Raw genomic sequence first — 115,343 nt, 5'->3', positions numbered from 1 at the left:
CTCATATTTAAATTCAAAAATGTTTTTAATTTCAGTATTTATCTTCATTTTTGGTAATTTATGAGGCTCTCTTGAAAGTTGTAAATTAATTTGATCAAGATGATTTGTATAAATATGTGCATCTCCAAATGTATGTACAAAATCACCTAATTCTAAATCACATACTTGAGCAATCATCATTGTTAATAGTGCATAAGATGCGATATTAAATGGAACTCCTAGGAAAATGTCAGCTGACAAAATCTTCAACCAAGTTCGTTACGCTTGGCCCGTTCTTTAAAAGAACTGCTGCATGTCACCATGCAGATGAGACTATATCACGACCTCATATAAGGTCCCTTGCATTTCGGGTGCCAATCACTTGCACCCTACTCCATATTTGGATAGTCGTTAGGCATTTATTATTCTTTGTATTTGTAGTTATTAAATTTATTATTTTTGGACTTAATTCTATAAATTATTGTAGCTGGAACTACATTTAATTGTCTGGAAGCTTCAGTTATACTTTCGTACTCAACGCCATCAATAATGACTATTCTAGAGTTAAGAGGTTTATATCCTTTCTTTTGTTCAGAAAGCTTTCTTTTTACTTCATCGGAATGCTTTCGGCCAAAAAAAGGATTGTTTTCACCAGTTCTTAAAGTAGCAATCTCTGAAAGCCTTTTTCTTTGTTCAATTGACCTTTTAATTCCTTTGTTTCGAGATTGACCTTTGTTAAGTTGTGATATTCTCTCTTTAACTTCTTTTGTATGAGTACGGCCATACATACCATTTTCTTTTCCTTTTCTGCCATATTTCTCTTTTCTTTCCTTCTCGGTCATTTTAGCATAACGTTTCTTATTTGTAGTTGTTATTTTTTTTATGATATTTTCCCGATTAGGATGACTAGAAATTAAATCACCGCCAGATACTTGATCGCTTGTATTATATAGATTTACTTTTTCATTATCTAAGAATTTTTGTTCAATGGCTGCCGCTTCTTCTTTTTCACACTCTTTAAATATCTGAAATATAAAAGATTCTTCTCCATATTTATTCCAAGATCTTTGAAGATATAAACAATGATGAATATTTCGCGATAATTCATATTTATGTCGCCAAAATCGTTTCTCAATTTCTATAGATTGTCCAATATAATATTTACCGGTGATTTTATTAATAATTTTATAAACTCCAGATTTATATTTCATAAAACCACCTACAAAGAATAAATTTAGCACGGGATTGTCTTAATATAAGAGTTTCCCCGTTTAGCAAGGTTTTCGGTACAGATCACTCTGTAAAGGCGCTCAGATTTAACGCTGATAAAGCTGACAAGAAAGTTTTCCATCATTCACATAAAATTGGAAAAAACAATGACATGGTGCTAATGCCATCTTATCAAGTTCTCCAACATTCCACGCAGAAACAATCATTCTTCGAGAATCTGGATTTGTTTTTATTTGATTAATTACTTCAGTAATTTGATCAATTGTTGAGCCGTCAGCAGCTTTCCATGATCTCCATTGTTCACCATATACAGGGCCCAAATTACCATTTTCATCTGCCCACTCATTCCAAATACGAACACCATTTTCTTTTAAATATTGAATATTAGTGTCGCCTTTTAAAAACCATAATAATTCATGAATAATTGATTTTAAATGAACTTTCTTTGTTGTTACTAAAGGAAAGCCATCTTGAAGATTAAATCGCATTTGATAACCGAAAGTACTAATTGTTCCTGTTCCAGTACGGTCTGTTTTTGTCATGCCATTGTCTAATACGTGTTTACATAAATCTAAGTATTGCTTCATATTGACCTCCTAATTATGTATTGTTAATTCTTAATGATCTTCTTCACTAATTTCAATATAACCAAAATGAAATTCTGATGATTTGCGAATTAATTGATTAAATCCATATTTTTTAAATCTTTCACTTCTAAAATGGTCTTTTAACACTACTCTTTTTTTTGCAACACGCTTTGCTTCGTTGATTACTTCATATGTTAGGTCGTCATATGATGCTAAATTTTTCAATGCTGCAATGCCCGAAGAGGCTTCAATATTTTTTTCAAACATCGGATCAAAATAAACGATATCAAAAGATTGTTCTGGAAGTGTCTTCAAATAAGTTTTATAATCTATATTTTTCACTTCAATTTTGTTAATGATATTCGACCAATCTATAATATTCTGTTTATTTGTTTCTAAGCCTTTCTTAGTTAGGTAAGCGATAATTTGGTTTTTCTCTAAGCCTAAAACTTTACCTTGGTCACCTACAACATAGCTTGCAACAATACTATCTGAAGCCATTCCAAGTGTACAATCTAGTAGTGAATCACCTTTTGTTAATAAAGAAGCTTCACAAAATGGATCATGTTCACCCTTCATCAATCGTCTAATTCTAAAAACTGAGGAGTTTGGGTGAAAAAAATATGGAATTGCTCGGTCATCCTCATACCATTCTAATCTATTTTTACCTAATATAAGTATAGGTTTTTTAAATTTACCATAGATTTCTTCAATGCTAAATTCTTTTCGGCCAATTAACTGTCCATTTAAGTCTGAAGCAATTTTTTCAGCTTCCTTTTCTAAATAAACATCTGGTCTTAAGCAAGTTGTAATAATCATATGTCTCCTTAATTAAGAAAAAAAGAGGAAAAATCCTCTTTTCAGACTGTTGACAACCGCTCGCTTTCTTCGTTGCTTCGCCTATCTGCGGTGCTCATTACCCTTTAAGGTAACTCCGCTCCTCACCAGGCTTCACGCCTCGAAAGACAAGCGCTAGCAATCAGTCTGAAAGTCAAATTTTTGGATTTTGTCTATACACTGAAAAGAGGAAAAATCCTCTTTTTACATTTGTGAAAATATCGATTGAATTCTTGCTTTAATATCTTCAGGAGTTGAACCTTCGATTTGTTCACGAGGAATAAATCCAACTACTTCTTTACCTTTAAATACAGCCATTGATGGTGAAGATGGTGGGAAGTCAGCTAAATATTCTCTTAACGTTGCAGTAGCTTCCTTATCTTGTCCAGCAAACACTGTCATAACATTTGCAGGCTTTTTCTCTGATTCAATAACAGCTTGAACTGCAGAAGGTCTAGCAAGTCCAGCAGCACAACCACAAACTGAATTGATTACAAAAAAAGCAGTATCATTTAATTCATTCATAAATGACTCGACTTCTTCCCCAGTAGTTAATTCTGTAAAACCATTTGAAGTTAATTCCTCTCTCATTGGTTTTACAATCCCTTTCATGTACTCATCATATGCATTCATTAGTTTGTTTCTCCTTTGTCATTTTCTATTTTATTACGTTCAGTCATTTGTTTCCAAACTGAACCTAGTGCTTCCTCACCATTCTCAATTCGATGTAAAGCAAGCTGAACTTGTAATTTCACTTCGAATTCTGGGTCTTCTAATGCAGCTTTTAATGCAGGAATTGCACTTTCATCACCTAGTTCAAAAAGAAACATTGCTGCACGCCATCTAACTAATTTACTAGGATCTTTTAATGCTTCAACCATAGCTGGCATTGCTTCTTCAAATCCTAGGTCTGATAGACAATCTCCAGCAATTCGTCTTACACCCACTGCCTTATCCTTTAAAGCCTCATATAAATAAGGTAACACTAATTCTGATTTTAACATACCTAAATAAGCTGTAGCTAATCTTCTTATTGAAACATGTTCATCTTTTAATGCAATCTCTAGTAAAGGTAAATCTTCAAGTGTAGGATTGATTTTTACAAATCTCGCATACCTTTTTTTCCAATCTTTTTCTTCAAAAATATCTGCAGTAAATGGTTCAAATTTAGGAACTTCTTTTTTCTCAACATTAGAAGCATCATTCGTCATCACTTCGTTCACGATATTCTTTATATCGTTTTCAGTGTGAGTAGCCGTTAATTCATCAATAATTTCTTTCTCAATTGTTGATAATTCACCATAACGAATTCCATAATCAATCCATTGTCTTTCATATACAACATTTGATGCAGATGTTGTTAGTTTCATGATTGCTTCTTTATAGAATGGAGGTAAAGCTGCTCTTTGTTCTTCACCATTTACAATTAATTTCAACTGCATTGGTATATTATGATACATTTGAACAAATACTTGTACCTCTCCAAAATGATTATCAATTATCGTTTCATTAGTAGCTTCATCATTTACTTCTTCACCAAATACATTTCTGACTTGAAGCAAAATGGTTTGCCAATTTGCATTTGACTTACGATCAATGGCAATAAAATCAGCTACATGATAGACACTTTTGATTCCTTCAATTCCTAATATTTCTTGAATTATTAATGGTGCCTTGTCAATATTATCAATAGAATAATGATTTCTACTTCCTGATGGCAATTCCTCATCTAATAACACTTTCATTGTATTAGGACTCGGTGTTGGTTCAATTGACTTAATTTTCATCTTAATCTCCTCTTCTTGTTATTTAGTCCATTCTATCAAAAAGAGGAAAATCTCACTATTGTAACGCCTTAACGAATTCTTCAAAGTCATTTGTACTTGATTCGACTGCGTTGTGAGTTAACTCTTCAGATCGACGAGTAAAAAGGTGAAATTTCTCTACTATTATTTCCGTCACATAAATAGGTTTTTCAGATTCCTTTACATAACTTGAAGTTTTTATAACTCCTTCAATAGAAACTTCCATCCCTTTTTTTGCTTTTTTAGTAGCATATTCAGCAATGGGACCCCATAATTTTACTGAAACATAATTCGTTCTCGTTTTTTTTAGATAATCTGAATAAACATTCGTAGCAATATTAATAAAAGTTGTTTTCCTTCCATTCGGTGTAGTTTGTAAAATGGGCTCTTTCGTTAATCTTCCTACTAATACAACATTGTTTATCATTATTACCATCTCCTTTATTTTTTTCTACAATACAATATTATTGTAAGTTCGTAAAAAAAGGAAAATAGTATTTTAAATAAACATTTATTTTTAAAAATTCATTATGAGATAAAAAAACTTAAGTAGTAAAATAACATCATAATCCAAAACTCAAAATTAATAATCTACTTTAAACTTTCAACTAAATCACTTAAAACTGACCAACGCTCCATTTTCTGTTCTAACTGAGCTTCTTTCTCTTCAATATCTTTAGAAAGTTTATAAGCTTCATCAAAATTAGAGCCTACACCTTGTAATTTTTCATTTAGTTGCTCAATCTCATTCTCCAGCTTTTCGATGTCTGATTCAATACCGTCCCATTCTTTTTGTTCTTGATAAGTTAATCGCTTTTTCTTTTGCTCTTTTTGATAAACTGGTTTTTCAATTGTCTCTTTTACAACTTCGACTTCACGTTTTTCGTTCGATTGTCGATCTAAATAATCCGTATAACTTTCTAATGTAGATGAAATTTCCCCTTCACCTTCGAAAATTAATAATTTATTTGTAACTTTATCTAAGAAGTAACGATCATGTGATACGGTAACTACTACTCCACTAAAATTCTCAATATAGTCTTCTAAAACCGTTAAAGTATCAATATCTAAATCGTTTGTTGGCTCATCAAGTAATAATAAATTTGGAGCAGTCATTAAGAGTCTTAATAAATATAGTCTTCTTTTTTCGCCACCTGAAAGTTTTCCCAATTGTACTCCGTGCGATTGAGTAGGAAATAAGAATGTTTCAAGCATTTGTGAAGCTGAAATTGTTTTTCCATCTGGTGTATGAATGACTTCTGCTTCATCCTTAATATAATCAATCATTCTCATTGTTGGATTCACATTTTCTTGTATTTGAGTATAGTATGCTACCTTAACTGTTTGTCCAATTTCAATTTCACCAGAATCAACTTGTTCTTCTCCAACAAGCATTTTCAATAAAGTTGTCTTACCCGCACCGTTTTCACCAATTATTCCAATTCGATCAGTTTGAAGTAAAAGCAAGTTAAAATTATCTAAAATCTTTTTCTCGTTAAAAGACTTATTAACATTTATAAACTCAACAACTTTTTTACCTAAACGAGTTTGTTGGAAGCTCATCTCTAATTCCACTTTTTCTTGATTGTTTAGTTTACCCGAAAGGTCATCAAATCGTTGAATACGAGCTTTTTGCTTAGTCGTTCTAGCTTTTGCCCCTCTACGCATCCAAGCTAATTCTCTTCTAAATAAATTGTTTCTTTTTTCATTAGTCGCTGCCTCTTGTTCTTCTCGAGCAGCTCTTTGTTCAATATAATACTGATAGTTACCTTCATAACGATAAATATTACTATTTGATAGCTCTAATAATGCTGTAGTAACTTCATCTAAAAAATAGCGATCATGAGTTACAAATAATACCGCGTTTTGCAGTCTTTTTATGTATTCTTGTAAAAATACGATACATTCATAGTCCAAATGGTTCGTAGGCTCATCTAAAATTAATAAATCACATGGATGTATTAATGCTTTTGCTAAGGCTACTCTTTTCTTCTGACCACCTGAAAGTAATGAAACATCTAAATTTAAATTTGATAAACCTAATTTCGATAAAATTGTCTTTGCATTTGCTTCTAAATCCCAACCATTTAATGAATCCATTTCAGCTTGTAATTTTAGTAATTCATTTTGTAAACCTTGATTAGATGGATCTTCACCAAGTGCTTGTAAAGTTTTTTCATATGATTTTACTAAAACCATTACTTTATCATCACTCTCAAATACTGCTTCAAGAATCGTTTGCTTTTTATCAAAGTCTTCATGTTGAGGCAAATAACTTACTACATAATCCTTTGGAGTAGTAATTTTTCCTTCATCAGCTGACTCGATACCAGCAATAATTTTTAATAAACTCGATTTACCAGTTCCATTTATACCTAATAATCCAATTTTCTGTCCTTCGCTTACGGTAAATGAAATTTTATCGAATAAAGTTTTTTCCCCATAAGTTTTAATTAAATTCTCTACACTTAAAATCTTCATATTTTAAAATTCCACTCTTTCATAAATTCATCGATGAATTTTTCTACAAATAGATGTCTTTCCTCTGCCAATCCTAATGCTGTATTCGTATTCATTAAGTCTTTTAGTTTTAATATTTTTTCATAGAAGTGATGTAACGAAGAACTTTTGTCACTTCTATATTCCTCGATCGTCATGTTTTCTCTTATTATAAACTCTGGGTTAAACATACTACGACCTTTTTTACCTCCGTACGCAAACGTTCTAGCAACACCGATTGCTCCAATTGCATCCAAGCGATCAGCATCTTGTACAATTTTACCTTCTAAAGAGGTTGGAATAACCCCATTCCCTCCTTTATAGGAGATATTTTCTATTATGTACATGATTTCGTTTACTTCTTTATTACTATTTAATAATTCATTTAGAACTAATTCTAATTGAGTTTTCTGAGCTTCAAGATCATCATGTAATTTATCATCTATTACATCGTGTACTAATGCTGCACATTCTACGATGAATTGATTTGCATTTTCTTTTTGAGCAATATGTACAGCTAAGTTTCTAACCCGGTCAATATGATGCCAGTCATGTCCAGAACTATCACCTTGATGAAGATTTCGAACATAATTTTCTAATTGTAATATGATTTCCTGTTGATTCATACTCGTACCTCCATAAATCGACTAGTGATATTATATCATTTTTCTTTCACCGTAAAACATTAATAGGTTAAGTGAGAATTAAATTTACGAAAAAAGAATTTGTCAATTAATTAATGGATTGCTCATTGATAAGTAAGTTGTACCTATTGATTTCCACTACAGTGTGCTCGCTTTCCATGGGGCGAGACCTGAGCCTCCTCGGCGCCGCCTGTGGGGTCTCAGCCTTCCCGCTAATCCCATAGGAGTCGAGCACCCTTCCGTTCCAATCAAGCTCTTTATAAGAAATAATAATCTTAATAACAAAAGAAGAGTCAATTGAACGAATGAATTACCCTTAATTATTCAAATTGTAACTTATGATGACGACTTACACATCTTTCCAAATATTGCTCGTCAAAAGAGAGATATTTTAATTATTTCAAGTTAGTTGAAACTTTTATATATCAACCAAAAATACTCATTTATCAATCAGATGACAGATAAAACTATAATAAATAGACTATTTTTTTATAGAAATTCATTTAATGTTTGTATTTTTCAATATTGACTACAACATATTTCAACAATCTGAAAAAACCTTCACTTATAGTGAAGGTTTTTAGCGTGTAGTCCAATTCTACAAATTATGATTTTATATATAAATAAAAATCAATGATATTGAGTAGTAAATTTGTTTTTAAATCCATTAGGATTAGATTTATGCCATTTCCAAGCATCTCTAATGATCAAATCGATGTCTTCATACTTTACTGTCCATCCTAAAACTTTTTTAGCTTTCACTGAAGAAGCAACTAGAATACTTGGGTCACCTTCTCTTCTAGAACTGATTTTATATGGTATTGGGTGCTTAGTTATTCGACGTACTGCTTCAACAATTTGTAATACTGAATACCCCTTATTATTTCCAAGGTTAAAAATATCACTTTTCCCACCATTAAAAAGGTAATTAAGAGCTAGTAAATGAGCATTAACTAAATCTTCAACATGAATATAGTCTCTAATACACGTACCGTCTGGAGTATTGTAATCATCTCCAAAAATAGAAATCTCTTTCCTTTGATTTAAAGCAACTTGTAAAATCAATGGAATTAAATGAGTCTCAGGAGAATGGTCTTCTCCAATTTCGGATGAACTTTTTGCTCCAGCAACATTAAAGTATCTTAGTGAAACATAATTTATACCATATGCTAAACTACTCCATTTCATCATCTTTTCCATCATTAATTTTGTTTCACCATAGGTGTTCGTTGGATCTGGAATGAAGTCTTCTGAGATCGGTACTATTTTAGGCTCACCATATACAGCAGCCGAAGATGAAAAGACGATATTTTTAACATTAAATTCATTCATTACTTCTAATAGAACATGTGTGCCAAATACATTATTGCTAAAATACTCCAACGGTTTTTCCATTGATTCACCAACTAGACTATTTGCTGCAAAATGTAATACACCATCAATCTTTTCACTTTGGAATACTGATCTTAAAAATTCCTTATCTCGAATATCTCCATTATAAAAAATGGCTTCTGAATGAATCGCTCCTTTGTTTCCTGTCTGCAAATTATCAACAATTATCACATTTACGCCATTTTCAATCAGCATGTATACTGCGTGTGATCCTATATAACCAGCTCCGCCAAGTACTAAAATATTCATTTTGATCACATTCTTTCGTTTTTAAGTTGTTTTTTGGTCATATTTTTATTTTTAAAAACAAGCAATTTTTGACCAAAGTAATTTAAAACCGTATATAACCCAGAACTAATTAAAACAGCTAAGTCATTTTTATAATTAAGAGATATGAAATCTTGTAAATTTAAAATGTAATCAATTATTTTAGCTCCGAGATTAAATGCTATAAAATAACAGGTTAGTATGACTATGATAAACAATGGAATACTTTTTTTTACAGAGCCTTGACTTTTAAATGTAAAATTTCGATTTAAAATATAACTTACACAAGCTCCTATAGAATTTCCAATAAATGTTGAAATCCAATAAGACAAACCAAATAAATGAAGTAGTAAATAAATGAATGATAATCCTACAATTGTATTTGCAATTCCTACTGCAATAAAACGGATAAATGTCTTATTCATCTTTGCCCCTTATTTACTAGTACAGTATCGCTCATTGTATATAAATCTGTTTCAATAGCATATCTAGGTCGATTTTTTACTTCGTGATAAATCTTTCCAATATACTCACCGATCATTCCGATTCCAATTAATTGAACTCCACCTACAAACCAAATTGAGACCATTAATGATGGCCATCCACTAACCGTATTTCCTAATAAATGTTGAACTATTGCATAGCCACCTGCGATCAAACTAAATATGATGGATAAAAACCCAAGCAGTGATACAAATCTAATCGGAGCTATACTAAATGATGTGATCCCGTCGAACGCAAAAGATAGCATCTTTTTTAATGGATATTTTGATTCACCTGCAAACCGTTCTTTTCGATCGTAATAGACATTAGTTGATGGAAACCCTACAAGAGGTACTAAGCCCCTTAAGAATAAATTAGTCTCTTTATATTTGAATAATTCATCTAATGCCCTTTTACTCATTAATCGGAAATCCGCATGATTAGGAACTAGATTAATCCCTATTTTACCCATGAATCGATAGAATCCAAGCGCTGTTGAACGCTTAAAAAAAGTATCTGTTTCTCTACTGTCTCTTACGCCATAGACAATATCAAAACCTTCTATATACTTTTCTACAAAATTACGTATTACATTAATATCATCTTGTAAATCCGCATCGATTGAAACTACACAATCGGATTGCTTATTAGCAATTTCAAGCCCAGCAATTAGTGCGTTTTGATGCCCTACATTTTTAGCAAGCTTTAATCCTTTAACAAATAGATTATCGTTACTTTCTTTTTCTATTAATTCCCATGTACGATCCTTACTTCCATCATCTACAAATAGAATTTTGCTATCATCTGAAATAAGAGAATCATAAATTAATTCTTCAATTAAGTAAGTGAGTTGATAGGCTGTTTCTTCAAAAACTTCCTGTTCATTGTAACAAGGTACAACAATTGTTAATAAAGGTATCATGTATAATCACGTCCTTATAAAGTGGTTATTTTACTTCGTATAGATAGATGCGCCATGCTGAATGATCATCATTAAAAGTCTTCATCAATCTAAGTCCATTACTATTAGCATTTTCAATTGGGACAGCCGCAAAAATATATTCCCCACCCAACTTTTTAAATTCGTTAATATTTAGTTGTAAATGATGGATTTTTACGTTCGAGTTCTTTTTAAATTCATAATTTTTACCTAGTTCAGCTACAAATAAATAGCATCTTCCACCCCAATGGTCAAAATAATTTTCAAGTAATGGGCTTTTTTCAAGTTCAGGTGCAATTATTTTTCTAAATTCGTGTTTATATTTTAACGAATAAAAATTATTATATGTATCGAGTGTGTAAAAACCGTTGTACTGAGCAATCGCAGGGTGAATGCCAATACTTGCAACCCGATAACTATTTTTAGGTTTACCAATATATTTTGAGATTTCACTAAATTGATTAACTGCATAAAATTGTTTAAAAGATGGTTTCCCCACAACCCGATAGACAATCTCGTCATTAGCACAAAACATCACGATTACTTGAACTACTAAACAAATTTTCACAAACTTTTGCCAACCTTTTCCCTTTAACCAAAGAAGACAGGCCCCAACAGCAAACATTAAATAGATAATTAAAGGTCTTAAAAAATGAAATCTCGCAAAATTAAACGTATTTAAAAGCTGAAATTGTTCTTTTACTGGCTTCCATCCTTTATAAAACCAAAAGGCGTACCAAACGGATAATAAAAAATTAAGAATAAATAAGTATAGAAACCTTTTTTCAATAATTCCTCTTTTTTTATTTCTTAAAGTCCAGAATACAATAAAAGATAAAGGTACAATGACTAGAGTGTGAAGTGTTAGAACATGGGTATGGCCTAAAAAATAATTCTTAAACACTAATCGAATCGTATGCCAAAAACCCAATGTAGAGCTTAAAAACTCATTTCTACTTGTTGGTTCAGATGGAATGACTAGTGAGAATACAAGTCGATATTCTACTGCTAAATACATTAAAGTCATTAATAAAATACTTAAAAAGAAGACTAGATTGATTTTCTTTTTTACAAATACATCTCTTAACCATAGCAATCCCATAAATACTAAAAAGAAAAAGAATCCTAATACAAAACTAGAATAAAAGGGTAATAAAATAAGGGTAATCCAGTCTTTCCAGGAATATTTCCCAATTCTTATATTTAGAAACGCCCAAAGTGCTAGTGGCATCCCCAATGTACTTAGCATTCCAGACGGCCAAAATGGTGTTAGTGCAAATGCAAGTGAGACCCATACTCTAATAAGGTAATTTTCCTTTGATGTTATAAAATGCTTTTTTAACAAGATATACATCCCAAAAAACGCAAAAAATCTAGTAATTGTCTGTCCTATGGAATAAGCTAGCATTGGCGAAAAGAGATTATTTAGCAGCTGTATACCACTAAATTCCGTTCCATAAGCATTTCTTGGCAATCCATTAATAATCTGTGGGATTGTGGAATTTAATTTACCAAATAATTGCCCTGAATTTCTAAGTGTTTTATACCATGCAATATTTGAATCTAAATTATCATGTACTCTAATATGAGCATTTTCTCCTAATATGAAAAGTGGAGAAACATAAATGATCATTAAAATTGTTGCAATCAATAAATGTTTATTTTCCTGACTTAGTTCCTTAAATAGTTTCATATTTATTACACCACTTTGTTTAAATATTGTTTTTGGGTTACTGATTAATATTTCCCTCCCTTTATCTTTTTAGTTTTAATTCCTAGCTCTTTCTCACATCTATTAATATTAAAATTCTTTTCTGAAAATCAGATGAAAATTTGACTAAAATTTCATTTAAATTTCCCTATTATTTTCAATAAGTAAAAAATATTCATTTTATAATGTGCATAAAAATTTGATTAGGTTAATTTCTTTAATAGTATAAAAAGTTTTTAGAATTCATTAAATCATGTACTTGAGGTGTAATCATGCTGATTTTTGTGGATGACGAACAAAAAAAGTTTCATCTAACAAATGGAAGAATTAGTTATGTATTTTATGTCATGAAAAATGGTCACCTGGGGTCTTTGTATTTTGGAAAAGCAATTGACATTCATTCTAATTTTACTCATATCCAAAATGACAATTCTTCTACAACATATACTTCTTATTATTATGCTGATCGATCTATTAGTCTTGAAACGATTAGACAGGAATATCCCGTATATGGCACTTCCGACTATCGTGAACCAGCATTAAGTATTCGTCAGTTAAACGGTAGCCATATTACTAACTTTATCTATAAATATTATACAATTACAAAAGGAAAACCAATTTTACAAGGTTTACCTGCCACTTATACAGAAAATGAAGAAGAGGCTGAAACAATTCAAATTGTTCTAGAAGACTCAACTCTTAAAGCTGTGCTTGTCATTACCTATACAATATTTAAAGATTTATCTGTTATTACTAGAAGTGCATATATTTGTAACCAAGGAAATGAACCATTTTATTTAGAGCGATTCATGAGTGCGTCGATTGATTTCCCTGACCATGATTACATTATGATTCAGCTAAGTGGTGCATGGTCTAGAGAGAGACATATAAAGGAACGTCAGCTAGAGATTGGTACACAAGGCATCTCGAGTTTACGAGGTTCAAGTTCACATCAACATAACCCATTTCTTGCCTTTAGAAGAAAAGAGACTACAGAAAATCATGGTGAAGTATTTGGTTTTAATTTAGTTTATAGCTCAAATTTTATTGCTCAAGCTGAAGTTGATCATTATGATATGACTCGAATCACGATGGGAATACATCCGTTTCGTTTCACTTGGAAATTATCTGAAAACGAACACTTTCAATCCCCTGAAGTAGTGATGGTGTATTCTGATCAAGGAATGAACGGAATGAGTCAAGCTTTTCATGATTTATATCGAAACAACCTAATTCGTGGAAAGTGGAAAAATAATGAACGACCTATCTTAATAAACAATTGGGAAGCCACTTATTTCAATTTTAATGAAAAATCCTTACTTCAAATCGCAAGAGAAGCAAAGCAGCTTGGGATTGAATTATTTGTATTAGATGATGGATGGTTTGGTAAAAGAAATAATGCTACTAGCTCTCTAGGCGATTGGTATTCAAATACGGAAAAATTCCCTAAAGGAATAAATAGTTTTGCAAATAAAATTAAAGAGTTAGGTTTAAAATTTGGTCTTTGGTTTGAGCCTGAAATGGTTAGTCATAATAGTAATTTATTTAAAAATCATCCTGATTGGATTATTCGTACACCTAATCGACAAGTTTCTTTAGGAAGGCATCAACTAGTATTAGATTTCTCGAGAAAGGAAGTTGTCGATCATATTTATAAAAAAATGGCACAAGTTATAAAAAATACAAATTTGGACTATATAAAATGGGATATGAATCGAAATATTACTGAGGCTTATTCTAAGAAGTTAGCTAATGATCAGCAAGATGAATTTTTTCATCGGTATATTTTAGGTGTGTATGAGTTATATGAACGACTAGTAAGTGATTTTCCAAATGTGTTATTTGAATCATGCGCTGGCGGTGGTGGTCGATTTGATCCTGGTTTATTGTTTTATGCACCACAAGCATGGGCTAGTGATAATACAGATCCAATTGAACGATTAAAAATTCAATACGGTACCTCACTACCATACCCAATTTCTAGCATCGGATCACATGTATCAGCATCACCTAATCATCAAACATTTCGTTATACCCCATTATCAATTAGAGCCAATGTCGCATTCTTTGGAACATTTGGTTATGAATTAAATCCTTCGATCCTTACAGAACAAGAAAAAATAGAAATTAAATCGCAAATACAATTTTACAAACAGCACCGATCATTAATGATGAAAGGAGATTTTTATCGGTTACTTGATCCTTTTAAGGAAAACGAAGTAGCTTGGATGGTAGTATGTAAAAACAAAAATGAAGCCATTATAGGTTGGTACAAAATATTAGTAAGTCCAAATCCACCGAAGAACCAGACTTTAAAACTGACAGGTTTAAATCCAAATACGAAATATTTACTAAACAATACGAATCTCTCTTTTCATGGAAGCGAATTAATGGAAAATGGAGTCCCCTTACCACTCGAATTTAATGGTGCCAATAAAAAAATTGCAAAACGAGCAGGTGATTTCCAATCTTGCATCTTTCATCTTGTTTGTTGTGATTAACTGAATGAAACTCGTACTTAATGGCTTTTAACAAAGTTCGAAAAAATTGAAATATTGACCAATCAAACGCTTGTCTTTTCGTGCAGCAAATCTTGCAGATGTGCGATAAACACAAGCGTTTTTATATGGTCGAAAACCATTCAACATGAAAGAAGGTTCTTAAGCTTTCAATAATTTCTCAATTGTCGCTCTCATCTCTTGAGGATTTGTTTGAGGAGCAAATCGTTCAATGACTTCACCATTTTTATCAATAATAAATTTAGTAAAATTCCATTTTATTGATTTTAACCCCATTATACCAGGAGCTTTTGAGCTTAAATATTTAAATAGTGGATCTGCTTTGTCACCATTTACATCAATTTTCGCAAAAACAGGGAAAGTTACACCAAAATTCAATTCACAAAAACTTTGAATTTCTTCATTTGAACCTGGTTCCTGATTCATAAATTGATTACATGGAAAACCAAGTATTTCTAATCCATCTTCTTTATATTCTTCATATAATGCTTGTAAATCTTTATATTGAGGTGTATATCCACATGCACTTGCAGTATTTACAACAATCACAACTTTATCTTTATAATTTGAAAGAGATACATCTTCGCCCTTGCTATCTTTTACTTCAAAATCATAAATACTCATTTCACATTCCTCCTACTTCCTTATAATGTTAATAGTAATTATTTTCCATCAAAAAGTCTATTCTAATTATTATATTTTGAAAAAAACCTTCAAACCTATTAGTATTTAAATTATAGTTTAATTAAACTAATTTCTTCACCTTTTAACTAAAGAATGGAGGTAAGTGTATGCAAGATTTAGGTTTTAATACATATTTAATTGATTTATATGATTTATCGTTTCAGGAACGAACGGGTAGCTATATTATATTAGATGAAGAGATTACAATCATTGAAACAAGTGCAAGCCCTTCCCACGAGTATTTATTAAAAGGTTTAAAAGAGTTACAAATTTCATTTGACAAAATTAAAAATGTTATCGTAACACATATTCATTTAGATCATTCAGGTGGCGCTGGCTTACTAATGGAAAAATGTCCAAATGCAACTCTTTTTGTACATCCTAAAGGAGCTAGGCATTTAGAAAATCCGACAAAATTAATTGCGAGTGCAAAACAAGTTTATGGTGATGATTTTGATCGTTTATTTAACCCAATCCTTCCAATTGACTCTACTAAAATTTATCAGGTAGCCGATGGTGAAGAGCTTGTCATTGGTAAAAATCGTAAACTAACATTTTTACATACTCCAGGGCATGCTAATCATCATATTTCAATTTTCGATTCTTCGAGTAAATTTATGTATACAGGAGATACATTAGGTATTTATTATCCACAGCTACAAAAGGAAATAGGAACATTTATTTTACCATCGACATCACCTAATCAATTTTCATACGAAGCAACTCTAAGTTCATCAAGAAAAATTCAAGAGTATAATCCGGATGCTATTTGCTTCGGTCATTATGGATTAACTAGAGATACAAATTTCGTATATGAGGCTTTAAAACTATATTTAGATCGTTTTATAAAACTAACTGCTACCTCGATTGAAGAAAATAAAGAAAAACCTTTTTATGAGAAAAGTAGGATTCTGTCAGCAGCATTATACAATGAAGCAAAGCAGAATCTTAAAAATAAAAATGTTGATGAGAGTAACCCGGTTTTCCAGATTATTAAATTAGATTTGGAAGTTTCCGCTATGGGATTAGTACTGGCTATGGATCAAAAATAACAAAATAAAAAACTTCAGCCATTTGGCTGAAGTTTTTATTATTTTTTAATCTTTTTTATTGGTTTATTTTTGCTCGAAACAGGTTTTTTGTTTTGATTCGAAACTGGTTTGGTTCTTTTTTCATTTGATTGATTTTCATTTGATTGATCATCATTCAATTGTTTTTCTTTCATTTCGATTTTTTGTATTTCACCGTGTGAAACCGTTAAATGTTCAAAAAACAATTTTTGCGTTCCTCTTAAGCTAAATAAGTTCTTTTTCTCTCGAGGTGTTACCAAGTTTATAACAGTACCTTGTTTACCCATTCTTCCTACACGGCCACTTCGATGAGTATATTGTTCAACTTTTTCTGGTACATCAAGTGTTATAACGTATGGTAACTCTTGTAAATCAATTCCTCGTGCTGCTACGTCAGTAGAAAATAGTAAAGTAGTTTTACCAATTTGAAGATCTTTTAAAACTCGGCTTCTTTCCATTTTCCCTAGTTTTGAATGCAGTACCGCTGTTTTAATTCCTCTAAAATTTAATTTAGAAGCGAATCCTTCAAGTTTAAATGGATCATTACTAAATACGATTGCTTTCATATTTTGAACAGAACCAATTCTTCTAAGTAATTCTAGCTTCTCTCTTTCTTCACAAGGAATAAACCCATGGACTATATTTCCTTCCAAGCTTTGCTCAATCGAAATTTCTTTTAGATTTGAACTTGTTTCTTTTGCAAACTGCATTGCTCCCGGTGTTATTGTTGCAGATAAGAATAATAGTTGGCGATCTTTCATTGTTGCTTTGACAATTTGCGGTAAATCTTTTTGATCATCTGTTTTTAATAATTCATCTACTTCATCAAAAACAATTGTCTTAACACAATGCATTTTTAATTTTTTCTGTTTAATTAATTGTGAGATTCGACCCGGTGAACCAACGATAATTTTAGGCTTCTGTTTTAATTTTTCAATCTGGCGTTTTATATCAGCTCCACCAACAATTGAAGCAGCCTTTATATTTGTATTTTGTGTATAGTCTTGGACAACCTGAAAAATCTGCATTACAAGTTCACGAGTTGGAGCCATGATAATAATTTGAGGATTTTCTTCCTTTTCATCAACCTTATTAATCAATGGTAAAACATATGCAAGAGTCTTACCAGTACCTGTTGGAGATTGCGCTATAACATCGTTCCCATCTAAAATCGCGGGGATTGCTTCCTCTTGAACTGGTGTCCATTTCGTAATATTATTTGCTTTTATTTTTAAGATTGTTTGTTCTGCTAATTGAAAATGTTCCATTTAAATCTCCTTTAATATTTGCTCATCGTACCATTGTAACATTATTTCTGTATTATGTACCAATTCTTCTATTAGATCGAAGTCATCTTCGGTCATTTTATTTTGAAATTTTATGTTTACTGACGATTCAATGATATTTTTATCTAAAATTGAGTGTTTAATGTTATAAAATGGAGTGAATTGTTCATTTGTCTTATTTTGAAATAAAAGTAGACTTCTTTGAATGATTTCGATTTCTAATGGTTTAGGAAAGGAAAATTCAATTTCAATATAACAACCTACTTCAGTATTTCCATTAATTAATTCATTATATAAATCACTAGCTGTTGTACTCATTGAAAATTTGCAACTTGTTGTCTTAATCAACTTGTTTAACTTTCTAAATTTAATTGAGAATAATCGATCCATCTTGGAAAGATTAACAAAGTCATTTCGATCGATGATTTCATATTCTCCGTCTAGATCTTTGTCATATATAAGCCCTTCTATTACAACCTTCATATTATCAAAAGCGGTCGGATCAAACATTTTCTAAACTCCTTTAATCTATAGATTCCTTTAATTCGTTTATTTTCTATTATGTATCATAATAAACGAACAACACAAAAAATAATCCGATAAAATCATCTTGATTCAAATTTTATCGGATCAATTTTTATTTAACTATCTCAAATTGGCTATTATAAAGATTTGCGTAGAAACCTTCTTTTTCCATTAATTCATCATGCGTACCTTGTTCAATAATATCGCCATCCTTCATACAAAGAATCAAATCTGCATTTCGAATAGTCGAAAGGCGATGTGCAATCACAAAACTTGTTCTTCCTACCATTAAATTATCCATTGCTTTTTGAATGAGCGCTTCAGTTCTCGTATCAACACTACTTGTTGCTTCATCTAAAATTAATATTTCAGGATCTGCCAAAATTGCTCGAGCAATCGTGATCAGCTGTTTTTGACCTTGGGATATATTATTCACTTCTTCGTTAAGGATCATATTGTATCCATCAGGCAAGGCTCTAATAAAGTGATCAGATTGAGCAGAAATAGAGGCGTTTTTAACTTCTTCATCCGTTGCATTAAGTCTTCCAAAACGGATATTCTCTGCTATAGTACCATTAAATAGCCAAGTATCCTGCAGAACCATTCCAAATAATGATCTAAGTTCATCCCGTTTAAAATTCTTTATGTTATGTCCACCAATTGTGATTTCCCCGCTATTCACATCATAAAACCGCATTATTAAATTTACAATTGTTGATTTACCAGCTCCAGTTGGCCCAACTATTGCAATTTTTTGGCCAGGTTTAACGACTAAATTAAAATCATGAATAATCATTTTTTCATGTGTATAACCAAAAGCAACATGATGAAAGCGAACATCACTAATAACGTCATTATGCTTAATTGATAGGGCATTTGTTACTTCAGGTACTTCTTCTTTCTCTTCTAAAAATTCAAATACTCTTTCTGCAGCAGCTGCAGTTTGTTGAAGTATATTTGAAATATTAGCAATTTGTGAAATTGGCTGCGTAAATGAACGAACATACTGAATGAAAGCTTGAATTCCTCCAACTGTCATTGATCCATTTGCAGTAAAATATCCACCTAATATACAAATAGCAACGTAGCCAATGTTTCCAATAAAAGCTGTGATTGGAATCATAAGTCCTGATAGAAAATTCGCTCTCCATGCCGATTTATATAACTCATCATTATACTCACTAAAAGCTTTTGTAGATGCTTCTTCACCACTAAATGCTTTTACTAAAACATGATTTCCTAACATTTCTTCAACATGTCCATTTACTTTTCCTAAATATCTTTGCTGGTTAATAAAATGTTTTTGAGATTTTTTAACGATCATCATGACAAATACCATTGAAAGAGGTAATATGCATAGTGCAACTAAAGTGAGTTGCCAGCTGATCGAAATCATCATAATTGTTATACCAATAATCGAAGTAATCGATGTAATTATTTGTGTTAAACTTTGGTTTAATGTTTGGTTAATCGTATCAACATCATTTGTTATTCTAGAAAGAACTTCACCGTGACTAGTTTGATCAAAATAACTTAAAGGTAATTTATGAATTTTATCATTTATATCACTTCGAAGCTTATACGTTACCTTCATCGTAACACCACTCATTACATAGCCTTGAAAATATGCAAAAAGTGAGCTTAATAAATATAAACCGATTAACCATAAACCAATTACACTTATTTTCCCAAAGTTAATTTTTCCACTACCGCTAATTTGTTTCATCACACCAGAAAAAATTTCATCTGTCGCTTTACCAAGAATTTTTGGCCCTAGTATTGTAAAAACAGTTGAAATAATTGCTAGTAAAAAAACAAAAATGATTGTCTTTTTGTGCGCTCCTAAATAACCCATCAATTTTGCCATCGAACCTTTAAAATCTTTCGCTTTTTGACCTGGCGCCATTGGAATATTTCTACCAAACATTTGACCGGGTCCGCGACCACCGCCCTGATTTTGAAAAGTATTTTTATTAGAATTGCTCATGCTAATTCCTCCTTGGATAACTGCGATGAAGCAATTTCTAAGTATTCTGGGCAACTTTTCAGAAGTTCTTTATGAGTACCTTGGCCTACAATCCTACCATTATCTAAAACAACAATATGCTCAGCATTCATGATCGTATTTACACGTTGGGCAATGATGATCATCGTTGCCCATTCTATCTCTTCATTTAACGCTTTTCTTAGAGCAAAATCCGTCTTAAAATCAAGCGCAGAGAAACTATCGTCAAAAATAAGAATTTCGGGTTTCCTTGCTAAAGCCCGAGCGATTGAAATTCTTTGTTTTTGACCACCTGAAACATTATCTCCTCCTTGAGAAATTTCAGCATTAAATTCCCCTTCTTTTTGAGAGATAAATTCACTAGCCTGAGCGATTTGGGCTACCATTTCCATTTCTTCATCAGAAATATTTTTATTTCCGTATTTTAGATTAGAAGCAATTGTCCCTGTTAGTAATAGACCTTTTTGAGGTACATACCCTATTTTAGTGCGTAAATCCTTTTGCTTTACTTCTCTTAGATCTACACCATCAACTAAGACTTCACCTTTGGAAACATCATAAAAACGTAATATTAAATTTGCAATTGTTGATTTCCCCGAACCAGTTGGACCAATAATGGCAGTTGTTTGTCCTGGCTTTGCAACAAATGAAATATTATTTAGTACATCATTTTCAGCACCTTCATATCGGAAACAAACATTTTTAAATTCAACAAATCCTTTTTTATCTGCTTCAAAGTTTTTATGAAACTCTGGATCGATAATTGATACGTCAGTAGACAATACTTCTGAAATACGTGCACCAGAAACAGCTGCTCTAGGAACAAGGATAAACATGATCGAAATCATTAAAAATGCTGTGATGATTTGCATTGCATATTGCATAAATGCGATCATATCGCCAACTTGCATATTAGATTTAGCAATTTGATGTGCACCAACCCAGATAATTAATAGTGATGAGCCATTCATAATCAACATCATTGAAGGCATCATTATTGTCATGATTCGATTGACAAATAAATTCGTTTTCGTTAATTCGCTGTTTACCTCTTGGAATCGATTTTTTTCATGTAAAGCATTTCCAAAAGCTCTAATCACCATCAATCCCGTTAAATTTTCTCTTGAAACTAGATTTAATTTATCTATTAGTTTTTGAATTAGTTTAAACTTTGGAATTGCAACTGTCATAATTACCATAATTAAAGAAAGTAGAACGATAACAGCTAATGCAATAATCCAGCTCATTGAAGCAGATTTATTAATTGCCATTATGATACCGCCAATTCCCATAATTGGTGCATAACAGAGCATTCGTATCCCCATCATTAAAAGAGTTTGAATTTGCATTACATCATTCGTACATCTTGTAATCAGAGATGCCGTTGAAAATTTATCAAATTCATTGTTTGAAAAACTTTCAATTTTTTGGAAAACATCTTTACGTAAATTCCTAGCAACACCAGAGGCAATTCTTGAGGACAAGAAGCTGACTAAAACTGTTGCTATTCCGCCAAGTAAAGCAATCGCAATCATAATCAATCCAATTTTAACGATATATAAATTTCCTATTTTGTTCAAATTAACGCCTAATTCAGTATAAAATGCTTTCGTCATCATAATACCACTTTGAGTTAGTAAGGTTTTATCCGATGAAACAGCTTTATTATGAGCATTAATTATCGCATTTTTGGAAAGTTTATCAAACATTGGTTGCAACTCATATAGTTTTGTTAAATTAATCTTATTTGAACGCGGCGTACTGCTAGTTTGTGCATGACTGACTTTTCGAGCAGATTCTTCTTGGATTATATTAAATAACGTCCAAGTAGAAGTACCAAATGATTGATCAAGTTGTTTTTCTACATTCTTATTTAATTTTTTCTTTACGTATATGTTCTGATCTGCCTTTTTGTAAATACTTATGTATGTTTTTCCTTTTGAGTTTTTATCAGTTGTAGATTTCAAATCATAATTATTCATTACAATTTCTTTTTCTTTATCTGTCATAAAAGTAGTCATTAATTTCATACCTTTTTGACTAATTGCATCTGGTGCAACATGCAATATACCATTTTGCTGAATACCATTGTTTACGATTTCGGACATATAGTTAGGTAAGTTCAAATCACACATGGCCTGACCAAATAAGAATAAAATAGCTAAAATTACGCTTGTACTAAATGCTTTTAAATACTTAGCTAACTTGATCAAATGAGCATCTCCCCTATTAAGATGTATTTTGTTTCCTTAACACTAACTCATACTGAAAAAACTCGCATCAAATGCGAGTATATTTTTCAGTTAGAATTATTAAGTTAATTAAAACAATCCTTTTGGACGTCCTAGTTCATCTACGTCCATATTTAATGCTGCTGGTTTTTTCGGTAAACCTGGCATTGTCATTACGTTTCCTGTTAGTGCAACAATAAAACCTGCACCAATTGATGCTTTAAGTTCTCTTATTTCTACTTTAAAACCAGAAGGTCTTCCAACTAAACTTGGTTGGTCTGATAAAGAATATTGAGATTTTGCCATACAAATTGGTAGGTTGCCCCAACCATTTTCATTAAATTCCAAAATTTGTTTTTTTGCTTTAGGAGAAATATTCACTCCATCTGCACCATATACTTCTTTTGCAATTTTTTCTATTTTATTTTCAATTGAATCAGATAATTCATATAAATAATTAAATTTTTCTTTAGGATTTTTTAACATATTTACAAGAGATTCAGCTAGCTCTACGCCACCTTTACCACCATGTTCCCATACTTCAGTTAAGACGATCTTAATGCCGTTGTCTTGTCCCCATTGTTTTAATACGCTAATTTCTTCTTCTGTGTCAGAAATAAATTTATTAATAGCTACAACAACAGGTACATTGAATTTGAGAACTGTTTCTACGTGCTTTTCAAGGTTTTGAATTCCATCTTTAACTGCTAAAGCGTTTTCATTAGACAATTCATTTTTGTTGACTCCACCATGCATTTTTAATGCTCTAATTGTTGCAACAATCACAACTGCATCAGGTGTAACTCCTAAAGCTCTAGTTTTAATATTTAAGAATTTTTCTGCTCCTAAATCTGCACCAAAACCTGCTTCCGTTACAACATATTCCCCTAATTTCATTGCCATTTTAGTTGCAATTACACTGTTACAACCATGAGCAATATTAGCAAATGGACCACCATGAATAATTGCTGGAGTGTGTTCAATCGTTTGAACAAGATTTGGTTTAATTGCGTCTTTAAGTAATAATGCAAGCGCACCTTCTACTTTTAAATCTCCAACAGTTACTGGCGTTTTAAGTATAGTATAGGCTACAACAATTCGTTTAAGTCTTTCTTTTAAGTCTTGAATTGATGTCGCTAAACAAAGAACTGCCATAATTTCAGAAGCAACCGTTATATCAAAGCCATCTTCTCTTGGAACTCCACCAGATGGACCACCTAAACCTACAATCACATTTCTTAAAGCGCGATCATTTAAATCGACTACTCTCTTCCAAGTAATTCTACGCACATCAATTTCAAGTTCATTTCCTTGATGGATATGATTATCAATAAATGCTGCTAAAGCATTATTCGTCGTAGTAATGGCATGGATATCACCGTTAAAATGTAAATTAATATCGTCCATTGGTAAAACTTGAGAATAGCCTCCTCCAGTTGCACCGCCTTTTACTCCCATTGTTGGCCCTAAAGAAGGTTCACGCAATGCAACGATTGCATTTTTGCCAATTTTGTGGAAAGCCTGTGCAAGTCCAACAGTGACCGTTGATTTACCTTCACCAGCAGGAGTTGGATTTATTGAAGTAATTAAGATTAATTTACCATCTTCATTTTCTTTTAATCGGTCTAAAATTGATAATGACAATTTAGCTTTATAATGACCATAGTTTTCAACTTCTTCATCAAAAAGATTTAAATTATCTGCAATTTCAGTTATTTTTTTCATTTCTGATTCAAAAGCAATTTCTAAATCTGACTTAATTTGACTCATTCAATCATCTCCAATTGCACTTCATTATAATCAAAATTATAGCACAATTTTACAAAAAATTCATTTTTAAAAATTCAAAATTCTTTAATCATATCATTTAAAATTACTAATACTTTCTACTTATCAATGGAATTCAAAGTTACATACTAAAGATAAGGCATTAAAAGAAAGGAGTGTAATTTTATGTATCGTCATAAAAAGCATAATGAACATAAACGTAATCACAATTTACCAAAGGATCAAAATGAAGAATATAGTGCAGAGTTTTATCCCACAAGGAATGTGTTTTATTCGGAAACAACTTCAGATAAATCTCATGCCTCTGGAATTGTAATTGGATACGTAGCTCTATTTTTTTCACTATTTTCGTTATTTTTAATGCCTGTTATATTTGGGATTGTTGGAATTGCACTTGGAATATACTCTGTAACTAAAGGTCATTCCACTTTAGGATATACAGCAATTGGATTTGGATTATTTTCGGTAATTGTAACTATTTTCTATAATTTATTAATTGTCTTAAGTGCAATTCTTTAAGAATAGATTATAAATAAGCAAAAAAAGACCTTTTAGGTCCTTTCAGAATAGAAACTTTCTGTACTTCATCTACACACTGAAAGGACCTTAAAGGTCCATTTAAATTCTTTTACAAACGTCACTTACTCCATTGTTCATCATCTTCTTATTGGAATTTTCAATATAAGATAACATCACAAATCGAAAGACAATTAATTTCTTTAAACTTGAACTACAGACCATTCGTCATCTTTCTTTGAATAAGTTAAATTTGCAATATGATTTGTGAGTTCACGATACTCCTCAACATTTTCTAAAATTTCATCTACACCAGAATAAAAATCAACTCGGAAAATGGGGATTTCGATTACTTTTCTATTTTCAACTCTCTCACTTAGATCAATTATTAATCCATCTTCCATTAAAGGATATAATGTCAACATTAATTTAATATTGATTGGATTAATTTGTTTAGAACGATTAAATATATTTAAACTTCTTCTCTGAAGTTGTGTAATTTTATATGATATGACATTACAAAGCATAAAAATAAAGTCATTAGTTCGTTTATAATAAACCTTTTGATACATTCCATCACTTATGTTCATGTATGCAAAAGAATTGTTTAATCTCGGTATAAAAGGTTTTTGTAATGGTTCTTTTTTGTGAGCAAGATACAGTAATTCTGCAATTTCTTTAGGCTCTAGCTCATCTAAATCTGCTAATTCTTCAAAATCGATCCAACAAAGGTCGTCATGTTCACTATGTTCTAATATAAATTTATTAATATCTTCTCTTTCAACATAATAAAAAGAGGAATTTAAATTAAATTCGGACCATTGAATATCGTGTTTTAGCAAAAGAATGTTTTGAAGAGGAAAAGGAAGTCCTTGAACAAACTCTTTATAATTTATGCCTGAAGTTATAAAGCAATGATTATGGTTATCACCATAAATATAGATAATCTCCTTTATTGAATCAATTCCCGCCAACGATATTGCCACCTTTAATTTTTTTCTTTATCATATCATACTTTATACTAAATTTATCATCAAAAATGATTAATTTAATTCTTTTTACCTAATTTTTTCTTACATTATTTACCAAAACACCTTATGCTCTACCTCAAAAATAATGTTATACAGGAGGCCTACATAAAGATGTAGTTTTTGTTTGAATTGGTTCTTTCGTAACAGAGCGAATACTCCATTCACCGTCATCATTTGAAAAATTAAATTTAACAAGAGTGTAGGGTGGTTGTTGATCTTGTTTATATGCAATTAATTGAATTGTTGCTCCGAATACGTATGTACCATTATATTTCTTTTTTATATTTGTGATTGTCGCACAATTATATTGTTCTCCTGGACCGAACATTTTATATAAACGGTTATTTATACTAGGAAAAAGAATTGATAACACTGCATCTTCTAATACTTCATTTTGTACCGCAAATGCATTTGCCGGTTTTGATGTCGCAATTAAGCACATTAATAGTATGGTAATAAATCCTCTTTTCATTTCTAATCCTCCATCTTAAGGTTTTATCAAATTATTTAGTATCTATTCTTTACAATTTACTGATGGTTATGAAAGAGAGTTTAATTGAACAGGCAATAGGAATTAAAAGAATAAGGAAAAAAAGACCATGAAAAGTACTTTCTTTTCACGGTCTTCTTATCAGTTAATTACACTATTGATGATCCCAATAGTATTTGCTCAATATATCTGAGAGCAAGTCAATTGTTCTATAAAGTTCAGGTAATGTATTATCGACTCCTCCTACTTCGATTAATATTGAGTGTGGCGATAAATCTTGGTTATAAATTCCATTTCCTTGTTTATAGTTTTTACTAAATATTCCCCTTGTTAAACCTTTGTTAAATTTCATAATTTCACTATTTAAATCTTTAGCTAACGCTAAGTTCTTTCTATAATTTTTGTTTTCAACTCCAACTATAAAGTATAGCTTTGCGTATTTTTGACCATTAATCTCAGTAGTTGTCACATTTTTTCTTTGATCATCACGATGTATGTCAATAAGATAATTTAAATCTTGATCTTGAGAAAGCGCATCTTGTACAACCAATCTAGACATTTTATATGAACTTCCCCAATTCCAATTTCTTTTCGTTAATTCAGCTCCAATATTTGTTTTATCGTCAATCGCACCAATTCCATTTGCTTCTAAATTCTTTTTCAATCGTTCACCTAATAAACTTACATTTACTTTTGGAGAAGAAGCTTGATTTGGCGACTTTGCACCTGGGATTAAAGGTAAAAATGATTCCCAGCTATGTGTGTGGTAAATAAAAAAGACATCTTTTCCATTTGTAGTTTTTGAAGGAGGATTTGCTGGATTTTTAATTGGTTCATTCACTGGATCTTTAACAGTTGGATCTTGGTTAATTTCATCGAGTGTTAAGCTTGATTCTATTGGGAGATTCGTAAAATCAATACCTTCTCCAGCAACTAATATATTATTTTCAAATTTTGTCATACTAGATATTTCATGCACTAATAAACTTTTTGGATCGTACAGTCTAATATTTGTAATAAATGAAAAAAGTATATTACCGATAGGTTGTCCACTTTTAGTAGAATCGTCACCTACCTTAAAATGACCATTTTCATATTCAAACGCTTTAATAAATCCTTCATAGCTCATTTTTTCAAACCATTGATGCACATAATATGATTTAGTATTTTTCATTGATGTCACAAATAAACTCGCTAACAAAAATAATAAGACAATGCCCACAAAGACACTTGCCGTTACACGTTTAAGATTAATAGATTTTATATATATTGATTGTCTCATTAAATCACCTCTAATAAATCGTATGTACAAGCTCTATAAAATAGAATGAAAAAATTATTAAATCCTATTAATTACTCTACTACTATAAAAGAATGTGATTAAAATATTAAATTGTTCGAACTCCACTCTCATTTACGAATTTTATTAGAATTTTGATTCGTAAAAAAAGAGATGCCCTAAAAGACACCTCATAAAAAAATTCGCAATCAATTAGTGTAAAAGCTCTTTTTTTAATAAATTACATATTATTATTATTGTTGCAACGATTGAATACTGTAAACGGATTTGCAACACAACTATTTCTTGCAGCTTCTAATTGAGTATCACAAAATGAGCTAGTTGCTGGCGATACCATACTATTATTCATATTTCTATTTCTTCTACATCCACTTCGTCTATTATTACTCATATTTCTGTTTTCGTTTCTGTTTCTGTTTTCGTTCATGTTTCTGTTTTCATTCATGTTTCTATTTTCGTTCATGTTTCTGTTTTCGTTCATATTTCTGTTTTCGTTCATATTTCTGTTTTCGTTCATATTTCTGTTTCTGTTATGGCTATTATTCATATTTTCATTCATTACTCTATCATTGTCATGATCTCTATGACAATCACAGTCATTACATGGTCTACGAACTTCAACAAACTCTCTCATATCTCTTACTGGAGATACTTCTTCTCTTTCTTCTCTTCTACGATTGCAACCACAAAATCCCCACATTTAAGAACACCTCTATAATTATTTATTGTACATTTATAACATACGTAGAAATTTTAAAATTGAATGTGTACATGTCTAGATATGAACAAGTTTTTTATATTATTTTTCTATTTTTAATTTTATTACGGTAAATGAAATTTCAAAAGTAGTCTTTTTTATAAGAATTTGTTAGTTGTTTATCCTAAAAAGTTAAAAAAAATGAGCCAATTAGGCTCATTTTACTTGTTACGGTATACATATTCATCTTTTGGTGGTTGTATTTCCTTAATATTAGTGACGTCTAAATAAGGAATATTTACTTTAAATGGTTGATAGTACATTTGTTGTATATTACCAGTAGCTTCAATCCATTGATCATTTTTAAACGTTTGTCCATCAGGTAAATCAATTAGCACTCCATACACACCGGAATCGGCAACACAGTGAATAATTCCAAATCTAAATAAGAAAACCTGATTTTTCTTTAATCCTTTTTCATGATAAATAAAGCCTTTATAAGTTAATTGCTTTCCTAAATATTTTCCAGGCTCATCATATAAAACTTCCATTCCTTTAAGAAAGTCATAATCATTTAGGACGATGCTTTTTTTATTTATATATTCTTTTGATTCTTGTTTAATTAATTTTTGATATCCTTCTTGCCCATAGTAAATACTTAAATCAGGCTTTAAATATTGCCTTTGCATAAAAGGATCATTATTACCCGGTTCTGAAACAGGGAAATGAAACCCTTTTGCTTGTACAATCGTAGAGTCCAAAGTTGCAACTGGTAAAAATATACCGGTAAACAATGGAAAGATGAAAACTAAGCCATTTAAAAACTTTTTAAAGCCCTTAGCTTCTTTATGAACATGTCCATGAACACAAGTATGATTACAATTATGATCATGATGGTGGCTATGGTCGTGGTCATGATCGTGGCTATGCTCTTCATCTTCATCATGACTCGTTCTTAAAGTATGAATTACTTGAATTAAAGTTAGAAATGCAAATAATATCCCAGCTGTCAGAGATAAATAAGAGTATTTCATATTAATATATTTTGAGATCGTACCTTTAATATGCAATTGCATTAAAAAGAAGGTAAATCCTAATAGTACATATGCTCTTGCCATATTGATTCTCCCTTAAATGAGTAATGTTGTGAAAAACGTTAATACAATAACTAACCCAATAATAATGAATACATATCGACTTTTGAAATGTTGGAATAACATTAATGTATTTTTTATATCGATCATTGGACCAATAACCATAAACGCAACGATTGAGTTTAAAGAAAACGTACTTTGAAATGAAGATGCTACGAATGCATCAGCCTCAGAACAAAGAGATAAAATAAAGGCTAATGCCATCATTACTAGAATACTAGCAACTTGTCCATTACCTATATGCATTAACGTTGAAGTTGGAATAAATGTTTGTACGAATGCTGCAATAAATGCGCCTAAAATTAAAAACTTACCCATAGAGAAAAATTCTTCTATAGCATGTACACAAACACTCCATAATTTTTTCCTAGCAGGAATTGAATGATCAACCGGAATTGTAACTAAATCGTGTTTTAATGGATTCTCAATTTTTAAATAGGATAATACGATACCAATAATATAAGCAATGATCATAGCAGCTCCAGCACGATAAATAACCATTTCAATATTATTACCAAATGCAATAAATGTTGCAAACAGTACAATTGGGTTAATGATCGGCCCTGTTAACATGAACGCGACCGCTACATAGTGTGGCACACCTTTTTTTATCAACCTACTTACAATTGGTACAATTCCACACTCACAACCTGGGAAAATAAATCCCAATAAAATAGCTACTAATACTGCTAGATATCTATTCTTTGGTATTAACTTAGATAACATTTCCTCAGTAATAAATATTTGAATGATCCCCGATATAAAAACACCAATTAAAATAAATGGCAGTGCTTCAACTACTATCGAAATAAAGATCGTATTCATTTGTAAAAACGAATGATAAAAATTCGTACTCATAATCTCTCTCCCATGTACTTTTAAAAATGAAAACTCACAAAACCTCCGAATAACCGGCGGCTTTGTGAGTTAAAAGTACCTTTTTTTCCAAAATATTAGTGCAATTGTTGTTGATAATATTGCAGATATACCAATTACAATTGGAAACGCATGTGGTATATTTGCTAATGGAATATGATCAACGTTCATCCCATAAAAACTAGAAACCATTGTTGGGATTGATAAAATAATTGTAATAGAAGTTAAAAATTTCATTACAATATTTAAATTATTTGAGATAACTGAAGCAAATGTATTCATCATTCCACTTAAGATATTACTATAAACTTCTGCCATCTCTATTGCCTGTTTATTTTCGATAATTACATCTTCTAATAAATCTTCATCATCTTCATACATTTTTAAAATATTCCCTTTAAGAATTTTTTGCATGACGATTTTATTTGATTTAAGTGAAGTAGTAAAATAAACAAGACTTTTTTCAAGGTTCAGCATTGTAAATAACTCTTGATTTCTCGTGGATTGATGTAATTCAGCTTCAATTTCATTTGTTTTGCGATTAATTTGTTTAAGATAACGTAAATAATATGATGATGTCGTATGCAATAGTTGAAGTGCAAATCTAGTCTTTTTAAAAGTAAAAAATCCTTTTACTTTTTGGTAAATAAATCGTTCAAAGATTGGATTTTCACTTAAACAGATTGTGACAAAAGTGCTAGATGAAATAATCATCCCGATTGGTATTGTATCAAAAATTGTGTGCCCATTATCATCATGAGCAACAATTGGAATATCAACAATAATTAGAGTGTGTTCCCCTTCAACCTCTATCCTTGAACGTTCTTCATCATCAAGTGGGTCTTTGATAAAATCTAAATCTAAGTCTAATTTTTGAACTAGATATTGAATTTCTTGTTCTGTTGGATTGATCGCATTGATCCAACAACCTTTCTCAATAACATCGACCTGATTTAGTTTCCCTTGTGCATCTGAAAGATAAAAATTTAGCATCTTAATTCACCTCTAATTCTAAAACAAAAACTACACAATAATAGCATACGAAACATTTTTATATGTTTCAACCTTTATTAAAAAGAAAGTCTATTTTCTAATAATCAAGCGCTTTCGTGTGGCTATTTTAGTGAGCATTTATACTATTCACAAATAAAGAAAAAGGCCACTTATAGTGACCTATTTTTTAGTATCCGCTTTTATAGAAATAATGCATATCACTTAATTCATCAATGTATTGATAAACTTCTAACTGACTTTGTAATTGCTCTTTTGTATGTAATGAATAATCTTCCGTATTCAATTGATTCTGAACATTTGAAAGAGTATTTGATAAATCAGATTTTAATGCATCATACGACATAGAATACATAAAATTCATCCTTCCAATTGAAATTTATCATATTATATGTAATATAATGTAAAACAAATCATATTTTTTTTATTTTCTACCTTTTGCCACTAATTTTTTTATTAAAAAATATACAACAAATAGGGCGATCGCAATAATGATTAACATCGGGGTATATGGAGCTAAAACCTCTTTAGCAGTTTCCCAGTTTTTACCTAATTTCTCACCTATTTTGATAAATAATATAGACCAAGGAATGATTGCAAGAACTGTATAAAGTGTAAATTTACTTACTGGCATCTTAGCTAATCCAGCTGGAATCGAAATGGCATGTCTAACAACTGGAATAAAGCGAGCCGTAAACACTACTCCCACGCCATATTTTGAAAACCATTTTTCTGCTAAATCAAGGTGATGCTTATTAATTAGAATATATTTACCATATTTTTCAATAATTGGGCGACCACCGAAATAACCTAGCCAATATAAAAATAATTGTGCAATAGTTCCCCCTATTACTCCTGCTACTAAAGCACCTACAAAATTTATATGCCCTCCGGCTACAAGATAACCAGCATATGCTAAAACAATCTCGCTCGGAATAACCTCTATCATTAATCCTAATGCTACCCCTAAATATCCTAATGACGCAAAAAATTCTAATATTTGATGTATGATATTTGTCAATAGGATCCCCCCTCTCAAAAACAACTTGTACTACAATGATAATACATAGGAAGATAAAATATGTCAAAATAAAGAAATCCTCCAGAGAAAGTAACTTATTTCATATAAAAAAAGGCTGTCCAAGTCAGTGACCTGACATTAGAACAGCCTTTTATCATTTCTTAATTATTTAATTACAACGTTTTTGTAAGTGTAATCTGGTCCAAATGCATGCTCAATTAATCCAGTTACTTTTGGCTTCATAACGTATGCAATCGCACGTTGGTAAATTGGAAGAATTGCTGCATTGTCTTGAACTAAGATTTTCTCTGCTTGTAAGAATGCATCAGAACGCTTAGTTGGATCTAATAAGAACTCTGAACCTGCTTGAGAGATTAACTTATCATAGTCTGCGTTAGCAAATCCCATTTGGTTGAATGGGCTCTTACTAGTCCACATATCGAAGTATGTCATTGGGTCTTTGTAGTCTGGACCCCATCCGCCGAATGAGATGTCATAATCTTTCTTAGAGTTTAAATCTAATTGTTGTGCAAATGGAACTGATTTAATGTTAATTTTTAAACCTGGTAAGTTTTTAGTGAATTCACCTTGTAGGTACTCACTGATTTTTTTGTTAGTTTCAGTATCTGAACCTAATAATTCGATTGAAACATCTTTCTTACCGATTTCTTTTAAGCCTTGTTCCCATAATGTTTTAGCATCAGCTGGATCGTATTTTACAAGTTGTCCAGAAGCATCACGGAAGTCTTTACCGTTAGCATCTAAGAAGTTACTTGGAGCTAATCCGTATAAAGGTACTGAACCGTTATTTAAGATTACGCTAGTGATTGCTTCACGATCAAACGATTCGTTTAAAGCTTTACGGATGTTAACGTTTTTAAGAGCTGGATTTTTCGATTCGTTTACACGTAAGAAGAATACAGTTGGCTCTTTAGTTGTTCCGTAGTCAGGGCTAGATTTATATTTGTCAACAAACTCTGCAGTTAAACCAGCACGGTCAACTTCACCAGACTCATATAAGTTTACAGCAGTTTGTGGATCTTTTACGATTTTAAAGTTGATTTCTTTTAAGCTTACGTCTTTAGCATCATAGTAATCAGCGTTTTTAACTAACTTGTAGCTTTCATCATGTTTCCACTCTGATAATTCGAATGGACCATTGAAGATTAAATTAGATGCTTCTAAACCATAGTTTTTGCCTTGAGATTCAACATATTTTTGATTTAATGGTAAGAATGTTGGGAAAGTTACTAAAGAATCAAAATAAGGAATAGCTTTTGCTAATGTAACTTCTAAAGTTTTATCATCAACAGCTTTAACTCCTAATTGATCAACTGGTTTTTTACCAGTAGTAACATCTTCACCGTTTTGTAATACATTCAACATGAATGCATACTCAGATGCATTTTTAGGATCTGCAGCACGTTTCCAACCGTAAACGAAGTCTCCTGCAGTTACTGGGTCACCATTAGACCATTTAGCATCACGTAAGTGGAATGTATAAGTTAAACCATCAGCTGATTTATCAAAAGATTCTGCGATACCAGGTTGTACTGCATCATCTTTACCTAATACGTTTAGACCTTCCATAATGTTACCTAAAACATTGAAAGATTCAGCATCTGTACTAGTACTTGAATCTAAACTTGGTAGTTCAGCTCCGCCTAGTAAGTTTAATACTTGTGGTTTTGCTTTTGCTGTTTCTTTTTTACCTTCATTTGATTTGTCTGAGTTACATGCAGTTAAAAGCATGCTCACAGCAACAGATAAAGATAGAAAATACGATACCTTCTTTTTCATTAGATTGCCTCCCCAAAATTAAACAATTAGACTTAAAAACTATTAAAATATTCAAACAATTTATATTGTGCGAATAGTTAATAACCTTTAACTTACTTTTTATTTTACATACTTTTTAGAAAATATCAACAAAAAATCGACATTTTTTTCAAAAAAATTAATAAATTTAAATAAATCTTTACTTTTTTGTAATTAAAAGTTACATTTTGAAGTACTTTTTTGCATATTTAAATCAAAACTATTAATAATTGCCCCAATTTCAATAAATGTTTAAAGTTGGACAAATATGTATATTTTTTTAAAAGTTTCAAAAAAAATCAGTTTTAAATTTATTTTTTTCTGCAAGCACAAAATAAAATAAGATCCAGCTAAAAAAAAGTAATCATCTGGACAACATTTAACATTTACTTTTAAGCTTTTTCTTATGCACTAAAATAGAAAATAGACCCTTTAGTTTATTACCTAAAACTTCCTAAAAAAGAGAAGGGTAATCCCTTCTCTTTTTGTTTGATACTATTATTTTTTGTTAGAAGCCCATTTGTAAGAGAAATCTCCGCCAAATTTGTGCGCAATAATACCTTTAACTGAATCTTTTTGTAAATATGCACGGCCGCGTTGGTAAATTGGTGAAATACCAGCTTCATCCATAATTACTTTTTCAGCTTCTACCATATCATCCCAACGTTTTTGTGGGTCTGCTTCTTTCTTTGCAGCATTTACAAGCCCATCATATTGTGGATTGTTGTATGCCATTTCATTGAATGGACTGTTAGATAAGAACATATCAATAAATGTCATTGGATCTGGATAGTCTGGACCCCAACCTGAGAATGAGAAGTCGTAATCTAATTTTTTCTCGTTATCAAGTTTAATTTCAAACGGTTGTGGAGCTACAGTAATATTTAAACCAGGTAAGTTCTTCTCAAGCTCACCAGCGATATACTCAGCAGCTTTTTTGCGAGTTGTATCATCATAAGAAAGCATTTTCAGTTCAAATTTATCTTTACCAAGTTCTTTTTTAGCTTCTGCCCATAATTTTTTAGCTTCTTCGACATTATATTTGTTAAAGTCACCATTATGATCACGGAAATCTTTTGAATCTGGTCCTTTTACCCACTCAGAAGGAACTAACCAGTATGCAGGTTTAGAACCATCATTTAAGATTGTAGATGTAATAGCAGATTTATCGTATGCTAAGTCAAATGCTTTACGAGCTTTAGCATTTTTAAAGATTGGTAGTTTTTCATTGAAACGGAAGAATACTAAACGAGCATCTAATTGAGTTTTGTATTCTGGGTTATTTTTATATTTATCAACGTACTCAGAATCTAACATTACTTTATCAATATCGCCGTTTTCATATAAGTTAACTGCAGAAGAAGTATCTTTAACTACATTATATTTAATTTCATCTAACTTAACTGTATCCTTGTCCCAATATTTTGGATTCTTCTTCAATGTAAAGCTTTGCTCATGCTTCCAGTCACTTAAAGTAAACGGACCATTATATAATTGAGTATTTGCTTCTAAACCGTATTGATCACCTTTAGACTCAACCCACTTTTGGTTTTCTGGTAAATATGTTCCAAAAGTTGTTAATTGTAAGAAATAAGGTGTTGGTTGCTCTAATGTAACTTGTAAAGTTTTATCGTCAAGTGCTTTAACACCTAATTGATCTAATGGCATTTTACCATTGAAAATTGCCTCAGCATTTTTCACATAGTAAAGAATGAATGAATATTCAGATGCAGTTTTTGGATTTACAGCACGTTGCCATCCGTATACGAAATCTTTAGCAGTTACTGGCTCACCATTTGACCATTGTGTATCACGTAAATGGAATGTATATGTTAAACCATCTTTACTAACTTCGATCGCATCTTTCTTAGCAACTCCGTCTACTACTTCGTCACTCTCTCCTAAACGAAGTAAACCTTCATTTACATTGTCTAAAACTTCAAATGACATTGAATCAGTAGTTTTTGCTGAATCCATTGAAGGAATCTCAGTAGTTGTAGTTAACCTTAACGTTTGCTTTTTGTCCTTCTGTGAATTAGTTGCTGTCTTTTCTGTGTCTTTGCCACAAGCTGCTAGTACTGTACTTAGTACCAATAAACTTGAAACAGTTGTTGCTAATCTACGCTTCATTAGAGCACCTCCATATATTAGTGATTTTTTCATTTTATAATTTACTTATTTTTCTGAAAAATCACTTATTACTTTTTCAATATACTACAAACTTTTCAGAAAAAAAAGTATTTTTTTAATATTTAATTTATTTTTTATTAAATTCCCCCAAATTCCTAGTTCAAATATCATATTTTTTATTAGTTTTAGTGTAGTGCAATATGATTGTAATACTATTCACATATTTTATCGGTGCAAAATACTACAATATTTAAAAGACTTTATGTCGATTCTAGAAACATTTTATGAACTTCATTATTAGTTTCCATTCTTACTAAATTATGGGTTATAATATATCTTATTGAATTTGAACATATCTATTTTTTATATCAATTTTAGGAAGTGAATGTATGATAAGAAAAAGTATCCCAAACCTATTTACTCTAGGGAATTTATATTGTGGGTTTCTATCGATCGGCTTTGCAGCTAAAGGAGAATTTAGAAATGCCGCAATTCTTATTTTAATAGGAATGATGCTCGATAGTATGGACGGTCGAGTTGCTAGGGTTTTAGGAGTCCAATCACAATTAGGAAAAGAACTAGACTCTTTAGCTGATATAGTTACTTTTGGAGTTGCACCTTCCTATTTGGTATTTTGTACACAATTTTCAACTGAAGGTATCTTTGGTCTAGGAATTGCTGGTTTATTCCCACTGTTTGGCGCATATAGATTAGCACGATTTAATGTAACGCCGATTTCAACATCATTAAAATATTTTACTGGGGTCCCAATTACAGCAGCTGGTGGTCTTGTTGCCTTTTTAACATTATTTGGAAGTCGAATACCGCAAATAGTCATTATTACAGTTTTTGTTGCATTAGCATTCTTAATGGTTAGTAGAATTAAAATTCCAAGCTTTAAAGATATTCCGATCCCTAAATATGGTACAATTATTACGATTTTTTTAGGATACGCATTATATCTAGTATGGCATGCTAAAAAAGTACAGTGGCCATTCTTCATTTATATAGCAATTCCGCTTTACATTTTCTTTATTTTCTTTCAATTTTTCAAAAGTAAAAAGAAGCAATCAAAAAATGAAAATAAGAAACCACGTAAATTCCGTTTAAAAAGAAAGTCTTAATAAAAAGTATGTTTTGATGCATTGTTTTTCATCAAAGCATACTTTTTTTATATATTAATCCTTTTAAATCGCATTTTTCTTGCACATTAATCATTACTGTTCTATAATGACTAAGGATTAAATCGTATTTATTACGATTTTGAATATTTTAATTAAATTTATGTACCTAATTGTTTGATAAAAATTATCTTACATTTTTTTTAAAACTTAAAAAGGAATGATTACGAATTAAATTAAAATATTTTAACCTTTTTCGTTTATTAATAACCTCATTATAAAATACTAAAATGATTAATTTTTTTAGGGAGAGAAAAAAATGAAATTTAAAAAATTAGCAATTACGACTTTGCTATTAACAAGTGCAGTTCTGTCAGCATGCAATAAAGACACGCAACAGCAAAGTACTAAAAATAAAAATAAAAATAAACTGACGATTTATACAACCATTTATCCTTTACAAGATTTTGCTGAAAAAATTGGTGGTAAATACGTTGATGTACATTCCATATACCCTACTGGTGTTGATACTCATGATTTTGAACCAACTTCTAAACAAATTGTAAAAATCGCAAACTCAGATTTATTTGTATACAATGGTGCAGGTATGGAACCTTTTGCAGATAAAATAAAAGATACACTTAAAAATAATAATGTTGCGATCTTAGAGGCAACCAAAAATATTGAATTAATAAAGTCTAACGAAGAAGAAATTGGGGAAGATGAAGACCATCATGACGTTGATCCACATGTTTGGTTAGATCCATCTCGAGCAAAAATTGAAGCACAAAATATTAAGGATGAATTAGTAAAATTAATGCCAAAAAACAAACAGTACTTCGAAGCAAATTATGATAAAATTGTAAATCAATTTGATGAACTTGATAATGAATTGAGAAATTTAGTTTTACATTCTGCGCGTAAGGATATTGTCGTTTCACATGCAGCTTATGGATATTTGGAACAACATTATGGAATTGAACAAATTCCAATCACAGGACTTTCCCCTTCTCAAGAGCCATCACAGAAGGATTTAAAGAAAGTTGTTGATTTTGTTAAAGAACATCATGTCAAATATATTTTGTTTGAAACGTTTGCTACACCTAAAGTAGCAACGGTTGTAAAAAATGAAACTCATGCTGAAATATTAAGACTTAACCACCTAGCAACTATTTCAGAAGACGATTTAAAGAATCATAAAGATTATTTCGACTTAATGCAAGAAAATATAGATACGTTAGATAAAACATTAAATAACCGTTAAAAAGAGGACCCAATTTGTTGGGTCCTTTTCTGCTTCTATTTATCCTACCTTCAAATTATTAGAAGTTGGTTCTGATTTACTCTTGATCTCTTTAAACATCACTTCAAATAAATATGCTCCGATCAAGGCTAATATCGAAATTATGCTAAATGTCCATTTATATCCAATCAGCCCAGCTAATGGAATTGTTAATGGTGCAATAGTTCGTCCAAGTGACCATCTTAAACCTGCTGCTGCAAAATACTGTCCACGTTGATTTTCAGGTGCAATTTTTGCAATAAATGAGTTCTGATTTCCTACAACTAATATCTCACCCAAAGTAAAGAGTGCCATTGCAATAAATATTACATAGGCTGATAGCGTGAATCCAAACAATAACATTGATAAAGCATAACAAACAGATGATGCAAAAAATAAAAATCGTTCATTAAACTTATTTGCAAATTTCGTTATTAAAACTGTAAATAATGCTACGATTAAACCGTTTTCGGCTATGACCCAGCTAAATAACGTTTCACTATTTGTCTTTAAAGTAAAATCGCCAAAATTAAATAATGTTTGAACGGGTATACTTTCTTTAATATAAACCGCTAGTAATAAATCTAGTTGAGTAAAAGTTTGAGAGATTAATATACCAGCTGCAACAAATAAGAAAAAAACCTTATCAGTAAAAATAATACGATAATTCTTTACTTGTTTAACTAAAACTTTTGAAATAGAAGCTTCTTTTTCTTGTCGTACAGAGTCTGGTAATGACTCCTTTATTAATAGTAGAATCATAAATGCGACAATTAAAAAGATAAATGAAGATGTAGCAAATAATAAAAATCTTGCTTTGAAAAATAAAATCCCACCTATAATTGGTCCGATCACAACATTAATATTTATCATCGTATAAAATACAGCGAAGACTAAGTTTCTTTCATCTTTGTCTTCTACCGTATCTGCCACCATAGCCGAACTTGCTGGATTATATAGCATTCCTGTGACACTAATAATTGCAAAACCCAAAAAAGTTAGCCATGGAGAATTTAAAATTGGTGAATTTGCAATTGTTAGCAAAATCATTCCTCCAGCTTGAATAAAAGCTGAAATAACCATCATTCTTTTTCTGCCATACGTATCAGCCAAATATCCACCGATTAAATTTGCAAATACCCCAACAGCTTGAGAGCACATAAGTAAGATTCCCGCTGTTACTTTACCCAATTCTTCAGCAAAATAAATCGCTAAAAATGGTAAATACATCCAAAAAAATAATCCAAAGAAAAACTCAGCAACAAGCCTGATCTTCATATTAAAATTCCATTTAAGTATATTCATGATGTCCGTCCCCCTAACCTTATCACTTTAACATAATTAAAAAAATGCGTAAATTGAATTTTAATTGGTACTTCCTTCTTCTAAGAAATCTATATCAATAAATGCATTTAATTGATCTGTTTAGAAACTTTTACTAAGGGAGCATGTCTATTTTCCTAAAATGTATCATACAATTTAGTACTACATTTAGGAGGACTTCCTATGAAATTCAACTTTAGTAAAGAAGCTCGAAATATAGCCTTTACATATGTCGGAACTGTTATTGGAGCAGGTTTTGCTACGGGTAAGGAAATTGTAGAGTTCTTTTCAATTAACGGGGTATATGGTGCAATGGGGATCCTGTTTGCCACTGTATTATTTTGTTGGTTCGGAACTAAAATTATGACAATTGCTCATACATATAAATTAAATTCTGCTCAGCAATTTAATGTACTATTGTTTGGAGAACTCGGAGGAAATATTATTAATGGGGTATTATTCTTTGTTTTAATTGGCGTTACAAGTGTCATGTTATCGGGTGCTGGAGCTGTTTTTAAAAATTACTTACATTTTGATTCTTTTATCGGTTCAATATTTTTTATCATTTTGACTTTTATCATTTTAAGAAAAGGGACAAGTGGTTTATTCAGTCTAAATAATACAGTAGTCCCAATTATGTGTGCTTTTATCGTCGCAGTTTTCATTAACTCACATTTACCATTTACAATGCATGAAATAACACTAGATCATATTTTACCTTCTATTAATACGCTTAACTTTACAGTGTTTACAAAACCAATTACCTATGTTTGTTTAAATATGGCATTAGCCCAGGCTGTTTTAGTACCTATTGGTTTTGAGTGCAAAGAAAAATCTTCAATTATTCAAGGCGGGGTATTAGGCGGTCTAATATTAGGGACTATTTTATTGCTAATTCACTTGAATGTATCAGGTGTAACCAATTTTCAACAATATGAAATTCCCATGGTAGAAGTAATCAAAAAAATCCATCCAATTTTCTATTACTTTTTCCTAATGGTTATTTTAGCTGAAATTTTCACCACATTAGTTGGAAACATCTATGGGATGTCTAGGCAAATAAATTCATATATCCGATTAAATACAAATGTAGTCGTTATCTTGTTATTAATATGCTGCCTGTTTATTAGCATTATTGGCTATGGACCATTATTAACATTCCTTTATCCACTTATCGGTTGGATTAGTTTCCTTGTAATCCTAACCTTACTAAAACCTAAAAAATCATCTTAATCGCAATCATCGCAAACTTCATAATATAAACCAAATTCAATGTGTAACTTTGGTTTCCATTGAATCTTAAACATCCTACTTTGCCAACGTTCTAATACAAATTGAATTGAATTTTCATCAGGATCGTTTATTAATATCATTTGATGAACTTGTAGGCTTTTTACTGAGAAGCGATTTTCATTTTCGATATACCAATCAATCGTTAACTCATCGTATTCATTAATAATAAACTTAACATACGTGCTCGGTTTATCTTTCAGACTCATCTCGCTAAAGATTCCTTCGTCAGTCACAATAATCGGATAATCACCTTTATCATTTTTTTCTAATTTTATTTGAAAGGTATTTTCTAAAAAACAAATCATTTTGTCACCTTCTAATTTATGATATGTTGTTAGTTTATCAAATAAAGACAGGAAAAGACAGGAATATGCCGGTTCAAAAGATCTTGTTAGGCTGAAATTTGTTCTGAAATTGAAAGAGGATTACTCTTAATTAAAAGAGTAATCCTTCTTTTATTTTCGATTGTATAAAGCTTTATATTTAGACCATGTATTTCTTCTTTCTTTCATTAAAGTAATGAATTCCGGTTTACATTCATCTAAATTAGTTAACGCTACCAATTCGTTATTTTTCCATTTTGTTACAATACCTTCTGTAGTATAGATTAAGTATTGGTATTCTAAGTAACTACCTAACGTTGATAAGCTTATTTGTTCAAAAATATTTTCTGCAAAGCTGTTCGAAAATGATACATATACAGGCCTGGTACCCACTCGATCCAAGTCAAGAACATGTACAATTTTCCGATTACAATCTATACATAATGAATAAACGGAAGGAACAATTCCACCAGTTAAAAAAACTTGTTCATTGCTATAGAATTCCTTCACTCTAATCCTCCTATTATCATTGTATATAAGTATATGCAATAAAAAATAGAATTGACTAGTTAAATTACATCATGCGTCACTTTATTTAATGGAATTTTGGATAAACATAATCTTTCCTGATTCATTAAATTTTAAAGAAGCTTCAAATTCTTTGCCATCCTTTGAAAATCCTTTTATAACTTCTGTTGTCTCACCGTTTAATAATTGCTTCATTAACGCTTTTGTAATTGTTTTTCCTAATATTTTCTTTGAAATTGTAACTTCACATTTTGTTTTTTGGAATTGATCACACCCATAGAATGAGCCTTTATCGATCATTTTACCATCGCATTTAATACATTTTCCAACACTAGTTGATTTTTTCTTCGGACCAAACTTCGAATTTTGCATCTCTTCAATTTTAAACTCTGAAAAATTCCATATCTTCTCGTTTTCATATGCATCAAGAATTATTTTTTCAGTTAATTTTTTGGTTTGTTCCATAAACTCAAGACTACTTGCTTTTCCTTCTCCAATTTCACTTAATCTCTGCTCCCATTTTGCAGTCATTTCAGGTGAAGTTAAAATATTTTCCCCTAAAGCATAAATGATAAGCTTCCCCTTATCCGTCGCGAAAACTTGATTTTTCTTAACATCAATATATTTTCTATTTTTTAAAGTACCTATAATACCAGCCCTAGTTGCCTCAGTACCTAGCCCTTCAGTTTTATTTAGTATTTTCGTTAATTCCGGATTATCAATATGTTTTCCGGCAGACTTCATTAATGTTATTAATTGTCCTTCTGTATATCTTTTAGGTGCTTGAGTTTTCTTTTCTTTTGCCTCTACTTTTTTAACAATACCTTCTTGCCCTGTTTCAACAAGAGGTAAATTTTGTTCTTCAGTATTTTTTTCTTTAGATTTTTCGAAAATGACTTTACGCCAACCTTCTTGAACCATTATTTTCCCTTTTGAAATAAAGGTCGCTCGCCCGTCTACTAGCGTATGAATTGTTGTGTAGTCAAAAATTGAATTAGGATAATGTGCACTAATTAAACGATTTACAATTAGTTCATATATTTTCAATTCCTCATCATTCATTTTAAGGATATTAGGTACTTGCTCAGTAGGTATAATTGCATAGTGATCAGTGACCTTTTTCTCATTAACGTAGCGACTATTATTTAAGATCGATTGATTTGGCAGAGGGAAGAATTTTGAAAATTGCTCAATATTTTCAAGTTTCTTCAATATATCTGGGAGCATCATTGCTTCTTCTTTCGTAATAAAACTTGAGTCTGAACGTGGATATGAAATATTCCCTTTGACATAAAGTTTTTGCGCAATCTCGAGTGTTTTTTGTGGTGAAAATTTATATTTACTGTTTGCATCAGCTTGAAGTGCCGATAAATTATAAAGAAAAGGTGGTTGAAACTCTTTTCTTTCTTGCTCAATATCAGTAATTTTTACGTTTTTATTTTCACAAAAGCCAGCAATTTTTTCAGCTAATTCCTTTGTCATAATTTTAGATTCGGATTCGTTATGCCATTTTCCAAAAAACTTTTGCTTATCAAACTGAAATGTAGCAAAAACTTCCCAATAAGGTTCGGAATTAAACCTTTCAATCTCAAGTTCTCTTTTGACAATGAGAGCAAGTGTTGGTGTTTGAACTCTTCCTAACGAAAATACATCCTGAATTCCTTTTTTCTGTAGATGTAAGGAATATACTCTTGATGCATTCATCCCAACTAACCAATCTGCACATGCTCTGCTATACGCCTCAAAGAATAAACTCTTTGTTTCACTTTCATCCAATAATTGACTAAAACCTTTTTTAACGGCATTTTCTGTTAATGACGAAATCCAAAGCCTTCTCATTGGCTTTTTATTTCCAGCTAAATTTAAAATAAGGCGAACGATATGTTCTCCTTCACGCTCACAGTCACCTGCAAGAATTATTTCAGTAACCTCATCTAAGTGGACTAAATTCTTTATGATTGAAAATTGATCCCACTTTCCTTTTGATACTTTATGCCCAAAGCGATTAGGTATAATTGGTAAAGTATTTAATGACCACTTTTTCCATTTTTCATCGTATTCTTCAGGTGATAATAACTCACATAAATGCCCGATAGCCCAAGTTAAATAAGCACCTTTTGGAAAAAACTCGTTAGGTTGAATGACTAAGAACCCTTTTTTCTTTTGGAACTTAAAAGGGGCTGCAAGCTTTAAACCTTGATCAGGCTTTTCGGCAATAATTAATTTCATTTTCTTCCTCACAATTTAAACTAATTTTTGTATCACTTTCTTTGTTAGATATAGTTATTATATAACTTATGTAATGGTAGGGAAAGCAGGAAGACACGAAAAAAAGGCAGCGCCAAAAGAATTCATTCTCTTGAACTGCCTTTTCTTCTCTTCTTGTTTAGACGCTTTTAACTACACGCTGGATTACGTGGTATTTGAATAAATTCTACTTCTTCTAATATTTTAATTCTTTTTGTTACAATGACAACAAAGTTAGCTGTCCATATATATTTAGGAAAGTTATTTTCGTCAACCATCATTGCTTGAAATGTATCATTCATCATTTCTTCAAATTTTTCCTCTGTCACTAAATCATTTTCAATTTTAAATTCAATCCATTCACAATGAATCATTTTCATCTCTCCATCTCTTTATATAGTGAAATCAAGATTGATTCTTAATAGTAATTTAAATCCCTTACTATGGTTGTAGTATATCATGTACTTTTCCACTTGTGAATAATTTCACAAACAGATCTTAACTTTTTATTTTATTTGTGAAATATTTAAGTCAATTGAATGTATATTTTGATATTAAGCGCTTACTTGACTTATATTCTTAATAGTTGTATATTAATTTCAACATTTATTAAAAAAATTAATAAATGGAAATTCTTTCGCGCTTCATGTGCAATGTTTTAGGAGGAAAAGAAAAATGCAAGGAAAAGTAAAATGGTTCAACAATGAAAAAGGTTTCGGATTCATCGAAGTTGAAGGTGGAGACGATGTATTCGTACATTTCTCAGCAATCCAAACTGACGGATTCAAATCTTTAGAAGAAGGTGCTGAAGTTTCTTTTGACATTGTTGAAGGTAACCGTGGACCTCAAGCTGCTAACGTAGTAAAGATATAATATAAACTTGACTACATAAAGGACTGATTTATCAGTCCTTTTTTATTTTTTATTTAGTGATTATCATAAAAATTATTCAGTATACTTATACAAAAAAATCCTGTCTCTTTTCATGATTCCTATATTATTTGGGAATACTACGAAGTGAAATAAGGAGGGTGTTTATGTCAAATTTTAATAATTTTGAGGATGTAGAAATGAAAGTTAAAGCTGCTCAAAAGCTTGTAGGCTATGCAACAATGAGCATGGACGCACAGCAGTTAACAGATGCAACAACTGCAATTACTCAAGCAAGAGAACAGCTTGAAAAAATGAAGGGCCTTGCTACTAATTTAGATGATGAGTTTTTAAAGAAACAAGAAGAAGACTTAATGCAAGTTGAGCAACAAATAAGAGAAGCTCAGATTTAATGAAAAAGAAGGTACTTTAATTAGTACCTTCTTTTTCGTGTTTAAATTAAGTTAATGGCTAGTTAACAGTCAGAAGTTAATTGCTTACCGATCGTTTTTATTTTTTCTCCTACCGTACATTTATTAATGCAAAAGGATTGAGCAAATTTTTGGCTATGGTCTTTTCTAAAATGTTTATAGACAAAACAGCCATCGCAATAAGTCTTTATTAAAGTATCTATTTCATCCAAGATTTCTTTACGTTCCATACATCATTTCACCTCTTCATGTAACTTCAATCGTACTTATTATCTTATTTCCTTTAAGTGCTTGCGTTGCTAGATTATGAGCTTCTTTATTATCATTACGTTTAATAAGTTCTAATTGTAAGGTTAATTTTAAGTTTTTACAATTTCTTTCAATTCGATTTATGAATCGTTCATGTTGTTCTTCATAACATGGCCAATCTCCATTTAATTGATTAATGACAACTTGTGAATCTCCTTTAATGACTATCGTTTGTCCTCTAATATTCATTTCTTCTAATAGTAGAATTGCATTTTCAATAGCAGCAAATTCTGCTTCATTATTTGTCAATAACCCATCTAATTTTTCATTAAACCTTTTTCGATAGTTTTTTCCATTTTGACTAAAGTATAAGCATACACCTATTCCTGATATAGATGTTGTTTGATCAAAGCCACCGTCAAAAAAAATTGAAATATTATGTGGTTCTTCTTCAAGTTCTTTTAAATACTTAATTACTTGTTTTTTGGTCCACTCTGTGTCGAATTGATCTAAAAAGATGATTTCTTTTGTTCTACCTGTACTTTCAAAATCATCCGCTAAAAGTAGAGCTTCTTTTATTTCTAACCATTCAGTTTCAAGTGTAATTTGATATTTCTTTTTGGTTTGATACTTCCAACTGATTTTTAGTTTCATCCGACACACCTCTTCTATTGTTTATTTTAGACTAGACTATGGTTGAATATAAAAATACTTCTTTCATATTTTAAGTTTTCATTTTTTTGAATATATACTAAAATGGTACATATATAAGTGTTGGAGGTTTACTATGATTGAAGTTTATATTGACGGAGCTTCCAAAGGAAATCCCGGGCCTTCAGGTGCAGGTATTTTCATAAAAGGAATTAAAGAACCTGTTTTTTTAAGTATTCCATTAGATTCGATGTCTAATCATGAAGCTGAGTTTCATGCCTTGCTACTTGCACTAGATTATTGTGTCAAAAATAATTTAACAATTGTTTCATTCCGTACAGATTCAAAAATCGTTGAAGAAAGTATTGATAAGAAATATTCGAAAAACGATTTGTTTATTCCTTTATTAGAGAAATCACTTAAGTTGATCAATCAACTTGATCTTTTCTTTATTAAATGGATTCCATCAAGCGCAAATAAAGTTGCTGATGAACTTGCTCGAAAAGCCATAAAATAAAAAAGGAATGGACGCTATGAAAAATAAATTAATCGCTTTTTCTTCTTTAGTCTTTGTGTCCTTCATTTGGGGTTCTTCGCTTTTCATTGTTAAAGAAACACTTAAGTTTGTCCAACCATTTACATTTAATGCATTACGATTTATTGTAGCAGCAATTGTATTATTTACCGTTCAAACTTTATTAAATCGAAAAAATAATAAAAGATATCGAGGAAAAGCTGGATTTATTTTCCCTGGAATCGTTATAGGATTATTCTTATTTCTAGGTTTTGTTTTTCAAACATTTGGATTACATTACACTTCTATATCCAAATCGGGTTTTATAATAGGTATTAGTGTAGCGATTGTTCCTTTTCTTTTATTCTTTAAATATAAGAAAAAGCCAACTTTACGGGAAAATTTATGTGCAATTATTGCATTCATCGGATTATTTTTATTAACTCTATCAACAAATTCCAAGTTTAATTCTGGTGATATTATTTCCTTTTTCAGTGCGATTGCGTTTGCTCTTCATATTATTTACTCAACGATCTACTCACCTAGTTATAATTCACTACAACTGGCAACTGTACAAGTAACTTTTGTAGGTTTAGCCTCTTGGACATTTGCTTTAATTTTTGAAGATTGGCAAGTCATTTTCAATCATACATTATGGACTAATAAATTTTTTATTTTTTCAATTCTATTTACTGCAATTTTTTGTACCGCTGCAGCTTTCTTTATCCAAATGTTTGCCCAACGTACAATAAGTGCCACAGAAGTAGGGATTATTCTCGCTACTGAGCCAGTTTTCGCAGCGATTACTGGATATTATTATGGGGGAGAAAGGTTACAAGAAATTGGTTTATTCGGTTGCAGCTTGATTTTAGTTTCTACAATCGTAACTCAAATTAGAAAGAACAAAAGTAAAAAGCAATTATATAAAGAAGAAAAAACCATTCACAAAATGTGAATGGTTTTTTTTCCCGCAAATGCCGTTGTTCCTTTTATGTCTAAGTAAACCGAACTCCAAGGTGGATGTCCTCACAAGTAACGCTCATCCTCCTATATGTAGGCACGATGTTGTTACTTAAATATCGGTCTTCCGGTATACAAATCATTGGTTTAAGACATAAACTGACAACGCACACAGCAGGTTTTGTTTAATTTGTATTCTCATTCTATACCAATTAAAACTATTTTGCAACTAATTATTTTTTCTTGTTCACAACATTTTCTTCATAAGAAATCCAGTCACTAAAACTTCCCGGATAGAGTTTTACATTCGTATATCCAGCTTCAACTAATCCTAAATAATTAACACAGCCAGTGACACCTGAACCACAATAAACAACAGTTTCATTGTCATTTTTAAATGGCTTAAAGAGCGTTTGTAATTCTTCTTTTGTTTTAAATTCTCCCGTTTCATTTAAAACATCTTTCCAAAATGAATTTTTGGCTCCAGGTATGTGGCCAGCAATTCGGTCAATTGGTTCAAATTCGCCAATATATCGAATAGATTCTCTAGAATCAATTAAATTGAAATCCTCATTTTTACTATTCTTCTTAACTTCATTCATCGTACTAATCATATACTGTTGTACGTTAATCTCGAATTTTTTAGGTATTACTTCCTCAATTTGAGTAGTTACTTCAAAATCGTTTTCCAACCATTTTCTATAACCACCATTTAAAACAAAAGTAAACTGATGCCCTACTAAATTACATAAAAACCAACATCTTGCAGCATTATCATTCGTACCATCATCATAACAAAGAACAATCGTATCATGATCGATCCCTAGTTCCCCTAAAAGATTTCCAAAATCATTTAAATTTGGAAACGGATGTCTGCCTCCATGCTTTTGTACAGGACTAGATAAGTCATTATTTAAATCAACATAGCGAGAAAGCGGAATATGATTTTTCTGATACTCACTTAAACCATATTCAGGATTTGACAATTGAAATCGACAATCTAAAAATACAACATTTTTATTTAAGCGCAATTTATTTGCAATGTTTACATCAATAATATTTTTCAATTTTAATTGTTCACCCTTATATTAAATTAATTTTTTAAATAAGTTTAATACTTTTTCATCTACTACTACTTCATTTAAGTTTTCAGTTGCTTTAATTGTTTGTTGAACATCATTTTCGATTTGATTGCTACAGTTGTGCAACACAGAATTTAATGCGTCAACATATTGAATGTGATAATGCTCTGCAAATAAGCTATTCATATTTGCTAAATAGTCTTTTAATGGTGTTCTCAACTCATTAATGCATTCATCAATCATCGTTTCTTTCATATTTTCAACGAAAAAGCTTTTTGGATTTTTAAAGTAATTCTTTAAACCTTCAAAACGATCTACATTAATAAATTGATCAGGATTTTTTATCGAAACAGGTAAGATCTCATTAATTTCGCTTTTTTGAACGATAAATTCAGATTGAATAGAATGTATTTCATCTATTACTCGATCTTGCGACATGGAAATTTCATTCGTTAAAAACTTCTCTAATCTAAATCCAGTTACTCTTAATTCCTTTAAAATCTCTTCCAATACTTCATAAATAAATTCACGAATTTTAGTTACAAATAATTGTTTAATATTTTTCGTTGTATTATTGAATATACTTGGATTAAAGAAATAAGGGAATAAATCTCGCATCCTTAATTCGATACGCTTTTCGATAAAGAAAATCAATTGCTCGTTTTCTTTCATAAATGCTCTTGGTAAATTAGTAGGTTCTGCATTTTTAATCGCTTCTTTAACTTTTTTCTGAATATGCTCAAGTTCGTTGAAGAATTGATCTTTTTCACGTTTTATTCTTTCGAAACGATTAATCGTATCGTGTAAGATTTTTTCAATTGTTAATAGGTCATTAATAAATGTTTTAAAGACTTCATTCGCAATTTCAAATTGGAAGAAATTTTGGATTTTCGTATTTAATTTCTTATAATTATTCTGGATTTCTAAATTTAACTCTGATTCACCATATCCCTTCATCTGAAGCATACTTGAAATAGCAAAAACAGATGGGAAACGAACTCCTAGTTTCGTTAATTGGTTTACAAAGAAATTTTGCACGATTTCGATTTCGTTTTGATCCTTCGCTAAATCCGAAGCATTTAACACAAAGTAAACTTTATCACTATCAAAACTTTCCCTCATACGTCCGATTTGCATTAAGAAAGACTCATCTTGACGTGTAAAAGCATGCTGATAATGTGCAACATATAAAATTAAATCAGCTTTTTTCAAATAGTCGAATGCTAGTTCAGTATGTCTTGAATGGATACTGTTACCTCCTGGCGTATCCACTAATACAATTCCACTTAACGTGATCTCACAATCAAAATAAACTGTACTTTCTTTTACAAAACATGCTCTATTTTCTTCACTTATTACACTTACATACTCACCTAAGTCATATCGCTTAGTTGTCCCTAGTAAACTTCTCATTTCTTCATAATTTTGACATACGCTTTCTGCATAAACGAAAGCATCAGTAGGGATTTTATCCTTTTGTTTCTTAATTAAATTTTGAATGGTACTAAACCACTCTTTTTCATTTGCTTCCACGCCCCATTTTTTGAAGAAATCAAGAAACTCTTCTTTTAAAGATTCCTCTGATTTATAACTCACATCAGCTTTTTTATTACCAGATTCAACTGTTGATCGTTTAATCTTACAAATTGCCGCTGTTGTTGGGTGTGGAGAAACAGGTAGTACACGATCGCCAAGTAGAGTATTTATATACGATGTTTTTCCAGAACTAAACGCTCCGAATAATGCAATTGTGTATTCGTTTGATTTTATTTGCTCTCTTTTTTCTTTTAGAATACCGATTTTACTCTGGATAAATTTATTTGAAGTTAATTCGTCTAATATAAAATCAGCGACTTCATATTTAGCTTGTATTTCTTCGTTTGAATATTTTTTTGAATTAGTTTGTTCGATGTCACTAATAAGTTCTTCTTTTATTTCCGGCTCTTGAACAGATAAAATTTTATGATTAATTAATTCGCTTACCGATATTAAAGTAGGCTTAATTTCCGGCAGGTCTAGATTAAATTCTTGATGATTATTTAAAATCGTCGTTATTTCTGAAACCATATGAGAAATTTTTTGATTATTAAACTCTAATTCATCAAATCCATCTATTTTTGATTGTAATTCATTCTTTTGATTTTTTAACTTTAGAATAGTTGATTCATTTTGTACTTTAAGTTCTTTTGAAAGTGTGTAAATAAATTCGGAAATACTTTTACGATATACCGCCTTAATCCCTTCACTTACTTCTTTCGTATACTGTAATAAATAATTTCCACCTGTATCAATCAAATGAGATGGCTTTGGACAAATTACCTCTTCACTCAAATTAGGCTCTAAGATTTTATCAAAGTCACTGCTATCAATTTTATTATTTTCAATTTGTTTTACAGTTCGTATTGCTGCTTCTTTTACAAAATACTCTATTTGTTTATTAGTTAATTCTTGTACTTTGTGAATAAATTGACTTTTAGATTCATGTAAAGCATTTTCAAGTTTTTTTCTCGATTGAAATAATCCTTTATTTTGCAATGTTTTTTCTGATTCTAAATATTTTGATGCTAATTCTCTCATCTCAAATGGTGTAATGTTTGAATTAGTAAGAACTTGTTGTGTAGATTGCAAACAATTTTCCTCAAATGAAGAAACTGATTGTTCAATAACTTCAATTTCATTATTTAAATCATTATAAACTGATTTAATCTCATCAGCATTTTGATCGAGATCAATGTAATCGTTCTCAAGTTGTTGTATTTGTTCGTTCATAATTGTTAAAAAGCTTGCATAGTCATTTTCAATTTGAACGACATCTTGATGACTGTATAAATCATTTAAATAATTTATAAACTGGTTATATTCATTATTATTTACAGTTTTATCTCTTGTAGAAATATAAAAAACTTGTAAGTTGCCTAATCCTTGTTTTTTCAAGTTTCCAATTACACCATGTTGAAACTGTTCGAACGTCAATTCTGTTTCATCGTGTTTATCAATACATGTAATGACTAAACAAACTTTATTATTTTTTTCAACTAAATTATGAATAAAATCGATATTTGTTTTCGAATGAACATGTTGATAATCCATTAAATAAAAAATACTATCCGCTAGATGAATGACTGAATTTGTTGCCTCTAAATGATCCATATCTGTTGAATCAATTCCTGGGGTATCAATTAAAACAGATCCAGTTGGAATTTTAAATAGTTCTTGTGCCCACTCGAGCTCAATAATTGAACCACTATCAGAAGCTAACTTTTTTAGTTCGTCTACTTGAATATCCTCTTGAATCTGATACATTTCACCATCTTTAAGAGTAATTAACATTTTACTTTCGCCATTTTTTAATTTTACAACGTTTGCACTAGTAGGAATTGGGCTTGTAGGTAGTTTTTCTACTTGTAAAAGATCGTTTAGTAAAGATGACTTACCAGCAGAAAAATGCCCACAAAATACGTAATAACTTTCCTTATTTTGTATTTTGTATGCTAATTTTTTTAATTGAAATAATTCCTTCGAATTTCCTTGTTCAGAAAGTAAATTGATACCTGAAGAAACCTTATTCAGTAATTCCCCTCTGTTAATCTTAGTGTTTTGCAACGTGATTTCCCCATTTCATTTCATACTCAAATAATTTCCCTAGCATTATTTTATCCCCATATATATTAATTTGGAAGAAGAATGTATAGGTATATGCATATAAAATAAAAAAAACTAGGTTACATCACCTAGTTTTGAACTTGTTTAAGTACATATTTAGTTAATAAAAAGTATAAAAGAATTGTAGCTGACACAAATCCAAGAACCATTTGACGCACAACCTTTCGAAGTTGATAATGATTTTCATTCTACATTAATCATAATCAGTTATTTTCCTTTTGTCAATAACTATTCGATTGATTGTAAAAGCGCTTTATTTTCTTCTCGGATTCTTACTTTTAATAAAATTAAATTACAAACAGAAAAGATTACAGTTGTAATATACGCATGAAACATAATTGGTATTACTAATAATTCAATTGTAACGATTATGTAATTTGGATGCTTAATATATTTATAAAGCCCACGTTTTACTAATTTTTCATTAGGTAAAATAATGATTTTTGTATTCCATCTTTCCCCTAACGTTGAAATAACCCATACCCTTGCTAATTGTAAAATGATAAATACGATTAGGAGAAATGTAAAAAATCCAATTTCTATATATTGAATGAAATAATTCTCAATTAGAATTGATATAAAAAACATGCTATGTAAGATGATAAAAAATATATAATGCTCTTGGCCAAATTCAGTTGCACCCCGCATTTTTAATTTTTTTTCATTATTCTTTGCTATACCTAACTCAATCACTCTTTGTATGATGATGAATAAAAAAATAATCTTTAACATCAGCATTCTACCCACTTTAACAAAGATAACTCTGAACTAAATCCTGGTCCTAAAGCACAAAGAAGACCGTACTCATTCGTTTTTCCTAACTTCATAAACTCACTTAACACAAATAAAACAGTACAAGATGACATATTACCATATGCTTTTAAAATATTTAAGGAAATTTCGAGATTCGCTTCGGAAAGATCTAAAGATTCGATATAGGCATCCAATACTTTTTTTCCACCAGGATGAGCAATGAAGTGAGTTATATCTCTTATTGTTAGTTCATTTTCCGTTAAAAAAGTTGTCACAACTGGTTGTAACCAATTTTTAACGATCGATGGAATATCCCTAGAAAAAATGACAAATAGACCATCATTCCGAACATCCCATCCCATTACGTCTAATGAATTTGGCATTAGAGTTGAATTAGTTTGTTCAATTGACGGTAAAGAATTATGTATCGTTCGATTTTTCAAATCACTTTCATCGCCAATAACAAGAACCGCTGCTGCTCCATCAGCAAATAATGAAGTTCCTATTATATTACTCTTGGACAGATCTTCTTTTTGAAATGTTAAACTACATAATTCAACTGCAACTAGTAAAATATTTGACTTTGGATGGGCTTTACAATAATCAAATGCTCTGGAAATACCACTAGCACCACCTGCACACCCTAGCCCCCATATTGGTATTCTTTTAATTGAAGAATTAAATGGCAGGATATTTGCGATATGAGCATCAATTGTGGGTGTAGAAATACCAGTTGAAGAAACAAAAATAATTCCATCAATTTCTTCATATTGAACTTCTGAAGATAAAAATTCATTACTTGTCACACAATTTTTAATCGCTTCTATTGATAATTCAATCGAGATTTCAGTGTAAGCTTGATTTTTTTGCTCAAAGCTATGCTCTTCGCTATACCAAGAAAGCTCCTTAGAAATATATCGACTTTGAATCTCACCATTTTGAAATACAGATAATAAGCGATCGATTGAAGGGTATCTTTTCAAAAAAAGCTCTCGTATAAAAGGTACTACATTTTCCTGATCGATTTTATATTTAGGTACAGCTTTTCCAACAGATAAAATTAAAGGCATAATTTTCCACTCCTTGTAGTCATTACCTTTTGTATATAACTGGAAAATTATTCTTTTATAAATACAAAAAAAAAGACAATTCACTATTCATTCATGGACCATGAACAAATAATAAGAATTGCCTAAGCGTTTCAAAGGAGTTTTCTTTCTGTTGTGCAATTTTAGTATATCTCATTTGACTCAAATCTACATTCGCAATTATTTCCATTAAAACAATTCTGAAATAACCCCACAACGCTTCTAAGTCACTATTATGATTTATTTACTTCTTCCAACTCATACAATTTTGTGTACTTTGATTCTAAATAATCTACAAAATATTTAACATTCAATTCTTCACCAGTAACATCCTTCAAAATTTGTTGCGGTTCCTTCATTGCACCATATTGATGAATATTTACTTTTAACCAATCAAGAATTGTTTGAAAATCATTCGTTTCAACTAATTCATTAAAATTTGGTAAATCTTTTTCCATTGTTGATTTAATTTGAGCAGCATACATTGCCCCTAAAGCATACGTTGGAAAGTATCCAAAATGCCCCATTGACCAATGTACGTCCTGTAAAACACCTTCTCGATCAGTTTCAGGAATTATTCCTAGATACTCCTCCATTTTTTGATTCCAAATTGAAGGAAGATCAGAAACTTGAATTTTCCCATCTAATAAATCCTTTTCAATTTCATAACGAATCATTACGTGTAAAGGATAAGTTAATTCATCAGCTTCAATACGAATAAATGAAGGCTTACTATTATTTATTACTTTATAAAATTCATCTAAAGTAACATGATCTAACACTCCATTAAGTTGCTCTTTTAACTTTGGATAATTTGATTTCCAGAATTCATAACTTTGTCCAATAATCTTTTCATATAAAAGGGACTGAGATTCATGAATACCTAAAGACGCTCCATGGGCGATCGGTAAATCTTCCAAATCTTTGGATATGTTTTGCTCATATAGTGCATGACCACATTCATGAATTGTGCTAAAAATGGCTTTTTCAAAATTATTTTCATGATATTTCGTTGTTACTCGAACATCACCTAAATTAAGAGAAGTAGCAAAAGGATGTGGAGTAGGGTCTAATCTTCCGGCATCAAAATTATAACCAAGAGAAGCTAATAGTTGTTCACATATTTCTTTTTGTTTTTGCGTCGAAACGAATGCTTTCATCTCTTCTTTTTCAAAGTTTTTCCCACTAGTCGATACAGCTTTAACAATCGGTACTAATTTATTTCTTACTTCTGAAAATACTTCGTCCAGTTTATTTACAGTCATTCCAGGTTCATATTGATCTAAATATGTATCATATTTACAGTCCTTATATCCTAAATATTCAACGAATTTACGTTTATACCCAATTATTTCAGTTAAATAGGGTTCAAATTTAGCAAAATTATTTTCTTCCTTCGCTTCTGCCCAAACACTCTCAGAAATTGCTTGGCATTTAACAAAGGCTTCAAACTCATCAACTGGTATTTTCGTATTTTGATCGTATTGCTTTCTTAAGTATTTTACAGTTTTTTCAACTTCTAACGAACATTTACCTGCACTAATGGCTTCTTCCATTGTAATTAAATAGTGAGCCATATCTTTGGAAGTACTCATTTTAAAAACATCGGCTGATAATTGACTAATTACATTTGAACGCTGACTAACAGCATTTTTAGGTGCACCTGTTCGAAGATCCCAATACAAAACACCAATTGCTTCTTCAATGTTTAACATTTTTCTTACATACTCTAAAAACGAAGCCTCATAATCTTTTAAGCTCATCAAAACACCCACCTTTTAATATCAAATTTTTGAGTCAGCTAAATAGTAACATAAAAAATATACGGATTAAGAAGAATTATCTCACTTTTTGAATAATATTTCTCGACAAAACGGATATTATCAAATCACTTCGTACATACTACTCAAGTCTTTGAATCTTTTTTTAGTTCAACCCAAATTTGCATTCCGAATATTCCTTGACAGGAATATTCCTTATGAGGTATATTCAATTTATGAATTCGACTTTAATTGCTCTTGCAGAGCCGAACCGGTTACAGATTGTCGAACTCTTACGTGACGGTCCTTTATCAGTCGGTGAAATTGCTGAAAGCTTAGGACTTAAACAACCACAGGTTTCAAAGCACCTTCGCGTTCTAAGCGAAGCTGGGCTTGTCGAAGTTCAACCAATCGCCAATAAAAGAATTTATAAACTAAGACCCCAGCCGCTAAAAGAAATGGATTCGTGGATTAAGTCATTCCGACACGTCTGGGAACAGAGATTCGATCAATTGGACGATTATTTAAAAAAATTACAAGGCAAATAATTTTAGCTTATTCAATGCACACAATTTGATTAGTATTAACTATTTTTGAAAGGAGAAGTATCTAGTTCTTTTTTGAAGAGGAAACAATGTCTAATTTAGTAAATATAGAGTTACATCTTGATGACCGAAAAATTGTAAATGGAGGAATTAATAATGAGTAAAAATACGTTTAATGTAGATGAACAAGGATTAGTTTTAACAAGGGTTGTTGATGCACCTCGTGAATTAGTATTCAAGGTTTGGTCAGAAGCAGAACATCTTAAAAACTGGTGGGGTCCAACAGGCTTTGCAATGGATGTAGCTACGTTAGAATTTAGACCAGGAGGTAAATTCCACTATAAAATGGAATCACCAGAAGGATTCGTAATGTGGGGATTATTTGTTTTTGGTGAAATTATTAAACCTGAGAAAATTGTATTTGTTAATTCATTCTCTGATCAAGAAGGTAATATGGTCCGCGCTCCATTCTTTGAAGTTTGGCCATTGGAAATTCAAAATACTTTAACTTTAGAAGAAAATGATGGTAAAACAACTATTACATTAAAAGGTTTTCCAATAAATGCTACTGATGAAGAAGTTGCAGCATTTATTGCAAATAAAGATTCTATGCAACAAGGCTTTACTGGTACTTTTGACCAACTAGATGAATATTTAGCTAAAACTTCATTATAAGATAAATGCATAAATACCCTTTAAAGCTTGTAAATAGCTTTAAAGGGTATTTTTCAAGTGCTTTTTAATAATAAACAACTTTCGTTTTAGCGATTAAATCATGCAATGTTTTCCGATCTTCTCGGAAGATAAAAAATAGATCAACAAGATACAAAATTCCAATTACTATTATAAATATTGGCAAATTTAGCTGACAACCAAAAGCAAATATCGAGCGTAATGTCATTGTTTTGAAATCAACTAAGTCTTCTGTATCCTTCACAACCATAATACTTAATAATCTTTTTCCTATTGTTTGTCCGTTCCAAAAATAAGTCGGTACTATTACATAAAATAGGAAAATAAATAATAGCGACCAAATTGAATATAGAAACAGTTGCTTACTACTAAACATAAATAAATCTAAAATATCTTTACTTTCTAACCCAAGTATTAGTAACCCCAGTTTAGAAAATAAAAGATTTAATGAGCCATCGATCCAAGCTGCAAACAATCTTCTAAAGCGACTTGCCTGTTCGAAATCCATCTAGAACCTCATTCCACATTTTATAAAAAAATGGATATTAATCGATATACTCTATTATACTTAGGAAGTTTTGTTTTTGATTAGTGATTTTTAACTATTTGAATTAATTTTTTTATACAAGCTGCATAGTTTGCTTTTTTCACTACATGATAATTTTTTTAAGTTCAGTTGATAAACTAACTATAAACTTCTCGTCTTATTAAATCGTCACAAAACTTTACATACGAAAAGAAATAAGCAGTTTTTATCAATTTTTAGATATTGTTTTACTTATAACGAAGAGATGAAAATTTTGACTATTGATATGTGACAAGTCCCTCCTCTTCTTATTAAGATACTAAATTCAAAAAGGACTAATTACTATTTAAATAGAAATATTAAAATTAAATAAAAATTTTCAAAGGAGCTATTTTATGAAGAAAATTATGAAAGGAAAAATGAGTATTACTCAAGCATTATTTGCATGTGCCTTTTCTTCAATTGCAATTACTGTATTAGAAAGTTATATGGATTATAGTAATCGCTATATTGCTGGTATAGTTGCTGGCTTAATCACTTTTTTCAGTTTTATCTTAGCCTTTATCATTTTCAAAAATGTGAAATAAAAGTATGCATTTTACGTAGCAAGAGGTTTTATTAGGAATGTAATGTTACATTTTCACACCTCCCCGTAAACCACAAAAGTTCGTTCACATTTCGGTAAATCAAAATGAACAGTACGGTCATGCATTAGGATTTTTTATAGGATCTATTTTTTGGTTTGCTTTTTATTTAGAAAAATGTGAAAGTAATTATTGAGTAGTTAGACTAAATTGCGCATTTAACGAAGAAAGACCTTGTTAATCCAAGGTTTATTTTTTGTTTAAGAAAGCAATAAACTATGAGAATAGAGCAAAAAAATAAGACCACAAAAAATATTTTGTGGTCTATGTACTATTTTATCATATTGGTTTAATATTAATTTTTGATTGTTTACCTGCAACCGTTTTCAACAATTTCTGTAGTTCTCTTAAATCAGTGTCCAACTGATGACGAATCTTTACTACTTCATGATGATTGTCATTATTTTGATTTTGAGCTTCTTGCAACTTGATTCGTTTTTCTTCAATATTTCGTTCTAAAGATCTGGCTGTTCTAAAAAACATTCAAATTACCTCCTTTTCAAAAAAAGTATGAACACGCTTTCATTTTTATCTATAATACTATAAAAAAATATCTTAAGACTCTCTAAATGTGACTATTTTTTGAACTTAATTAGGGTTCCTTTAAATCTTCAATATTTCCCCTTATTAAATTCAACTCTTCTTAATAAGCAATCGTGAACACGCTTTCATTTTTATCTACTATACTATAAAAAAGTAATTTAATAAATATCTAAATATGTCTATTCTTTGAACTTATTAAAAAAACATAAAAAAATAATTAGTTTGAATTAATCATTTATTTAAGCCTACTTTAATGATGTGTATGGGGAGGTTTCTAACAACCTCCCCATACGAATTAGATTATGCTAAATTATATAATTTAGAGTATTTATCTTCTAAGTATTCAATAAAGTATTTAACATTTAATTCTTCACCTGTAACATCTACTAAAATTTCTTTCGGTTCTTTTAGTTTTCCATATTGGTGAATATTAAGTGTTAGCCAATTTACAATTTGATGAATCTCGCCGCTTTTTAAAATCGATTCATAATCACTTAAATCCTGTTTCATTTTATTCTTAAACTGCGCTGCATACATTGCACCTAAAGCATAAGAAGGAAAATAACCAAAATCTCCACCTGCCCAGTGAACATCTTGTAAAACGCCTTCTCGATCGTTTGATGGAACAACTCCTAAGTATTCTTCCATTTTATCATTCCATACTTTTGGCAAATCCTTTACTTGTAAATCGCCATCAAACAGTTCTTTTTCAATTTCATATCGAACCATTATATGCAATGGGTATGTACATTCGTCCGCTTCAATTCGAATTAATGAAGGCTCACTATGGTTTATTGATTTATAAAATTCTTCTAACGATAAATTTTTAAAATAATCGCCAGTTTTCGTAATTATATTTTCATAATGTGTTTCCCAAAATTCTTTACTTCTTCCAATCATATTTTCAAAGAATAGTGATTGAGACTCGTGAATTCCCATCGATGCACCTTCACATAATGGTGTCCCAATTAAATTCGATGATAAATTTTGCTCATAAAGTGCATGGCCACATTCGTGAATGGTTCCAAAAAGCGCACTCATAAAGTTGTCTTCTATATATTTCGTTGTTACACGAACATCACCAGGATTTAACGTAATCTGAAATGGGTGAACTGTTTCATCTAACCGACCAGAATCGAAATTATAACCTAATTTTTCAAGTATATCTTCACTTACTTCTTTTTGAATTTCAATTGAGATCGGTTGTGACAATTCTTCGCGAATAAGTTTAGTTTGCGTTTTTGAAATTTTTGCTACTAGTGGTACAAGACTTTCTCTTACTTTACCAAAAACTTCATCAAGTTTCCCGGTTGTCATACCAGGCTCATAAAAGCTTAATAAGGTATCATATTTCTTTTCTTTATAGCCCCAATATTCAATGAATTGTTTTTTCATCGCAACAATTTTTTCTAAATATGGTTGAAACTTACTAAAGTCACCTTCATTTTTAGCATCTTCCCAAGCATTTTCACTTAATGAACAAAGCTTTACATATTCTGCATATTCATTTTTAGGGATTTTACAATTTAAGTCATAATTTTTTCTACATTCCTTAACAGATTTTTCAATAACTTCATTTAAGTTTGCTGTGCCTATTTCTTTTTCTAATAAATTTAAATAGTTTTCCATTGTACTTGATGTTGTCATTTCAAATACTTCTGCAGAAAGTTGACTGATGACATTTGATCTTTGTTCAGCTCCATTTTTAGGGGCTCCAGTTCTTAGGTCCCAATACATAACATTAATTGCTTCATTATAATTTTCGATCTTCTTTAAATAGTCAATAAATTCTTCTTGTATCTTATTAATTGCCATATTTATCACTCATTTCTAAATATTGTTAATTTCATTCTATCATAACTTTTCTATTGAATTAATATTAAGCATAAAAAGCACATTCATTAACAGAATTCAAATGATTAAGTTTATATAAAAGACATATTTAACAAAAGTATTGTACAATACAGCAAGGTGATGTTATGAAAATATTATTATTAGGAGCAACTGGAAGAGTTGGTTCTTTTTTAGTGGATTTATTATTAGAAGCTAAATGTGAAGTAATTGCTTTAGTAAGAGATGAACGAAAAATAACAATTAAACATGAAGCTCTTACAGTTTTAAAAGGAAATACGCTAAATGAAAAAGATTTAAATTTAGCTTTAGAAAACGTATATGGAGTAATTTCTGCTTTAAATACTGAAGGTGAAAATATTTTATCTAAAACAATGGGACTACTAATCCCTCTTCTTGAAATGAAAAAAATAGGTAGAATCGTTACAATTGGAACTGCGGGTATATTACAATCAAGAGTTGATCCAAAAATTCTTCGTTATTTAAGCTCTGAATCAAAACGAAAATCAACAACTGCAGCAACAGATCATGAAAAAGCTTTTAACTTATTAAACCATAGTCAGTTAAATTGGACGATTGTTTGCCCTACTTACTTACCAGATGGTCCAATAACGAAAGATATTCGTGCTGAAAAGAATTATTTACCGATTGATGGCCATCGTATTACGACTGGAGATACAGCTTTTTTCGCATTTAAAGAATTTTTCGAATGCAATTTTAGTAAATCTAGAGTTGGAATTTGTAATTAAAAAAGCTAGCGAATGCTAGCTTTTTAAGATGGATTAACAGGTAAACTATTTAAGATTTTTTCTTTCGTTTCATTGTTTAGATCATTCTCGATAAATAAAACGATTTTTCCTTTATCTTCATGACTACGGATTAGTCGTCCAATTCCTTGGCGTAATCTTAATAACATATACGGTTCATCGATTTCGAAGTAAGGGTTTTGTGCATTTTGACGTTTTGATTGGAATACTGGATCATTTGGCGGGAATGGTAGCGCGTGAATAATCACTTGACTTAGTGACATTCCTTGAATATCTAATCCTTCCCATAAATGAACAGCACATAAAGACGCGCTAATATCTTCTTGGAATTTTTGTACAATTGAACTAATTTCTTCTTCACCTTCAAAGTATAAATTGAAGTCTAATTTTTCTTTTTCAACTTGCAGTTTAAACTTTTTCATTTCTTGAGTTGAATTGAAGAGAATTAATGTACTTCCGTTATTATCCTTTAACTTCTCTATAATCTTTTCATTTTTTTCTTCAATTTTGGTTGGGTCAACTTGATTTAACTCTATTTTCATTTGTTCATCATAGTCAAACGGAGAATTGACTGAAAATGATAAGTAATCTTTTATCCCTAAACTACCTGCGATATAATCAAAAGAACTATTTTGAGAAAGGGTTGCAGATGAAAATACAATCGGCATATTCTGATTAAATACTTTTTCTTGTAAAAGCTCATTTACAGCCTTTGGCATGATGACTAGTGTTAATTCATTTTGATTATATTCAATCCATTGAATTGCTGTAATTTCATTAATAAATAAATTTAAGCAACGCTCAACATCATCTAAATGTTCATCCACAATATTTAACTGATATTCATCAATCGTATACATTTCACTTTCAAAGACTAATTCATCACCAATACTACTAATTTGAGACTTTAATCTCCTTGCTAACTTAATTAATCTTTCATTCATATTCAGTTTATAACGTCTAGATCCTTCAACTTCTTCGGTATTGTTATCTAATTCAAAAAAGAATTGATCGTACGTTTCTAATGTATCTTCTAGTAATTGTTGGAAGCTTTCACGCGTACCTGATTGCATTAAAAATGATAAAAATGTATTTAATGTTTCTTGTTGCAGTCGATAAGTTAACGATTTTTGACTTGCAAATTCAAGTAAATGTCCTTCATCAAATACTACACAGCTTGGATTAGGTAGTAATGGCAATTGACCTTCACGTTTTCTAGATTCTACCGTCCAAATATGCTCCATATAAAATTCTTGTGAGCATACAATTAAGTCAGTTGCTTTACGATAATGTTCTCTTGATAGAGTTTGTCCACATCTATGTCTTTGTTCACAAGTAGAACAATCCTGGAAATAATCATATGAAATTGTATCCCACTCTTCATCTGTTAAATCCTTATATTCAGTACGGTCTCCATATGGAGTAAATTTTTGCAGTGTTCCATAATCATTTACAAAGCTTGGTAAATTTTCATAAACCCCTAAAACGGCATCCGATACATCAATTTCTGAACGCTGTAAATCTAATTTTTTTAGACATAAATAATTTGTAGTTGATTTAGCTAATCTAACATCAATTGACAAATTTAAAGCATTCGATAATTTTTCAATGTCCCCATTTTTCTTTACTAGCTGTTCGATTAAAGTTTCATCAGCACATGCGATAATAGCTGGCTTACCAGTATATCTAGCATAGCATAAACAATATAGCAAATAGACAAACGTTTTACCTGTACCAACACCTGCTTCAGCAAAAATAACTTTCTTTTCTTTAAACGCTCTTTCAACCTGATAAGCCATAAAGATTTGCTCATCTCTTAATTCATAGCCTGCATCTGGTAATAAATCGTAAAAAACGTCACCAATCCACTCCCCTAGCTTTTCAATGAATTGGTCTTGCTTTCCTACCTCAAAAGGTAATTTAGTTGAATGACTCATTGCTACCCCCAAAATGTAAATTAAAAAGAAAAAGTCCTCTCGTGAGAACTTTAATTTTGCAAATTTATTCGATCCATTATATTATTTAAAAATTGTCTCTACCCGCTATCATACAAAAAATGTGAGGGAAAGGCAAGGGAAATAAGGCATGGTCACTTAAAGGGATCTGTGAATTAGGAACGAATTAAATGTGTGCATTGCTTTAAATGCTTAATGCTCCTTTATCTCCCTTAGTTATTTTTACCAACCTTTTGCTTGTTTTATCATTTCTTCAACAATCATTTGAGATTTTAATGCTTCTTCTCCATTGATCGATGGATTTTCATCAGAGTAAATGCAATTGATAAAATGGTTTATACAATCCTCAAAACCTCTTTGTTTTAATGTTGTGTCCCATGATGAAGAAAACGAATTATTTATTGAGTTATTTTTTTCTATTTCAAAGTTGTTCATATTTTTTACCCTTATAATTGAACCTTCAGTAATTAATTCTAAGCGCTCAAGATTTGTTCCTGACTTTCGGTGCATTACTGTATTAATAGTAGTTCCTTCTAACGATTCATAATGGTGAGTAGCATACTCTAATTGATTAGTATGAGTAAGTTGAACTCTTCCATTAATCAAATTAACTTCTCCATCCGCAAACCATCTAATGGTATCAACTAAATGTAAATAATCATCGAGCATCGTAAACTCGAATGAATTAGACCCAATTTTATTCTCTCGATGTTTTTCAAATCGAATTAATGCTATATTCTTTGCCTGTTCTTTTGCCTGCACATACATTGGACAGAATCGGCGATTGAATCCAACCATAAGTTTTCGATTTAGTTTAACACTTAATTCAGTTAATTTTTCTGACTCTGGCAATGTAGCTGCTAGTGGTTTATCAACATATACATCTTTACCTTTATTTAATAAATACGATACTACCTCAAAATGTGAACTAGTTGAACTATGTACAAATACTGCATCACTTTGTTCTGCAAGTAAATCCAAACTTTCAAAATCATGAATTCGATATTGTGAACATATTTTCTTGCGTCTTTCTTTATTTGGTGTAAATGCACCGATAAAATCCCAGTTTTCTTCTTTTGTAAGAATTGGTAAATATGCTTTTTGTGCAATATTGCCTAATCCTACCATCCCGATGCGTGGTTTTTTCATTTTGATCAGTCCTTTAGATTGGGTTATTTTTCTAGATTTATTGTAACAAATTATCATTCTTCTTAATAAAAAAATGATTATATTTCTAAATTATCTAATGCAATAACATTCAAATTATCGGGAAATCTATAAAATGGTGATAAAAAAGGTAGTTTGGAGGTGTTTATTTGTACTTATATTCTTTAATTCAGACTAATTTTGATACGAATGATGATATAAGTGTTGTAAGGGACCTTTATTTGCTTCAGCATGAAAAGAGTTTCACTAGTCATGAATTCCATGATCTAGTCACTCAATATAAAAGTACTGCAGAAACGAATTGGCATGTTGCACACTTACTCGAAAAAAATCACGGATTTAGAATTGTACCTTCAATAAATTTATGATGTTAATAAAACTAAAACAATTTTGTTCAAATTTTGTTCGTAAAATCTTTAAAGAAATAAGTTATTATAAATAAAAAGGTGCCCCAATCGTCTAATGGATAATTGGGAACACCCTTTTAATTTTTTACTCTTCGATTCTTCTTGGAGGTCTTTTTCCAAAGTATTGATAGTAGTCAGTTTTAATGAAACCATTAAATAATTTACGTTTTTTTGTTGCAGGTTTACCGTAAAATTGTTCAAATCCCTCATGACTAGTTAGTAAATACACTGACCATGTATCTAGTTTTGTAAAAACATTCCCCATATCTGAATATAACTTTTCAACGTAAGGTCGATCGTTTAATCGCTCACCATATGGTGGGTTGGTCACAACATAACCATACTCAGATTTAGTAGTAAAGTCACTTACTTGCATTTGTTTAAAAGCAATTGAATCTGATAATCCAACTTCATCAGCATTCGCTTTTGAAACATTAATCATTCGATGATCAATATCTGATCCGATTATTTCAAGTTTTTGATCATAATTTGCTAAGTCTTCTGCTTCTTGTCTTGCTTCATTCCATCTTTTTTTGCCAATCCAGTGCCAATCTTCAGACGCAAAGCTTCTAAACGATCCTGGAGCGATATTATGTCCAATTAATGCAGCTTCAATTGGAATCGTACCAGATCCACAAAATGGATCAACAAAAGGTAAATCAGCATTCCAATTCGTTAGTAATACTAATGATGCCGCAAGTGTTTCTTTTAATGGTGCTTCACCTTGATCTATACGATATCCTCTTTTATGTAAGCCTTCACGACCAGTAGTATCAATCGTTAACGTTACAATATCTTTTAAAATAGAGACTTCCACTCGAAATAATGGACCATCTTCAATTAACATACCTTGAATATTTTGGATTGTTTTTAATTTATCAACAATTGCTTTTTTGACGATTGCTTGGCAATCTGATACTGAAAATAATTTTGATTTATGAGATTTTCCTGACACAGGAAATTGACCGTTTCTTGGTATAAACATATGCCAAGGTAAGGCTTTTGTTTTTTCAAATAATTCATCAAATGAGGTTGCCTTAAATTCACCAACACGAAGTTTCACTCGGTCAGCTGTTCGAAGCCACAAATTCGCTTTCACAATCCCATCTTCGTCTGCTTTAAATAATACTCGACCATTTTCAACTACTACATCTTCAAAACCTAGGCTTTTTATTTCTCTAGCGACTAGAGCTTCGATACCCATTGCAGCAGTAGCAATTAATGTATATTTCGCCAATTTTACCACCTATCTCATTCAAATTAAGAATGAACTTTTCTTTTCATATTTTCATTTTGATTCCTATTTTCATTATGAACAATTTACGTCGAAATTACAAAAAACTCTCCATATAATGAAGAGTTTTTAAACAGTTTCATCATTTCAAATGTTCTGTAAGCCATGTTCTGTACCATTCGTACTGCAAGCGGCTCTCGCCTCGTACTACAAGGTGGTAATCATCTATCTACAGAATAATCTGTCCCTTTCTCAGTTCAATTCCTTTGAAAGGATTCCCCTACCATAATTTGGGTTTCTCGCTCGTGGGGTTTACCGCGTTCCACTCCTCTCATTTCTTCGAGGACTACGTCACTGTGGCACTTTAAAGGTAGTAGAACCATATCCGTAAAGGACTTAGGTCCGTTCCCTGCCGTTAGCTGATTACTCAGCTACCCTATCTTATGATTTCGATAAGCACGAACACTACAGCCATCGCAGGACTGTGCGAGCATGGACTTTCCTCAACAACGTCAAGCGTTGCAGCGATTACCCGAACATATTGAAACGAACATTTATTAGTATAGTAAATTATACTCAAGTTTGCAATGCTTTCTTAAAATAAAAATTTAGTTAAAATTATTCGAATAATTTACTTCCAAAAACATGCTTCTCTAAATTTGATAATCTTTTTAGAACATCAGTATTCGTATTATTAAAAGGTGATGGTGGAGGTGTAGCTGTGTTCTTTTGATCCTCCAACAATTTTTTATATTTTGCATTTTCTTGTTGTAGGGCTACTATTTGATTTTGAAACGATTCATAATCTTTAATGATACTGTCTAAGTATTGATCCACTTCCTCTTGATTATATCCTCGCATTGAAACTTTAAACTCTTTATTTAGGATATCTTTTATACTTAGTTTTATTTTTGTTGATTCCATGTGTGTCACCCCAAAACATTTAGAAATATTTACCTTCTATTTTTTCAAAGTCTTCATAAATTGTCAATTATCTATTCTATATTTCCCTATATTTATTGTCATCATTCTCAAATGACTCTTCTGCAATCACTTGTAAATCGTCAAATGTGATGATTTCTACAGGATAATTAAATAGTTCATTTTTTTTGTATGCTAAATCATATAAATATCTAGGACTTCCTTCTTTTTCATTATCGTAAAATAAAATACATCCATCACTTTTACTAACTAAAAATTCATTTTTCGCTTTTAACTGTAATGGAGATTCGTATGGTTTTCTTGAAATTGAGTCGACGTGATCTGCCCCAATTAAGATTTCATTATAATATTCTTTATTTGCTTCATTCCAATTTTTCTCTTGATCTTCGTAGGGTGTAAAAATACCTAACTTTAACTCAGGATACTCAAGCTGAAGTTCGAATACTACTTCTGCGGCCCATAATTCAGTACCCATTTGCCCTGAAATAATAATCCATTCTAATTCATCTATAAATAAAAGTATTTTATTTTTTATTGCTTTTTTTATGTATTTAACTGCATCATGTTTATTCGAAAAAATTCCTAATTCAAATGATTTATAACCAGATATAAGTAGTATCTTCATATTACCTCACAATAATAAATTAGGAAGAACTAAAAGTTCTCCCACAAATTAAATTAAAAGTTTATTTTATTAAATACTCTACTTTATTTCAAATATTTAGTAACAAATAAATATTGTAAGTATAAATTTATCTCGCAAAAATCATTAATTTAAATAATATTCAAATGTAGAAATTTATATTGAGGGAATCTAATATTTAACTTTACTATAGTAGTCATTAGCTTAGTGGAAATCAACTATTAAGACAATTTAAGATCAATATTTCAATATTTGATTGCTGCTCATAGAGGATATTTTGTTCCCTTTTAGATTAGTTATTATGTTAGGAATATTATTGTTAAAATTTTTTCGTATAAATTTTACTTATGATAAAATTACATATAAGGCTTGTTTAAAACTCGTAAAAATAATTAATGTTAATGTAATTGTGAAAAAAAATAAAAAAAGTATTTTGTTCAAAATTATCCTCTCCAATATCCTAAATATACTTTAATGTCAACTTTTTAATTTTATTAGGTTTGAACATATTTCACAACAATAAAATTAATAATGATTAAAAGTTTAAATATTCTGATTTTTGCGAGTATATACAATGATTGCCGAAAGCATTTTATTCCTTTAAAATGAGTTATGAAATCGTTTTAAATATAGATAAAATATAGATAAATGCAATACAAGGAGTAAAAAATGATTAACAAAAATTCCCCAATACCAATTTATCACCAATTATTAGAATACATAAAATGTAAAATCACATCAGGTGAATACCCCGCTGATGAATTAATTCCATCAGAAAGAGAGTTTTCAGAGAAATTCCAAATATCTCGTATGACCGTTCGACAAGCATTAAATAATTTAGTTCAAGAAGGAATTGTTTATAGGCAAAAAGGTAAAGGTACATTTGTTAGTCGTCAAAAAGTTGAAAAAAAAATTAGTAGATTAAATAGTTACACAGAAGAAATGATTGAGAGAGGTTTAAAACCAAGTAGTAGATTAGTTCAATTTGATATCTTAAATTCTGATAAAGCATTATCCAATATACTAAAGATAAAAGAAAACGATCCAATTTATTTTATTAAGCGGGTCCGTTTAGCAGACTCAATTCCTATGTCGATTGAAAGTATCCACGTTGCATGTGATATAGCTCCAAACCTAAATCAAAGTGTTCTAGAAAAATCATTCTTTGATTATGTAAATGCCAATATCCCGGATCCTATTCAATATGCAGATCAATCGATTCAAGCTAGAATGCCTTCTGAAGAAGAAGCTCAATTATTAGAAATTCCGCCGAATTGTCCCGTATTAGAAATTTATCGTACAACATATTTAAGAAGTGGCAAAGTTTTAGAATACGAATTGACTGTCTACAGAGCGGACCGCTACAAGCTTGTACATTCTTTATCTAGAAATGATTAATAGTATAGAAATAAAAGTGTTATAGAACTTAAAAAAAGCCAGGGATTCCTGGCTTTTTTATTTAAAGAAAACCCCAATTTGTTTAAATAGTCCACCTACTTGATTCATGGTATTCATCATTTGCCCCGCAGTAGACATCATTTTGGGGACATCGTATGAACCTGAACCATTTTTAAATTGATTTAATATTGATGAAAACTGAAAAGATTGACCATTATTATTTTGCTGATTTAATTTTTTGGGTTGAGTTGGATAAGGTGTACTAGGCGCAAACATTGGTGGAGTTGTAAATGGACCTTGTTGTAACATTTGGGCATGTTGAGGTTGCATGGAATATTGGTGATTTTGAGGGCTTGTTAAATAGTTCGTTTGATTACCATATTGTGAAGGATTCATTGGCATATATGGATATTGATTTTGCATCATCCCGTAATAATTAGGATCGTATTGATATCCTTGGTTATACGAAACCGTAGGATGTTGCATTGAAAAGTGTTGTGGTGCTGCATACTGGACTGGATTTAATTGACCATAACTACCAGTTTGTATTGATGGTCCCCCATAAGGAGATGGCTCAATCATCTGTGATTGTTGAGGTGGTTGAGGTGATTGTGTTAGTTGAGTTGACTGTGTATTTTGTGTCTGTTGCGATTGAACTGGCGGTTGTTGTGTATTAATAGTAGGGTTTTGGGAAAAAGGTTGAATTGTATTTCCATAGTAACGCTGATTTTCATTAGGTAATTGATTCATTTCTGGATAATTAAAATTCTCATCAATCATTTGATTTTGCTTTCTAAACCACTCAAAGCTGTTATCTGAATGATTTGGAGGAAACATTTGAGATCCCATATTCTCACATCCATTATAAGTTTTCTCATTTATAAATATGTTACAAATGCCTATTCTGTTACTTCTATTATCTTATGCGCTATTTGTCATAATATGTCGGAAGTTTAAATTTTTAAAAAAATTTAAATTTTAAATATTTATGATACATTTTATATAGTTATACAAGTTGTTAATTAAATTTTAATGTTGGAGGGGTAATAATGACTTTACAAGAATTAAAGAGCAAGTTTATTTCATCAAAAAGTTTCGAACCAACTGACTTTAATCAATTAATGGACTTTTTACAACAAAATTACCTAAATGGTGAGGTTACTATTCAACATTACAGAGAATTAGTTAAAGAACTTGAACTTTTTGGCGCTTGTAAGCCAATTTAGTAAACGGGAATATTAATATTATAAGAAATAAAGCGATACACATTTACTAGATTGTAAAAGTGTATCGCTTTATTTAATTCCTTTTATTTCCCTATCCCTTCATTCAAATCAAACATCTTCTACTTTATATATAATGATTAAATGTTAAATGCTAATTGTCTTCCTAAAAATGGTGTTGAGATCCAACTACCGCCCTCTTTTGCTTGACTTACTTTCTTTTCAAAATGATGAAGATGCACTGTTGTTGACTGGATCTTATTTAAAAGTAAATTCTTTTCTTCATCACATTTTTGATCAATTCTTAAAGCTAAGGAGTGCTCAATAAATTCAACCTCATTTAAAAATTCATCAATTGCTCGAAAAAAATCTTCTCTTTGAATTAACTCCATACAGTTCAACTCCTCTTCCTAATTTTCTAAACTTTCTTTACAAAGTAAATTCAACAATAGTTCATCTACCTCCTTCTCCATTGACAAAACTAGAACTATTTCGCTAAACAAAGTGAATAAAGGTATTTTCATCTATAATTTCGACAAAAAAACTTGTAACGTGGAACAGAATTGGGAAAGGTATATTACATGGAGGTGTTTCAAATGGCAAAAAACAAAAATGAAAAAAAGAAAAAGCAAGAAAAAAGTAAAAGTCAACAAACTGGAAATCCAAAATTAGATGGTCCTAATTTCCCTGCTACATAAATGTTGGGGCACAATCGATTTGATTGATATTCTTTCTATAAAAAAATCGATTTAAATGAAAAAAGCTAGCATTTATGTGCTAGCTTTTTTCAGCTTAAATTCATGGCCCCATTCGAAAATAAGCATCCTTTAGTGGAAATCAACCTCTCGTGAAGGTTCTTTAACATGTTAAATTTGGAAATGATTGACCTTTTTAGCAACGTAAAACAGCTAGCATTTTCATTGAAAGATCGATTTCAATTTTAACAACGAACCAAGCAACTCCTGCTTAATTAAAAAAGATTGCTTAAAACTATCTCCATTCGTAACTACTTCATTTTCATACCATTCATTTAAAATTTTACTATTTGTGTACCAATCATCCTCAACAGTTCGTGTGTGAGGAATTATTGGATAGACATCTCTTAATTTCGGATTATTTGAGCTTGTAATTCCAACTAACCCTTCGTAATCACTTCTACTGCCTGTGTGAATAGTTTGCGTAGCAAAATCGATAAACTCATTGTGTAAATCTACATGAAATAAAATAGAATATAATTGTTTCCCAATTTGAATCCTTTTCGATAAATCTTCAAATTGGAAAACAACAAGTCCATAGAGTTCCCCACTACTTGATGGAAATATAACATAACTAAGTTTTAATTGTTCCTGAAGTTTAAATGCTAAAGAATTAAAAACTTCACTTTTAAAAAATTTATTTTGAATGACAGGTCTTTCAATCATATTTTGTTCGTTAATGATCAATGAATAGACTAGTCTTTTCTTATCTCGATCCGTCCAATATTTCTCCCATTCAATTTCCATAAAACTAGATACTGAAAAATATTTCAATAAATAAAATAATGGCTTATTTTTTACTTTTGAATATTCAAAAAGAAGTAACTGTGGAAATGCATCTAAAAAAATAATCCAATTTGCACGTTCATACGTCATAAAAAGTTGTTTTCTTTGTTTTACACTTAGTCCATTAACGAATATTTGGTTTTCCAAATCAGTCATGTTATAGCCTGCATTACGTGATACCATACTTGCAAGAAAAGACCACTCTATTTCACTGTGTCTTAAAAAATATTCTTGGTATGCAATCGTTCTAGAAATATTATCAGCATTATATTTAACGGTTTCTTTCTTTATTAAATCAACAAGTTTTGCTTCTTCCTGTGATAAATTGTGATCTTCTCTTCGTTTATTTATGAAACCCTTCCAGCTTTCATGGTTTGCATTCATTGACTCACCCCAAGCAATCTGGTATTTTTTTACACGAACATCTGTTTTAGTGCTATAATACGAGTTGTATGTAAATTAAGGTGGAGTTGGTTTTATGACAATAAGTTATCCAAATAGAAGAAATAATGTAGTTCCAAAAAGTCAAAAAAATAACGAAATACAAGTAAAATCAAATAATACTTATAGTAATCGTGGAATGTCACTTGAAGATGATTTAAATGCTACTAATACGTATTATTTATCAAATAACATCGCAAACATACATAAAAAACCAACACCTGTACAAATCGTAAAAGTAGACTATCCAAAAAGAAGCGCTGCAGTTATTAGGGAGGCCTATTTTAAACAACCTTCAACAACCGACTATAATGGCATCTATAAGGGGAAGTATATTGATTTTGAAGCTAAGGAAACAAATAATAAGACTAGTTTTCCTTTACAAAATTTCCATTTACACCAAATAGAGCATATGGAAAATGTACTGAATCACGGTGGAATTTCGTTTGTCATATTAAAATTTTCATTATATAATGAAATTTATTTTATGAAAGCAACTGATATTCTTACCTTTTGGAAAAGGCAAACAGATGGTGGAAGAAAATCAATTTCTAGAGAAGAATGCAAAGAGTATGGAACGTTACTTAAACCAAGTTATCCAATCATTGTTCCTTACTTAAAATGTATCGATGAACTTTTTGTAATTTAATATTTTAATAATTTCATTAAGTTCATTTGAAAGGCAGGAGAAACAAAAAAATGGCAAAAGAGTATAGTTCACGACAAGAACGAAAACAAATGGAAACGGAAAAGCCTTCAAATGTAAAACCAAAAAAACGTGAAGGTTTATGGAAAAAGATTACATTAACAATATTGACTTTAGCGGTACTTTGTATTCTTGGGGGAGTTGGAACTTTCTATTATTTAGTTAGTGATGCTCCTAAACTTGATGAATCAAAGTTAAAAGTACCTTTATCGTCTACGATTTTAGATAAAAATGGGAATGTTATTGCGGAGCTAGGAACTGAACAAAGAACGAAAGTTTCATATAACGAGATTCCTAAAGTAGTAGAAGATGCATTTATTGCTACTGAGGACGTACGTTTTTATAAGCATAAAGGTGTTGATATCCGCCGTGTGCTTGGTGCAGTTTTAGCTAATATTACTGGTGGATTTGGATCACAAGGTGGTAGTACGATTACTCAACAAGTTGTCAAAAACTCATTCTTGTCTCCACAAAAAACAATTAAACGTAAAGTACAAGAATGGTATTTATCATTCCAGCTTGAACAAAAATATTCTAAACAACAAATTTTAGAAATGTATTTAAATAAAGTTTACTTCTCAAATGGTTTAAAAGGCCGAGGAGTTTATGGTGTAGCAAAAGCAAGTGAAACATATTTTAGTAAAGATTTATCGAAAATTACATTACCTGAAGCAGCTACACTTGCTGGTATGGTACAAAGTCCAAATAACTACAATCCAGCAAAACATCCAGCTGAATCAGAAGCTAGAAGAAATGTTGTATTAAGCCAGATGAAAAAATATGGCTTTATAACTAATGAACAATATGCTAAAGCAAAAGCCATTCCAGAGAAAACATTAGTTAAAGTTCATGAAAGTGGCCAAACAAAGTATCAAGCATTCATTGATGTAGTTATGGATGAGGTTAAAAAATACGGTGATGCAGATATAAATACAGATGGATTAACAATTGAAACAACTTTAGATCCAAAAGCACAAGATAAAGCAGACGAAATTATTAATCGAGGATCTGAATTTTATCCAAGTGATGATTTCCAAACTGGTTTTGTATTAACAGACACTAAAACAGGTGAAATTAAAGCTGTAGGTGCTGGAAGAAACACAACAAGTGGCGGTCTAAATTTTGCAACAGATATTAAAAGACAACCTGGTTCAACTATTAAACCAATCCTAGATTATGGTCCTGCGATTCAATATTTAAAATGGTCTACTAATCATCAACTTGTTGATGAGCCATATCAATATTCTGATGGGACACCTATTCGAAACGCTGATAAATCATATAAAGGTAAATTATCGATTCGTAAGGCGTTAATCGGTTCAAGAAATATTCCGGCTTTAAAAACAATGCAGCAAGTTGGATTAGATAAATCACGTGAATTTGGTAACGGACTTGGATTTAACTTCCAAAAGAACAGTTTTTACGAGTCTCATGCAATCGGTGGATTTACAGGTGTATCTGCAATGGAAATGGCAGGTGCATATGCAGCCTTCGGTAATGGCGGTGTTTATATAAAACCACATGCTGTTACGAAAATAATCTATCAAGATAAAACTGAAAAAGTATTATCTCCTGAACCAAAACAAGCAATGAGTGATTACACTGCATATATGATTACAGATATGCTACGTGATGTTGTTAAGGCTCCAGGTGGTACGGGTGGTAGAGCTAATGTACCTGGTCTTGATATGGCAGGTAAAACTGGTACTACAAACTACCCTCAAGAAGTAAAAGACAAATATGGCTTCCCTTCAAACGCAACTCGAGATAGTTGGTTTGTTGGTTATACTCCAGACGTTACTGTTTCGGTATGGACTGGATATGAGAAAAATAAAGAAGGTCATTATTTAAGTAAAACATCAACAAATTTAGCTAAATATATCGCTAGAGATATGTTAGCAGCAACAGCTGATCGTTCATCTGAGTTTCATAAACCAAGTTCAGTTGTAAATGTTCAAGACGAATTATATATTAAAGGTGAAAAAATGGATGATCTTCCTACACCAGATACATTAGATCCAGCTAAAAGTGTTACAGCGAAATATGATGAAAAAACGAGCAGTGTTTCGTTAAATTGGCAGTATCCTGCTGAGTTACTTGCTTCTACTACTTTTGAAGTAAACTATGATATAAACGGTGTTAAAGGCCAAACTCAAAAAGTAAATGGAACATCAGCAAAAATTAACGGTATTGTAGCTGGAAACAAAGTAAAAATTACGATCGTGGCAACTAATGGCGATACTAAGAGTGCTGCGGTTACTGTTACAGTCGATTTAACTACTACAGAAGAGCCTACTACCCCACCAGCTGATAATAATGGCAGCGATAACGGCAATGGCAACGGTAATGGTAACGGCAATGGTAATGGTAACGGCAATGGTAACGGCAATGGTAATGGTAACGGCAATGGTAACGGCAATGGCAATGGCAATGGCAATGGCAACGGCAACGGCAACGGCAATGGCAATGGCAATGGCAATGGCAATGGTAATGGTAATGGTAATGGTAACGGCAATGGCAATGGTGACGGTACTGGCAATGGTGACGGTACTGGCAATGGCGACGGTACTGGCAATGGTGACGGTACTGGAGATGGAAATACAAATCCTACTACACCACCTACTACACCACCTACTACACCAGATCCAGGTAAACCAGATCCAGGTAAACCATCGAAACCAACTAATACGAATCCAACTTCGTATAACTCCGATTCAAATTCTAATAATCGATTTAATAAGTTGGAACGTAATATTATTGCATAAATTAAAAACCTCCTCATTTTTGAGGAGGTTTTACTATGTAATTAAAAATCTGAATGAATCCCATTTGCTTTACTTAAGTTATAGTTATGGAAAAGCCAATTTTCTCTATGTCTAAAAATAACCTCCTCATCTTGAGGAGGTTATTTTTTGCTTATAATAAATCTTTTCTAACTCCATATATAAGCCAGAAAGTTGAATAAATGAGTGATAGTGATCTGGTTGATTTAATACAAAACTAATTCGCTCGTCTAAATTGATTGGCTTAATCTTTAATTTATCTAACTCAAATAATAAATTATTTAAATTAAGCAGCATTTGGCCATTTATCCATGTTAGAATTGATATAAAATTAGCTAACCCTCTTATCATTGGCTCACACGCAAGTTTTCGATTCCGTTGTTTAAAGTAGTTAGAAATGTGTTCAGATTCCTCTTTCCACTCATGGATCATTTGTTTAATAATCTCTTCACTTTCATTCGGTATGTTTGAGCTCTGATTAACTAGAATCTGATTGCTTTCATAAAAAAACGGTTTATTTTTAATATTAATTTCTTCATTCATTATTTGTTCATTAGAATTGTCTTTATAAAATGGCGTAACGATAAAATCCTTATAAATACTATTTGTCATTTACTTTCTTCACTTTCATTCGTTTTTTTCCTTCTCTACACATTTCAAGTAAAGGACATACCTCACAACTCGGCCTTTGAGCTTTGCAATGGTATCTACCAAAAAATATTAGACGATGATGAGTCACTCCCCAGTCTTCGATTGGAACTTTTTTCATTAATGTCTCTTCTACTTCTAAAACAGAATCTTTCCAACGGCATATAGCTAATCTTTTTGAAACCCTCTCTACATGTGTATCTACAGCGATAGCTGGAATATTAAATGCGACAGACATTACCACATTAGCTGTCTTTCTACCAACTCCAGGCAATTTTACTAGCTCTTCTCTAGTACGTGGAACTTCTCCATTAAAATCTTTAATAATCATTTCACTTAATTTCTGGATATTTTTTGCTTTGTTCCTGAAAAGTCCAATAGAGCGAATATCATTTTGTAATTCCTCTAAAGAAACATTTAAATAATCTTTAGGTTCCTTATATTTTTCAAATAGATTTTTTGTCACTTTATTTACTAAAACATCTGTACACTGAGCGGATAAAGCTACCGCTACTACTAATTCAAACGGATTCTTATGGTTTAACTCACAATGTGCATCCGGGAACATATCTCCAATTATTTTTAATACTTCATTTATTTGTTGCTTATTTAACATTTCAAAACACTCCTTACTAAACAAAAGCGAGGAGCATGTCCTCGCTTCAGACTATTGACAAGCGCTCGCTTTCTTCGTTCCTTCGCCTGTTGAGCGGTGCTCATTACCGTTTAGAGTAACTTCTCGCCTCGAAAGACAAGCGCTTTCATTCAGTCTGAAAATCAAATTTTTGTACAATGTTTACACAATAAAGCGAGGAGCATGTCCTCGCTTTATTTTTCAAGCCAATTATAAAAAGGAATAGATCCTGTATACTTTGTTTCGTTTTGTGGTTCTCTTGTTTCTTTTTTTCTAAAATGCTTACTATAATTCATTGCTTGGTCTACTTGCTTAATTCCGTTTTTCTTCCACTCAAAAAGAATACGATCTATATAACGAAAATTTAATTTCCCACTTATAACTGCTTCTTTAAGTGCAGTTTTAATTAGTTTTTCATTATGATCATCTTGGTCCATCCACATTGTTAAAGTTTCAATTTCAAAAGGGGACAATAATCTACCAAATTCTTTTTCAAATACTAAGTAAATTGATTCCTCATCTTGTTCAATAATTGAAGGAATCGTATGTGTCTCATTTGATTGTTGACCATTCTGGGTAAAATCAACTAATTTTAACCATAATGGAGAAAGTGAATATGCCTCACATCGTAAATTATGATGGTCAATTTCTTCTGTAATTTCTAATAAACCTTTTTTAATAAGTTCTCGAATAACTTCCATACATTTTTGTTCATTTATTGACATAATTTTTGCTAATTGAGTAGGTGTTGGAAACGTTTGACCTTGTTGTTGAAAAGAGTAAAGCTGTAGAATCATGACTAGTTCTTCTTCATTTATGTTTAAAGAAGAATAATGACTGAGAAGTATATTTGGAATGCTAATATTCCCAAATTGAATCCAGTTTAGAATGCTATTATTATTCACTTCGAACACCTCTAGCATAGTATAGCATGATTACATAAAATATACAGTAAAAGAAACTCGTGAAATAAAAATAAATAGAGGCATGGAAATCACACCTCTATTTTAGTATATCTATTTAAGATTTAAAAAACCAACTAATAAATTATTTAATTATGGATATAGACTGCTTAATATAATGGGAATGCTCTTGCTTCATTGTGCTTAATAATTCATACAAAAAAAGTCTAATGAAAAAGCTAAGCATATGCTTAGCTTCATTGTTCAAAGTATGAGTTCCAATTGATTGAAATTAACTTAAGATACTTGCTTTCATAAATTGCTCAATGCGTTCTAAAGCTTTATCTAACTGTACTTGAGACGTTGCATATGATAAACGAATATTGTCAGGTGAACCAAATCCTGAACCAGGTATTACCGCAACATTAGCTTTTTCAAGTAATTCAGTAGAGAATTCATCTACATTTTGATATCCAGCCATTTTAGCTGCCTCAGTCACATTTGGGAATAGATAAAATGCACCATTCGGTTTAACACAGCTAAATCCTGGAATTGAAATCAAGCGCTCATAAGTTTTATTTAAACGATCTTCAAACGCTACTCTCATCTCTTCAATAGGACCATCGCCTAACTCATATGCTTTAATCGTAGCTATTTGGGCCATTGTAGTAGGATTTGAAGTAGAGTGACTAGCAAGATTTGTCATTGCATTGATTATTTCCTTATTACCAACAGCATAACCAATTCTCCATCCTGTCATTGAATGAGATTTTGATACACCATTGATAATAATCGTTTGTTCTTTAAGCTCTGGGCTTAATGAAGCAATTGAAACATGCTTTGCACCATCATATACTAATTTCTCATATATTTCGTCAGAAACGATTAATAGATCATGTTTTAAACAAATCTCTCCGATTGCTTTTAATTCTTGCTCATCATAAATCATACCAGTTGGATTACTTGGTGAATTTATAATGATCGCTTTTGTATTCTCTGTAATTGCTGCTTCGATTTGCTCAGGTGTTACTTTAAATTGTTGATGTTCATATCCTTCAATAAATACTGGCACACCTTCTGCTAATATAACTTGCTCAGGATAGCTTACCCAGTAAGGTGTCGGAATAATTACTTCGTGACCAGGATCTAAAATAGCTTGGAAAAGAGTGTAAAGTGCATGTTTTGCACCATTTGTTACAACAACCTCTCCTGGCGAATAAGTTAATCCTTGATCTTTCAATAACTTATCACAAATCGTTTTTCTTAAAGCTGGTAAACCATTTGAAGGAGTATATTTTGTTTGGCCTTTAAGCATTGCTGAATAAGCTTCTTCAATAATTTCAATTGGTGTATTAAAATCAGGTTCACCTGCTCCTAATCCTATTACATCAATTCCTTGATCTTTCATCTCTTTTGCTTTTGCTGTAATAGCTAGTGTTGTAGATGGTGTTAGTGCACTTACTCTTTTTGCTAGTTTCATCTTGTTAATTTCCCCCTAAATACTATAACGTTTTAAAAGCTCTCCATTTTCGAAAGCAGCGTAGTAAAAATTATATCGGCCGTCTTGGTCTATATATACTACTTCCCAAAGTGGTATTTTGTTCTCTATTCCTAACTTTACTTTATGTATTTTTTTTGGGTTTCTCTCACTGACTACTTTGTCAATGATTTGTTTTTGGGTCAATCCTTCACTTTTCTTTCGTGTAATAACTTCTCCATCCTGTACCCACGCGATCATTTCATTATTTGCATCATCTTTACCACTTACAACGATCGCTTGTTCTTTTCCATGGAAATAATCAGAAGCTTCCACAGATTTTAAATACCCTTGATTTAAAACAAGCTCTTCGGCATGTTTTTTATCATCATTTAGCTTTGAAATTGATGATTGATATGTGGCGATTAAAAATAATGAAAGAAAAATGATGCTTAATCCAAGGATGACTAACCATTTTTTCATATATACCTCATTTATGTTCGATAAATTGTAAATACCGCATATTCTTGATCTTCTTTATCCAGTGCAAGTCCAAACATTAAATCTTTTTCTTTTAAAGTACGATTTAAACTATCAACAATTTTGTATAAATCTCTAGTATATTCAATTTTTGTTGTTGATAATACTTCAATATTTGAATTCATGTTGCTCCTCCTAAAAATGTATTATAAATACATTACAATTTATGTCATTATACCACACGTCTAGCCCTAAATCCCCTACTATTCTCATGCTAAATTTTGAAAAACTACTAAAAATCTTTTAATAATTCATCAATTGTATTTATTTTTATTTTATTTTTTGGGATTAACTTTAAAAATTCTGTACCATAGCTAGTATTTATTATGCGATTATCTAAAACAAATAATGAACCTTGATCTCTTTCATTTCGAATTAGACGACCATAACCTTGTCTAAACTTAAATACTGCTAATGGTAAAGCCAAACTTGAGAAAGAATTTTCGCCCGCTTTTTTTAATAAATTTGATTTAGCAATAAACATAGGCTTTTCAGGGTTTGTAAACGGTAAGCGTACAATGATTAAACAATCTAATTCTTCATTAGGTAGGTCAATTCCTTCCCAAAAAGTGTTCGTACCTAATAAAATTGTTTGTTTAGATTGTAAAAACTGTTTTATTAACTTTTGTTTTCCTCCAGGAGAAACACCTTGAGCTAATACAGATGAATTCAGTGAATCTAAATCTTGTATTAATTGATCATAAGTCTGTTTTAATAAATCAAAAGCTGTAAATAAAACTAATGTTCTACCTTTTATTTCGGTAACAATTTTGCGAATTGTATTCGAAGTTTGTAATGCATATTCTTCTTGTGTGATCTCTTTTATTCCCATTAAATCTGATGGAATATACACTCTCATCCCTTGGGCAAAATCATTTGGGACGGGGTATATTTTTTCAATGACATTGTTATTTTCACTAATGCCTAATGATGACTTTATAAATGAGAAGGATGAATCAATCGACATCGTAGCTGACGTTAGTACGATTGAATTTCTGCCACTAATTAAATAATTTTGTATTAAATCTGCATTTTCAACTTTCTCACAATAAAGCATCGTTGTATGAAATGAGCCTTTTGCCTCAGTTTCCATCCAGCAAATATAATGTTCATTTTTATCGAATACTATTTCATAAAGACCATTTTTCATGCTTTTTAATTGTTCAATAATCATTTTAAATTCCGAAACGATTGAACGATGAAACGCTGATACCTTGTTCTCTTCAATTAAATTCAAATATTGCTCGCAACCCGTGAATAAAGTATTATTCACATGCATTAATCTATTTGCACATTCTTGAATAACCTTCCAATTTTGGCTAGCAGTATTTTTATCACTTAATGTAATTGACTGTCTAATGTTTTCTTTATCAAGCTCATTTTGTTTACTTAAAATAAAATCACGTAATAATCTAAATAACTCTTCTGATTCATACTTTATTTCTTTTACTAAATGATCAACTTTTTTCCACCATTTTTCACGATTCGGTATTCCTTCATCAAATTTATATAATCGGTGAACAAGTTCATTACTATCAGTAGTACTCAATCTACTTAAATATTGATAATATTTTAAGCATGAAAAAGTGATTCCAAAAGTTTTTGATGCAGTCTCTTCAAGAGCATGTGCCTCATCAATTACAATCGTTTTGACAGAATTAATTAAGTGATCCTTATTTTTTAAAGTCGATAATAAATAAGCATGGTTTGTAATAATTATATCGGCTAACATTAATTGATTTTTAGCCCTTTGATAAAAACATTTATGAAACCAAGGATTTGTTCTTTTATTTTCACTTTCTTCGTTACAACAAACACGGTCCCATAAATGTAAGCCACCTGAAGGTAGTGATAATTCATCTAATTCTCCATTTTCAGTTTCAGTTAACCAAACCGTTATCATAGCTTTAGATAAAATACTATCGTAATTATCATCAAATTGTTCGCCAACAATATATTCAAATTTTTGGAGACATAGATAATTTCTTTTACTTTGTATAGAAGCTATTTTTAACTGAAATGGTACAATTTTTTCAATCGTTTTTATATGTTTTTTAAGCAATTGTTTTTGTAATGAGATGGTACTTGTACTAATGACAACCTGTTTGCCAAATTGTTTTGAGAAAAATGCTGATGGAATTAAATACCCAAATGTTTTGCCTACACCTGTTCCAGCCTCAGCTAAGAGAATATTATTCTGCCTAAATGCATCGAACACATCATGCATATATGCAAATTGTTCCTCTCTTTTTATAAAATTTGGAATTTCCACAGCCATCTGATCTACGAGTTCACGCTTAAGATGCTCATCGAATTCTACGAAATCTTCTTCCTCTTGTGGTAAACTAAAGCTTCTTTTTTTAAGGGCGATTCGTCTAAATTCTTCATAATAAACAGTTTCATTTGAAAATGATTCAGATTGCTTTTGAAGTATTTCCGAAATATAGTATGTGATGTCACTTTTAAAACTAGTGCTAAGTTTTTCTAATATTTTTAATGATGCATATGGCAAGCTTTCAAGTTTTTTTAATAAAATTGTTAATAATTCGGCAGTTACTTCAGCATCACTATCAGCTTGATGAGGGTTTTCATGTTGTATATTAAATACTTTTGCTAAATCAGATAATTTATAACTAGTTAAAGTTGGATATAAAATTCTTGTTAGCTCCACTGTATCAATAGCTAACGGTGAAATTTTTGGTAAACCAATCCGCTCAAATTCTTTTTGCAAAAATGTTAAGTCAAAATGCACATTGTGTGCAACAAAATAGGCGTCATTAAACATCGGGTATAATTCTTCAACTATTTGTTCAAATTGAGGAGCGTATTGAACCATTTCATCTGATATCCCAGTTAGTTCGGAAATAAATGTTGGAATATTCATGTTTGGATTAATAAAACTTGAAAACTGTTCAATAACTTCTCCACTTTCCAATAAAAAGGCTGCAATTTGAATAATTCGATCTTGACCTCTATTATTATTTCCGGTTGTTTCTAAGTCAACGACCACAAATTTATTCATATTTTGCCACCTCCAAATTCTCTATATAGATATTATTTTGCATAAACATATTAAACAATACAACCAACAAAAAAATCCCCTAAAGAAGGGGATTTCAAATTGCCCTCAAACACTCGTTCTCTTCGTTGTTTCACTAGTCTGTCAACTATCAAAATTTTACAGTCAGCCTAATGTCCATTTTTATTACTTTACTGTACCTGCAATTTCTTTGCCAATCATTTCGACAATTTCATTTGCATCGTTTAATATAGCAATCTTTGGTTCATGTTGATCCAGTTTTTCTTCCTCTACTTGACCATAAGCAATAATAATTACTTTGTCACCTTCTTGAACTAATCTAGCCGCTGCACCATTAAGACAAATTACACCACTTCCACGTTTTCCTGGAATAACATATGTCTCAAGTCGTGCACCGTTATTATTATTTACAATTTGAACTTTTTCGTTTTCAAGTACATCAACTGCATCCATTAAATCTTGATCAATTGTAATACTTCCTACATAATTTAAATTAGCTTCTGTAACTGTAGCTCTATGAAGTTTTGCTCTCATCATTGTGCGAATCATGTTATTTCCCCCTAGTTGTTCAATCCTTAAATAGAAATAATAATATTATCGATTAGGCGAGCATTAGTAAATTTTACTGCTAATGCAATAATTACTTTTCCATTTATTTTATTTAAAGGCTCTAAATCTGGATATGAATAAATACTTACGTAATCTACTGTTCCAGATGTTTCGCTTTGTATTGTAGATATAATATTTTGCTTAAGTTGATCTGGATTTAGATTCCCATTATTTATCTCTTCAACTGCTGTTTGTAAACTTTTATAAAGAACTGGTGCTTCTTGTCTTTCTTTGTCTGATAAATAGACATTTCTAGAACTTTTAGCTAAGCCATCTTCTTCTCTAATAGTTGGAACTGGATTAATTTTTACAGGAATGTTGAAGTCTTCAACTAACCCTTCAATTACAGCTACTTGCTGAGCATCCTTTAAGCCAAAATAAGCCTGATCTGGTTGAACAATATTAAATAATTTTGTTACAACTAATGCGACACCATCAAAATGTCCAGGTCTTTTTTCACCACAAAGGACATCTACTCGTTTTGTTACTTTCATTGTTGATTTTAATTCATTTGGATACATTTCTTCAACTGTTGGATAAAAGAGGCAATCTACACCAGCATTTAGTGCAACTTTTTCATCTCTGTCAAAGTCCCTTGGATATCGATCAAAATCTTCATTAGGGCCAAATTGAGTCGGATTTACAAAAATACTTAATACGACGATATCATTCTTTTTTCTAGCTTCTTCTAATAATGATGCATGACCTTCATGTAAAAAACCCATCGTTGGAACAAATCCAATAGATTTTTCATTGTTTCTGTGAATTTTTAATTCATTTCTTAAATCCTTTATTGTGTGAAACACTTTCATTGCGAACTTCCCCCGTATAATGCCTTTAACTGTTCTTCTTTCATCGTAAACGAATGTTTAATATCAGGAAATTGTCTAGTTTTAACTTCTTGCACATATGAAGCAATTGCATTTTCAATTGTTGTAGATACATTTGCATACTGTTTAACAAACTTAGCTACTCGACCAACACCATAAGTTATTAAATCATGGTAAACAAGAACTTGACCATCTGTATCAACACCTGCACCTATTCCTATTGTCGGAATTGAAAGATCCTTTGTAATATCCTTTGCAATTTGCTTTGGTACACATTCAAGTACGATTGCAAAAGCTCCTGCTTCTTCACATTTTTTTGCATCGTTAAACAATTTCATCGCACTTTCAGAGTCACGTGCTTGAACTTTATACCCACCTAATACACCTACTGATTGAGGAGTCAATCCTAGATGAGCTACAACTGGTACTCCCGCGATTGTTAATGCTTTAATTACTTCTAAAACATTGTCATCTGCGCCTTCAACCTTAACAGCGTGCGCATCACCCTCTTGCATAATGCGACATGCACTACGTAAAGCCTCTTCTTTTGAAAAATGGTAAGACATGAATGGCATATCTGTTACAATAAACGTATTCTTTGCCCCGCGTTTAACAGCTTTTGAGTGATGAAGCATGTCATCTACAGTAACTTTAATTGTAGAATCATATCCTAGGACAACATTCCCAAGTGAGTCACCAACTAAAATCATATCTACTTCACTTGCTTCTGCTAATAGTGCTGAAGGATAATCATAAGCAGTAATCATGACGATTGGGTCATTGTTTTGTTTCATGTTTAAAAAATCTTTTGTTGTTTTCATCTTTTTTCCTCCTTTTAAATGAGAGGAAATGGGGGCTACAATAAAAAAACTTTGCTCAAAAGAGAACAAAGGAAAATTGTAAACCGTCTCATTCCTCTGTCCCAGTCCCTATAGGATCAAGGCAGACACATTTTTAGAATTGATTTTTTTAAACCTGGTGTAGTTCTTCTTAGGATACTAAAGTTTGATTGACCCTATTCAGATACCACCCTTGAAGCATCAGCGAAAGTCGCGACCCTTCCACTACAGTTTATAGTAAGAATAGCAATTAAGTAAAGAAAAAACTTGGTATAATTTACAAATATACGTGACAATAATACAGCAAATAAAATAACTCCCTTTCAAATATAAAAAGAGAGTTGTTTTATTTCGTTTTACCTTATTTATTTATCGAAATGTCCGCTGAATAAATTGTATGAACATTACCTAAGTGATCTTCTATCAATAATTGACCTTCATCAGTAATTCCAATGGCATTACCGACAATTTCTTCGGTTAAAGTCGTGGCTTTTATTTGTTTCCCTAACGAAATTGCATAGCTTTCCCATAGAATTTTTATCGGTTTAAATCCTTTTTCTAAAAATATTTCATAGAACTTTTCAAATTCGGCTAATATAGCTTGAATTAAATTAGCTCTCATAAAGGATTGTCCTTTTTCAATACGTAATGATGTAGCGATATCTGCCAATTCTAATGGGTAATCTTCTTCAACTTGATTTACATTGATTCCAATACCTATGACGACACTTTTAATGCAATCAGCGTCTCCTTGCATTTCAGTTAAGATTCCACAAACTTTTTTATTATTGATTAATATATCATTTGGCCATTTTATATTGGGTTGTAAGCCGGTCACTTTTTCAATTGCTGAAGCAACGACTACGGCTGTTAATAATGTTAGCTGAGGAGCTACTCTTGGTGAAATAGCCGGTCTAAGGATCACACTCATAGCGATTGCTTTTCCATCTGAAGTTAACCAGTTTCTTTGTAATCTGCCTCGACCTATTAATTGACGCTCTGCCAAAACGATTGTACCTTCAGGAGCATCATTTAGCACTAATTCATTAGCAATTGTTTGGGTTGAATTCGTTTCTTCTTTGTATACGACATTTCTTCCAAATTTTTTCGTTTCTAAACCAAGTTGAATATCAGTTGGAGTTAAACGATCTGATTTACCTGTTATTTTATACCCAACCTTCCTAACTGCTTCAACCTCAATTCCCTCATCTTGCAATTCTTTCATGTATTTCCATATTGCAGTACGTGAAATTCCTAATTCATCACTCAAAAATTGACCTGATAAATATTCATTACTATTTTCCGTAAATAATTGTATAATTCTTTCTTTTACTTTTGAAGCCAATTTATGAACCACTCCTTAACAGCAAGTTTGTTATTCTCAAGCTGGTTCTCTACTAATTGAAACTCTATTTCACTTAATACTTCTTTTAACCATGGACCACCTTTTAATTGTGACCATTCTAATAAATCATTACCTGTAATACATATATCTGACGTTGAATAAATCGGTAATTGATTATATAAAGCCTTTAAAAAATCCTCATTCAATTCATTTGCATCGATCTTGTCAATGACACATTGTAAACGCTCATATTTTATTGCATCCGGTAATCCAACTTGATATAACTTTGTATTGCTCCATTTAATTTTCGTTTCATTTAACAAATTATAAACCTTCAATATTTGTTTCATGTGATTATTCGACATCTTCCATTTTCTTAAAACCTGTTCTGGGCTGTCAAAATTACATTTATATAATATTAGCGCCCAAATCTCTTCAATTGTTTTTAAGGATTGAAGGGGAAGTTCTAATAGTTCATTAAACTGTTTTGTATATTTTTTTAAGCTTGGAAGATGATTTACTAAATTTGTTTGTATTAATAGTTCTATGCCTTTTTTAGGTGAATTTCCTATTAACATTTTTTCTATTTCAACCGAAATGCGTTCAATTGCTATATTTTCAATTAAATGTTTATTTGATTTAATTGCGTTAAACGTTTCATCATGCAAACGAAAATCTAATTGGCTTACAAACCGTATACCTCTTAGCATTCTAAGGGCATCTTCTTGAAATCTTTCCTTAGCTTCACCGACACATCTAATTAACCCATCAAAAAGATCTATTGTACCATTAAAAGGATCTATTATTTCATTTTTTGTCGTCATTGCAATGGCATTCATAGTAAAATCTCTTCGTTTTAAATCTTCTTCGATCGATTTTACGAATGTAACCTCCGATGGTCTACGATAATCATGATAGGTTGACTCTGTTCGGAATGTTGTAATCTCATATGGCTCACTATTTTGGATTACTAAAACCGTTCCATGCTGTAACCCAGTAGGAACGGTTTTTGGAAATATTGACATGACTTCTTCAGGTAAAGCTGAAGTTGCAATATCAATATCTCCAATTGTTCTATTTAATAATTTATCTCTTACACAACCACCGACAAAATAGGCTTCGTAACCATTTTTTATTAATTTATCTAAAATCGGCTTTGCTTTATCAAAAATTCCCATATTATTTCATTCCTAATAACTCATTATAAATGGATAAATATTGTGAAACGATTTTATTTGATTGAAATCTTTCTTTAACGATTTCAATCGCTCGACCTGAAATTCGTTTATATAGTTCTTCATCTTGTAATAAGTTAAGCGTATAATAAGCAATTTGTTCAATATCTCCTAGTTCACAAATATATCCGTTTTCCCCATGCTCGATTACTTCTGGAATCCCACCAACTCTTGTACCGATACATGGAACTCCACAAGCCATCGCCTCAAGCAATACTAAACCAAAGCTCTCTTTTGACGAAAGAAGTAATTTTATATCGCTCATTGAAAGTAACTCTTCAACATTCTCTTGCTTTCCTAAAAATAATACATCTTTCTCAATTCCAAGCTCTCTTACTAATTTACATAAACTTGAGACTTCCGGACCATCACCAACTAATAGTAGCTTGGATGGAATTTCTTTTCTTACTAAGTTAAATACATCTACTACATCTTTTGTTCGCTTAACTTGACGGAAATTAGAAATATGTATAATGACTTTTTCATGCTCTTGGATCCCGTACTCTTCTTTTAATGCCCGACAATTTCTTTTGTAATACACTCTTTCATCAATAAAATTATACACAGTTTGTATTTCTTTATCAGGGTTAACTAATTCCTCTGTTTGACTTATTAAATCATTTGAGACTGCAGTTACAACATCTGATTTTTCAATCCCGAATTTAATTAACTCTGTTAAAGATGAGTCATATCCAAGTACTGTTATATCTGTACCATGTAATGTCGTTACAATTTTAATATCATGATGTATCATTTGTTTTGCTAGAACAGCACATATTGCATGCGGAATCGCATAATGCACATGTAAAATATCTAATTTTTCACGGTTTGCAATTTCAGCCATCTTACTCGCCAATGCTAAATCATATGGTGGATATTGAAAAACTGAATATTGATTTACTTCAACTGCATGATAATAAATATTAGGATATACTTTATTTAAACGAAACGGCATACTTGATGAAATAAAATGAATTTCATGTCCTAGTTCTGCTAATAACTTACCTAGCTCAGTCGCAATCACACCAGAACCGCCTACTGAAGGATAACATGTAATCCCAATTTTTAATTTCATTTTATCTCTCCTAAACTTCTTCATTTCTTCTTAAACTAACCAATCTGCATTTAATAGGAGTGGTCTCTTTGTCATAAACCCTTCCCCATATGGAACTCCAGCTTCTTTACCAAAAATTTTCTCTCTTGCAATTACGCTATTTACATAATCGTTTGTTAAAGGCGTAACTACACCATCTGGACCCGGAGTAAATTGACTTTCATATGCTTCTAATGCTGACCTTTTAACTTCAATCGTTTCTGTAACATCAACAATAAAATTTGGTCGATGAAACCCATTAATCATATATTGAAATACATGTTTAACCTTGTGAGCATCATGATTTGTATTTACATTAAATTTTCTAATCCCTGATGAAAATACTGCTTCTTCTACTATTTTTGTACAATTACCATGATCAGGATGACGATCCACTTCATATGGTGAGAAAATAATACTAGGCTTCGTCATTCGAATTAAAGCAGCTACTTGTTTAATCGCTTCCTCAGATAAGTATAGCCCCCTATCTGGTAGAGATAAATTAAAACGCTTTGAAACCCCTAAAATCTTATCTGCTTCTTCAGCTTCTTTTCTTCTAATAAAAGTATCCCCATTTGATGAGAGCTCCGCTTCAGTTAAATCACAAATAGCAACCTTATAGCCTAACTTAGTAAATTTAGCAATCGTGCCTGCCATACCAATCTCAACATCATCTGGATGCGCTCCAAATGCTAGTACATCAAAATATTCCACTTATCTCACTCTCTTTCAAACTAACTAAAAAATTTCACAACTGCCTTAGCGGTTTGAATATTCGTTGCCACCGGGACATGAAAAACATCGCATAGCCTTAATAAAGCATTTACATCTGGTTCATGCGGTTGAACTGTTAAAGGATCCCTAAAAAAGAAAATCGCGTCCATTTTCCCTTTAGCTATTAATGCACCTATTTCTTGATCTCCTCCGAGTGGACCAGATTGAAAGCGATAAACTTTTAAAGTTGTATTTTCCATTATCCGTAGTCCTGTAGTACCTGTTGAAAATAGTTCATGTTGCTGAAAAAAAGATTCATTTTCTTGAACAAAAGTTACTAATGCGTCTTTTCTCTTATCGTGAGCAATTAGAGCTATTTTCACTACCTACACCACCTTTAGTCCATTATATTTTCTAAACCGTAGACTAGCTCTGAAAGTTTCATTACTTCCTCAACGGCTACTTTAACTCCAGACATAAAAGAAGCTCGATTCATTGAATCATGTCGAATTGTTAATAGTTGACCATCACCACCGAATAAAACTTGTTGATGCGCAACTAAACCAGGCAATCTCACGCTATGAACTCTCATTCCATTTAGATCAGCACCTCTAGCACCAGCTTCAGTCTCAACTTCATTTGGATGTCCTTGTACTTTAGATTCACGAACTTCCTCAATCATTTGAACTGTTTTAAGAGCTGTACCTGAAGGCGCATCTAATTTTTGGTCATGATGTAGCTCAATAATTTCGATATCTTTAAAATATTTCGCTGCCATTGCAGAGAACTTCATCATTAATATAGCACCAATTGCAAAATTTGGCGCAATAATACAACCTAGCTCATTATTTGAAGCTAACTCTTTTAAATCATTAAGCTCCTCTTTTGTAAAACCAGTTGTACCAATAACAGGTCGAATTCCATTTTTCAAAGCTAAAAATGCATGTTTTTTTCCAATTTCAGGTGTTGTTAAATCAACAAGTACATCAAAGCTTTCATTTTCAATACATTGCTCTAATGTTTCATATATTTTTGCTTCACCTTTAAATCCTGGGTTAACCTTTTGGATTTGTTCTCCGCCTAATTTATAATCTACTGCAGCCACAAGGTGAAAATGCTCAGTTCGATCAATTAATTGTAAAGCTTCAATTCCCATTTTACCTCTTGGTCCCGCTAATACTACTCTAATTACTTTTTCCATTTTAAACTTCCTTCCTTGTCCAACGATCTTTATCTCGAGTATTAAACTTCTTCATCACCATATCATGTGCTTCTTGTAAGTCTATATTTAGGCTATTTGCTAAACAAATCATAACAAATAATACATCGCCCAGTTCTTCTTCAATTAGCTTTTCTTTTTCAGTGCTTTTCTTAGGCTTTTCACCATATGTATGATTGATTTCTCTAGCTAACTCACCCATTTCTTCAGTTAACCTAGCCATCATTGCTAAAGGACTAAAATACCCTTCTTTAAATTGACCTATATATGTATCGACTTCTTTTTGCATTTCTTTCATCGTTTTTTCGTGCATACTAATATCAACTCCTCAATTAAATCTTATCGAATTGACCACTTTTTGACAAATTATATATTATTTTACTTGAAAAAAATACAAGATAAGATAAAAATAAGAGTTTAGGGTAATTTTTATAGTATGGAGGAAGTATATGATTTTTAAATTGAAGTTACGCAATATCTTATTTATTATTTTAGGTTCTGCAATTTTTTCTTTTGGAATTATGAATATAAATATTCCAAACAATTTAGCTGAAGGTGGCTTTACGGGAATTAACTTAATTCTTTTAGCTGAATTAAATATTCCAGTTTGGATCTCAAACTTAGCCTTAAACATCCCTTTATTTTTTATTGGCTGGAGATTACTTGGTACAGTAACAATGCTTTATACAATCATTGGAACTGTTGCAGTCTCTTTTTTCTTAAAATTATTTGAGAAATTTACATTCAATATAGATGTTCATGGCGATTTAATGTTAGCTTCATTATTTGCGGGTGTATTTATTGGTGTAGGATTAGGAATTATTTTTAGATTTGGTGGAACTACTGGTGGTGTCGATATCATTGCTCGTTTAGCTTATAAATACAAAGGTATGAATATGGGTAAAACGATGTTTATTTTTGACTTTGTTGTCATTACGCTTTCACTTTTAACTTATTTAAAAGCATATGAAGCAATGTATACTCTAGTCGCAGTTTTTGTCGGAGCAAGAATAATTGATTTTATGCAAGAAGGTGCATATGCTGCACGTGGAGCAAATATTATTTCTGAGAAAAATGATTTAATTGCAGCTCGAATTATGAAAGAAATGGAACGTGGTGCAACTTATTTAAAAGCAACTGGAACATTTACTGGAGAAAGTAAAGACGTTTTATTTTGTGTTGTACCTAAAAACGAATTAGTTCATTTAAAAAACATCATTCAGGATATCGATCCACACGCTTTTGTAGCCGTTACAGAAGTGCATGATGTACTTGGTGAAGGCTTCACATTAGATGAAAATAAAGTCCCACTTCACCCTTAATTTTTAACAGAAACAAAAAGAGGTTCTTGGCATTGATTGCCAGAACCTCTTTTAATTTTATATTGATATTAATCATCACTACGTGTCATACCAGTATAAATTAAAATTAATCTTAATAATTCTGCGACGGCTACCGCTGCCGCTGCAACATATGTCAATGCAGCTGCATTTAAAACACGTTTTGCATAAACATGCTCATTCGAATTGATAATGCCCAAAGTTGTAATCTGTTTTAAGGCTCTACTTGAGGCATTAAATTCAACAGGAAGTGTAACAACTTGGAACAAAACACCTAGTGCTAATAAAACTATTCCTATTAATAAAGCACCTGATAGACGAGAAAACATGCCAATTAATATAAATATATAAGAAAAATTGGAACTGAAATTTGCAACAGGTACTAATGAATGACGGAATCTTAAAAAGCTATAGTCATTTGCATCTTGAATTGCATGTCCTACTTCATGAGCAGCAACTGCAGTACCCGCAACTGAATATCCATGATAATTTTCAGTTGATAATCTTACAACTTTTGCACGTGGATCATAATGGTCAGATAAATATCCTCGAGTTTCCTCTACTGCCACATTGTATAATCCATTTTCATTTAAAATTTTTCTCGCTACTTCTGCACCCGTTAAATGTGATGTAGAACCAACTTGAGAATACTTTCTAAAAGTTGATTTAACCCTCATTTGTGCATATATAGGTACAATCAACAAAATTAAAAAGTAAATTAAATAACTCATTGTAATTCCTCCAAGGAGTGTGATTTTACGATATTGTAATAACTTTTAGAGAAATTTGTCAATCATTATGTTCTCTTCTTTTTTTGTTCTTATTTCGATCACCTATATATTTTCTCCAACCAACATAACTTAATGTACCGACAATAATGATCCCTGTTGTAAAAATTGTCCAAATGGAAACAGGCGGAATAATTGAGTTACCTTGATCAAAAATGAATAATAATTCACTTTTTGTCTCATCCAACTTTTGTTGAAAAGCAGGTATAGATTCTTGGTTAATTCGATAATCATCTAAAAACGAAACAAGTGAATTTAATTTTTTAACTTCATCATACGGAAGATCCATGATAAGACTTGGATAAATAATCTCAAATTGGTGTAAGAATTGATTTAATTGCGTTTCATATGCTTCAGAATTACCTCGTTTATATGCTGACTCCATATTCTGTAGTGGAGTCATAACCGACTTTTTCATTTCCTTCCACATCGGCTGCATTGTCGTTTCTCCAGCATCAATCAATAATCTTAAACCAAGAACATCAGCAACTTTTTCTTGTGGGTCAATTGCATCATTCTTTAAAGATACGAGCGCATTTTGAAAAGTAACGGAAATCGTTTCTAGATCTTTTGGTGTAAAGTTCTTATTCTTTTTCACAGACGCCATATACTTTGACTCCAACTGTTCAATCAAATTGGCGCCATGTACATAATCACCATCTTGTACTAAAGAGAGTGATTTTTCAATTAATGAAGTTTCTTGATCTATTTTAGCGTACCCTTTTACGGTATTAAATGAAAAGAAAATAAAAAAAACGCTTATCCCCGCAATTAATTTTTTCATCAAAACCCTCCCTCATAACTACTAATAATTATGAGAGAAAGGACAAGATTAGAACTTGTTCAAACACGAGCTCTATTTTTAAAAATCAACTGGTAATAAGCAATTAAAATAACAAATATAGTTAACCAAAATGTAAGTAAAGCAATCCAAATTCGATAATCAGAAAGCATATAGTATTCTGGCATTGTTCCAAAAACATAGTCTAAAATAAGATCTTGTAAGATCCAAATACTTGCAACAGCCAAGTGCCATTTTTTAACTTTAAATGTCGGTGCATACAAAACAGCCTGGATTGCCATAGCTCCATGCGAAAAAATTAATAAGTATGCAATCGCATCAAGTCCACCTGATAAATAAAGAACCATTCCATTCATTAAAACCGCCCATATTCCATATTTCAACAAGCTTACATATGCTAATGCTTCTATTAATCCATTCCGTTTATTTAAAATGAAAAGTAGCAAAACAATACAAAAAAATAATGATGCAGTTGGACTATCAGGTACAAATATTTTTAACCAACCAGGAGTAAAATCAAGTTGAGATTGATACCAATAGTATCCATAGATTGTTCCTAGTACATTTATTATAAATAAAGCAATTAAGTTAGGTTTAAGCCGTAGCATACTGTAGAGTATGTTCACTATTTCACTTCATCTCACTTTCACTTAGGAGATTTTATAAATTTATAACACAAAGTTCACAATTTATATGTATCATCACATTTTTTACATGTTATTATTTCAATATACAATACAACATAAAAAAAGAGTCGAAAATTCGACTCTCTTTTAATTACTCTGTTTTACCTGCTTTTGAAACGAATTCAGCTAGAACTTTAAGTTCTGCGTCAGTACCTTTAAATACACCAGATGGCATCGCTTTTCGACCGTTTCTTGCGATATGAGCGATTTCTTCTGGTTTTAAACCATTATTTTGAAGACTTGGAGCTGCTGCGCCACCTTCAAGATTATCGCCATGGCAAGATACACAAGTATTTTTTTGCAATAGTTTATATGCTGGATCTGCTTTATTTAATTCAACAAAAGTACGGATTTTACCTTGTTCTTTTTGTTTTTTCCAGTCATGGTGAGCCGCAGCTTCCCATGTTAAATAAATTACACCAGATAAAGCTAATAACATAAAGCCTGTAGCTAATGGACGTTTAATTGGTTTTCTATGTGGACTACGATCTAAGAATGGCGCTAATAATAAGCCACCAAATGCTAATCCAGGAATTACGAAAGCACCAATTACGTTATAGTCACCAGAAGCATAGCTATATTTTAAGAATTGATATAAGAATAAGAAATACCAGTCTGGTAATGGCGTATAGCCAGTATCAGTTGGGTCTGCAACCCTCTCAAGTGGAGATGGATGTGCAATTGTTAATGTTAAGTATCCAATTAAGAAAACTGCTCCTACCATCCATTCTTTTAATAAGAAGTTTGGCCAGAATGCTTCAGTTTTACCAGGATATTCTGAATAATCCTTTGGTACATTAGGTTTACGTCCTGCCATTGCAGGTACACGTGAGTCACCTACAAATTTCATTCCTTTACCGCGATGCATGTTCTCCCTCCTTTATTTCGACACACTTTAGTCATTTTTTACTAAAGCCCCATGCACTAAATCTTATAGTGGACCTGAAATACCTTGCTTACGAATAATTAAGAAATGGGCACCCATAAGAGCAAGTAAAGCACCAGGTAAGAAGAATACATGGATTGCGAAGAAACGAGTTAATGTTTGTGCACCGATGATTTCCGGATTACCTGCAATTAACGTTTTCACTTGCTTACCAATAAATGGTGTTTGTTCAGCAATTTGCAGACCTACTTTAGTCGCAAATAACGCTTTCATATCCCAAGGTAATAAATATCCTGTAAAGCCTAATCCAAGCATTACGAAGAAGATTAAAACCCCTACAACCCAGTTAAGCTCACGAGGCTTTTTATATGCGCCTTGGAAGAATACACGTAAAGTATGTAAAAACATCATAACAATTACTAAACTTGCACCCCAGTGATGCATACCACGAACGATTTGTCCGTATGCAACGTTGTTTTGTAAGTAATAAACTGATTCCCATGCATTTTTGATATCTGGAACATAGTACATTGTTAAAAACATTCCAGATAAAATTTGAATTACTGTAACGAAAAATGTTAATCCACCGAAGCAATATACGAATGCTGAAAAATGGTGTGCTGGATTAACGTGTTCTGGTACTTCATGATCAGCGATATCTCTCCAAAGAGGCGTAATTTCTAATCGCTCATCTACCCAGTCGTAAATTTTGTTAAGCACGATTATTTACCTCCTGTATTTGGTTCTAGTTTACCAAGATAGAAAGAATCACCTTTCACTTTTAACGCATAGTTGTCTAGTGGACCAAGCGGTGGTGTACCTTTAATGTTTTTACCATCCTTATGGTAACGACCGCCATGACATGGACAGAAGAATTGATTTGGAAAATCTTTATTGTCGTTCCAACCAACTGTACAGCCTAAATGCTTACAAGTAGGTGATAACGCAACGATGTCTCCATTTGAATTCTTGTACACCCATGCAATGTGTGACGCATCAGATTTAACCCAACCATCAACCTGCTTAACTTTAAAGTCAAAGCGTTTTGGGTCAGTCGTTAAATCTTTAACTAGTCCAACTTGCACCATTGCTCCAGCTTCTTCTTTTTGTAAAACTGGGTCAATGGCAAAACGAGCCAATGGCATTAGCATTCCTGCCGCCATAAAGCCGCCTACACCTGTTAAAGTGTAGTTTAAAAACTGGCGTCTTGAAACCTTTTCACTCATGAAAATTCCCCCCTCTATCACAAGTACTCCTGTACGGACAACAGCTATAATAATAAAACTAGGACACTTTCATAATATAATAACAAATTTAGAAGGTCAATAATATCCTAATAATAATCATAGTAATAATGTTGTTTTTATTTTTATCCCCATATTTTAGAAAATAATGCATTTATGTGAGATAATTGTTTATCTACTATTACTCGTTGTGATGATTCATCTAAGCTATCGATATTTAAATTAGGTAACCAAATTAATGATTCATCCATTTCAGATTCTGACTGTCTCCAATCAAAATCACATGTTAAATAAAATACATGCTTAATCCCACTAGTTTTAAACTCTTCATACCAAGCCTTTAATCGGTTTATTTTATTAGATTCTTCAGGTAAATAAGTAAATTCAGGAGCAATTACAACTCTGCCTTTATATGTACGTTCAAGTTCCGAAGTAAGTATTGTTAAGTCCTCTCTTTGCTCGGCTAGACCAATATTTTCTTTTTTCAAAGAAACAGGACAAAGTGGAATAATGATCGTATCGATGTACTCCAGATTTTCAATAACTTGATTTAATTCATTAGTTGTCCATTTCATCAAAATTACCTCTTTCTATTAAAATAATTTATTTATAATTGTGAAATTTTTGTGAACAAATTTCTATTTTCCATTTAACCATACATTACTATTTTAAGAAAGAAAAAAAGCCCGCGAATATTGGATTTTTCAATAAGTTTAAAGGCGTCTTGCTATTGAATTCAAAACCCCCATTAACAGTTTACTGATTAATATTAAAAAGTTGTGAATTTAGTTGAACTACTCTCCATTTCGATGCAAATATTTCTATGAGATCAATAAAGAACCCAAGAATCTTTCTATTTAGTGACTTTTTTACTAATTTTTTTTATAAGTGTATTTTTTTATGAGTAATTAGCTAACCTTAAGCTTACATACTGTCTTTTTTATCTAGTATAAGTTGATAAAACGTTCGACCCCTATGGGATATACCAGAAGGCTCAAGACCTAAAATAAAACGCATATGTCGATTAGGACCATGAATCTTGCCACACTTAAAAGCTAGGTCCCTAAAAATGGAAATAACCTCACATATCTTATTTAACAATAAAAATTAATTGTGTTCAATTAGCAAATAACTCTTCAACAGTAAAAAAGCCCCCATAAATGAGGACTTTTTTCAGGTTTTCATTAAGTTAATGAATTGAGTTGCTTAGTTAATTCTTGGAAAAGCTTTTTGTCTTGATGATCTAATGCTTCATCAATCATTTTCAGCAATCTGTCTTTTTGGAAATTAATAATTGAATCTGACAATAGCTTTTCAGCAATTACACGGTCTTTTTCGTTACTATTTAAGTTTTTTGGTATATGTGGGTTCTCTTCTAAAACTGAAACAAACATCGGATATTGAAAAGAAGATTTAAAGTTGAGCTGGATATAAATATCCTCATCCCGATTTAGTCGAATATCGTGAAATGATTTCTCTGCATCCGTCGTCATAACATTTTGTTTATAAAAATGAAATGGGACTTCCTTAACACAGTTTGTCGACATCACTAATCCACGTGGACAATAATTAGACTGTTCTACGAAATGAACCTTTTTCATTAAATAATCATGGCTCATTAGGTAATTTAAAATCCAAACACATTCTCTTTGCTTTAACTGAAAATTACTTAGAAACCACTTAACAAAATCTTTCTTCTCGTTCACAGATACAGGGGTTGCCATTATTAAATCCCTCCTCTGTCCATAAAATTTGTCCCCTTTTCTGAATAAAGAAAACTACAGAATTTCATTTATTCTTTCAAGACGCTCTCTTACTTCTTCCTGTAGATACTCATCGTCTACAAGTTTACTGTAAACCTCTTTTGCTTCTTGTACTAAGCCTTCTTCAAACAATAGGTCTCCGTATTCCTTTAAGAAGGAAATTTCCTGGTTAAAGTCATTATATGCTAGACGATATTGTTTTAATGCCAATTCATAATTTTCATTTCCATAATATGCTTTGCCTAAGTCCCAATTAAAATGAGGATCTGAAGCTCCATGCTCGATTGCTAGTTCAATTATACTAATAATATCATCGAAATCTTCTTCTTCGAAAAGAATTCCGACTAATAACTGAACTGCTTCAATTAGCGAAGGATCATAAACTAGTGCTTCCTGTAAATGTTTTTTACTTGCATCTAAATTCTTCATTTTACGAGCTAATTTTGCTGCTGATAAAAGGCATTCTACATTCGTTTCATCAACAAGTAATGCTTTTTGTAATATATCATAACCTTCTTGAATTTGGCCTTCAAGGTCATGTGCTTTACTTAGCCATAAATGTGCTACCAAATATTCTGGATCAAAGAAGATTGCTTCTTCGAATACTGGAATAGAGGCTGCATAGCGTTCAGCTTGAAATAGCGTAATGCCATATCCTAATAGCGTATGGAAGTCTTTTGTTTTCTGAATTCCTTTTTCATAATAGGAAATTGCATCTTCCCATTCACCTTCAGCACTTAAACATTCAGCAAGTCTTAAATCTTTATTTACCCCACTTACTTCAATTTCTTGATAGTTGAGTTTTTCGTAAAATGGAATTGCTTTTTTATAATCATATTTACTAAAATAATACTCCCCTAATGCAAAATCTACTACAGGTTCATTAGGTAAAATTCTTTTTGCTTCAAATAATTTTTGTTCAGCTACTTCATCAAGACCTTGAACTTGATATAAATCAGCCATTAATAAAAGTGCTTGAACTCGACTCTCACTATCTTCTTTTATTGCAAGTAAAATTTCTAAAGCTTCGTCTTCTAAATCTAGATCCAACAATATTTCTGCATACATTATTTTAAGATCATCGTCGTCATCGTATAAGTAAACTAAATCTTCAATGATATTTTTCGCATCTTCCACAAATCCTAATGATTGAAAAAGAAGTGCTGCTTCGTATTTTTCTTCATCGTTTGCAGCTTTTAAATTCTTTCTTAATAAATCCAATCCCTTTTCGGTATGACCGTTCTCTATTAACTGAACAGCTTCGTATAAACTCATTCTTACACCTCATATGACTACTTAATTAAATCATTTAATTGCTCTTTAAAGTTCGGAAAAGATACAGCTATACATTCTGTATTTTCAATAATTGTATCACCTTTAGCAAGTAATGCAGCAATTGAAAGCATCATTCCCATTCGATGATCTCCATGTGAATTTACATTCGCACCGATTAAAGAACTATTTCCTTGTATAATCATACCATCTTTTGTTGCTTCAATGCTTACACCAAGATTTGTAAGTTCTGTTACAACAGTCTGGATACGATCCGTTTCCTTTACTCTTAACTCTTCAGCATCTTTAATAATGGTCTCTCCATCTGCTAAAGCTGCTGCTAAGGCCAAGATTGGTAACTCATCGATACATGTAGGAATTTCAGCCCCACCGATTACAGTTGATTTTAAATCCGATGATTTCACTCGAATATTCGCAATTGGTTCTCCGTTTACAACTGTTTCATCCTCTAATGTTATATTAGCGCCCATTCTTTCTAAAACAGTTAATATCCCTGTTCTAGTAGGGTTCACCCCTACATTTTTTAACAAGATTTCGCTATTAGGAACAACCGACCCTGCTACTAAGAAAAATGCTGCTGATGAAATGTCCCCTGGAACAATAACATCTGTTGCAGTTAATTCTTGGTTTCCATTAATTGAGACTTTGTTCCCATCAACTTCTATCTCACAACCAAATGCCTTTAGCATTCTTTCAGTATGGTCACGAGACTTTTCTGGTTCAGTCACAGTTGTAGTACCTTTTGCGAATAAACCTGCTAATAAAATTGAAGATTTAACTTGTGCACTGGAAACAGGAGAAGCATAAGAAATACTATTCAGTGAACCTCCTCTAATAGAAATAGGTGTATATGTAGCGTCTTCACGTCCATCTATAGAAGTTCCCATCATTTTTAAAGGTTTTGTAACACGTTTCATTGGTCTTTTACCAATAGATTCATCACCAATAATAACTGAATGGAAAGGTAAACCACTTAATATTCCCATCATTAATCTTGCTGTTGTTCCCGAATTACCTACATCAAGTACTTCATGTGCCTCTTTAAGTTCTTCAATTCCTTTACCATAAACGACTACTTCATCTTCTGATACTTCGATTTGTACACCTAATTTTCTAAAACACGCAATCGTACTTAAACAATCTTCACCTAATAGAAAGTTAGTAATTTTTGTAGTCCCTTTCGCTAATGATCCAAACATAATTGCTCTATGAGATATTGATTTATCTCCTGGAATTGTAACATCACCAACTAAACGGATTTTTTCTAACTGGGTATTTCTCATCATAGTCACCTTATCTAACCTTTCTATATGTATTTACATTCCATTTTTTATTAAATCAAACCTTTTTTTTCTCTGAAATTCTATTCGACGAATTGTCCTATGTTTTTCATTTTCAATGATCAAATAGTCTAATTTAGAAAAAGAAAATGATATTTTGATTTAACATTTGATCAAAACACCATTTTCAGGTAAGTATTATGAAATTATTTGTTTTAAAAAACAATCTAAATTTTCTTTTATAAAGTCTTCCTCTAATTCACAAATCACTGGATTTCCAAAACTTTTTAATAATATATATTTTATTTTCAAATCTATATTTTTCTTATCTTGTTTCATTAGATTTACAATTGGCACTAATTCTAAGTTTGAATAAACAGGATAATTCAATCGATTATACCAATTTAAAATCTCATTAAATTTTAAGTCAACCTCAAAGAACTGTTCACTCAAATAGATTGAAAATAAGGTTCCAAATGCAATTGCCTCACCATGAGTTGTTTTTGCATAACCTAAATAAGCTTCAATTGCATGCCCTAGAGTATGGCCTAAGTTTAAAAATGCTCTTTCACCAGTTTCTCTTTCGTCTTTGGATACAATTTCATTTTTCACACTTATTCCCATTGTCACACATTTTTCAACAAACTCATCATCTAAATTTTCAAGTGAAAGAATATTATCCATTAACCAATTCAACTTGTCGATTGTAGAAATCATAGCTTCCTTACTAATTTCAGCAAAACCTGATCTCCATTCCTCTATTGGCAAAGTAGATAAAAAGCTTAATTCATACAATACTAGTTCCGGCTGATAAAATGCGCCAACTATATTTTTAGCTTTTGGAAGATTTATAGCGACTTTTCCACCTATAGCACTATCGTGGGCTAGTAAAGTAGTGGGTAATTGGATAAAACGAATACCACGCATATAAGAAGCTGCAACAAACCCTGCTAAATCACCAACTACGCCCCCGCCTAAAGCAATTATTAAACTATTACGATCTAATTGCACATCAAAACAATAGGTTAAACAATTTTCGTATATAGCAAAACTCTTACTTTTTTCACCATGTGGAATGATAAAGTGTTCAACTTTATTTGCTTTACTACAATTTAGTAGTACTTGCTCTAGATAAAGCGGAGCAACTTGATCATCTGTAATGATTAATATTTTTGAAACTTTAGGTACTAAGCTATCCAACTTTGACTGTAGTTGACTCAATACTCCAAACCCTATACAAACATCATATTGTTTAGAGCTTGTTTTTACAGTTATCGCATTCATTAAAAATTCCTCGCATACTCACGAAAATCATCAATATTACGCTTTAAACGCTCAAGTTGATCTGATTCAAATTGTTCAATAATTGCTTTTGCAACTTCCCAAGCAACAATATGCTCTGCTACTACACTTGCTGCAGGAACAGCACAGCTATCAGAACGTTCAATACTTGCTTCATAAACTTCCTTTGTTTCAATATCAACGCTCTGTAACGGCTTGTATAGCGTCGGGATAGGCTTCATTACTGCTCGAACGACAATTGGCATACCTGTTGTCATACCGCCCTCAAAACCGCCTGCACGGTTCGATAATCGGTAGTAGCCCTGTTCTTCTGAATATGCAATCTCATCATGAACTTCACTACCTGGTAAGGACCCAGCTTGAAATCCGATTCCGAATTCTACACCTTTAAAGGCATTAATGCTAACAATTGCACCTGCAATTTTTGAATCAAGCTTTCTGTCATAATGAACGTAGCTACCAACACCAGCTGGCATACCTTCAACGACAACTTCTACAATCCCACCAACTGAATCGCCATTTTGTTTTGCATCATCAATTAATGATTTCATATTTTCTGTAGCTTCTGCGTCTATACATCTTACTTCTGAGTTTTCAGCTCTATTATGTAACTCTTCTACATTTTTATAGTCTAAATTTTTTGCTTTAACTCCACCAATTTCAATAACATGGCTTGCAATTGTGATTCCTAGCTCACTCAACAATTTTTTTGCCACCGCTCCAGCTGCAACACGTACAGTTGTTTCACGAGCTGAAGATCGCTCTAAAACATTTCGTACATCTCTAAAACCATATTTTATAGCTCCATTTAAATCGGCATGCCCTGGTCTTGGTTTTGTAATGCTTCTTTTTCCTTCGTATTCTAGATCTTCTAAAGGTTCAGCACCCATAATATTAGTCCAATGTTTAAAGTCGTTATTTTCAACAACCAATGCGATAGGAGAGCCTAAAGTATAACCATGTCGAACACCGCTAGTAATTTGAGCAGTATCCTTTTCAATCTGCATTCTTCGCCCTCTTCCATATCCACCTTGACGTCTACGAAGTTCAACATTTATTTCTTCTGCTAAAATTGGTAAGCCTGCTGGAACGCCTTCAATAATTGTAGTTAATTGTGGACCATGTGATTCACCAGCTGTTAAATAACGCATTTCAACACCTTCTCTTTATGTAAGTTTAAAATTATTTAGTTACTACTATACCATAACCTAATCTGAAATTAACATAAAAAAAGAACCATAATTTGGCCCTTTTTTTGATTTTTTGCAAAAAATGAAATATCTCATACGAAAAAAGTAATTTTTTGCGCAGATACTTTGTTAATACTTAGGCACATGATCATTATTTCAAATAAAACAAAAAGCCAGCAATTATGCTGACTTTTTTCAAATACTATTAAATATTAGTATACCCACTCTTTAATAAGCTTAGAGTATTCAACTAATTCATTTTGATTGAAGAAAATACCGATTTCACGTTCTGCACTAGCAGGTGAATCTGAACCATGAATAATGTTTTTACCTACAGTTGCAGCATACTCACCACGGATTGTTCCTGGTGCTGAATCTTTTGGGTTTGTTGCTCCCATCATTTGACGAGCGGTAGCGATTACATTTTCGCCTTCCCAAACCATAGCGAATACTGGGCTTGAAGTGATGAAGTCTACTAATTCACCAAAGAAAGGACGTTCTTTGTGCTCAGCATAGTGAGTTTCAGCTTGTTCTTTACTCACTTGCATTAATTTAGCTCCAACTAAATTGAAACCCTTTTTTTCGAAACGTGAAACGATTTCACCAATTAAGTTACGTTGTACACCATCAGGTTTTACCATTAAATAAGTTCTTTCCATTATGCTCTACCTCACTTGATTTCAATTATGTATAAACAACACAGTTAGAATAGTAACATCAATTTATAAAATTATCAATAGTTTAAAATCTTGTTATATTATAAAAATTGAAATCGCTTCCAGATTATTGATTAACTTTTATCAATCTAACTGATTTACAGGAGTTCTATACAAATCTAAAAAGCCAAAAGAGGCAGTTGTAAATGCACTAGCATTTTCTCCGCCTCTAGTTTTTTCGATTTCCAATATTTTTAGCAATTAATATTAACATTTCCTTTGCTTCACTATCAGGAAGGCTATTGATACTGTTTAAAGATTTTTGTAAATATGCTTCACTGACTTTTCTTGCTGCTTTAATATATGTACTTTTACGAATTTGATTGATAAGAGGTTTTACAGATTCCGGATTGATTCCTTCATAAACGGATTCAATTTTCTCTTTAAGAGCTAAATCATTCATCGCAAACAAGACAGGTAATGTAATATTCCCTTGAATTAAGTCGCTGCCTGATGGTTTTCCTAATTCTTTCTCAGAAGCCGTAAAATCAAGAATATCGTCCATAATTTGAAAGGACATACCTAAATAGTATCCGTAATCTTTTAAACACTTTTGAAAAGCTGGAGAGGCTCCTGATGCAATTGCACCAATTTCACAACTTGCTGAAATTAAAAGTGCAGTTTTTCGTTTAATCCTTCTTAAATAACATTTTAAATTTTGGTCAAAATTATATTTATCTTTTATTTGTTCAATCTCACCTAAACAAATCTCTAAAATAGTCTCAGATAATTTTTGATGGGCCAATGGGATTTCGATATCTGACATACATTCCAATGCTTTTGCAAATAAAAAATCCCCTGCATACATAGCGACACGATCATTGTATGTTGAATTAATTGTCGGTTTACCTCTTCGTAAACTAGCTTCATCAATTACATCATCATGAACTAATGATGCCATATGTATGATTTCCAAAGTAGCTGCTACATTTTTAATCGATTGAAGGTTATATTGTCCAAATTTAGCACTAAGCAATACAAAAACTGGTCTAATTCTTTTACCACCAGATTCAAGCAACTGTACAGATGCATTTTTCAAAATTGGCTGTGAAGAATTGACTACTTTATGAAGCGTGCTTTCAATCTCATTAATGTCCTTTTTTAAATAAGAATATTTCCATTTAACCTTCATTCCGTTCACCTTACTATTCATCCCATTTTCTCGCTTTTTTGTAACTAGCTTTTTGGTTTAACACCTAAATGCATTGCTGCTACACCAAAAGTATAAGGTTTAATTTTTATTTTTTCTAATCCTGCTTTTTTGAAAAGATTTGCAAGTTCATTCATTCCTGGAAACGTGCTTGCACTTTCTTGTAACCAAGAATATTCTTTAAAGCTTTTAGCAAATATTTTCCCAAAAATCGGCATGATGTATTTAAAATACGCTTTATACACATGTCTAACACCAAATGCAGTCGGTTGTGATGTTTCTAAACATACAACAATACCTCCAGGCTTTACCACTCTTGTCATTTCCTTTAACACTTGATAATAATCTGGAACATTTCTTAAACCAAATCCAATTGTAACGACATCAAAATAGTTGTCCTCAAACGGTAACTCCATAGCATTTCCATGGATTAATTTTACTTGGTCTAAATGCATATTTTTAACTTTTTCTTCACCGATTGATAGCATATTTTTACTAAAGTCTAAACCTACTACTTCTCCGTCTTTTCCAACTGTATTTGCAAGTGCAATTGTCCATTCACCAGTACCACAGCATACATCAAGCGCTTTCATACCTTTTTGAACATTCATAATTTTCATAGTTTGTTTGCGCCAAGCAATATGTCGTCTAAAACTAATAATACCATTCATTGTATCATATTTATTGTAAATCTTTTCAAACACGTCATGTACGCGTTCTTCTTTTGATTGAGTCATATAAACCCCCACTAAACTAATTACGATTACTTCTATGTAGATTAATTTTGTAATTGTATTATTTTTGATAATTCTTCTTTTGTTTTAACTAAATCAACAATCCCCATTATTCTTTGAAATTGTGAAATAAAATCAGAGCAGTTTTCAACAGATGATCGTTCGAATTCTTTTTTCAGTCTTGCCATTAAACACTCTTGCTCAATATGCTTTATTGATTCATCTGCTGATATAAATTTTGCAAAATGTACAAGTATAGTTGATTCGATTACAGTTATACAGTTAAAAAGATCTTCTAAAGAACTATATTGTTCGTGAACTAGATTGATCTTCTCTTCATTCATTTCTTTAACAGCATATGAAAGTTCTCGAATTAAACCAATTTCCCCAGTTTTAGATAGAGCATCGTAATATAGTCCACTATATAAGTCTCCTTCTAAAACGGTTAATTGTTTCTTTTCACGATCCATTGGAGTACCTTCATATGTGGATACCTTTTCATGTGTATCTAATGCAATTTGATGAATCATCAAGGCTTTACAGTAATGTACAATTTTATCACTCGTAAAATTGTGATCATTTAATAAATTTATTAATAAAGTAACCTTTACATCATCAATTGTAGGTGTTGGAAGTTGTTGATTTAAATATGGGTGTTTAATCGTATGTAAGATTTGAGTGATTACTTCATTTTTTAACTCGTGAATACTATTCATTATTTCCATCCATTCCATTTATAACTGATTTTTTCATTATACCATAAGTATTTTAGATGGTATAAGGATTGCTCAATCAACTTGCATTAATTATAATGAATATTTTAAAAAAAGCAGGACTTCCGGCTTTTTAGACTGCCTGTCAAAGGCCCTGCTTTTTTGATTATTTGATTCTATTTAGTTGAATGAATCATTGCAAGAATTTCATTTCTTCCTTGCACATCTTCTTTAAGTGAGCCACGAACTGCCATCGTAACAGTTTTTGAGCCTGGTTTTCTTACTCCTCGCATAGACATACACATATGTTCTGCTTCTACAACTACCATTGCTCCGTGTGGTTGTAGTACTTCCATAATAGCATCAACTACTGAGGCAGTAATACGCTCTTGTAACTGAGGTCTTTTAGCTACTGTTTCTACAGTACGTGCTAATTTACTTAAACCAGTTACTCTTCCATTTCTAGGAATGTACGCTACATGTGCAACTCCGTAAAAAGGTAATAGATGATGTTCGCACATTGAATGGAATGGAATATCTTTTACAAGAACTAATTCTTCATGATCTTCACCAAATACTTTATGTAAATGAGCTTTTTCATCTTGGCGCATACCAGAGAATACTTCAGCATACATTTTCGCAACTCGCTTTGGCGTTTCGTAAATTCCTTCTCTATTTGGATCATCACCGATAGCTTCGAGAATTAGACGAACCGCTTGTTCAATTTTTTCTAAATTAACTTCATTCATTAATTGATCCCCCATGCTAAAAAAAATTCTAATATTCACTATCAGATTCGTTTTATTTTAACATAATTCTTTTTTTATAGGCAAAAAAAAGAAGGATACTTTCTTTTAGATCACCTAAAAACAACGCTTTCTATGTCCAAAATTAATTTTCGGTCCCAAAACCACGGAACTTTTTGGACTTTTTTAGCAAAAAAAGAAGGATGCTTTTATTAGCATCCTTCTTTTTCGCTTAAATTATGTAATTATTTTACTGCATCCTTAAGCGCTTTACCAGGTTTGAAAGCTGGAACTTTACTAGCTGCGATTTCGATTTCCTCGCCAGTTTGTGGATTACGTCCTTTACGAGCTGCACGCTCACGAACTTCAAAGTTACCAAATCCGATTAATTGTACTTTATCCCCGTTTTGTAATGCACCAAGAATTGATTCGAATACAGCGTCTACTGCTAAAGTAGCTTGTTTTTTAGTTAATTCACCAGCTTCAGCAACTGCATTGATTAAATCTGTTTTGTTCATGTCTTTCACCTCCTCCCAAAATTTTAGAAATGTTTCTTAATTTCATTTGTGACCAAAATTTTAAATTTTATACAACAAATTCCAATTAATTTCTTTGTCATGCCTTATATTATACGATTCTACGGCTTTTTTCAATATGTTTTATAAGAAAATGTTGGAATTACTCGAAAACAAGTGGTGATTTATCTGAAAAATTCATTTTTCTTCTTCAATTTTGTTATAAAGACTCGTGAAAGTGCGATGATTACTGTATTAATCGGCATTTTTTTAATTTTTTTGATGATTTTTAATAAATTTAATTTTGTTGGATTTTGTCGAATAACATTTATTTTACCTTACTAATTTTCTATGAATTTTCTTCAAATTTCATTTCCTTATATAAAAAATGACTAGTAGATTTTTTGAAAATTAATCCTTATTATTAGCAAACACAAAAAAAATCAGATGGTTTTTACCACCTGATCAATAATGATTAAAGGATAATTGCAATTAAACCGCCACTTCCTTCGTTAATAATTCTTTCTAAAGTTTCCTTCAATTTATATCTTGCATTTTCAGGCATTAGAGAAAGTTTCGCTTGGATGCCTTCACGCACGATTGAACTTAATGAACGTCCAAATATATCTGAGTTCCAAATTGATAATGGATTATCTTCAAAATCTTGCATTAAGTATTTAACAAGTTCTTCACTTTGTTTTTCAGTTCCGATGATCGGTTCAAACGTTGACTCGACATCAACTTTAATCATATGAATAGAAGGTGCTACTGCTTTTAATTTCACCCCAAACCTTGAACCATGGCGTATAATTTCTGGCTCATCTAAGCTCATATCTAAAAGCGAAGGTGCAGCAACTCCATAGCCGGTTTGTTTAACCATTCTTAAAGCATCAGCTACTTGATCATATTCTTGTTTTGCATGAGCGAAATCTTGCATTAATTCTAATAAATGATCTTTTCCGCGAATTTCTACTCCTACAACTTCTTTTAAGACTTGATCATATAACTCATCTGGTGCAGATAAATCAATTTCTGCAACCCCTTGCCCCATATCTATTCCAGCAAGTTGTGCATGTTCAATAAATTCATAATCACTAAATTGGCCAACTACATAGTCTACATCTCTTAATCGCTTAATATCTTTAACTGTTTCTTGAATTGCTTCTTGGTAGCTTTGACGTAGCCAGTGATTTTCTTTTAGCACTAATACCCAGCTAGGTAAGTTTACGTTCACTTCAAGGACTGGGAATTCATATAAAGCTTCGCGAAGTACGTTCATTACATCTCCTTCGCGCATTGCTTCAACACTTAATGCGATGACAGGGATATCATACTTTTCAGATAGTTCTTGTCTAAGTGCCTCTGTATTAGGATGATATGGCTGAGAAGAGTTGATTACCATAATGAAAGGCTTTCCAACTTCTTTTAATTCAGCAACTACTCGTTCCTCTGCTTCGATATAATCATATCTAGCTATTTCTCCAATTGTGCCATCAGTTGTTACAACAACTCCAATTGTTGAATGCTCTTGAATAACTTTTCTTGTACCGATTTCAGCCGCTTCATTAAATGGAATCGGTTCTTCATACCAAGGAGTGCTAATCATTCTAGGACCATTTTCATCCTCATAGCCTTTAGCCCCTGGCACACTATAACCAACGCAATCTACTAATCGAATATTTACATCTAACCCATCCGCTACATGAATTTTAACGCCTTGATTCGGAACGAATTTTGGTTCAGTAGTCATTATTGTTTTACCTGCAGCGCTTTGAGGTAATTCATCATGTGCTCTAGCACGATCCGCTTCATTTTGAATATTAGGGATTACAACTGCTTCCATAAAGCGTTTGATAAATGTTGATTTACCAGTACGCACAGCACCTACAACACCTAAGTAGATATCTCCTCCTGTGCGCTCTGCAATGTCTTTAAAAATATCTATCTTTTCCATGTGTTCCCCTCCCGATTTATCATTACATGGGAATAATTGACTTGAAGTAGTATACCTATGACAATATCATTCTATGATGTTGTCCTAGTGAGTTATGACAAGATTTTTTATTTTTTCTTTTTACTCACTTGGGATCAAATAAAAAAATCCTTCGATAAAATGTATTCTTTTATCAAAGGATTATGATTTATATTAATTTTTTTTGTTCTAAAAACACCGGTTGTCCATCTTTAATCGTATATGGAAGTGAGTATGCAGGCACGATTGGTGAGTCTTTTACTAAGATAGAACGAATATCTTCACCGAACTTATAATTTTTCGCTTCTTTAATTTTTGCATATAAATCAGTTGAATAGTCAACATAGAACTCCCCATCATTCCCCATTATGATTGGTAAGTTCTTATTGCTATAAGGACTGACTACGAACGGTTCTTCTTTGAAACCCATCTTTTTATAGTTTAATAGAAAAACACCATTAGCCAATGTTTTCTTGATAGGTGGGTAAGTATGTTTATCTTTATATACTTGTACTCTTAATGATACATCTCTTAGTTTTTCTGCAATTCTAAGATCGACTAATTTAACAGTCGGATTCTTTTCTGCATCTACTAATACGTACTGAAAGATACCACCATTTTCATAAGAATTACCAGGTGCATCACTTAAATAGCCAGGTGTTAGTTTTGTAAAATCAATTGGATATTTAATATAAATTGGTGTATTCATATCCTTGTTTTTTATAGGTAACATACCTGAATTGTTTTCCTTAAATTTATTAATTGCAGTTTGAACAGATTGTAATTGATCATCATATGGTATTTGATTTTGTGCAAGTTTATCTTGTGGATATAAACAGCCACTTAATAAACTTATTACAAAGCACATTAGAATGGAAAGAAATAGCTTTTTCATGTTAGTCCCCTTTATTCTCATTAACTAGGCCAGCTTAATACGATATATGTAATTAAAATCCCTGAAATAATTAAAGACATATATGCAATGAAGGCTGTAATCATTTTTAAAAATTTTATTTTTATTTTGTTTCTACTCAAGAAAATTAAAAATAATGATAAAAGCATTAATCCGATTCCTACAAAAGAAATAATTTCATTAATATGTGCCGCGTTCATTATGTTCCCCCTATGTATTTTCTACCATTATTATAGTATCAAAATAATCGCATGATTTGAATTAAAATCTTTTTAATCCTATTAAGACATTATCGACTTATTTAATGCTTAAGTATACTTGTCTATTATTAATTTATTTCCTGTTTCATTAAAAATCCATTAGAACTAATTCACTAGCTACAATCTAACAAACACCATCAAAATACCTCCTTGTTAAAAACCACCCAAGGAGGCCCCGGGACCATTCACATATTTAAAAGTGCAAAATAAAAAGAAAGAAAAAGTAAAATATACTCCTTCTTTCTTCGAAGCAAACTGGGGCAATTGCTTCGTAATCTTCTTCGACTAACACCCACCAGAATACATCCGGTATAAGTCATTCTATATTATGCGAAAATGTATGATTATGCACTAAATACATCGCTGAAGAATAAGCCCAATTATTTTTGTTTAAACATATTTGTTAAAGATTGAAAATCTAATGGCATATTATTTGTAACAATTGCTTGAACGATTTTGTCTTCTTTTTCCTTAGAAACTTGACGACCTGTCATCAATGCAATTTGACGAACTAGTTTTCTAACAGTTGCTTCATCTTTAAAGTTTGCATCTTTTACTGAATCAGCGACTTTAAAAATATCTGATTTGCTTACATTTGCTTTCTTTTCAATCTTATCGAAGAAACCATTTGGATTATTATTATTAGTCACCATTCAAACCTCCTTCTTTTCTATACAACATATGCTATGCAAAAAAAGAGAAATGGTGAAACGCCTATTTTAGTCCAAAAAAGAAAAAGCACTAAAACAAAGTTTTAATGCTTTTATACTATAAATATTTAAATAAAATTAATTACTCCGTAAGATCGCTAATATAATTTGAAGTACTTTCGCCTTCATGTTTTTTTACACGGGACATAAGTGCATCAACTGCTAATTTAGGATTTTTATTTTCAAATAATACTGCGTGTAATTCATTAACAATTGGCATTTCTACATTTACTTGTTTTGCTAATTGATATGCAGCCTTAGTCGTGCGAACCCCTTCAACGACCATACCCATATTATCTAGTACTTCGTCTAAAGATTTGCCTTTCCCTAATAAATTACCAGCTCTCCAGTTACGGCTATGGACACTCGTACAAGTTACGATTAAGTCGCCCATTCCAGTTAAACCAGCAAAAGTTTGAGTATTAGCTCCCATAGCCTTACCTAAACGAATTATTTCTGCAAGTCCTCGTGTCATTAATGCCGCTTTCGCATTGTCGCCATATCCAAGTCCGTCAGTAATACCAGCAGCAAGTGCGATAATATTCTTTAATGCTCCACCAATTTCTACACCGATTACATCTTCGTTTGTGTACACACGGAAATAACCATTTGAGAATAATTCTTGAACAATTTCCGCATCTTCCATATTTTTTGATGCCGATGTTACAGTCGTTGGATGTCTTAAAGCAACTTCTTCAGCATGACTTGGACCTGATAATACAACTACTGATTTTAAAAATTTCGAATCAATTTCTTCAGAGATCATTTCAGAAACACGCTTTGATGTGTCTGGCTCAATCCCTTTACTTGCATGGATTATTGTAACCTCATTCGTTAATTCATTATTTAATTGTTGACAAACTTCTCTTATTGCTTTAGTCGGTACAACAAGCAAAATATAGTTAGCACCATTGATTGATTCCTTTAAATTAACCGATGCCTTTAAATTTTGAGGTAAATTAATTTCTGGCAAGTATCTTTTATTCGTATGTTGTTCGTTTATTTCATTTATTTGTTCGGATTTATTTCCCCATAAAGTAACTGTATGCCCATTATCTGATAAAACCATGGCTAATGCAGTTCCCCAACTACCTGCACCTAAAACAGCGATTTTTTCCAAATCAACACTCCCCTTCATAAAGAATCCATATTTTACATCGAATTTAAGCTCGTGCACGACCGATAATCCTAATTGGAGATCCCTCAAAATCAAAAGCATCTCTAATTCGATTTTCTAAGAAACGCTCGTAACTAAAGTGAAGTAATTCAGGATCATTTACAAAAACAACAAATGTTGGTGGTTTAATTGCTACTTGAGTTGCATAATACACTCTTAATCTTTGTCCATTATGTGTAGGTGTTGGATTCATCGCAATTGCATCCATAATTACATCGTTTAGGACATTTGTAGGAACGCGTAAGCTATGGCTCTCACACGCTTTATTAATCATTGGTAATAAAGTTTGCGTTCTTTTCTTTGTTTTAGCTGAAAGGAATACAATCGGTGCGTAGTCTAAGAATTGGAAATGTGCTCGAATGTTTTCAATGAATTCATTCATCGTTTTTTCATCTTTTTCTACTGCATCCCATTTATTTACAACAATAACAACTGATCTACCTGCTTGGTGAGCATAACCAGCGATTTTCTTATCTTGTTCGATAATACCTTCTTCACCATCTAATACAACTAAGACGACATCTGATCTCTCAATTGCACGTAAAGCACGTAATACGCTGTATTTTTCCGTACTTTCATAAACTTTACCTTTTTTTCTCATACCAGCTGTATCGATAATGACATAGTCTTGGCCATCTTTTGAGTAAGGTGTATCGACTGCATCACGTGTAGTTCCTGCAACATTACTTACAATTACACGTTCTTGACCTAATAATGCATTTACTAAAGATGATTTTCCTACATTTGGTCGTCCAATTAAACTAAATTTAATTGTCTCTTCATCGTAATTATCATCTTCTTGCTCAGGGAAATGTTTTACAACTTCATCAAGTAAATCACCTAGTCCTAAACCATGTGAACCTGAGATTGGAAATACTTCCCCAAATCCTAATGCATAGAAGTCGTAAATATCGCTTCTCATTTCAGGATTATCGACTTTATTAACTGCTAATACTACCGGTTTTTTTGTTTTATAAAGGATTTTAGCAACTTCCTCATCTGCCGCTGTAACACCTTCACGTCCATTTGTTAGAAAAATAATAACATCCGCTTCATCAATTGCGATTTCAGCTTGTTGGCGAATTTGCTCTAAAAATGGCTCATCACCGATGTCAATTCCCCCTGTATCGATTAAACTAAATTCTTGATTTAACCACTCACCTGAACTGTAAATACGATCACGAGTAACACCTGGTATATCTTCTACAATTGAAATTCTTTCTCCCACTATCCTATTAAAAATAGTTGATTTCCCTACATTTGGTCGTCCAACTATTGCAACTGTCGGTTTAGACATTTAATTCATCCTTCCTAGCATAACTATGTACCATTTAAATCATCTAAATGTGTTTTAGTTTAGTATTT

The 115,343-nt window shown here is 31.5% G+C and carries 112 protein-coding genes, 2 other RNA genes and 2 pseudogenes (1 of these 116 cut by a window edge); 20 read left to right on the top strand and 96 right to left on the bottom strand.

What is annotated here, in order from left to right; translation table 11 throughout:
• From thyA (ACFVR2_RS05380) to ACFVR2_RS05320, 13 genes and pseudogenes are all read right to left on the bottom strand, one after another.
• Positions 1-237, bottom strand: a pseudogene (gene thyA / locus ACFVR2_RS05380) (thymidylate synthase) (its annotated part extends 60 nt beyond the left edge of the window); the annotation flags it as partial.
• 164 nt (positions 238-401) lie between these two features.
• Positions 402-1,190, bottom strand: coding sequence for an NUMOD3 domain-containing DNA-binding protein (locus ACFVR2_RS05375; protein WP_387359544.1), 789 nt, complete (start codon positions 1,188-1,190; stop codon positions 402-404).
• 108 nt (positions 1,191-1,298) lie between these two features.
• Positions 1,299-1,796: pseudogene (thyA, locus tag ACFVR2_RS05370) on the bottom strand (thymidylate synthase); the annotation flags it as partial.
• Between the two features lie 30 nt (positions 1,797-1,826).
• The gene (locus tag ACFVR2_RS05365) at positions 1,827-2,615 is read right to left on the bottom strand and encodes a class I SAM-dependent methyltransferase (protein WP_387359542.1); all 789 of its coding nucleotides are present in this window, start codon (positions 2,613-2,615) and stop codon (positions 1,827-1,829) included.
• 222 nt (positions 2,616-2,837) lie between these two features.
• Positions 2,838-3,266, bottom strand: a complete 429-nt coding sequence (locus tag ACFVR2_RS05360; protein WP_387359540.1) for a BrxA/BrxB family bacilliredoxin — start codon at positions 3,264-3,266, stop codon at positions 2,838-2,840.
• Positions 3,266-4,420, bottom strand: a complete 1,155-nt coding sequence (locus ACFVR2_RS05355) for a conserved virulence factor C family protein (protein WP_387359538.1) — start codon at positions 4,418-4,420, stop codon at positions 3,266-3,268. Before ACFVR2_RS05355 ends, ACFVR2_RS05360 begins: the two co-directional genes overlap by 1 nt.
• A 55-nt stretch (positions 4,421-4,475) precedes the next feature.
• Positions 4,476-4,865, bottom strand: a complete 390-nt coding sequence (locus ACFVR2_RS05350) for a single-stranded DNA-binding protein (protein ID WP_165346850.1) — start codon at positions 4,863-4,865, stop codon at positions 4,476-4,478.
• A 164-nt stretch (positions 4,866-5,029) separates the two neighbouring features.
• Positions 5,030-6,919: an ABC-F family ATP-binding cassette domain-containing protein gene (locus ACFVR2_RS05345; protein WP_387359536.1), complete on the bottom strand. Its 1,890-nt coding sequence runs from the start codon at positions 6,917-6,919 to the stop codon at positions 5,030-5,032.
• The gene (locus tag ACFVR2_RS05340; RefSeq protein WP_387359534.1) at positions 6,916-7,563 is read right to left on the bottom strand and encodes an HD domain-containing protein; all 648 of its coding nucleotides are present in this window, start codon (positions 7,561-7,563) and stop codon (positions 6,916-6,918) included. The genes ACFVR2_RS05345 and ACFVR2_RS05340 overlap by 4 nt, the downstream gene beginning before the upstream one ends.
• 648 nt (positions 7,564-8,211) lie before the next feature.
• Positions 8,212-9,222, bottom strand: coding sequence for a UDP-glucose 4-epimerase GalE (galE, locus tag ACFVR2_RS05335; RefSeq protein ID WP_387359532.1), 1,011 nt, complete (start codon positions 9,220-9,222; stop codon positions 8,212-8,214).
• Positions 9,223-9,227: 5 nt separating this feature from the next.
• Complete coding sequence (locus ACFVR2_RS05330) at positions 9,228-9,665, bottom strand: GtrA family protein (RefSeq protein WP_387359530.1); 438 nt, start codon at positions 9,663-9,665, stop codon at positions 9,228-9,230.
• Positions 9,662-10,645: a glycosyltransferase family 2 protein gene (locus ACFVR2_RS05325; protein ID WP_387359528.1), complete on the bottom strand. Its 984-nt coding sequence runs from the start codon at positions 10,643-10,645 to the stop codon at positions 9,662-9,664. Before ACFVR2_RS05325 ends, ACFVR2_RS05330 begins: the two co-directional genes overlap by 4 nt.
• A 25-nt stretch (positions 10,646-10,670) precedes the next feature.
• Positions 10,671-12,356: a DUF6044 family protein gene (locus ACFVR2_RS05320; RefSeq protein ID WP_387359526.1), complete on the bottom strand. Its 1,686-nt coding sequence runs from the start codon at positions 12,354-12,356 to the stop codon at positions 10,671-10,673.
• Between the two features lie 290 nt (positions 12,357-12,646).
• On the opposite strand from ACFVR2_RS05320, the gene ACFVR2_RS05315 reads away from it, so the two are divergent.
• Positions 12,647-14,875: an alpha-galactosidase gene (locus tag ACFVR2_RS05315; protein WP_387359524.1), complete on the top strand. Its 2,229-nt coding sequence runs from the start codon at positions 12,647-12,649 to the stop codon at positions 14,873-14,875.
• Positions 14,876-15,034: 159 nt separating this feature from the next.
• On the opposite strand, the gene ACFVR2_RS05310 is transcribed toward ACFVR2_RS05315, so the two are convergent.
• Positions 15,035-15,517 (bottom strand): glutathione peroxidase, encoded by a 483-nt coding sequence (locus ACFVR2_RS05310; RefSeq protein WP_387359522.1) that lies wholly within the window; start codon positions 15,515-15,517, stop codon positions 15,035-15,037.
• 167 nt (positions 15,518-15,684) lie between these two features.
• Between ACFVR2_RS05310 and ACFVR2_RS05305 the strand changes: the two genes are divergently transcribed.
• The gene (locus ACFVR2_RS05305; protein ID WP_387359520.1) at positions 15,685-16,629 is read left to right on the top strand and encodes an MBL fold metallo-hydrolase; all 945 of its coding nucleotides are present in this window, start codon (positions 15,685-15,687) and stop codon (positions 16,627-16,629) included.
• A gap of 38 nt (positions 16,630-16,667) precedes the next feature.
• Here ACFVR2_RS05305 and ACFVR2_RS05300 read toward each other — a convergent pair whose 3' ends face one another.
• The 5 genes from ACFVR2_RS05300 to ACFVR2_RS05280 all read right to left on the bottom strand — a co-directional run bounded on the left by ACFVR2_RS05300 (position 16,668) and on the right by ACFVR2_RS05280 (position 24,464).
• Complete coding sequence (locus tag ACFVR2_RS05300) at positions 16,668-17,915, bottom strand: DEAD/DEAH box helicase (RefSeq protein WP_387359518.1); 1,248 nt, start codon at positions 17,913-17,915, stop codon at positions 16,668-16,670.
• Positions 17,916-18,443 (bottom strand): hypothetical protein, encoded by a 528-nt coding sequence (locus tag ACFVR2_RS05295; RefSeq protein WP_387359516.1) that lies wholly within the window; start codon positions 18,441-18,443, stop codon positions 17,916-17,918. It lies immediately after the preceding gene.
• Between the two features lie 127 nt (positions 18,444-18,570).
• Entirely contained in the window at positions 18,571-20,445 is a 1,875-nt protein-coding gene (locus ACFVR2_RS05290) for an ABC transporter ATP-binding protein (protein ID WP_387359514.1), read from the bottom strand.
• The gene (locus ACFVR2_RS05285; protein ID WP_387359512.1) at positions 20,442-22,676 is read right to left on the bottom strand and encodes an ABC transporter ATP-binding protein; all 2,235 of its coding nucleotides are present in this window, start codon (positions 22,674-22,676) and stop codon (positions 20,442-20,444) included. The genes ACFVR2_RS05290 and ACFVR2_RS05285 overlap by 4 nt, the downstream gene beginning before the upstream one ends.
• Positions 22,677-22,784: 108 nt before the next feature.
• The gene (locus ACFVR2_RS05280; protein WP_387359510.1) at positions 22,785-24,464 is read right to left on the bottom strand and encodes a formate--tetrahydrofolate ligase; all 1,680 of its coding nucleotides are present in this window, start codon (positions 24,462-24,464) and stop codon (positions 22,785-22,787) included.
• A gap of 183 nt (positions 24,465-24,647) precedes the next feature.
• On the opposite strand from ACFVR2_RS05280, the gene ACFVR2_RS05275 reads away from it, so the two are divergent.
• On the top strand, positions 24,648-25,001 hold the full coding sequence (locus tag ACFVR2_RS05275) for a permease (RefSeq protein ID WP_387359508.1): 354 nt from the start codon (positions 24,648-24,650) through the stop codon (positions 24,999-25,001).
• Between the two features lie 200 nt (positions 25,002-25,201).
• On the opposite strand, the gene ACFVR2_RS05270 is transcribed toward ACFVR2_RS05275, so the two are convergent.
• The 11 genes from ACFVR2_RS05270 to ACFVR2_RS05220 all read right to left on the bottom strand — a co-directional run bounded on the left by ACFVR2_RS05270 (position 25,202) and on the right by ACFVR2_RS05220 (position 36,526).
• Positions 25,202-25,972: an oxalate:formate antiporter gene (locus tag ACFVR2_RS05270; protein WP_387359506.1), complete on the bottom strand. Its 771-nt coding sequence runs from the start codon at positions 25,970-25,972 to the stop codon at positions 25,202-25,204.
• 145 nt (positions 25,973-26,117) lie between these two features.
• Positions 26,118-26,501 carry a DUF3888 domain-containing protein gene (locus tag ACFVR2_RS05265; protein WP_387359504.1) on the bottom strand — a complete coding sequence of 128 codons (384 nt, stop codon included), beginning with the start codon at positions 26,499-26,501 and terminating at the stop codon, positions 26,118-26,120.
• Between the two features lie 172 nt (positions 26,502-26,673).
• Complete coding sequence (gene spoIIP, locus ACFVR2_RS05260) at positions 26,674-27,801, bottom strand: stage II sporulation protein P (protein WP_387359502.1); 1,128 nt, start codon at positions 27,799-27,801, stop codon at positions 26,674-26,676.
• Between the two features lie 238 nt (positions 27,802-28,039).
• Positions 28,040-28,519, bottom strand: a complete 480-nt coding sequence (locus ACFVR2_RS05255; protein WP_387359500.1) for a hypothetical protein — start codon at positions 28,517-28,519, stop codon at positions 28,040-28,042.
• A 218-nt stretch (positions 28,520-28,737) separates the two neighbouring features.
• Entirely contained in the window at positions 28,738-29,634 is an 897-nt protein-coding gene (locus ACFVR2_RS05250) for a TIGR03943 family putative permease subunit (RefSeq protein WP_387359498.1), read from the bottom strand.
• Positions 29,635-29,646: 12 nt separating this feature from the next.
• Positions 29,647-30,528, bottom strand: a complete 882-nt coding sequence (locus ACFVR2_RS05245) for a permease (RefSeq protein WP_056466474.1) — start codon at positions 30,526-30,528, stop codon at positions 29,647-29,649.
• Between the two features lie 69 nt (positions 30,529-30,597).
• The gene (locus ACFVR2_RS05240) at positions 30,598-31,539 is read right to left on the bottom strand and encodes a magnesium transporter CorA family protein (protein WP_098428984.1); all 942 of its coding nucleotides are present in this window, start codon (positions 31,537-31,539) and stop codon (positions 30,598-30,600) included.
• 187 nt (positions 31,540-31,726) lie between these two features.
• Entirely contained in the window at positions 31,727-31,912 is a 186-nt protein-coding gene (locus tag ACFVR2_RS05235) for a hypothetical protein (RefSeq protein WP_056466479.1), read from the bottom strand.
• A 69-nt stretch (positions 31,913-31,981) separates the two neighbouring features.
• Entirely contained in the window at positions 31,982-32,584 is a 603-nt protein-coding gene (uptA, locus tag ACFVR2_RS05230; protein WP_387360452.1) for an undecaprenyl phosphate transporter UptA, read from the bottom strand.
• 159 nt (positions 32,585-32,743) lie between these two features.
• The gene (locus tag ACFVR2_RS05225) at positions 32,744-34,378 is read right to left on the bottom strand and encodes a peptide ABC transporter substrate-binding protein (protein WP_387359496.1); all 1,635 of its coding nucleotides are present in this window, start codon (positions 34,376-34,378) and stop codon (positions 32,744-32,746) included.
• Between the two features lie 516 nt (positions 34,379-34,894).
• Entirely contained in the window at positions 34,895-36,526 is a 1,632-nt protein-coding gene (locus ACFVR2_RS05220) for a peptide ABC transporter substrate-binding protein (RefSeq protein WP_387359494.1), read from the bottom strand.
• A 389-nt stretch (positions 36,527-36,915) separates the two neighbouring features.
• Between ACFVR2_RS05220 and pssA the strand changes: the two genes are divergently transcribed.
• Both pssA and ACFVR2_RS05210 read left to right on the top strand, forming a co-directional pair.
• The gene (gene pssA, locus ACFVR2_RS05215; RefSeq protein ID WP_387359492.1) at positions 36,916-37,650 is read left to right on the top strand and encodes a CDP-diacylglycerol--serine O-phosphatidyltransferase; all 735 of its coding nucleotides are present in this window, start codon (positions 36,916-36,918) and stop codon (positions 37,648-37,650) included.
• 316 nt (positions 37,651-37,966) lie between these two features.
• On the top strand, positions 37,967-38,911 hold the full coding sequence (locus ACFVR2_RS05210; protein WP_387359489.1) for a metal ABC transporter substrate-binding protein: 945 nt from the start codon (positions 37,967-37,969) through the stop codon (positions 38,909-38,911).
• A gap of 39 nt (positions 38,912-38,950) precedes the next feature.
• Here ACFVR2_RS05210 and ACFVR2_RS05205 read toward each other — a convergent pair whose 3' ends face one another.
• Positions 38,951-40,234, bottom strand: coding sequence for an MDR family MFS transporter (locus ACFVR2_RS05205; protein ID WP_387359487.1), 1,284 nt, complete (start codon positions 40,232-40,234; stop codon positions 38,951-38,953).
• A 201-nt stretch (positions 40,235-40,435) separates the two neighbouring features.
• On the opposite strand from ACFVR2_RS05205, the gene ACFVR2_RS05200 reads away from it, so the two are divergent.
• Positions 40,436-41,485 carry a YkvI family membrane protein gene (locus ACFVR2_RS05200; RefSeq protein WP_387359485.1) on the top strand — a complete coding sequence of 350 codons (1,050 nt, stop codon included), beginning with the start codon at positions 40,436-40,438 and terminating at the stop codon, positions 41,483-41,485.
• Here ACFVR2_RS05200 and ACFVR2_RS05195 read toward each other — a convergent pair.
• The 4 genes from ACFVR2_RS05195 to ACFVR2_RS05180 all read right to left on the bottom strand — a co-directional run bounded on the left by ACFVR2_RS05195 (position 41,482) and on the right by ACFVR2_RS05180 (position 45,017).
• Entirely contained in the window at positions 41,482-41,850 is a 369-nt protein-coding gene (locus ACFVR2_RS05195) for a DUF3979 family protein (RefSeq protein ID WP_387359483.1), read from the bottom strand. The two genes, ACFVR2_RS05200 and ACFVR2_RS05195, sit on opposite strands and share 4 nt — an antisense overlap.
• 150 nt (positions 41,851-42,000) lie before the next feature.
• The gene (locus ACFVR2_RS05190; protein ID WP_387359481.1) at positions 42,001-42,378 is read right to left on the bottom strand and encodes a hypothetical protein; all 378 of its coding nucleotides are present in this window, start codon (positions 42,376-42,378) and stop codon (positions 42,001-42,003) included.
• Between the two features lie 81 nt (positions 42,379-42,459).
• Positions 42,460-44,625, bottom strand: coding sequence for a DNA topoisomerase III (locus tag ACFVR2_RS05185; RefSeq protein WP_387359479.1), 2,166 nt, complete (start codon positions 44,623-44,625; stop codon positions 42,460-42,462).
• A gap of 167 nt (positions 44,626-44,792) precedes the next feature.
• The gene (locus ACFVR2_RS05180; protein WP_387359477.1) at positions 44,793-45,017 is read right to left on the bottom strand and encodes a hypothetical protein; all 225 of its coding nucleotides are present in this window, start codon (positions 45,015-45,017) and stop codon (positions 44,793-44,795) included.
• A gap of 301 nt (positions 45,018-45,318) precedes the next feature.
• On the opposite strand from ACFVR2_RS05180, the gene cspD reads away from it, so the two are divergent.
• Positions 45,319-45,516 carry a cold-shock protein CspD gene (gene cspD, locus ACFVR2_RS05175; protein ID WP_387359475.1) on the top strand — a complete coding sequence of 66 codons (198 nt, stop codon included), beginning with the start codon at positions 45,319-45,321 and terminating at the stop codon, positions 45,514-45,516.
• A 164-nt stretch (positions 45,517-45,680) separates the two neighbouring features.
• Complete coding sequence (locus ACFVR2_RS05170) at positions 45,681-45,926, top strand: DUF2564 family protein (protein WP_387359473.1); 246 nt, start codon at positions 45,681-45,683, stop codon at positions 45,924-45,926.
• A gap of 62 nt (positions 45,927-45,988) precedes the next feature.
• Here ACFVR2_RS05170 and ACFVR2_RS05165 read toward each other — a convergent pair whose 3' ends face one another.
• Both ACFVR2_RS05165 and ACFVR2_RS05160 read right to left on the bottom strand, forming a co-directional pair.
• Positions 45,989-46,174, bottom strand: a complete 186-nt coding sequence (locus ACFVR2_RS05165) for a zinc-finger domain-containing protein (RefSeq protein ID WP_098231412.1) — start codon at positions 46,172-46,174, stop codon at positions 45,989-45,991.
• Between the two features lie 16 nt (positions 46,175-46,190).
• A complete protein-coding gene (locus tag ACFVR2_RS05160; RefSeq protein ID WP_387359471.1) occupies positions 46,191-46,847 on the bottom strand; it encodes a reverse transcriptase-like protein in 657 nt (218 codons plus the stop codon).
• Between the two features lie 133 nt (positions 46,848-46,980).
• On the opposite strand from ACFVR2_RS05160, the gene ACFVR2_RS05155 reads away from it, so the two are divergent.
• Both ACFVR2_RS05155 and ACFVR2_RS05150 read left to right on the top strand, forming a co-directional pair.
• Complete coding sequence (locus ACFVR2_RS05155) at positions 46,981-47,361, top strand: reverse transcriptase-like protein (protein ID WP_387359469.1); 381 nt, start codon at positions 46,981-46,983, stop codon at positions 47,359-47,361.
• Between the two features lie 16 nt (positions 47,362-47,377).
• Entirely contained in the window at positions 47,378-48,313 is a 936-nt protein-coding gene (locus ACFVR2_RS05150; RefSeq protein WP_387359467.1) for a DMT family transporter, read from the top strand.
• A 6-nt stretch (positions 48,314-48,319) separates the two neighbouring features.
• Here the strand turns inward: ACFVR2_RS05150 and ssrS are convergent.
• The 6 genes from ssrS to ACFVR2_RS05120 form a co-directional block, all read right to left on the bottom strand.
• A non-coding RNA gene (gene ssrS, locus ACFVR2_RS05145) (6S RNA) lies at positions 48,320-48,502 on the bottom strand.
• Positions 48,503-48,551: 49 nt separating this feature from the next.
• On the bottom strand, positions 48,552-49,385 hold the full coding sequence (locus ACFVR2_RS05140) for a sulfurtransferase (RefSeq protein WP_387359465.1): 834 nt from the start codon (positions 49,383-49,385) through the stop codon (positions 48,552-48,554).
• Between the two features lie 21 nt (positions 49,386-49,406).
• Positions 49,407-53,003: a dynamin family protein gene (locus tag ACFVR2_RS05135; protein WP_387359463.1), complete on the bottom strand. Its 3,597-nt coding sequence runs from the start codon at positions 53,001-53,003 to the stop codon at positions 49,407-49,409.
• Between the two features lie 288 nt (positions 53,004-53,291).
• Complete coding sequence (locus tag ACFVR2_RS05130; RefSeq protein WP_387359461.1) at positions 53,292-53,795, bottom strand: isoprenylcysteine carboxyl methyltransferase family protein; 504 nt, start codon at positions 53,793-53,795, stop codon at positions 53,292-53,294.
• Entirely contained in the window at positions 53,795-54,886 is a 1,092-nt protein-coding gene (locus tag ACFVR2_RS05125) for a type III polyketide synthase (RefSeq protein ID WP_387359459.1), read from the bottom strand. Before ACFVR2_RS05125 ends, ACFVR2_RS05130 begins: the two co-directional genes overlap by 1 nt.
• A 251-nt stretch (positions 54,887-55,137) precedes the next feature.
• Complete coding sequence (locus ACFVR2_RS05120) at positions 55,138-56,667, bottom strand: carboxypeptidase M32 (RefSeq protein WP_387359457.1); 1,530 nt, start codon at positions 56,665-56,667, stop codon at positions 55,138-55,140.
• Positions 56,668-56,900: 233 nt separating this feature from the next.
• Here ACFVR2_RS05120 and ACFVR2_RS05115 point away from each other — a divergent pair, with 233 nt between their 5' ends.
• Positions 56,901-57,212, top strand: coding sequence for an ArsR/SmtB family transcription factor (locus ACFVR2_RS05115; RefSeq protein WP_025671541.1), 312 nt, complete (start codon positions 56,901-56,903; stop codon positions 57,210-57,212).
• A gap of 153 nt (positions 57,213-57,365) precedes the next feature.
• The gene (locus ACFVR2_RS05110) at positions 57,366-57,884 is read left to right on the top strand and encodes an SRPBCC family protein (RefSeq protein ID WP_387359455.1); all 519 of its coding nucleotides are present in this window, start codon (positions 57,366-57,368) and stop codon (positions 57,882-57,884) included.
• A gap of 64 nt (positions 57,885-57,948) precedes the next feature.
• On the opposite strand, the gene ACFVR2_RS05105 is transcribed toward ACFVR2_RS05110, so the two are convergent.
• The gene (locus ACFVR2_RS05105; RefSeq protein ID WP_387359453.1) at positions 57,949-58,410 is read right to left on the bottom strand and encodes an RDD family protein; all 462 of its coding nucleotides are present in this window, start codon (positions 58,408-58,410) and stop codon (positions 57,949-57,951) included.
• Positions 58,411-58,823: 413 nt separating this feature from the next.
• Between ACFVR2_RS05105 and ACFVR2_RS05100 the strand changes: the two genes are divergently transcribed.
• Entirely contained in the window at positions 58,824-59,015 is a 192-nt protein-coding gene (locus tag ACFVR2_RS05100; protein WP_387359451.1) for a hypothetical protein, read from the top strand.
• 336 nt (positions 59,016-59,351) lie between these two features.
• On the opposite strand, the gene ACFVR2_RS05095 is transcribed toward ACFVR2_RS05100, so the two are convergent.
• Positions 59,352-59,555 carry an aspartyl-phosphate phosphatase Spo0E family protein gene (locus tag ACFVR2_RS05095; RefSeq protein WP_056466554.1) on the bottom strand — a complete coding sequence of 68 codons (204 nt, stop codon included), beginning with the start codon at positions 59,553-59,555 and terminating at the stop codon, positions 59,352-59,354.
• 360 nt (positions 59,556-59,915) lie between these two features.
• Positions 59,916-61,436 (bottom strand): carboxypeptidase M32, encoded by a 1,521-nt coding sequence (locus ACFVR2_RS05090; protein ID WP_387360450.1) that lies wholly within the window; start codon positions 61,434-61,436, stop codon positions 59,916-59,918.
• Between the two features lie 158 nt (positions 61,437-61,594).
• On the opposite strand from ACFVR2_RS05090, the gene ACFVR2_RS05085 reads away from it, so the two are divergent.
• Complete coding sequence (locus ACFVR2_RS05085) at positions 61,595-62,215, top strand: NAD(P)-dependent oxidoreductase (protein ID WP_387359449.1); 621 nt, start codon at positions 61,595-61,597, stop codon at positions 62,213-62,215.
• A 23-nt stretch (positions 62,216-62,238) separates the two neighbouring features.
• On the opposite strand, the gene ACFVR2_RS05080 is transcribed toward ACFVR2_RS05085, so the two are convergent.
• Positions 62,239-64,170 carry an ATP-dependent DNA helicase gene (locus ACFVR2_RS05080; protein WP_387359447.1) on the bottom strand — a complete coding sequence of 644 codons (1,932 nt, stop codon included), beginning with the start codon at positions 64,168-64,170 and terminating at the stop codon, positions 62,239-62,241.
• A gap of 240 nt (positions 64,171-64,410) precedes the next feature.
• The gene (locus ACFVR2_RS05075) at positions 64,411-65,337 is read right to left on the bottom strand and encodes a Gfo/Idh/MocA family protein (protein WP_387359445.1); all 927 of its coding nucleotides are present in this window, start codon (positions 65,335-65,337) and stop codon (positions 64,411-64,413) included.
• Positions 65,338-65,504: 167 nt separating this feature from the next.
• Here ACFVR2_RS05075 and ACFVR2_RS05070 point away from each other — a divergent pair, with 167 nt between their 5' ends.
• Positions 65,505-65,723: a hypothetical protein gene (locus tag ACFVR2_RS05070; protein ID WP_056466565.1), complete on the top strand. Its 219-nt coding sequence runs from the start codon at positions 65,505-65,507 to the stop codon at positions 65,721-65,723.
• A 124-nt stretch (positions 65,724-65,847) separates the two neighbouring features.
• On the opposite strand, the gene ACFVR2_RS05065 is transcribed toward ACFVR2_RS05070, so the two are convergent.
• From ACFVR2_RS05065 to ACFVR2_RS05050, 4 genes are all read right to left on the bottom strand, one after another.
• Complete coding sequence (locus ACFVR2_RS05065; protein ID WP_387359443.1) at positions 65,848-66,999, bottom strand: THUMP domain-containing class I SAM-dependent RNA methyltransferase; 1,152 nt, start codon at positions 66,997-66,999, stop codon at positions 65,848-65,850.
• Positions 67,000-67,150: 151 nt separating this feature from the next.
• Positions 67,151-67,536: RNase P RNA component class B (gene rnpB / locus ACFVR2_RS05060), an RNA gene on the bottom strand.
• Between the two features lie 78 nt (positions 67,537-67,614).
• Positions 67,615-67,920 (bottom strand): cell division regulator GpsB, encoded by a 306-nt coding sequence (gpsB, locus tag ACFVR2_RS05055; RefSeq protein ID WP_025671532.1) that lies wholly within the window; start codon positions 67,918-67,920, stop codon positions 67,615-67,617.
• A 76-nt stretch (positions 67,921-67,996) separates the two neighbouring features.
• Positions 67,997-68,563 carry an SLOG family protein gene (locus ACFVR2_RS05050; protein WP_387359441.1) on the bottom strand — a complete coding sequence of 189 codons (567 nt, stop codon included), beginning with the start codon at positions 68,561-68,563 and terminating at the stop codon, positions 67,997-67,999.
• A gap of 687 nt (positions 68,564-69,250) precedes the next feature.
• On the opposite strand from ACFVR2_RS05050, the gene ACFVR2_RS05045 reads away from it, so the two are divergent.
• Positions 69,251-69,979, top strand: coding sequence for a GntR family transcriptional regulator (locus tag ACFVR2_RS05045; RefSeq protein ID WP_387359439.1), 729 nt, complete (start codon positions 69,251-69,253; stop codon positions 69,977-69,979).
• A 57-nt stretch (positions 69,980-70,036) separates the two neighbouring features.
• Here ACFVR2_RS05045 and ACFVR2_RS05040 read toward each other — a convergent pair whose 3' ends face one another.
• Positions 70,037-70,828 carry a YppG family protein gene (locus tag ACFVR2_RS05040; protein ID WP_387359437.1) on the bottom strand — a complete coding sequence of 264 codons (792 nt, stop codon included), beginning with the start codon at positions 70,826-70,828 and terminating at the stop codon, positions 70,037-70,039.
• 200 nt (positions 70,829-71,028) lie between these two features.
• Here ACFVR2_RS05040 and yppF point away from each other — a divergent pair, with 200 nt between their 5' ends.
• Positions 71,029-71,205 carry a YppF family protein gene (gene yppF, locus ACFVR2_RS05035; RefSeq protein WP_084006691.1) on the top strand — a complete coding sequence of 59 codons (177 nt, stop codon included), beginning with the start codon at positions 71,029-71,031 and terminating at the stop codon, positions 71,203-71,205.
• Between the two features lie 137 nt (positions 71,206-71,342).
• Here the strand turns inward: yppF and ACFVR2_RS05030 are convergent, their stop codons facing one another.
• Complete coding sequence (locus tag ACFVR2_RS05030; protein WP_069031896.1) at positions 71,343-71,594, bottom strand: hypothetical protein; 252 nt, start codon at positions 71,592-71,594, stop codon at positions 71,343-71,345.
• A gap of 525 nt (positions 71,595-72,119) precedes the next feature.
• Positions 72,120-73,127 carry a DUF2515 family protein gene (locus ACFVR2_RS05025; protein WP_387359434.1) on the bottom strand — a complete coding sequence of 336 codons (1,008 nt, stop codon included), beginning with the start codon at positions 73,125-73,127 and terminating at the stop codon, positions 72,120-72,122.
• Positions 73,128-73,221: 94 nt separating this feature from the next.
• Here ACFVR2_RS05025 and recU point away from each other — a divergent pair, with 94 nt between their 5' ends.
• Both recU and ACFVR2_RS05015 read left to right on the top strand, forming a co-directional pair.
• Positions 73,222-73,833, top strand: a complete 612-nt coding sequence (gene recU / locus ACFVR2_RS05020) for a Holliday junction resolvase RecU (protein WP_387359432.1) — start codon at positions 73,222-73,224, stop codon at positions 73,831-73,833.
• 50 nt (positions 73,834-73,883) lie between these two features.
• Positions 73,884-76,655, top strand: a complete 2,772-nt coding sequence (locus ACFVR2_RS05015; protein WP_387359430.1) for a transglycosylase domain-containing protein — start codon at positions 73,884-73,886, stop codon at positions 76,653-76,655.
• A gap of 126 nt (positions 76,656-76,781) precedes the next feature.
• On the opposite strand, the gene ACFVR2_RS05010 is transcribed toward ACFVR2_RS05015, so the two are convergent.
• From ACFVR2_RS05010 to ACFVR2_RS04930, 17 genes are all read right to left on the bottom strand, one after another.
• Positions 76,782-77,285 carry a YpoC family protein gene (locus tag ACFVR2_RS05010; protein ID WP_387359428.1) on the bottom strand — a complete coding sequence of 168 codons (504 nt, stop codon included), beginning with the start codon at positions 77,283-77,285 and terminating at the stop codon, positions 76,782-76,784.
• Positions 77,275-77,937: an endonuclease III gene (gene nth, locus ACFVR2_RS05005; protein ID WP_387359426.1), complete on the bottom strand. Its 663-nt coding sequence runs from the start codon at positions 77,935-77,937 to the stop codon at positions 77,275-77,277. Before nth ends, ACFVR2_RS05010 begins: the two co-directional genes overlap by 11 nt.
• Positions 77,938-78,149: 212 nt before the next feature.
• Positions 78,150-78,878 (bottom strand): DnaD domain protein, encoded by a 729-nt coding sequence (locus tag ACFVR2_RS05000; RefSeq protein WP_387359424.1) that lies wholly within the window; start codon positions 78,876-78,878, stop codon positions 78,150-78,152.
• Between the two features lie 271 nt (positions 78,879-79,149).
• On the bottom strand, positions 79,150-80,337 hold the full coding sequence (locus ACFVR2_RS04995) for a pyridoxal phosphate-dependent aminotransferase (RefSeq protein ID WP_387359422.1): 1,188 nt from the start codon (positions 80,335-80,337) through the stop codon (positions 79,150-79,152).
• A 15-nt stretch (positions 80,338-80,352) separates the two neighbouring features.
• Positions 80,353-80,817, bottom strand: coding sequence for a cell wall elongation regulator TseB-like domain-containing protein (locus ACFVR2_RS04990; RefSeq protein WP_387359420.1), 465 nt, complete (start codon positions 80,815-80,817; stop codon positions 80,353-80,355).
• An 11-nt stretch (positions 80,818-80,828) separates the two neighbouring features.
• Positions 80,829-80,999 carry a YpmA family protein gene (locus ACFVR2_RS04985; protein ID WP_082459338.1) on the bottom strand — a complete coding sequence of 57 codons (171 nt, stop codon included), beginning with the start codon at positions 80,997-80,999 and terminating at the stop codon, positions 80,829-80,831.
• Positions 81,000-81,106: 107 nt separating this feature from the next.
• Positions 81,107-83,896 carry an ATP-dependent DNA helicase DinG gene (gene dinG, locus ACFVR2_RS04980; RefSeq protein ID WP_387359418.1) on the bottom strand — a complete coding sequence of 930 codons (2,790 nt, stop codon included), beginning with the start codon at positions 83,894-83,896 and terminating at the stop codon, positions 81,107-81,109.
• 183 nt (positions 83,897-84,079) lie between these two features.
• Positions 84,080-84,463 carry an aspartate 1-decarboxylase gene (gene panD / locus ACFVR2_RS04975; RefSeq protein WP_025671415.1) on the bottom strand — a complete coding sequence of 128 codons (384 nt, stop codon included), beginning with the start codon at positions 84,461-84,463 and terminating at the stop codon, positions 84,080-84,082.
• Between the two features lie 26 nt (positions 84,464-84,489).
• Positions 84,490-85,335, bottom strand: a complete 846-nt coding sequence (panC, locus tag ACFVR2_RS04970) for a pantoate--beta-alanine ligase (protein WP_387359416.1) — start codon at positions 85,333-85,335, stop codon at positions 84,490-84,492.
• Complete coding sequence (panB, locus tag ACFVR2_RS04965; RefSeq protein WP_387359414.1) at positions 85,332-86,174, bottom strand: 3-methyl-2-oxobutanoate hydroxymethyltransferase; 843 nt, start codon at positions 86,172-86,174, stop codon at positions 85,332-85,334. The genes panC and panB overlap by 4 nt, the downstream gene beginning before the upstream one ends.
• 379 nt (positions 86,175-86,553) lie before the next feature.
• Positions 86,554-87,537, bottom strand: coding sequence for a biotin--[acetyl-CoA-carboxylase] ligase (locus tag ACFVR2_RS04960; RefSeq protein ID WP_387359412.1), 984 nt, complete (start codon positions 87,535-87,537; stop codon positions 86,554-86,556).
• Complete coding sequence (locus tag ACFVR2_RS04955) at positions 87,522-88,715, bottom strand: CCA tRNA nucleotidyltransferase (RefSeq protein ID WP_387359410.1); 1,194 nt, start codon at positions 88,713-88,715, stop codon at positions 87,522-87,524. The genes ACFVR2_RS04960 and ACFVR2_RS04955 overlap by 16 nt, the downstream gene beginning before the upstream one ends.
• 1 nt (position 88,716) lies before the next feature.
• The gene (bshA, locus tag ACFVR2_RS04950) at positions 88,717-89,847 is read right to left on the bottom strand and encodes an N-acetyl-alpha-D-glucosaminyl L-malate synthase BshA (protein WP_387359408.1); all 1,131 of its coding nucleotides are present in this window, start codon (positions 89,845-89,847) and stop codon (positions 88,717-88,719) included.
• 30 nt (positions 89,848-89,877) lie between these two features.
• A complete protein-coding gene (bshB1, locus tag ACFVR2_RS04945; RefSeq protein WP_387359406.1) occupies positions 89,878-90,579 on the bottom strand; it encodes a bacillithiol biosynthesis deacetylase BshB1 in 702 nt (233 codons plus the stop codon).
• 20 nt (positions 90,580-90,599) lie between these two features.
• Positions 90,600-90,962, bottom strand: a complete 363-nt coding sequence (gene mgsA / locus ACFVR2_RS04940; RefSeq protein ID WP_387359404.1) for a methylglyoxal synthase — start codon at positions 90,960-90,962, stop codon at positions 90,600-90,602.
• A gap of 14 nt (positions 90,963-90,976) precedes the next feature.
• Positions 90,977-91,780 (bottom strand): 4-hydroxy-tetrahydrodipicolinate reductase, encoded by an 804-nt coding sequence (gene dapB, locus ACFVR2_RS04935; RefSeq protein ID WP_387359402.1) that lies wholly within the window; start codon positions 91,778-91,780, stop codon positions 90,977-90,979.
• Between the two features lies 1 nt (position 91,781).
• Positions 91,782-92,111: a nucleotide pyrophosphohydrolase gene (locus ACFVR2_RS04930; protein WP_098845203.1), complete on the bottom strand. Its 330-nt coding sequence runs from the start codon at positions 92,109-92,111 to the stop codon at positions 91,782-91,784.
• 136 nt (positions 92,112-92,247) lie between these two features.
• Here ACFVR2_RS04930 and ACFVR2_RS04925 point away from each other — a divergent pair, with 136 nt between their 5' ends.
• Positions 92,248-93,120 carry a YitT family protein gene (locus ACFVR2_RS04925; protein ID WP_387359399.1) on the top strand — a complete coding sequence of 291 codons (873 nt, stop codon included), beginning with the start codon at positions 92,248-92,250 and terminating at the stop codon, positions 93,118-93,120.
• Between the two features lie 68 nt (positions 93,121-93,188).
• Here ACFVR2_RS04925 and ACFVR2_RS04920 read toward each other — a convergent pair whose 3' ends face one another.
• From ACFVR2_RS04920 to der, 24 genes are all read right to left on the bottom strand, one after another.
• On the bottom strand, positions 93,189-93,869 hold the full coding sequence (locus tag ACFVR2_RS04920) for a zinc metallopeptidase (RefSeq protein ID WP_387359397.1): 681 nt from the start codon (positions 93,867-93,869) through the stop codon (positions 93,189-93,191).
• Between the two features lie 58 nt (positions 93,870-93,927).
• On the bottom strand, positions 93,928-94,710 hold the full coding sequence (locus ACFVR2_RS04915) for a sporulation protein YpjB (RefSeq protein WP_387359395.1): 783 nt from the start codon (positions 94,708-94,710) through the stop codon (positions 93,928-93,930).
• A 59-nt stretch (positions 94,711-94,769) separates the two neighbouring features.
• A complete protein-coding gene (locus ACFVR2_RS04910) occupies positions 94,770-95,354 on the bottom strand; it encodes a DUF1405 domain-containing protein (protein ID WP_387359393.1) in 585 nt (194 codons plus the stop codon).
• 151 nt (positions 95,355-95,505) lie between these two features.
• On the bottom strand, positions 95,506-96,282 hold the full coding sequence (locus ACFVR2_RS04905) for a menaquinol-cytochrome c reductase cytochrome b/c subunit (RefSeq protein WP_387359391.1): 777 nt from the start codon (positions 96,280-96,282) through the stop codon (positions 95,506-95,508).
• A 63-nt stretch (positions 96,283-96,345) separates the two neighbouring features.
• Positions 96,346-97,020: a menaquinol-cytochrome c reductase cytochrome b subunit gene (gene qcrB, locus ACFVR2_RS04900; protein WP_056466653.1), complete on the bottom strand. Its 675-nt coding sequence runs from the start codon at positions 97,018-97,020 to the stop codon at positions 96,346-96,348.
• A gap of 2 nt (positions 97,021-97,022) precedes the next feature.
• The gene (locus ACFVR2_RS04895) at positions 97,023-97,526 is read right to left on the bottom strand and encodes a QcrA and Rieske domain-containing protein (RefSeq protein WP_387359389.1); all 504 of its coding nucleotides are present in this window, start codon (positions 97,524-97,526) and stop codon (positions 97,023-97,025) included.
• Between the two features lie 143 nt (positions 97,527-97,669).
• A complete protein-coding gene (locus ACFVR2_RS04890; RefSeq protein WP_387359387.1) occupies positions 97,670-98,119 on the bottom strand; it encodes a DUF2487 family protein in 450 nt (149 codons plus the stop codon).
• A 609-nt stretch (positions 98,120-98,728) separates the two neighbouring features.
• The gene (locus ACFVR2_RS04885) at positions 98,729-99,268 is read right to left on the bottom strand and encodes a ReoY family proteolytic degradation factor (RefSeq protein ID WP_387359385.1); all 540 of its coding nucleotides are present in this window, start codon (positions 99,266-99,268) and stop codon (positions 98,729-98,731) included.
• A 54-nt stretch (positions 99,269-99,322) separates the two neighbouring features.
• Complete coding sequence (locus tag ACFVR2_RS04880) at positions 99,323-100,582, bottom strand: tetratricopeptide repeat protein (protein WP_387359383.1); 1,260 nt, start codon at positions 100,580-100,582, stop codon at positions 99,323-99,325.
• Positions 100,583-100,599: 17 nt separating this feature from the next.
• Positions 100,600-101,883: a 3-phosphoshikimate 1-carboxyvinyltransferase gene (gene aroA, locus ACFVR2_RS04875; RefSeq protein ID WP_387359381.1), complete on the bottom strand. Its 1,284-nt coding sequence runs from the start codon at positions 101,881-101,883 to the stop codon at positions 100,600-100,602.
• Positions 101,884-102,078: 195 nt separating this feature from the next.
• Complete coding sequence (aroB, locus tag ACFVR2_RS04870) at positions 102,079-103,164, bottom strand: 3-dehydroquinate synthase (RefSeq protein ID WP_387359379.1); 1,086 nt, start codon at positions 103,162-103,164, stop codon at positions 102,079-102,081.
• On the bottom strand, positions 103,164-104,333 hold the full coding sequence (gene aroC, locus ACFVR2_RS04865; RefSeq protein WP_387359377.1) for a chorismate synthase: 1,170 nt from the start codon (positions 104,331-104,333) through the stop codon (positions 103,164-103,166). The genes aroB and aroC overlap by 1 nt, the downstream gene beginning before the upstream one ends.
• 251 nt (positions 104,334-104,584) lie before the next feature.
• Positions 104,585-105,031, bottom strand: coding sequence for a nucleoside-diphosphate kinase (gene ndk, locus ACFVR2_RS04860; RefSeq protein WP_387359375.1), 447 nt, complete (start codon positions 105,029-105,031; stop codon positions 104,585-104,587).
• 226 nt (positions 105,032-105,257) lie between these two features.
• Positions 105,258-106,220: a heptaprenyl diphosphate synthase component II gene (gene hepT / locus ACFVR2_RS04855; RefSeq protein WP_387360448.1), complete on the bottom strand. Its 963-nt coding sequence runs from the start codon at positions 106,218-106,220 to the stop codon at positions 105,258-105,260.
• Positions 106,221-106,264: 44 nt separating this feature from the next.
• Positions 106,265-106,975, bottom strand: coding sequence for a demethylmenaquinone methyltransferase (locus ACFVR2_RS04850; protein WP_069031867.1), 711 nt, complete (start codon positions 106,973-106,975; stop codon positions 106,265-106,267).
• A 41-nt stretch (positions 106,976-107,016) separates the two neighbouring features.
• Positions 107,017-107,688: a heptaprenyl diphosphate synthase component 1 gene (locus ACFVR2_RS04845; RefSeq protein WP_387359372.1), complete on the bottom strand. Its 672-nt coding sequence runs from the start codon at positions 107,686-107,688 to the stop codon at positions 107,017-107,019.
• A gap of 173 nt (positions 107,689-107,861) precedes the next feature.
• Positions 107,862-108,434 carry a GTP cyclohydrolase I FolE gene (folE, locus tag ACFVR2_RS04840; protein ID WP_387359370.1) on the bottom strand — a complete coding sequence of 191 codons (573 nt, stop codon included), beginning with the start codon at positions 108,432-108,434 and terminating at the stop codon, positions 107,862-107,864.
• 242 nt (positions 108,435-108,676) lie between these two features.
• Positions 108,677-108,949, bottom strand: coding sequence for an HU family DNA-binding protein (locus tag ACFVR2_RS04835; protein WP_056466694.1), 273 nt, complete (start codon positions 108,947-108,949; stop codon positions 108,677-108,679).
• Between the two features lie 472 nt (positions 108,950-109,421).
• Complete coding sequence (spoIVA, locus tag ACFVR2_RS04830) at positions 109,422-110,900, bottom strand: stage IV sporulation protein A (protein WP_069031864.1); 1,479 nt, start codon at positions 110,898-110,900, stop codon at positions 109,422-109,424.
• Positions 110,901-111,087: 187 nt separating this feature from the next.
• Positions 111,088-111,813, bottom strand: a complete 726-nt coding sequence (locus ACFVR2_RS04825) for a hypothetical protein (RefSeq protein ID WP_387359368.1) — start codon at positions 111,811-111,813, stop codon at positions 111,088-111,090.
• A 20-nt stretch (positions 111,814-111,833) separates the two neighbouring features.
• The gene (locus ACFVR2_RS04820; protein WP_056466707.1) at positions 111,834-112,031 is read right to left on the bottom strand and encodes a DUF2768 domain-containing protein; all 198 of its coding nucleotides are present in this window, start codon (positions 112,029-112,031) and stop codon (positions 111,834-111,836) included.
• Positions 112,032-112,471: 440 nt separating this feature from the next.
• Positions 112,472-112,744, bottom strand: coding sequence for a stage VI sporulation protein F (locus ACFVR2_RS04815; RefSeq protein ID WP_335415599.1), 273 nt, complete (start codon positions 112,742-112,744; stop codon positions 112,472-112,474).
• 139 nt (positions 112,745-112,883) lie between these two features.
• Complete coding sequence (locus ACFVR2_RS04810) at positions 112,884-113,921, bottom strand: NAD(P)H-dependent glycerol-3-phosphate dehydrogenase (RefSeq protein ID WP_387359365.1); 1,038 nt, start codon at positions 113,919-113,921, stop codon at positions 112,884-112,886.
• 43 nt (positions 113,922-113,964) lie between these two features.
• Positions 113,965-115,275, bottom strand: coding sequence for a ribosome biogenesis GTPase Der (der, locus tag ACFVR2_RS04805; protein WP_387359363.1), 1,311 nt, complete (start codon positions 115,273-115,275; stop codon positions 113,965-113,967).
• Positions 115,276-115,343 lie beyond the last annotated feature (68 nt).

Source organism: Gottfriedia sp. NPDC057991 (assembly GCF_042886615.1).
Taxonomy (GTDB): domain Bacteria; phylum Bacillota; class Bacilli; order Bacillales; family Bacillaceae_G; genus Gottfriedia.
This window is presented reverse-complemented; position numbering and strand designations above follow the sequence as displayed.

Coding starts and splice junctions, on each gene's coding strand:
- ACFVR2_RS05375 (WP_387359544.1), bottom strand. CDS start 1,190: ATGAAATATAAATCTGGAGTTTATAAAATTATTAATAAAATCACCGGT.
- ACFVR2_RS05365 (WP_387359542.1), bottom strand. CDS start 2,615: ATGATTATTACAACTTGCTTAAGACCAGATGTTTATTTAGAAAAGGAA.
- ACFVR2_RS05360 (WP_387359540.1), bottom strand. CDS start 3,266: ATGAATGCATATGATGAGTACATGAAAGGGATTGTAAAACCAATGAGA.
- ACFVR2_RS05355 (WP_387359538.1), bottom strand. CDS start 4,420: ATGAAAATTAAGTCAATTGAACCAACACCGAGTCCTAATACAATGAAA.
- ACFVR2_RS05350 (WP_165346850.1), bottom strand. CDS start 4,865: ATGATAAACAATGTTGTATTAGTAGGAAGATTAACGAAAGAGCCCATT.
- ACFVR2_RS05345 (WP_387359536.1), bottom strand. CDS start 6,919: ATGAAGATTTTAAGTGTAGAGAATTTAATTAAAACTTATGGGGAAAAA.
- ACFVR2_RS05340 (WP_387359534.1), bottom strand. CDS start 7,563: ATGAATCAACAGGAAATCATATTACAATTAGAAAATTATGTTCGAAAT.
- galE (WP_387359532.1), bottom strand. CDS start 9,222: ATGAATATTTTAGTACTTGGCGGAGCTGGTTATATAGGATCACACGCA.
- ACFVR2_RS05330 (WP_387359530.1), bottom strand. CDS start 9,665: ATGAATAAGACATTTATCCGTTTTATTGCAGTAGGAATTGCAAATACA.
- ACFVR2_RS05325 (WP_387359528.1), bottom strand. CDS start 10,645: ATGATACCTTTATTAACAATTGTTGTACCTTGTTACAATGAACAGGAA.
- ACFVR2_RS05320 (WP_387359526.1), bottom strand. CDS start 12,356: ATGAAACTATTTAAGGAACTAAGTCAGGAAAATAAACATTTATTGATT.
- ACFVR2_RS05315 (WP_387359524.1), top strand. CDS start 12,647: ATGCTGATTTTTGTGGATGACGAACAAAAAAAGTTTCATCTAACAAAT.
- ACFVR2_RS05310 (WP_387359522.1), bottom strand. CDS start 15,517: ATGAGTATTTATGATTTTGAAGTAAAAGATAGCAAGGGCGAAGATGTA.
- ACFVR2_RS05305 (WP_387359520.1), top strand. CDS start 15,685: ATGCAAGATTTAGGTTTTAATACATATTTAATTGATTTATATGATTTA.
- ACFVR2_RS05300 (WP_387359518.1), bottom strand. CDS start 17,915: ATGGAACATTTTCAATTAGCAGAACAAACAATCTTAAAAATAAAAGCA.
- ACFVR2_RS05295 (WP_387359516.1), bottom strand. CDS start 18,443: ATGTTTGATCCGACCGCTTTTGATAATATGAAGGTTGTAATAGAAGGG.
- ACFVR2_RS05290 (WP_387359514.1), bottom strand. CDS start 20,445: ATGAGCAATTCTAATAAAAATACTTTTCAAAATCAGGGCGGTGGTCGC.
- ACFVR2_RS05280 (WP_387359510.1), bottom strand. CDS start 24,464: ATGAGTCAAATTAAGTCAGATTTAGAAATTGCTTTTGAATCAGAAATG.
- ACFVR2_RS05275 (WP_387359508.1), top strand. CDS start 24,648: ATGTATCGTCATAAAAAGCATAATGAACATAAACGTAATCACAATTTA.
- ACFVR2_RS05265 (WP_387359504.1), bottom strand. CDS start 26,501: ATGAAAAGAGGATTTATTACCATACTATTAATGTGCTTAATTGCGACA.
- spoIIP (WP_387359502.1), bottom strand. CDS start 27,801: ATGAGACAATCAATATATATAAAATCTATTAATCTTAAACGTGTAACG.
- ACFVR2_RS05255 (WP_387359500.1), bottom strand. CDS start 28,519: ATGTGGGGATTTTGTGGTTGCAATCGTAGAAGAGAAGAAAGAGAAGAA.
- ACFVR2_RS05250 (WP_387359498.1), bottom strand. CDS start 29,634: ATGGCAAGAGCATATGTACTATTAGGATTTACCTTCTTTTTAATGCAA.
- ACFVR2_RS05245 (WP_056466474.1), bottom strand. CDS start 30,528: ATGAGTACGAATTTTTATCATTCGTTTTTACAAATGAATACGATCTTT.
- ACFVR2_RS05240 (WP_098428984.1), bottom strand. CDS start 31,539: ATGCTAAATTTTTATCTTTCAGATGCACAAGGGAAACTAAATCAGGTC.
- ACFVR2_RS05235 (WP_056466479.1), bottom strand. CDS start 31,912: ATGTATTCTATGTCGTATGATGCATTAAAATCTGATTTATCAAATACT.
- ACFVR2_RS05225 (WP_387359496.1), bottom strand. CDS start 34,378: ATGAAAAAGAAGGTATCGTATTTTCTATCTTTATCTGTTGCTGTGAGC.
- ACFVR2_RS05220 (WP_387359494.1), bottom strand. CDS start 36,526: ATGAAGCGTAGATTAGCAACAACTGTTTCAAGTTTATTGGTACTAAGT.
- pssA (WP_387359492.1), top strand. CDS start 36,916: ATGATAAGAAAAAGTATCCCAAACCTATTTACTCTAGGGAATTTATAT.
- ACFVR2_RS05210 (WP_387359489.1), top strand. CDS start 37,967: ATGAAATTTAAAAAATTAGCAATTACGACTTTGCTATTAACAAGTGCA.
- ACFVR2_RS05205 (WP_387359487.1), bottom strand. CDS start 40,234: ATGAATATACTTAAATGGAATTTTAATATGAAGATCAGGCTTGTTGCT.
- ACFVR2_RS05200 (WP_387359485.1), top strand. CDS start 40,436: ATGAAATTCAACTTTAGTAAAGAAGCTCGAAATATAGCCTTTACATAT.
- ACFVR2_RS05195 (WP_387359483.1), bottom strand. CDS start 41,850: ATGATTTGTTTTTTAGAAAATACCTTTCAAATAAAATTAGAAAAAAAT.
- ACFVR2_RS05185 (WP_387359479.1), bottom strand. CDS start 44,625: ATGAAATTAATTATTGCCGAAAAGCCTGATCAAGGTTTAAAGCTTGCA.
- ACFVR2_RS05180 (WP_387359477.1), bottom strand. CDS start 45,017: ATGATTCATTGTGAATGGATTGAATTTAAAATTGAAAATGATTTAGTG.
- cspD (WP_387359475.1), top strand. CDS start 45,319: ATGCAAGGAAAAGTAAAATGGTTCAACAATGAAAAAGGTTTCGGATTC.
- ACFVR2_RS05170 (WP_387359473.1), top strand. CDS start 45,681: ATGTCAAATTTTAATAATTTTGAGGATGTAGAAATGAAAGTTAAAGCT.
- ACFVR2_RS05165 (WP_098231412.1), bottom strand. CDS start 46,174: ATGGAACGTAAAGAAATCTTGGATGAAATAGATACTTTAATAAAGACT.
- ACFVR2_RS05160 (WP_387359471.1), bottom strand. CDS start 46,847: ATGAAACTAAAAATCAGTTGGAAGTATCAAACCAAAAAGAAATATCAA.
- ACFVR2_RS05155 (WP_387359469.1), top strand. CDS start 46,981: ATGATTGAAGTTTATATTGACGGAGCTTCCAAAGGAAATCCCGGGCCT.
- ACFVR2_RS05150 (WP_387359467.1), top strand. CDS start 47,378: ATGAAAAATAAATTAATCGCTTTTTCTTCTTTAGTCTTTGTGTCCTTC.
- ACFVR2_RS05130 (WP_387359461.1), bottom strand. CDS start 53,795: ATGTTAAAGATTATTTTTTTATTCATCATCATACAAAGAGTGATTGAG.
- ACFVR2_RS05125 (WP_387359459.1), bottom strand. CDS start 54,886: ATGCCTTTAATTTTATCTGTTGGAAAAGCTGTACCTAAATATAAAATC.
- ACFVR2_RS05120 (WP_387359457.1), bottom strand. CDS start 56,667: ATGAGCTTAAAAGATTATGAGGCTTCGTTTTTAGAGTATGTAAGAAAA.
- ACFVR2_RS05115 (WP_025671541.1), top strand. CDS start 56,901: ATGAATTCGACTTTAATTGCTCTTGCAGAGCCGAACCGGTTACAGATT.
- ACFVR2_RS05110 (WP_387359455.1), top strand. CDS start 57,366: ATGAGTAAAAATACGTTTAATGTAGATGAACAAGGATTAGTTTTAACA.
- ACFVR2_RS05105 (WP_387359453.1), bottom strand. CDS start 58,410: ATGGATTTCGAACAGGCAAGTCGCTTTAGAAGATTGTTTGCAGCTTGG.
- ACFVR2_RS05100 (WP_387359451.1), top strand. CDS start 58,824: ATGAAGAAAATTATGAAAGGAAAAATGAGTATTACTCAAGCATTATTT.
- ACFVR2_RS05095 (WP_056466554.1), bottom strand. CDS start 59,555: ATGTTTTTTAGAACAGCCAGATCTTTAGAACGAAATATTGAAGAAAAA.
- ACFVR2_RS05085 (WP_387359449.1), top strand. CDS start 61,595: ATGAAAATATTATTATTAGGAGCAACTGGAAGAGTTGGTTCTTTTTTA.
- ACFVR2_RS05080 (WP_387359447.1), bottom strand. CDS start 64,170: ATGAGTCATTCAACTAAATTACCTTTTGAGGTAGGAAAGCAAGACCAA.
- ACFVR2_RS05075 (WP_387359445.1), bottom strand. CDS start 65,337: ATGAAAAAACCACGCATCGGGATGGTAGGATTAGGCAATATTGCACAA.
- gpsB (WP_025671532.1), bottom strand. CDS start 67,920: ATGGAATCAACAAAAATAAAACTAAGTATAAAAGATATCCTAAATAAA.
- ACFVR2_RS05050 (WP_387359441.1), bottom strand. CDS start 68,563: ATGAAGATACTACTTATATCTGGTTATAAATCATTTGAATTAGGAATT.
- ACFVR2_RS05045 (WP_387359439.1), top strand. CDS start 69,251: ATGATTAACAAAAATTCCCCAATACCAATTTATCACCAATTATTAGAA.
- ACFVR2_RS05040 (WP_387359437.1), bottom strand. CDS start 70,828: ATGGGATCTCAAATGTTTCCTCCAAATCATTCAGATAACAGCTTTGAG.
- yppF (WP_084006691.1), top strand. CDS start 71,029: ATGACTTTACAAGAATTAAAGAGCAAGTTTATTTCATCAAAAAGTTTC.
- ACFVR2_RS05030 (WP_069031896.1), bottom strand. CDS start 71,594: ATGGAGTTAATTCAAAGAGAAGATTTTTTTCGAGCAATTGATGAATTT.
- ACFVR2_RS05025 (WP_387359434.1), bottom strand. CDS start 73,127: ATGAATGCAAACCATGAAAGCTGGAAGGGTTTCATAAATAAACGAAGA.
- recU (WP_387359432.1), top strand. CDS start 73,222: ATGACAATAAGTTATCCAAATAGAAGAAATAATGTAGTTCCAAAAAGT.
- ACFVR2_RS05015 (WP_387359430.1), top strand. CDS start 73,884: ATGGCAAAAGAGTATAGTTCACGACAAGAACGAAAACAAATGGAAACG.
- ACFVR2_RS05010 (WP_387359428.1), bottom strand. CDS start 77,285: ATGACAAATAGTATTTATAAGGATTTTATCGTTACGCCATTTTATAAA.
- nth (WP_387359426.1), bottom strand. CDS start 77,937: ATGTTAAATAAGCAACAAATAAATGAAGTATTAAAAATAATTGGAGAT.
- ACFVR2_RS05000 (WP_387359424.1), bottom strand. CDS start 78,878: ATGCTAGAGGTGTTCGAAGTGAATAATAATAGCATTCTAAACTGGATT.
- ACFVR2_RS04995 (WP_387359422.1), bottom strand. CDS start 80,337: ATGAAACTAGCAAAAAGAGTAAGTGCACTAACACCATCTACAACACTA.
- ACFVR2_RS04990 (WP_387359420.1), bottom strand. CDS start 80,817: ATGAAAAAATGGTTAGTCATCCTTGGATTAAGCATCATTTTTCTTTCA.
- ACFVR2_RS04985 (WP_082459338.1), bottom strand. CDS start 80,999: ATGAATTCAAATATTGAAGTATTATCAACAACAAAAATTGAATATACT.
- dinG (WP_387359418.1), bottom strand. CDS start 83,896: ATGAATAAATTTGTGGTCGTTGACTTAGAAACAACCGGAAATAATAAT.
- panD (WP_025671415.1), bottom strand. CDS start 84,463: ATGATTCGCACAATGATGAGAGCAAAACTTCATAGAGCTACAGTTACA.
- panC (WP_387359416.1), bottom strand. CDS start 85,335: ATGAAAGTGTTTCACACAATAAAGGATTTAAGAAATGAATTAAAAATT.
- panB (WP_387359414.1), bottom strand. CDS start 86,174: ATGAAAACAACAAAAGATTTTTTAAACATGAAACAAAACAATGACCCA.
- ACFVR2_RS04955 (WP_387359410.1), bottom strand. CDS start 88,715: ATGGGAATTTTTGATAAAGCAAAGCCGATTTTAGATAAATTAATAAAA.
- bshA (WP_387359408.1), bottom strand. CDS start 89,847: ATGAAATTAAAAATTGGGATTACATGTTATCCTTCAGTAGGCGGTTCT.
- dapB (WP_387359402.1), bottom strand. CDS start 91,780: ATGGAAAAAGTAATTAGAGTAGTATTAGCGGGACCAAGAGGTAAAATG.
- ACFVR2_RS04930 (WP_098845203.1), bottom strand. CDS start 92,111: ATGCACGAAAAAACGATGAAAGAAATGCAAAAAGAAGTCGATACATAT.
- ACFVR2_RS04925 (WP_387359399.1), top strand. CDS start 92,248: ATGATTTTTAAATTGAAGTTACGCAATATCTTATTTATTATTTTAGGT.
- ACFVR2_RS04920 (WP_387359397.1), bottom strand. CDS start 93,869: ATGAGTTATTTAATTTACTTTTTAATTTTGTTGATTGTACCTATATAT.
- ACFVR2_RS04915 (WP_387359395.1), bottom strand. CDS start 94,710: ATGAAAAAATTAATTGCGGGGATAAGCGTTTTTTTTATTTTCTTTTCA.
- ACFVR2_RS04905 (WP_387359391.1), bottom strand. CDS start 96,282: ATGCATCGCGGTAAAGGAATGAAATTTGTAGGTGACTCACGTGTACCT.
- ACFVR2_RS04895 (WP_387359389.1), bottom strand. CDS start 97,526: ATGAGTGAAAAGGTTTCAAGACGCCAGTTTTTAAACTACACTTTAACA.
- ACFVR2_RS04890 (WP_387359387.1), bottom strand. CDS start 98,119: ATGAAATGGACAACTAATGAATTAAATCAAGTTATTGAAAATCTGGAG.
- ACFVR2_RS04885 (WP_387359385.1), bottom strand. CDS start 99,268: ATGGCAACCCCTGTATCTGTGAACGAGAAGAAAGATTTTGTTAAGTGG.
- ACFVR2_RS04880 (WP_387359383.1), bottom strand. CDS start 100,582: ATGAGTTTATACGAAGCTGTTCAGTTAATAGAGAACGGTCATACCGAA.
- aroA (WP_387359381.1), bottom strand. CDS start 101,883: ATGAGAAATACCCAGTTAGAAAAAATCCGTTTAGTTGGTGATGTTACA.
- aroB (WP_387359379.1), bottom strand. CDS start 103,164: ATGAATGCGATAACTGTAAAAACAAGCTCTAAACAATATGATGTTTGT.
- aroC (WP_387359377.1), bottom strand. CDS start 104,333: ATGCGTTATTTAACAGCTGGTGAATCACATGGTCCACAATTAACTACA.
- ndk (WP_387359375.1), bottom strand. CDS start 105,031: ATGGAAAGAACTTATTTAATGGTAAAACCTGATGGTGTACAACGTAAC.
- hepT (WP_387360448.1), bottom strand. CDS start 106,220: ATGAAGGTTAAATGGAAATATTCTTATTTAAAAAAGGACATTAATGAG.
- ACFVR2_RS04850 (WP_069031867.1), bottom strand. CDS start 106,975: ATGACTCAATCAAAAGAAGAACGCGTACATGACGTGTTTGAAAAGATT.
- ACFVR2_RS04845 (WP_387359372.1), bottom strand. CDS start 107,688: ATGAATAGTATTCACGAGTTAAAAAATGAAGTAATCACTCAAATCTTA.
- folE (WP_387359370.1), bottom strand. CDS start 108,434: ATGAATGAAGTTAATTTAGAAAAAATTGAACAAGCGGTTCGTCTAATT.
- ACFVR2_RS04835 (WP_056466694.1), bottom strand. CDS start 108,949: ATGAACAAAACAGATTTAATCAATGCAGTTGCTGAAGCTGGTGAATTA.
- spoIVA (WP_069031864.1), bottom strand. CDS start 110,900: ATGGAAAAGATAGATATTTTTAAAGACATTGCAGAGCGCACAGGAGGA.
- ACFVR2_RS04825 (WP_387359368.1), bottom strand. CDS start 111,813: ATGAAAAAGCTATTTCTTTCCATTCTAATGTGCTTTGTAATAAGTTTA.
- ACFVR2_RS04820 (WP_056466707.1), bottom strand. CDS start 112,031: ATGAACGCGGCACATATTAATGAAATTATTTCTTTTGTAGGAATCGGA.
- ACFVR2_RS04815 (WP_335415599.1), bottom strand. CDS start 112,744: ATGGTGACTAATAATAATAATCCAAATGGTTTCTTCGATAAGATTGAA.
- der (WP_387359363.1), bottom strand. CDS start 115,275: ATGTCTAAACCGACAGTTGCAATAGTTGGACGACCAAATGTAGGGAAA.